Genomic DNA, 115,343 nt, shown 5'->3' on the forward strand with positions numbered 1-115,343 from the left:
TTCGATTTTGGAAGAGAGAACCGCTCAGAAAATTGAAGAGATGGGCAGTGAGCTTTTTGCCAAAAGCGGGGTTCAAGTCTTTTTGATCGCAAAACAAAACAGCGATGAAGAGATCGTGGCGTTTGAAAAAAACTTTGCCAAAGACCTTAACGGTTCTTATGTTTTATTGACGCTTTTTTTAGAGCAAAAGAAAGTCGATATTTACGCTTCAAGCGATATGGAAAAAGCCTTTGATAAAGAGGCGGTTTTATCGCCGCTTCCGTGGAAAGGGACGATTATTCCGCTTTTGACGACGAAGAAAAACGACGTCAGCGCGGGAGCCGCGTTACTCAACGGCTATGCAGACGTTGTGGAGCAAATTGCGGCATTTAAAAAGGTTGATTTACAAAGCGCGATCGGAAGTTCCAACAAAACGACGATCAATCTTGTGCGCCTCGGAGTTTACGGATTTGTAGGCTTTTTGGTTGTTTTAATGCTTTATAGAAGGATGAAAAACCGTGGCTAAAACGAAAAGTGAAAGAAATTATTATCCGCATGCCGTTATCGGTATGATTTTAGGAATGGTCGTTGCATGCGGTTGGGTGATTAAAATCGCCGTGAGCAATCCGGTCGAAATGGATACGTTTTATATGGAAAAGTATCAAAAAGTCGATCATAACATCAATAAAATTTTAGATCTTCAGGCAAAATTTGATGCAAAGTTTGATCTTGCGTATTCGACGGAAAAATTCGAGATAGGACAAAACAGTTTTACCTTGCGTTTAACCGGTAAAAGCGGTCAACCTATCGATAATGCCGATGTGACGCTCATGCTCTCACGACCTGACAGCAACAAAGAAAACCAAGAGATGAAACCCTCTCACGTTCAAAACGGCAATTACACTTTTGGACCTTTTGAGATTACCAAGCCCGGACGCTGGCAGATCTTAAGTAAAATAGAAGTAGGCGAATTTAAAGGTTATCATAAAAACGAAGCCTACGCAGCGCAATAGTTCCCCCTTTTCTCCTAATAACAGGCGGTAAGATAAGTTGTGTGGTCTTACCGCCATTTCATTCTGACATAAAAATCCCTCTCAAATCTTTCCTTTGTTATAATGTCCGCATCAAATAAGAGTGAGGAAAGATGTTAGAAGTTTTTGCAACCAGTCGTGCGGTACGCTCTTTTTATGAAACCTTTAGCGATGCAACTGCCCTTCTTCCTAAAGCCATCACCATAGCAGAGCTGGAACAAAAAGCAGTTCTTGTCCCTCGCCTTTGCCTCGTCGATGAGGATATGCGCGTGCTTTTGATGCAAGAAGCATCGCGTTTTACACAGTTTGAGCTTTTGCACATCGAGCGGGAGTTTTTTACCTTTTTAAAAAACTCCACCTATCTGTTTCGCTTTTTTGAAGAACTCAGCCACGAAAAAGTAGCCCTAGAATCTTTGATGCAAGCCGATACCTATGAACATTATGCCGAACACCTTGAAGTGTTGCAAACGCTTTTAAAACACTACAAAGCACAGCTTTCTAAACACAGCTTTTATGATCGCATTACGTTGCCGGAGTTGTATGAGCTCAACAGTGACTACCTCTGCTCTTTGGGTGCTGTGCGTATACATTTAGAGGGTTTTTTGAGCCGTTTTGAGATGGAGCTTTTGCAAAGCATTGCAACGCTCATACCTTTACATGTAAACGTTACTATCAACGCGTACAACCAAAAAATGGCACGGCTCTTTCGCGAGCTTGGCATCGAGCTGGAGCAAAACAACCATTATGAGATCGATCTTACTTCCAAAAAGATTTTACATGTAAAGCCTCAAACTCCCATCAACCAAGAAAAAGCAGTCTTTGGTTTCTCTTCACGAATGGCGCAAATAAGCTATGTGCAAAGTACCATCGCGCAGTTTGTGGAAGAGGGGTTGAATCCCGAAGAGATCGTGGTGGTTTTACCGGATGAACGTTTCGCTGAAATGATGAGAGCGTTTGATACTTGGCACAATCTTAACTTTGCGATGGGAATTAGCCTCAAGCAGAGCCAGTTTTACCAAAAACTAAGCGCGCTTGAAAAAGCGATGCGCAACGACGAGATCGAAGATCATCTGCGTTTGGAACGCTTGAAAATCAAGTCCGAAACCCTGCTTACATGTAAAGAGATTTGGCATCAAAAAGTTTCTGCTGAGGCGGCAATGATTTTTTTTGAAAGTGTGCTTGCCCAAGAGGAAAAAGAGCAGAAAAACCCGCTGTTTCAAGAGGCGTTTTTTGCCTTTACCCACTTTTTAAAACACGCTCCTGCCCTTCGTTTTGAGCAGGTCACCAAGCTTTTGCTCAACCGCCTTGGTGTACTGACGCAAGATGATGTCAGAGGCGGAAAAGTGACCGTTTTGGGGGTACTTGAAACCAGAGGCGTGGCGTACAAAGGGGTGATCGTGGTCGATTTTAACGATGAGTTTGTGCCCAAACGAAGCCAAAAAGACCTCTTTCTCTCCTCCTCCGTACGTGCTCATGCAGGGCTTCCGACCAAGCGTGATCGTGAAAATCTACAACGTTACTACTACCATCAGCTCTTTTCACGCGCGCAAAAAGTTGCTATTGCATATGTGAAAAACGAAACCTCTATGCCTTCGCGCTTTTTAGACGAACTTGGATTTGATACGAGCATCATGGCAGACGAGAAAGCGTTGCAACCGCTTCTGTTTGAACGCCATGCGCCCAAAGCACTGTACGAACAGCCTTTTATCGACGCGCCGCACGATCTAAAAGCGTTTCCACTCTCCGCAACGAAGCTCAAAACCCTGCTTACATGTAAACGTCAGTTTTACTTTCGCTACCTCGCACACCTCAAAGAGGCGAAGATGCCAAGCAGTGTGATCGATGAGCAAACGATTGGGATAGCGCTTCATAACGTGCTTGAAGATGCCATCTGCGATGAAGCGTTGCGTGATGAGAAAAGCCTTTACACTGCCATCGAAACACGTTTGAAAGAGCAGAACAGACATGAAGTGTGGGGCTATTTCGTTGACTTGTGGCTTGAAAAACTGCGCCCGTTTATGCGCCATGAAGTGGAACGTTTTGAAGAGGGATTTTCTGTTTTCAAAAAAGAGTTTTCGCACAGAATTTCGTATGAGGGTTTTACACTAGAAGGGCAGATGGATCGCATCGATCACAAAGCGGGAAAACTCTTCGTGATTGACTATAAAAGCGGAAAAGTGCCCATAACGAGCGAGCGAACATTAGAGAGCACCGTCGATTTTCAACTGGTCTTTTACACGCTGATCGCCGGTGATTTGGGAGAGGTTGCGAGGGTCTATTATTACGACCTCAAAGAGGGTGTTTTGGTGGAAGATGGCTTTTTGGAAGAGAAAAAAGCACTTTTACATGTAAAACTTTTGGAGCTATCTAAACCGATCAATGGGTATGAACTTTGCGATGAGATCAAGCATTGCAGGCTGTGTCCGTATGTGCAGTTATGCGGAAGAGAGGAGCAGATATGAATCTCAGTCCTTATTTAGCGCTTGAAGCCAGTGCAGGAAGTGGCAAAACCTTTGCGCTCAGTGTACGTTACCTCTCGCTTCTGTTTATGGGTGCAAATCCGCAAAAGATCGTCGCACTTACCTTTACGAACAAGTCCGCCGCGGAGATGAAAACGCGCATCTTTGAGACGCTCAAACACTTGGAGAGCAAAGATGAGCTAGAAGCAATTGCCACGCAAACGGGCAAGTCTCAAGAGGTGTTGCTTGCACAAAAAGAGCGCGTGATGCAAACCTTGCTTCAAGCCGACATCAAAATTTCAACGCTGGATTCTTTTTTCTCACTCATTTTGCGCCATTTCGCGTTACATGTAGGCTTGCAACCTGACTTTGTCGTCGGGCAAAAAAGGCTTGAGAGCGAGTTGGTGGAGCGTTTTATCCAAGGGTGCAAACGCCACAATCTTTACAACGCACTCATCGCGTTTAGCCTCACTGAAGACAAAAAACTGGGGGATCTTTTTAGCCTTTTAAACACGCTTTATCAGAAAAAATCAGAACTTGACGTGAGCACGTTGGAAGAGGGGAGTTATCCCTCCCTCAAACCGTGTTTGGATATTTTGGAGCGCATACGAGCGTACTTTGAGCAAAGCGGACTCTCGGCGCGTGGACTTGCGACGTTAAAAGCGCAGACGCTAGGCGATCTGCTTTCTAAAAAATACTTGGAGCGCGACGACTTTGGGTATTGGGACTATAAAAAGTATACCAATGAACAGGTTGATACGCTGTTAATGGAGCTCAAACACGCGTTAAACGCACATGTCAATGCCAAAGAAGCGTATTTTTTAGGACAACTGGGCAAACTGTTCGCGGTGTATGATGCGAGTCTTAGAGCTTTGATGAGCGAGTACGGCGAGCTTGCGTTTGATGACGTGACCAATCTGCTCTACACCCTTTTGCACCAAGAGATCAGCAAAGATTTTCTCTATTTTAGACTCGATGGTGCGATAGAGCATCTGCTCATCGATGAGTTTCAAGACACGAGCATCGTGCAGTACCAGATTTTACTGCCGATTATCGAAGAGATACGCGCAGGGCAAGGCGTGAAAGAGTTTAAAACACTCTTTTTTGTAGGCGATGTCAAGCAGTCGATTTATCGTTTTAGAGGAGGTGCTAAAGAGCTGTTTGGATACGCAAAGAAGAGTTTGCATCTAGACATCAACGCACTGGATACCAACTATCGAAGCAACGAATTGGTGGTGGATTTTGTCAATGAACTCTTTACATGTAAGATCAAAGGCTATGAACCGCAAAAGGTGGCAAAAGCTACGGGCGAGGGTTACATCAATGTGCGCATCGAAGAATCCATCGAGCCTTTGGTGTTGGAGGCAGTGGCACTGCTTTTAAAAGAGGGAGTAAAGCCTAAAGACATCGCACTTTTAGTGCATACCAACAAAGACGCCAAAGCCTTTAAGGAACTTGTGCAAGCGCAGTTTCCTACTTTACATGTAAGGCTTGAAGCGACCTTAAAACTAATCGATGTGCGCTCCATCAAAGCCATCATTGCTCTGCTCAAATACCTCTACTTTGGCGATGAACTCTACAAAGCGAGCTTTCTCGCACTCATCGGCGAGGCTTGGGATGCGCCGCTTTTTAAGTCAGCGTTTGATGTCAATGTCGCACCACTTCTTTTGGTAGAGAAGATCATTGAAACCTACAAGCTGTTTGATGGCAGTGCCGATCTGCTCAGTTTCCTAGAAGTTGCGAGCCGTTATGAGGAGATCGAGAGCTTTTTATTTGCGCTGGATGAGCTGAGTGATGAAGCCAAAAGTGAGGATGTAGACGGTCTTCGTGTTTTAACCGTTCATAAGTCCAAAGGCTTGGAGTTTGAGCACGTCATCGTGTGTGATCGCCTCAGTCGCGACAACAACCGAAGTGACACGCTGTTGTGGCATTATGACGAAGTGGAGATCAAAGGGTTGTATCTGAGCATGGCAGGGCGCGAAACGGTGGATGATTCGTATGCCAAAGCCAAAGCGCATGAGAGTGCTTTAATGGTCGAAGACAGGCTTAACGCGCTTTATGTCGCTTTTACCAGAGCCAAACGTTCGCTTTTTGTCTGTGCGAAAGCGCAAAACAGTGCGTTTGAGATGCTGGAGCTGAGCACGACTGAGCGAGGTGCCATCAGCGCCTCCACAAAAGAAGTCGCCGTTGCGACAAGTACGATGCGCGTATACGAACCGAAACGTTACGGTGCGCAAGAGGTGGCAAGTGCTCCCGATGAGGAAGAGAGCGCTGAGATCGCTTCGATCACGTTTGGAATTGCACAGCACTATCTGCTTGAGATGATGGAGCGTTTTGATGAAGCTTCGCTCAAGTGTGCATACACCGCACTTCAAAACCGTTTTGCACCGCTTTTGGATGAGACGGCGATGAGGGCGATTTATCAGCGGGGTGAAAAGCTTATTTCTTGTAAAGCCTTTTTGGATTTGATTGAGGGTGCAAAAATCTTTAAAGAGCAACCGCTCATGTACCAAAAAGAGCGCAAGCAGATCGACCTTTTGCTTGAATTTCCAGATCGTATCGTTGTTGTGGACTACAAAAGTTCGAAAAAGCAGAGTAGTAAACATCAAACGCAAATCAAGCTCTACCAAGACGCTCTTACGCAGATCTACAACTTGCCCGTGGAGGCGTATATTTGCTATTTGCAAAACGAGGGTGTGGAGCTTCTTAAAAGCTTATAGTACACTTAATTTCAGCGTTATTTAAGTATTATTTGATTACACTTGCACTTCGTTAAATAAATACGTCAAAGGTTATGACACATGAAAGCAACACTTGCGATTAAGCCAAGCGAAGTCAAACGCGACTGGATCGTAGTGGACGCTGCTGGTAAGCGATTTGGTAAAGTCCTTACAGAAGTAGCAACACTGCTCAGAGGCAAACATAAACCTTATTTTACTCCAAATGTTGATTGTGGCGATTTCGTTATCATCATCAATGCGGAAAAAGTAGAGTTTAGTGGAACAAAATTAGACACAAAATTGTATCACAGACACACAGGATATTTCGGTGGCGTTAAAACTGAAAAATTGGGTGATCTTTTGAACAGCAACCCAGCAAAATTGTACAGACTTGCGGTAAGAGGCATGTTACCTAAAACAAATCTTGCTAAAGAGATGATCAAAAAGCTAAAAGTTTATGCCGGTAGTGAGCACCCTCACACAGCGCAAGTTAAAGCAGAGGTAAAGTAATATGGCAAAAGTATACGCAACCGGTAAAAGAAAAACAGCAATCGCTAAAGTATGGGTCACTCCAGGTAAAGGTAGCATTGTTGTCAATGGTATTGATTTTGAAGCGTGGCTTGGTGGTCATGAGACCATTAAAAAACGTGTTCGTCAACCTCTTGCTCTTACAAAACAAGAGACAAGTTTTGACATTAAAGCTGACACACTTGGTGGCGGTTATTCAGCACAAGCTGACGCACTTCGCCACGGTATCTCTAAAGCACTTGCTTCTATGGACGCAGACTTTAGAGCGATCTTAAAACCACACGGCTTATTGACACGTGACTCACGTGTTGTTGAGCGTAAAAAATACGGTAAGAAAAAAGCGCGCCGTAGCCCACAATTCTCTAAACGTTAATGATTTCTTTCGAGGAATCATTAAAAGTTTCCTTGAAAACGTTAATCGTTTTTTTGCAAAAGTTGTTCAGACTTTTGTTCTTTATGCAAGGGATTTTCCCTTGCATTCCCTTCTTTTATATTTCTTCAAATCTCATAAATCATTTTGAATAGTCTTAGCTTATAAAATCAATAAAAAATTTTGCTTATTTTGAATAGCTTTTTGCTATACTTTTTTCAAGACCTTTGCATGTAAAAGACAAATTTATATCTACAATAGATTTACTTCGTTTTCATATTTCTTTTATTAAAGGGAATAATTTTGAAATATACAATAAATGAAAAGCCCATTACCTTACTCGTTGTACTTATTGGTGTAAGCGTTATAACAATAATTTTGCCAAAAAATACTTATTTTCTCCCAAATTTTTTATATTTATGGTTGCCTCAAGCTATTATTTTTAGTTTATTATTAATATTAAAATTACGGTTAGCTGTTATAGCAGGATCTTCCATTGTATTAACAATATCTGTACTTTACTATTGGATATTTATTAAAGATGCTATGGCATAGATAGGTTATTTTTTTATACTTCCAGGTGGTTTTTTTGGGGCTATGATATATGGTCTAGTAACAAAGTCAGCAACATCAATTGAGTGTGATGAAGCAATAATACAATCAGCAGTGTGTACAGCAATTGGAATAATGATTGTTCAATTTATAGTATGCTCAACAGTAATGTATTGTGGCAGATAACTAGATAGTATAAAGCTTCTTTTTCTAGTACCCCGCCAACTCTTGCATCAGCGTTTGAACATCGTTTTTATCGAAAAAGAGGTTGAACTCTAACTCTTTGGAAAATGCTTTGAGAAGAGCGATTTTTTGGGTTTGGCGCTCGTTTGGATCGTCGATGGTGGCGAGTTCTGTTTTCAGTCGTTCGCGGTACATCTGGCGAATCTCTTCTTGTTTTTGAGGGCTTGGTTTGGCTTTAGTGCGCGGTTTGAGCCAAAAATAGACGAAAATGAGGAGCGAACTTAGGAGAAGAATTTGAGGTAAAAAATCCATAAATAGCCTTTACATGTAAAACAGATTTTAAATAAACAGTATATCCAACCAAGAGCGATAAAATTTAGACTTCTTTCATTTCTTAAACCACTTTTGTGTAAAATCTCTCAAACTAACACAAAGAGGAAGCCATGCACTTTACAACTCCCCTTAAAAGTAACAGTACCAAAATCATGCTCGTAGGAAGCGGCGAGCTGGGCAAAGAGGTCGTTATCGAAGCCTCTCGTTTGGGCATTGAGACCGTTGCGGTGGATTCATACCCCAAAGCACCTGCACACTTGGTCGCCAATCGAAGCTATGTCATCAACATGAAAAACAAAGAGGAGCTTTTGGAGGTGATTCGCCTTGAAAAGCCAACATTCATCTTGCCTGAAGTGGAAGCTTTGAGCATTGAAGCGCTCATCGAAGCGGAGAAAGAGGGCTTTTGCGTCATCCCCAATGCGGACGCCGTTAAAAAGACGATGAATCGTAAAAACATTCGCGAATTTGCCGCGGAGACCTTGGGGCTTAAAACCAGTGGCTATGTCTTTGTGAAAACGCTTGAAGCCTTAGAAGAAGCGACAAAAGTGCTCGGCATTCCGTGTGTGGTCAAGCCTGTGATGAGTTCCTCAGGGCATGGTCAAAGTGTCATCCGAAGTGAGGCGGACGTCCAAAAAGCGTGGGAGATCGCCAAAGAGGCCAGAGGTGACGCGAGCGAGCTGATCGTCGAAGCATTTGTACCTTTTGACTATGAGATCACACTTTTAACCGTGCGCAACGGCAAAGAGACGGTCTTTTGCGAACCGATCGGGCATATCCAAGAAAACGGCGACTATGTGCTGAGCTGGCAACCTGTGCCGATGAAACCTGAAGTGTTAGCCAAAGCGCAGATGATGGCAAAAGCAGTGACAGACGGCTTGGGCGGTCGTGGACTTTTTGGTGTGGAATTTTTTGTCAAAGACGATGAGGTGTACTTTAGTGAACTGAGCCCTCGTCCGCACGATACCGGAATGGTCACGATGATCACGCAAAGCCAGAGCGAATTTGCCTTACATGTAAGAGCGGTTTTGGGCTTGCCACTTGATTTTACCTTTTATGGAGCGGGCGCGAGTGGGGCATTTAAAAGCATGAATGAAGAGCATGTGCCAACTCTTACCATCCCTGAGAGTGCGTTTTCGAAAAACTCATATGTACGCATTTTTGGAAAGCCTGTGAGCCATGTGGGGCGCCGTATGGCTGTGGCTTTGGTGCTCGATGAGGTGGAAGCGGCGAAAAAACGCGCAAGAGAAATTGTCGCATCGATGGTCGGATAACGCTTTAGTATTGATAAAAAATTTATAAAAGTGGGCTATAATGAGACAAGCCCAAAATTTAAAGAGTTTTTATGAATAAACACGTTGTTGAGCAAACGGTTATTTTTTTCAGCGTTTCAAAATGGTTGCTTCTCTCCTCCGCCGTTGGCATTATGATCGGCGGCTTGATTTCCGTCTTTTTAAACATCCTCTCAACTGCCGAACAGACACGGAGTTTACTCCCGTTTCCGTTTTATTTCACGTTGCCTTTTGCGTTGATGCTAACGACGTGGATCGTGCGAACGTTCGATCAAAACGCGACGGGACACGGTACGGAAAAAGTCATCGAAGCGGTGCATAAGCGCGACGGTTACATCAATGCCAAAGTAATTCCCGTTAAACTGGTCGCAACGGTACTCACGATCTTTTCGGGCGGTTCGGTCGGAAAAGAGGGACCGGGAGCGCAAATCGGTGCGGGCGCGGCTTCGTTTGCGGCAACTCTGCTCAAATTTTCTAAATCCGACCGCCGAAAGCTTGTCATTTGCGGTATTAGTGCGGGTTTTGCTTCGGTATTCGGTACGCCTATCGCGGGGGCAATTTTCGGAATCGAAGTCTTAATTATCGGTGCGATTATGTACGATGTTCTTTTACCCTCGTTTATCTCCGGTTTTGCGGCATTTATCACGGCTCAGGTGTTAGGCGTCAAATACCATTACTACGACATCAATTTCTACCGTTCGTTTAACTTGGACTTTTCATTAATCTTACATGTCGTTTTGGCAGGCGTCTTTTTCGGCTTAATCGCCGATTTGTTCATTACGACGGTCAATAAAATCGAAGAGTACATCAAAGCCGTTCCGTACAATCGTTACCTGAAAGCCTTTGTTGCGGGACTGGTGATGGCACTCGTTTCGTACTTTTTCTCGGAAAGCTACTTAGGACTCGGTCTTGCGACCATTAAAGACGCCCTCAGCCCCAATCCGCTGATTTCGGATAACGTGCATTGGTACGATGCCGTTTTTAAAACGTTTTTTACGGCGATTACCTTAGGTTCAGGCGGAAGCGGCGGTATTATTACGCCCTTGTTTTACGTGGGCGCGACGAGCGGTGCGGCGTTTGGCGATCTCATCGGCGGCAATCACGTCGCACTCTTTGCCGCGCTTGGGTTTGTCAGCGTTTTGGCGGGTGCGACCAACTCTCCCATCGCTTCCATTATCATGGCAGTGGAGTTGTTTGGCGTGCATATGGCAAATTACGCGGCACTGAGCGTGGTCATCGCCTTTTTAATTACGGGGCATCGTAGCGTCTTTCAGTCGCAAAAGTTGGCTCTGCGAAAAGCCGACAATATTACGATCGGCAAAGGCAACGACTTGGAAGATACCGCCATCAGTATCGATATGCGCGACATCGATAAAGTCAAACGCCTGCGCAATCGCCTCCGCTATAAACGCTTGCGCTGGCAAGTTAAAAATGCCAAGGACGATTTTAAATGAGCCGACGAAAGATTTTGATCAGTGCGTGTTTGCTCGGCGAAAACGTGAAATACGACGGCGGCAATAACGCATTACATGTAACGATTTTGGAGCGGTGGAAGGACGAGGGCGTTTTAGTACCTTTGTGCCCCGAAGTGCTCGGAGGACTTAGCGTCCCGCGTCCTGCTTGCGAAGTTCTCCAAGGAACGAACCGTGTCGTCAATCGAATCGGCGAAGACGTAAGCGAGGCATTTTCAAAAGGGGCGAAAGAGAGCTTGCGCATCGCAAAACTTGAGGGCGTGTGTATGGCGATTTTGAAGGCTCGAAGCCCCTCGTGTGGTAAAGATGTCATTTATGATGGCACATTTACCAGCACGCGTGTGAACGATTCGGGCATTACATGTAAACTTTTACAAGAGAGTGGTATCGCTGTTTTTAGTGAAGAGGAGTTGAGTTTAGCCGAAGCGTTTTGGCTTTCAAAGGGGAATTAAATCCCCTTTCGTTTAGGCGTTGTGTAAAATATCTTCGATAGCTCGCTGTGTATAGGTGTCGCTCATGCCCCACACTACAGCAGTGTGTGCTGCATTTTCAGCAATAGCAGAAATCTCGTTTTTGCCGATAGAAACTTTCTCAAGACTTACGGGTGCGCCAATTTTAGCAAACCAGTTTTTAAGAGCAAGGATGCCTTCATCGACTGAATCTAATCCAAAAATTTCTTTTGAAAAACGCTCAAATTGTGCATGATTTTTGTTTTTGTACCATTGCATCCATGCAGGAATGACGATGGCAAGACCTGCACCATGAGCGATGTTAAACAGTGCTGATAGTGAGTGTTCGATCATGTGGCTTGGAAAGCCTGAAAGGTTGGTTCCTGCTGTGGTTGAGCCGTTCAATGCTTGTGTCGCCGCCCATGTAAACTCAGCTCTGGCATTGTAATCTTCAGGATTTTTGAGCAAAATCTCAGTTGTTTCCATAACGGTTTTAACAATCCCCTCGACCATGCGCGATTGAAAATGTGGTTGATCTGGGGCTGTAAAGTAGCCTTCAATGGAATGTGCAATAATATCAACCGCGGAGTAGGCTAAATAGTCATTAGGAACACTTTTGGTCAGTTCTGGATTGAGCACAGAAACTTTTGGGTAGATATGCGCTGATTGGATTGAATATTTTTGTTTGGTCTCTTCGTTGCTGACAACCGCAAAGCCGTTCATCTCGCTTCCCGTTGCGGCAAGCGTCATGATGGCATAGACAGGGAGCGCCTTCTCAATGCTCGCTTTGCCAATGAAAAAGTCCCAAACATCATTACCATGTAAAGCTCCAACAGCGATGGTTTTAGCGCTATCAAGGACAGAGCCTCCACCAATGGCAAGGATGGCTTGCACCTTCTCTTTTTTAGCCAGTGCAATACCTTCGTTGACTTTAGCGAGTTTTGGATTGCTGACGATGCCTGAAAGTTCAACCCAAGCGATACCTTTTGCTTTCAGTGATGAGGTGACTTTTTCATAAAGTCCATCGGTTTTGATGCGTTCACTACCGTAGCAAAGCAGGACTTTTGTAATGTTTTCTTTTGCAATTTCTGCACCAATAAGATTCTCTTTCTCTTTTCCAAATTCTATTTTTGTGGGGTTATGATACGTAAAGTCAACCATGGTTTCTCCTGTGTTTTAATGATGTTATTATAGAACGAAAGTGATGCTAAGTGGTAGAATATTTTTCAATATTTATTGCCTAATCCTCTAAATTGTTTTATAATGATGCACAGAGAATGAAAAAAAAAGAGGCGCTTATGGAAAATGAATTAATGCAACTTCAACAAGATGAACTGAAACGATTGATAGAAAAACACGCTCATTGCGAGGGTCGAACCAATACAGACGTGCCTTCTTTATATTTTTTTTGCACGGCAACACCAACGGAGTTTTTACATACCCTTTATGAGCCATCCTTATGCCTTATTGCTCAAGGCTCTAAAGCGGTTGGGTTAGGAGACGAGATGTTCTCTTATGATAAAAACACGTATCTTATCTCCTCCGTGCATCTGCCTGCGCGCGTGCAAATTCAAGAAGCATCTGCGCAAAAGCCCTATTTGTCCTTGCAATTGACCTTCTCGATGGACGAAGTTTGGGAAATTCTCCACGAGGTTGATGATGAAAAGAGTCTGCAACAGCCTGAACGTGGGCTTTATTTTGGCGAAAACAGTTCGTTACTGCTTGACCCCATCCTGAGGCTTGTGCGCCTGCTTGATCATCCAAAAGACATCAACATGCTTTCTCCTATGATTACGCGTGAAATCCTTTACCGCATAGTCCAAGACAAAGGTGGCGCTATCATACGGCAGTTTGCTAAAAATGGCAGTCTCGCACAGCGCATCGCTAAGGCGATCACGATGATCAAAAATGATCTCGCGGAGCCATTGCGTATTGAAACACTGGCACACGAAGTGGCGATGAGTGCATCGTCGTTTCATCATCATTTTAAGCGCGTCACCACGATGAGTCCTTTACAGTTCCAGAAATCCTTGCGTTTGCAAGAGGCGAGAAGATTGTTAATGGTTGAAGAGATGGAAGCGAGCAATGTTGCTTTTAAAGTAGGCTATGAAAGTCCCTCTCAGTTTAGCCGTGAATACGCACGTCTTTTTGGACTGCCCCCAATACGCGATGTTAAGCGCATTCGTGAAGCTTTCGAGTCTGCGTAAAAGAGGGCTTCACTCTTTACATGTAAATCTAAAGCGGTGTTATTTCCGTGCAATCGGGAAGATGTTTGAGAGACTCTTCAAAGCTTGTGTATGTTTGCAAGGCTGTAATGACGATGCTCAAAGGCTCACTTAGTATCTCTTGGAAGTCGATTTCATGCGATGCTTTGATTCTAAAGGCAAGTTGCTCAAGCGGTGGAGAGAATGTTGCATTGACCCCTGCTTTATTGCCTCTAGCATCAACGCGGTACCAACCAAAATCGTTGAGGTAAAGCGCGTTAAATCCATGCAACGTGTAAGGCTCACCGTTATCAAAAAGGCTCAGTCTTTGGTAACAAAAACCTGCTGGAATGCCATTAGCTCGACACAAAGCGGCTAAGAGATGACTCTTGGCGAAACACCAACCGGTTTGATGCACCAAAACGTCGCTGGCTTTACATGTAATGACCGTACTTTTGTGATCGCCCGTGTGATGAATGTGGTCTCGCACAAACGTAAAGCAGTTGTTGGCTATCTCCACATCGCTTCGCAACATGCCTCTTAGCTCCTTCGCTTTAGCGACAATGCGTGGGTGTAGCCAATCAATAATCGAGGTGTTTTGAAGGTAGGCTTCATTCGGTGCCATAAGAGTCCTTTAACGATTGGCTAAAAATGCAAACTCAGGAGCGGTCATGGAGGGTGTAAATTCGATGATGTCGTACTTTGCGATCTCATGAATGTAAAAAGGATCACGTGCGATGATCGCTTCAATCTCTGCTTTGGAGGAGGCAAGTGCCAAGATAACGCCGCCATTGCGAGGATTTTTACGTCCTGAGGCTAAAAAAACACCTTGCGCATAGTTTTTTTTGAGAAATTCGACATGCGCACTGAGATGGGCATCGACTTCCTCAAGGGATTTGTGATAGGTTAAAGAGATGATAAACATAAAGATTCCTGTTATGAATTGCGGACAAACGTTTGCATTTTTTTAGTGAGTGAGCTGAAAACAAGGTCGTACGAGTCGTCGATCCACTCAAAAATGGACGCGTCATCGACTTCGCCTTCACAAATGATGGTGTTCCAATGCTTTTTATTCATATGGTACCCTGCGGTAACGCTTGCGTATAGTTCGCGCAGCTCCCTAGCATAGTTGGGATCACACTTGACATTGATGCGTGGAGGTCGGCTCTCTTCATCGATGAGGGCAAAGATTTTATTGCCGACTTTATAAACGGCGGTTGTAGCGTCAAAAGGGTACTCTTTGATCGCACCGATATGGCTGAGGCAGTAGTCGTTTAAAATTTCAAAGGTCATGGTATTTGTATCGACAACTGTTTTCGTGGTCATTCACCATACCGCACGCTTGCATAAACGCGTAGATCGTGGTAGAGCCTACAAATTTAAATCCCCGTTTTTTCAGATCTTTGGTGATGGCATCCGAAATGACGGAAGTACACGCGGCATGTTTATAATCCGCTACGTCGTTAACGATCGTTTTGCCGTCCACATAGTTCCAAAAGTAAGCGTCGATCGAGCCGTGCTCGTGAATAATACGCTGAAACAAGCGCGCATTGGCGATGATCGCTTCGATCTTGGGACGGCTTTTGATCACTTCGCCCGTTTGCAGGATCGAAGCGATCTCTTCTTCTCCAAAGTTCGCAACGCTTTCAAGATCAAAGTCGGCAAACGCTTTGCGATAGCCGTCGCGTTTTTTGAGCACCGTGAGCCAACTAAGCCCTGCCGATTGCGTCTCTAGGCAAAACAGCTCAAACAAAGCACGCTCGCCGTGCAGGGCTTTTCCCCACTCTTCGTCATGGTACGCTACATACACGGGATCGCTTAATTTTACCCAACCGCAACGCGAAAAACGTGAACTCATATCGGTACTCCCTCCGCAAAAAATCCATATAAAATTGTAGCGCACTAGAGTTAACGCTCGGACAATCGATCGTAAATAGTTTCGTCGATACGCTTTTGAAAAAAGAGAAAATATCTCTTATTAACTTTTTGTTTACGAAAGATTAAGAGAGTGTTTAAACAACTTCTCTATACTTTCGTTACCAAGACAATTACCTCCTTTTTGTGAATCACTTAACCTTTTTAAAAATCAGCTTCCAGATTGCCCGGTCTGGAAGCTTTTTTTATTTTTAACATGTAAAAAGAGCTAAGCTTTTTTTACTACCTTAGCCACTGAGGCACTAAAGTTAGCCTCTTACGAGGCGGACGGTTTACAAGAAGCCTATGACGCACGCTAAAGCATACGCATGATGTTAGTAAAATGATTCCGTGTGGTATAATTTTTCCATGAAAACACTTTTAATGTTCCTTTTTTTCGTAACATGTCATCTCTACGCCGGCACGCTACACCTGTCTTTATCCGCCAATCCGAGCCGACTCAATCCGATTCTTTCCACCGATTCGGCGAGTTCTTTGATTACGCAATGGATTTTTAACGGCTTGGTCAAATACGATAAAGATGCCAACATCGTTCCCGAACTAGCGGAAAGCTATATGTTTAAAGACGATACGACGCTCGTCTTTCACCTTCGCCGCGACGTAAAATGGAGCGACGGTGTGCCTTTTAACGCACGAGACGTGCTTTTTACGTACGAGACGATTACGTCTCCTAAGATTTTTACTCCCTATGCTTCAGGCTTTATGCACATCTCACATGTCAAGATGCTCGACGAATTTAGCGTGGAAGTTAAATACAAATACCCCTATTTTAAAGCCTTGGAAGTATGGATGATGGAAATTTTGCCCGAACATCTGCTTAAGGGCGAAACCGATTTGATGACGAGTAAGTTTAACCAAGCTCCGATCGGTACGGGTTCGTACGTCTTACATCAGTTTCAAATTTCCAAAGACACCGTTTTAAAAGCCAATCCGACGTATTTTAAAAGTAGCCCGAAGATCGATACGATGGTCTTTCACTATCTTCCCGATCCCTCTTCGGAGTTTTTGATGCTCAAGTCCCGTCAACTTGATGTCGGAACGCTCACGCCTTTACAGTTGGAGCGGCAAGTCGATGCGGATTTTAGGGATTATTATACGATCTACGAAGAGATTTCACATGTCTATACGTATATGGGGTTCAATCTCCGATCGGAAAAATTTAAAGATCCTAGAGTCAGAGAAGCCCTCTCTTTGGCAATCGATCGTCAAGAGCTGGTCGATATTTTGTATTTCGGTCACGGTAAAGTGTGCACGGGACCTTTTCTCCCCGGAACGGGAGCGTTTAATACGGAAGTTCAAGCCCCAAAACACGATATTGCAAAAGCCAAAGCACTTTTAAAAGAGGCGGGTTACGACGAAAATCATCCGTTTGAATTTGAACTCACCACCGGTTCCAATCGTACGGCGGCGGCGCAGGTATTGCAATACCAGTTGCAAAAAGCAGGCGTCGTGATGAAATTGCGCGCCCTTGAATGGCAAGCTTTTTTAAACACGGTGATTTTCCCTCGCAAATTTGAAGCGGTATTGATGGCGTGGTCGTTGGGACTCAAATCGGACGCGTATACGATTTGGCACAGCGAATCAAGCCGTAAAGGCGGATTTAATTTCGTCGGTTACGAAAATGCCGAGGTCGATCGTTTGATTAAAGAAGCCGAAAAAATCGTCGATCAAGAGAAATTCGATGCCTTGTATCGGGAGATTTTTGCCAAGATCGTAGCCGACAATCCGTACCTTTTTTTAGTGATTCCCAGCGAGATCACGGCGGTCAATAAGAAGATCACGCCCGTATCGACGTCGATTATCGGGGTGATGCATAACGAAAACGATTGGATTAAGCCGTAAATTTAATGTTTCTCAGCTAAGAGTTATGCTATAATTTAAAACTCACATATGAAATGTTAGAAATATTAGTTTAAAAAGGATAGAGTCATGAAAAAAACAGTGTTTTCATTGGCGGCATTGGCATCTTTGGCGTTTGCGGCACCGACTGCATACAACTACGAAGTGACACCGACGATCGGCGGCGTTCAACCTGAGGGAAATCTCGATCTTAAAGAGCAATTGACGTACGGTTTGCGATTTGGAGTCAATCTTGACAATACCATCTTCGACCAATTCGAATTGGGTTACGATCGATCCGATAACGTTGATTACAAAATCGGTCACGACAGCACCGATTTTAACCGCTACTACGGTAACTTGGTTAAAGAGTACAAAATGTCTCCTGAAATGGCATTGTACGCTTTAGTGGGTATCGGTTACGAAGACGTTAAAAACGAGCAATTTGAAAACAGAGACAGTATGTTCGCACAATACGGCGGCGGCGTTAAATACTGGGTCACCGACAATTTTGCATTGAAAGCCGAAGTTCGTCACGGTATTAAATTTCACGGCGGCGACAACAACTTGTTCTATACCCTCGGCTTCGTCGTTCCTTTCGACGCTAAAACGGCTCCCGTCGTAGCGGCTAAACCCGAAGTAAAACCGGCTCCCGTCGTAGCACCGGCAGCTCCAAAAGATAGCGACGGCGATGGCGTGTACGATGACAAAGACAAATGTCCGAATACCCCTAAAGGTACCGTAGTCGATGCCGACGGATGTACGAAAATTATCCGTTTACATGTTAAATTTGATTTCGACAAATCAACCGTAAAACCTGAATTCATGCCTGAAATTCAAAAAGTCGCAGACTTTATGAAACAAAATCCGGGTTACAGTGTTGTTCTTGAAGGTCACACAGACTCTAAAGGTAGCGACGCGTACAATATGAAACTCTCCGATCAACGTGCAAAAGCGGTTGCAAAAGCACTTTCAACACTCGGCGTTTCCGGTGCTAAAGTAACGACGGAAGCATTTGGCGAAAGCAAACCGGTTGCAACCAACGACACAGAAGCGGGTCGTGCCGAAAACAGAAGAGTTGACGCAATTTTCAAAAAATAAGTTAAGAGGGTCGTGTACGTGCATATGGATTTGAGTTGGACGGTTGTCGTTAATTTTGTGACGCTTTACGGCGTTAAGGTACTCGCTTCTTTACTCATTTTTTGGGTCGGGAAAAAGATCGCATCCCTATTGACGGCCATCGTCGTCAAAGGAATGCGCAAGTCCAAAATCGACGAAACCGTTACCAGTTTCTTTTCCAACGTCGTGTACTTCGGCCTTTTGGTGGTGATTATCCTAGCCGCGCTTAGCAATCTAGGCATAAACACCACTTCCTTCTTGGCGGTTCTCGGAACGGCGGGTCTTGCGATCGGTCTTGCGCTTCAAGGCACGCTTTCCAATGTCGGAGCCGGCATTTTACTCGTCTTTTTCCGTCCGTTTAAAATCGGACACTCGGTTCAAATTGCGGGCGAAAACGGTACGGTCGAAGAGCTGAACCTCTTTAGCGTCGTTTTAAAAACGGCAGACAACAAACAGATTATTATCCCCAACTCTGCGGTCATCGGTAAAAATATTACGAACTTTTCGGCAAAACCGACTTCGCGTATCGACTTGGTGTTTAACATCGGCTATGAAGACGATCTTCGTCTTGCCAAAGAGACGCTTCAATCCTTGATTGAGGCGGAAGATAAAGTCTTAAAAGAGCCTGCACCTCTTGTCGCCGTAAGCGAGCTGGCACAAACGTGCGTGAAATTGACGGTTCGTTTTTGGGTTCAAAACGAAGACGCTGCTGCCGTTAGTTTTTCCTTGACCGAAAAAGTCAAACTAACGTTTGACGAGAAAAAGATCAGCATTCCTCATCCTCCTTTAAACCCTCAAACGTATTAAAGACCGATTATTTACCGAAGACTTGCTGAATAATTGAACTTCCGCTTGCTAAAGGATTGCTACGCAAAGCTTTCTCTTTTTCGGCAATCATGTAAAAAAGTCCGTCCAAGGTTTTACGACCGATATACGCTTCGATATTTTCGTCATTTTCCGGAACGACGTCCGTGATCCCGAACCCTTTTGCAATCGACGAGGCTTGTCCGACTAGCGCATTGTCTCCCAATTTCGACGAGGCATTCGTCGTACCCGAGAACTCTTTTAGGCTTTGATAAGAGCTCATAACTTTGTTTTGCGCTACGCTCTCTTTAATGATCGGCATCAACGCGTTTAAGAGCTTGTCTTGCGATTTGGCTTTAAAATAATCCGTCGCCGCGGTGTTGGAGCCTTTGATGATCGCATTGGCGTCGTCGACGCTCATGGACGAGATCGTATCGCTTAAGATAGAAGCCGTTTTAGGAATCGCCTTGCTAGCGGCGGTGTTCATCGTCGTTACGAAATCATCGACATAGCGTTTTCCACCCACTTTTTCGGCCGCCGTCGCAATCGGTTTCAACGATGCGGGAAGCGGAATCTTAACGGCGGAGTTCTTTAAAAATCCGTCCTCTTTTCCCAAGAGCGATACGGCTTGATCGGCTCCCAGACTCAACGCTTCTTTGACGCCGGCAATCGAACTGCTCGATGATGCGGAAGAGGTGCTTTTTTGCGTCGAAGAGCTTGTACTCAGTGCCGAATTCAAGGTGTCTTGAAACGAAGCGGCGCACAGCAGTAGCGGGGCAATCAGTATCACACTTTTGGTTAACATGTATCTCCTTTTTAATGCTCTTGCGATTATAATAGTGCTTTACATGTAAAAGGATGATTAAGGTGAAAACAAAAACGATTTTATTTGATCTAGACGGAACGCTCATCGATTCGACCGAAGCTATTTTGGAAAGTTTCGGCGTTGCGTTCGAGACGTTCGGAACGAGCGTTCCCGAAGACGAGAGCATTAAAAAACTCATCGGGCACCCTTTGGATTTGATGTTTACGATGCTCGGCGTCGACGTATCGCAAGCCGATGCGTACGTGGGGGTGTACAAAGAACATTATCGCCTGATTTCGCGTCAAAAAACGACGTTGTTACCCTTGGCGTACGAAGCGATTACCTATGCGAGTCAAATCGCAACGCTCGGGATCGTCACGACCAAAACGGCACGGTATTCGCAAGACCTTTTGGAGCATATGGGCGTGATGCATCACTTTAAGGTTTTGATCGGACGCGAAAACGTGACTCACCCCAAACCGCACCCCGAACCGATACAAAAAGCCTTAGCCGCGCTCGGTAGCGATCCTTCGCGTACGTGGATGGTCGGCGATACGCCGATGGATATTCTATGCGCGAAAGAAGCGGGTGTTCAAAGCGTCGGCGTTTTGTGCGGATACGCAAGCCGTTACGACCTCCGTACTCATACCGATTGTATCGTTCGCGATGCTTTGGATGCCGTTAAGCTTATTGCGCAAGTAAGCTAAGATTGTTATATCTTTATCATATTTTTAGACTATGATTTTGAGTAGAGCTTGGTTAAACTTTTATTAAATCATCGAAGCCGAAGTTTCATTTATGAGTTATTAAGAGAACGCCAAGTAGAATGAGATAATCATCGATTACAGCGTATGGTTGATGCTTCCAAAGCCTGATTCTTGGGAAGTTTTCTTAAATAAACGAAACTAAAAGTAAGGGGAATTTAATGGCTAAAGTCATGAAAACAATGGACGGTAACGAAGCTGCTGCGTATGCATCGTATGCGTTTACCGAAGTTGCCGGTATCTATCCGATAACGCCTTCTTCACCGATGGCGGATTTTACCGACGTATGGGCAGCACAGGGCAAAAAAAATCTTTTCGGAATGCCCGTTAAAGTGGTTGAAATGCAAAGTGAAGGCGGTGCTGCGGGTACCGTTCACGGTTCGCTTCAAGCCGGCGCGCTTACGACGACTTATACAGCCTCTCAAGGGTTGTTGCTTAAAATTCCTAACATGTACAAAATGGCAGGCGAATTGTTACCGAGCGTTATTCACGTGAGTGCTCGTACGCTTGCGACGCATGCGCTTTCGATCTTCGGCGATCACCAAGATATTTACGCCGCACGCCAAACCGGTTATGCGATGCTCTCAAGCGGTTCGGTTCAACAAGTCATGGATTTGGCCGGCGTTGCTCACTTATGCGCCATTAAAGGGCGTGTTCCGTTTTTACACTTCTTCGACGGTTTTAGAACTTCTCACGAAATTCAAAAAATCGAAGTGATGGATTACGCCGTTTTTGATCGTTTGCTCGACAAAGAAGCGGTTCAACGCTTCCGCGATAACGCCTTAAATCCTGAGTCTCCTAAAACGCGCGGTACGGCACAAAACGACGATATTTACTTCCAAGGCAGAGAAGCACAAAATAAATTTTACGACGCATTGCCCGATATCGTAGCGAACTATATGGACGAAATTTCCAAAGAGACGGGACGCGAGTACAAACCTTTTACCTACTACGGCGCGAAAGATGCCGATCGCATCGTCGTTGCAATGGGTTCCGTGACCGAATGTTTGAAAGAGACGATCGATTATTTAATCGGCAAAGGCGAAAAAGTAGGACTTATTACCCCGCACCTTTACCGACCGTTTAGCATCAAATACTTGATGGCGGTTATGCCCGATTCCGTTAAAAAAATTGCCGTATTGGATCGTACTAAAGAGGCAGGTTCTATCGGCGAACCGTTGTATCTTGATATGCGTGCGGCTTTTTACGGACACGCCAATGCTCCGATTATCGTCGGCGGACGTTACGGTCTCTCTTCAAAAGACGTCGATCCGGCACAGATGTTGGCCGTTTTTGAAAACCTCAAAGCCGATGCGCCTAAAAACGACTTTACGGTCGGTATCGTCGATGACGTAACGTTTAAGTCTTTGGACGTGAAAGAAAAAATCAGCCTCGGCGACCCCGAAACTAAAGAGTGCCTTTTCTATGGACTCGGTGCGGACGGTACGGTCGGCGCGAATAAAAGTTCGATTAAAATCATCGGTGACGAAACCGACATGTACGCCCAAGCCTATTTCGCTTACGACTCCAAAAAATCAGGCGGTTTTACGCGTTCTCACCTTCGCTTCGGTAAAAAACCGATTCGCTCGACGTATCTTGTTTCCAATCCACATTTCGTCGCCTGTTCGGTCGCCGCGTATTTGGAACTTTACGACGTGGTCGACGGTATTCGCGAGGGAGGAACATTCCTTCTTAACTCTATTTGGGATGCACAAGAGACGATCGCTCGAATCCCGAATAAAGTCAAACGTATTCTTGCCAAACGCAAAGCCAATTTTTATATCATCAATGCAACCAAACTAGCACGCGATATCGGACTCGGTAATCGAAGCAATACGATTATGCAATCGGCTTTCTTTAAACTTGCCAACATCATCGATTTTGAGCAAGCTCAAACGTTTATGAAAAAACAAGCCTACAAAACCTACAGTAAAAAAGGCGAACAAATCGTCGAGCTTAACTACAAAGCGATTGATGTGGGCGCTAACGGCTTGATTAAAGTCGACGTCGATCCGTCATGGGCTAATCTCGTCGACGAGGTTAAGGTTCAAGAAGAGGTTAAATATAAAGGCACTCCGTTTGTCGAAGCAATCGCAAAACCGGTCAATGCCGCACGCGGAGATACGCTTCCCGTTTCGGTCTTTAAAGGCTATGAAGACGGTACGTTTGAACACGGTACGACCGAGTATGAAAAACGCGGTATCGGCGTTACGGTACCGAAATGGATCGAAGAAAACTGTATTCAGTGTAATCAATGTGCGTTTGTCTGTCCGCACGCGGTTATCCGACCGTTTTTGATTAACGAGCAAGAGCTTTCCTTGGCACCTGAAGGCGTCAAAGTACATGCTTTAGATGCTAAAGGTAAAGAGTTCAAAGATCAAAACTTTAAATTTAAAATTCAAGTTTCCTCGCTTGATTGTACGGGATGTGAATTGTGTGCCGAAGCATGTCCTACCAAAGAAAAATCGCTTGTGATGGTTCCGCTTCAAGAGAGCCTTGATGCGGGTGAGCAAGACAATGCCGATTACCTCTTCAAAAAAGTAAGCTATAAAGACGATATTTTAAGCAAAAGCAGCGTTAAAGGTTCTCAATTTGCACAACCGCTCTTTGAATTCCATGCGGCATGCCCAGGTTGCGGTGAAACACCGTATATTACGCTTGCAACGCGATTGTTCGGCGAGAGTATGATGATCGCTAATGCGACGGGATGTTCGTCTATTTACGGCGGTTCGGCTCCATCGACTCCGTATCGTAAAAATGACAAAGGTCACGGTCCTGCATGGGGTAACTCTTTGTTTGAAGATAACGCCGAGTTCGGTTTGGGTATGCATGTCGCGGCGGAAACGCTTCGCCATCGTATTCAAATGATCATGGAAGCTTCCTTGGAAAAAGCACCTAACGCGATTGCGGCACTCTATAAAGATTGGTTAGAGTTTAGAAACGACCGTGAAAAAAGCGCACAAATTCGCGATCTTCTCGTTCCTTTGTTGGAAGCCAATCCGACGGCGGCGGGTGCGGAAGTCATTTTAAGCCTTAAGCAGTATATCGCTAAAAAATCACAATGGATTTTCGGCGGCGACGGTTGGGCGTACGACATCGGTTACGGCGGACTTGATCACGTTATCGCCAGCGGCGAAGACGTCAATATTTTAGTCCTAGATACCGAGGTTTACTCCAATACCGGCGGACAAAGCTCTAAAGCCTCACGTACGGGTTCTATCGCACAATTTACCGCTGCGGGTAAACCGGTTCAGAAAAAAGATTTGGGTTATATCGCGATGACGTACGGCAATGTTTTTGTTGCGCAAATTAACTCGAATGCTTCCGCAGCACAAGCGATTAAGGCGTTTGAAGCGGCTGAAGCGTATCCGGGCGTATCGTTGATTATTGCCTATTCACCGTGTATCGCACACGGTATCAAAGGCGGTTTAAGCCAAGCGGGAAATCAAGGCGAGCTTGCAACCAAATGCGGTTATTGGCCGATTTATACTTACGATCCGCGTCTTGAAGAAGAAGGTCAAAATCCGATCAAAATTACCGGAAAAGAGCCGGATTGGGATATGTACGATCACTTCTTGATGAACGAAGTACGCTATGCGGCTCTTAAAAAGTCAAATCCCGTTGAAGCGGAAGCATTATTTGCACACAATAAAAAAGATGCACAACGCAGATGGAGACAACTCAAACGTTTAGCAACAGCGGATTATTCTAACGAAAAAGAAGCTTAATTAGGCGAAATGAAGCAGAAAAGGAGGAGGTTTTCCTCCTCCTTAATTGAGTGATACTTAACGATTTAACTCCGCTGTGACTTGAGCATTTGATTTGGCAACGTCGCCGCTTCCGTGAATGATGTGCGGGATGCATCCCGTGCAAACGTGAATCTCTTCCCCGCCTTTCATCGCTTTAATAAAAACGGCATTCGGGCTCTCTTCGCTCGTGCGTAAACAGACGTTACAGACTTGTACGTTATTGATTTCCATAAAAACTCCTTTGAAATTTGGCGTATTATAATCAAAAAAATACCCGAAAAGCTTGAGCGAGATCAAGTTTTGGCTTAGTTCACTCAACGTGCTTGCGATCTAACGCTAAGATTTAATCTCTTTCCAATTCAAACTCTTTATAATACAACCCTTCAATGTATAAGATTAAGGAATGCGCGTGATAACGAAAATAGATATGAACTCAGCCGAATTTATGGCGGAATTTGAACGAACGCAAGCTTTTAGCGATAAAGTATGTCAACAATTTTCTTTAACGTATACGCCGCTTCATGACGTAAAAGAGTCGATACAACAAGGCTTAACACGTAATAAATTGATTTACGGTAAGCGCTATTGTCCCTGTTTTATGGTCATCGGAAATACGAAAGAGGAAAGGGAAAAGGCCGGCAATCGTCTTTGCCCGTGTACGCCGGCACTCAATGAAGAGATTCCTCAAAACGGCGCATGCCACTGTACGCTTTTTTGTACGCCCGAACATGCACGCGCCCTTGCCGAAGAAGAGCGGCTCAAAGAGGTTTCTCATACGCATTCTCAAGGCTTAAGCAAAGAAGCGTGCGAAGCGTTAATACATCAAAAAGAGATTGACGCGGATGAGCTTGAAGCTTTATTGGAAGCGCGAAGCCGAGGCATCGTGCGTTTTAATTTGGTCGATACGCGCGAGTGGATGGAGTGGGCGCAATACCGTATTAAAGGGACGGATTATCTTGTTCCGACGACGAGTTTTTACGATGCTTTAGCACAGCTCAAAGGGCACGAAAAAACTCCCACGATCGTGTATTGTTACAGCGGAAGTCGTAGTGCCTATTGCCAACGCGTACTCAAACACTTAGGCTATCAAACCGTCGTCAATCTCGGCAACGGAATTATGTCGTACAACGGAGAAATCGAAAGCGGCGAATAAAAACGATTTTTATAAGAAAAAAACGAGGCTGATCATCGCGTCGATACCGATATCGACGGGCTCTTTCCCGACGAGGCGGGCACTGTTTTTGACGTGGAAAACGATTTGACTTAGAAGTACCTCAAAATTGGCGTTGGAAGCATCGAAAAGACTCTCTTTACGGCTTTGAATGCTCGGAAGCGATTCGAGCATTTGCCATGAGGGTATTTGTCCGGCATTGAGGCGGTTTTGCAGTTCGATTTGCCAGTTGTTTTGCCACGTGAGAAAAAGGTAGCGTCCTTTTTCATCCTTGCCCGTTTTGATCTTCCATTTAATGACTTCAAGGTAGTAGTAAAGTTTTTTGAATCGCTCTTCGTCGTAGGAGAGCGTCGTGATTTGATGTCCGTCGCCGATACGGTAACTCTCCCAAAGCAGTTTATACATCCCTAAAATCAAAAAGTCGTTGCGTTCGGGAATCGTCGCACTTTTATCGAAAGCAATGCGTAAATAATCGTCGTAGGTGTGCAGCGTCACACCGTTATAACTCAGCCGAATCGCGTTTGTGCGGTTTCGCATCTCCTTTAAAATCGTTTCTTGTGAGGATTTGCTGTAGTTGGAAGGATTGCGAAGATCGAGCTTTTCTTTGTACGCGATGAGGTTTTCGACGCTTTTTTTAAAGTCGTAATGCAAAGCGGTTGCCCCCTTGGTTTGCAAAACTTCCGAGACATTTTCTTGGTTAGGGCTTGAACATCCTGCAAAAACGATCAACGCAATCACAATCCCTCTAATCATCGACAAGGTCTTTTCCTTTTTTAATCTGCTTTTTGAGAATTTTGATGCTGTCGCGAATCGATTCGCGTTTGAGAAGGTCGGTTTCGTTTTTCAGCTCTTGCTTAAGTAAAATGCGGCGAAATTTGAGTTTTCTCAGCAGTTCTTTAATGGATTTTTTTTGAGTAGATTCCGCATTTTGAGGTATAAAGCCGAATAACTCTTTGATCGTTTGTATCAATTTGAAGCCGTTCATGAGGAACTCCTTTGGCTTGAGGCGTGGGTCAGGTCGTTTACTTCGTTTTCGTTTAAGATCAATGCTTCTTTGCTTTCGCTCGATTCCGTGTTCGCATGTACGAAAAGAGCGTGAGCGACTTTGAAAAGCTCGGACGCGACGGTATAGGCGTAGTTGGTATCGTTCATAAGAGATGTTGCCATCGTATAAGTGATTTTGTTGGTACGAATCAGGTTATCGAGCGATTTATTGGCGGCGATGTCGTAGTTTTGCGCATCGAGTTTGAGTTTGCTTAAGAGCAAAACGATGACGTCGTCTTCGGCGGTATTGAAGATCATTTGAAGCGTTCGGAGGTATTTGATGAGGTTTTTGCGAATATGGTTGTATTCGCTTTGGATGTATTCGTTATCCGATTCAAGGTAGCGAAGCATATTTTTTTGCATATGTTTGGAGGCTTTAAACGCTTCGACCATGCCGATGGTAGCGTTTTTTATCGGGATAAATTGACGCTCGCTGATGTCGGAAAATTTGCCTTGCGCCATAATCGCAAAGGTAATAATTTTGCCGTAAATCTCTTTGATGCGACGCTCGTAGTAGGCGTCCATATTGACGTAAAGGGGGTCTTTGCGATGCGTGAGAATATCGTCGATTGCCATACCTGAGCTAATATCTTCTTTGGTGACGCTGATACCTTGCGCGATGATGTCGCAAACGTTGTTGTAGAGGTGTTTGGTCTCTTTAAAAAGGGTTTCGTACGCCGTATCGGGAAAATCGAGAGCGACGTCGTTAATAAACAAGACATCGTCCCGTGCGTTTTCATCGGTTGCTTTTTGTTTGAAGAAATGATCGAGTAGGCGAACCAAGCCTTGTACGAGCGGAGCGAACAAAAGCACGCACGTAAAGTTAAAGTAAGTGTGGTAAAGAGCGAGTTTGAGCGTCTCGTCGTATGTTGAAATACCGAATAACGGCGCACTCAGATCGATCAAACGGATAGATTGCGGAACAAAACCGACCAGAAGAAGTCCGGTAAGCGTATTGATCAAAAAGTGGGCGGTTGCCAATTTTTTGCCGTCGTCTCCGGCACCCAGTGCTCCCAAAACGGCGGTTACCGTCGTGCCGATATTGGCTCCGATCGTCAGGGCAACAGCATTTTCGTAGGTAATTTGCGACGCCGAGAGTGCGGTTAAGATAAGAACCAACGAAGCGTGCGAAGACTGCATAACGACGGTCATTCCCGCTCCGATCAGTGCAAAAAGCACGATGCCCGTATAGCCGTCGGCGGCGTATTGCGTTAGGTCGATCGTCTCTTTAAACGCGTCAAATCCGTCTTTCATGTACGCGATACCCAAAAACGAAAAACCGAGTCCCGCCAGAGCGTACCCGATGCCTTTGAGTCGTTTGCTTTCTTGAAAGATGAAAAGCATTCCAAATACCAGCATCGGAAGCGCGTAGGTCGCGATGTTGATCTTTAGCCCCAGCCCCGCGATCAGCCAAATGCCCGTCGTCGTGCCGATGTTGGCTCCTAAAATAATGCCGATACCTTGTGCGAGTCCTATGAGTCCGGCACTGATAAACGAGATGGCAATCACGGCGACCAAACCGCTTGATTGCATTAAGGTCGTAATAATCGTTCCGAAAAGAATATTTTTATAAAGCGTATCGCTCATCTTTTTGAGGAATCTATCGAGCATCCCGCCGATAAAAAAGCGAAAACCTTCTTCTAGATTTTTCATCCCGAAAAGAAAAATCGCCACGCCCGCGGCAATGAGCAGTAGGTTTTTGCTTTGGAAAAATGTATAGGAAAGCAGAAGAATTGCACCGAAAAGTAGCCAGCGTTTCACAAAAGTTCCTTTACATGTCAAGGGTTGAAGCTCAAATTATTGTACACTTTTTTCGGTATAATTGCCCAAAAAAAGGACTTCAAATGCCATTACTCGATAGCTTTTGTGTAGATCACGTCAAAATGCCGGCCCCTGCGGTCAGAGTTGCTAAAACGATGAAAACGCCTCACGGCGATGCCATCACCGTGTTTGATCTTCGTTTTTGTAAACCCAACCAAGCGATTCTTCCTGAGCGCGGGATTCACACGCTCGAGCATCTGTTTGCGGGCTTTATGCGCAACCATCTCAACGGAGAGGGCGTCGAGATCATCGACATTTCACCGATGGGATGTCGTACCGGTTTTTACATGAGCCTCATCGGCACGCCTGAACCTCAACGCGTGGTCGATGCATGGGCGGCGTCAATGCAAGACATCTTACATGTCAAAAGTGAAAACGACATTCCAGAGCTCAACGTTTACCAATGCGGAACCTACACAATGCACTCTTTAGAAGAAGCGCACGACATCGCTACAACGATCTTAAGCGCGCCCATTGGCGTAATGGATAACGAAGCGTTAAAACTCGACAGGTCGAAAATAGATTAATTTAACACATCCATAAGAACCTTTTTTATATGATTAGTCTCTTTTTTTAAAGAAAAACTTAGAGTACACACATTTTATGAGTAAGGAAGGTTTTTATGGAGCGTTTAGTCGCGCGGTACAAAGAGGGCAATCTGATTGTTCTCATTCTTTTAGGTATGGTTTTGGGCGTTATTATCGCGTTCATTTCTCCGACGGCGGCACAAGCTGTTTCGATTTTGGGCAAGCTCTTCGTCGGAGCACTCAAAGCGGTAGCTCCGGTTTTAGTTTTAGTGCTCGTCTCTACGGCGATCGCAACCAAAGAGGTAGGGGCGCAGACGAATATTAAGCCTATTATTTTCCTCTATGTGATCGGTACGTTTTTCTCGGCGTTGATCGCGGTGATCGTGAGCTTTGCGTTTCCCGTAACGTTGGTGCTCTCCAGCGGCATTGACGCGAGTTTAACACCGCCTCAAAGCATTGTTGCGGTCATCAAAGGCTTTTTGGTCAGTATGGTGGACAATCCCGTTAACGCACTCGCTAAGGGCAATTATATCGGCGTGTTAACATGGGCGGTTGCCGCGGGTATCGCGCTTCATCACAGCGGAGCTCAGACGAAAGCGGTTATGAAAGACGTCAGCGATGCCATGACCAAGATTGTTCAAGCGGTTATTCGTTTAGCACCGTTCGGTATTTTAGGATTGGTTGCGGAAACGTTTTCGGAAACGGGCTTTACGGCACTTTTAGGCTACGGTAAATTACTGATTATTTTGGTCGGAACGATGCTTTTCGTTGCTTTGGTACTGAATCCGCTAATCGTTTACGTGAAAACCAAACGCAATCCGTATCCTTTAGTGTTGACATGTTTGAAAGAAAGCGGCGTAACGGCATTTTTTACGCGTAGTTCCGCGGCGAATATTCCCGTCAATATGGCATTATGTAAAAAACTAGGGCTTCACGAAGATACGTACTCCATTTCCATTCCTTTGGGTGCAACGGCAAATATGGCGGGAGCGGCGGTGACCATTACGGTCTTAACGTTGGCGACGGTCCATACGTTGGGTATCTCGGTCGATATTCCGACGGCGTTATTGTTGAGTGTCGTTTCTAGTATCGCCGCGGCGGGCGTTTCGGGTGTTGCGGGCGGATCGTTGCTTTTGATTCCTTTAGCGTGCGGCCTGTTCGGCATTAGCGATGCGGTCGCGATGCAAGTGGTTGCCATCGGCTTTTTGATCGGCGTCATTCAAGACTCGACCGAGACGGCACTGAACAGCTCAACCGACGTCGTGTTTACCGCGGCATGCTCGGACGAACCTATCAATTTGTAAGAAAAAGGTGCTTGCGGGTTTTGCCCGCAAGTGCTTTACATGTAAACGCATTTTCCCTATTTTACGAAGCAAAAAACTCCAGCTTTTTACCAAATCCTAAGGTATTGTCCGTAAATTTCAAGTATGAAATGGTGATGCTCCACAGCACAGGATTCATCGCAATCGCATAGGGAAAGCGCTTCAAATAGGCTTTTTTCTCTGCTTCGTTGGCTTTTTGAAAAACACCTGTAAATTGCACCCCTTGAATTTTCCCCACGATCTTGGTCTCTAACGCCACCGTTCCCGCAACATGCGCATTTTCCAACGCCTCACGTCCGTGTCTGGTTTGTGCGTCCGTAGCGATGACAAACGTGGCAGACTCTTGGATAAACGCGTAAAAACAGCTGGCACAGTAGGGAGTGTTGTTTTGGGATGTGGCAAGGGTGAGTAGGTGGTGTTTGCGAAGAAACGCCTCTATTTTGGGATCAAGCATGATTTTTCCTTTGAAAAAAAGTATAACATATTTTTTTGTTCGCTTTTAAATGGCAAGGCGATTATGATAGAACACTACATTAAAAGGAGACGCGATGTATCGATGGTTGACTTTAAGCGTGCTTGGTGTGTACGCATTGGCGCAAAATCCTCAGGTGCTGGAACATACGGGCGTTCAGACGACGCACGATGGCAAGCCCGTCACGATCGAGCGGAACATTCCTAGAGAGTGCTTAAATGTGCATATCGTGCCTGAAGATATTTTTAGTGGCAATTTTGCGGGCAAAGATGTGCCTAGTGTATGCCAAAAAAGCGTGGTGACGACGGTGGGAAAAATCCAGCCGATGCAGTTAGACCCCAAAATCGTAACCGTCGGCGAAGTGGAAGTGTTGGATTTTATTCAGCATAAATTAGCCAAAGATCCCGATCGCTATATTTTGGTTGATGCTCGAAAACAAGAGTGGTTTGAGCAGATGACTATCCCCTCAAGCGTCAATATTCCTTTTGATGAAGTGGCGTACGACGCTGATTTTCCTGAAGATTTTGAACGCGTTCAAAAACTGCTCGGCATTGCCTCAAAGGGAGGAAAACTTGATTTTTCGCATGCCAAAACGGCTCTGATTTTTTGCAACGCTTCGTGGTGTGCACAGTCGCATCTGATGATCGACCAACTTATCAAGCTGGGGTATCCTAAAGAGAAAATCATGTGGTACCGAGGCGGTTTGCAAGACTGGGTACTTTTTGGCTTTAGTACGATCAAACCTTAAAGCGCGTGGAGGGAATCCTCCTCTGTCACACTTGTACTTTTTCGCCACTTTTCGATTTTAAGGTCGTTTTCCAAGATGTGTTCGACCAGCCATTTTTTGGCGATCATTTTCATGCTTTTTTGAAGTTCAGGGATACTTTTTTTCTCTTTGAGGATTTTGGTCATACCCTCAATGATGCTTTCATGAAACTTCTTGTGTTTGTCGTACAGTGGATAGTCAAGGCTTTGCATGTACGCCTCTTCTTCTTTAAAGTGTTTTGCCATGTAGTCGAAAAACTCTTTAAACAGTCGTCCCAATTCTGCTTTGTCTGCGGTTTCAGGATCCAACGCTTGAACAGCGTTTGCCAGATCGAAAAGCTCTTGATGTTGCTGATCCAAAAGTGCATGATGCAGGCTAAATTTTTCATCCCATTCTATGAACACAAAAATTCCTCGTAATCTTTTGCATCATTGTAGCACGCTTTAAACGATTTTTCCCCTTCTTGAAGAAGACTTTTTAGGCAAAAGATAGATTGCTAAAAGCCCGCTGATAATGGAAAAAAGACATCCGACTATCATCGTGTGAAAGATACCATCGATAAAAGCGTGATCGACACGGGAAAAGAGGCTTTCGCGAAGGGCGAGATCGGGAAGTGCGCTAATGGCTTGATGTGCCGTTTGGATAGACGTTTGAAGGGCTTTTAAAAGTGAAGCATCGACATCAATCTCTTTGACATGTAAAAGATAAATGCGGTTGACGTAACTGCCCAAAACCGCGATGCTCATCGCCGCGGAGAGTTCGATTGTTGTGTCATTTAACGCACTGCCCACGCCTGCTTTTTTAGGTGGAATTGCGCCCATGATAGAATCGGTGGCGGGTGGCATGGAGAGTCCCATGCCCAAACCGTCAATGAAAAAGCCGATTAAAATCGCCCAAAGCGGCATATCGACATCGATGGTTACAACAAAAAGTGCCATGCCGATTCCTGAGAGTATCATACCGCCGCCAATGGTAAGCGGCTTGTCTAAAATACCCACGATACGCGACGCCGCTTTGGCGCCAATCGCCATGCCTAGCGTCAAAGGCATGAGCAAGAGTCCAGCTTCCAAAGCAGTGTAGCCTTGCACGGTTTGAAACAGTTGGGAGAAGAAAAACATGGAGCCGACCATGCCGAAAACGATGAGCGCAATGGCGAAGGAGGGAATCGTAAAGGTGCGTTTTTCAAAGAGTTCAAACGGGATCATCGCATGCGTGCAACGTCTCTCCCAGATGGTAAAAAGAGCACAAAAAAATGCTCCAAGCATCAGGCTGATCAGCACGCCTTTATCGCTCCAGCCACGCTCGCCCGCTTCGATGATGCCGTAGGTGAGGGCAAATAAAAAGAGAATGCACAAAACCATACCGACGATGTCAGCTTTTGCGCTGGGGTCGGAGGATTCTGGAAGTATGTGTGTCGCGGCAATCCAAGCAACCAAACCGATGGGAAGGTTGATGAAAAAGACCCAATGCCAAGAGGTGTACTCGATGATAAAGCCGCCGACCAGAGGTCCTAAGCCTTGGGAAAGTCCAAAGATCATCGACCAAAGTCCGATGGCTTTCATGCGCTCGGTGGTATCGGTAAACATGTATGTGATAATGGAAAGCGTGGAAGGCATAATGAACGCCGCTCCCAAACCGCTCAGGGCTCGAAAGAAAATAAGCTCGGTAGTGGAACTTGAAAGCCCCGCTCCCAAAGAGGCAAGACTAAAAAGGGCGATGCCGATTTTTAAAAAGCGTTTGCGACCCCACTGATCGCCTAGGGCACCCATGGTAATTAAGATGGACGCAAAAACGAGAATGTACATGTTCACGATCCATTGAAGTTCGCGCATGCTTGCTAAAAGGTCGTTTGAAATGGAAGGGAGCGCAACATCAAGAACGGTGTTATCCAGCGTGATGATCGACATAGCAAGGCAGAGAACCCCAAGGGCTTTCCATCTTTTTTCGTGTGTGTAAGGCATAGTAATTTTCCTAGTCTCTCAAAAGTCTCATAGCCTTCTTGCAAAACTTATTTTGTAAGAAGAAAAGCACCAAAGGTGCGTGGGCTTTCTGCCGAAGAAAACGCAGTGTTAACGTAGCCTTTAGAGCTTTGCTTTAAAGGCGTGTCAAGAGTTTCTCAAGAAATACTACCAAAGATTCGCTTAGGTTACGAATCTTTGGCGGGAGAGAGTGTTTACATGTAAAAGTATTTAGAGCGTTTTGGTGCGTTTTGAATCAAGGGCACTGTAGAGAATGATAGCAAGGGCAATCACACTTAAGCTAAGCAGTTGCAAGCTGACCAATGCCCAACCGCCGTGCTCCCAACAGTAAACCCCAATAGCCGTTCCCAGTGCTCCACCTAAAAACATCGAGCTCATGTACGCCGTGTTGATGCGGCTGTGGGCTTTTTCATCCAGCGTGTAGATCTGTGCGAGGTTGTTGATTTGCACCGCTTGAAAGCCGATGTCCAGCAAAAGCGTAGCGATAATGAACGCCGCAAGCGAATCCTCAAACACTTTCATCAAGATAATGCTAACAACGATCATCGCTATGGAGAGAATTTTGGTAAAGGTTGGATTGATCTTATCGGCGATTTTTCCGATGTAAGGTGCTAGCAGTGCTCCCGCAACGGCAAGAATTCCAAAAAGCCCGATGACGTCACTGTTAAAGTTAAACGGTGCAAGCGAGAGTTTAAACGTGAGCGTCGTCCAAAAAGAGCAAAAGACACCAAATAACACGGTGATAAGAAGCGCATTGGCACGTAAAAGAGCAAAGCGTTTGAGCTGATACACGCATGACGCCAAAAGTGAGCCGTAACTTTGCGAAAAGTGCGGTTCGATGTTCGGTAAGGTTTTGGCGATGCCGATCATGCAGGCAAAAACCAACACGGATGAGAGCGCAAAGATGCCATGCCAGTTTCCAAACCACTCGGTCACATAACCACTCAGTGTTCGAGCAAGCAAGATGCCTGTGAGCAGTCCGCTAAAGATGGAACCAACAACTCTGCCTTTGTCTTTGCCGCTCATCGCCGCCGCCATTGGAATGACGATCTGCGCGGAAACCGCAAAAAGACCCGTAAGAAGGCTCAGTGCATACAGCGCGTAGAGGTTCTCCACAATGCTAAGCCCAACAAGAGAGAGCGCTAAAAGTAGGTGCGAGATCAACAGCAGTTTTTTACGGTCCATCTTATCGCCCAGAGGGCTTACAAAAAAGAGTCCTAAACCGTAGCCGATTTGTGAAAAGGTGGGCAAGTTTCCCACCGCCAGTGCGCTTACATGTAAATCTTGAGCGATCGTGTTTAAGATGGGTTGGTTGTAGTAAATGGTTGCGACGTTAATGCCGGCCACCGCTGACATCACGTAGATTTGTTTGGGTGAAATCATCTTTTTCTCCTTGGTTGAATGCTGATGAAATCATACCAAGTAGAGTCACTTTCTTCGGTGCTAGGTTCAAACAAAGGATTGCGCAAATCAAACATTTTGAGTTTGTCTATAATTTTGCGGTGTTTGATTGAGCTTCTTTTTGAAAAAGTGGATGAAGTGTGCGGACTCTTCATACCCTAACGCATACGCGATGTCGCCTACACTCCACGAAGAGTGCTTGAGCAAGATCTTCGCCTCTTCCAAAACGCGCTCGGCAATGCGCTCCGTGGTCGTCTTCTCACTGAGCTCTTTGAGCGTTCGGTTGAGGTGATTGGGATGAATGTTGAGAAGCCTTGCAAAATCGCTCGGATTTTTAAGCTCCAGCCTCTCGTAAGGCGAGGTGATGGGAAACTGGCGCTCTAAGAGTTCGTTAAAGAGTGCATCGATTTTGCGCTTTTTATCGCTTTGCACTTCTGATGTGATAGACGCAGGTTGCATTTTTAGTGCTATGTGGATGAGTTCTAGCGTTTTGGCGCGCAAAAGATCGTCTTTGTACGCGTAGTCTGAGTTCATCTCCAAAAGCATCTTCTCAAAGATCGTCTCCACTTCGTGTGCGCTCTCATCGTTTAGTAAAAAGAGTTTAGGATGCTCAGGGCGGTAGAGTGGGTAACTTCTTAGTGCGCCGTAATGGTGAAAAAACGCTTCGGTAAAGATACAAAAATAGCCGCACTTTTTCCCATCGAGCGACTCCCAACTGTAAGGCACCAGTGGATCAGAGAACATCAGCGCAAAACGATCACTTTGTAGGGTCTTGTCGGCATAATGGACTTTGTGCTTGCCTTTTAAAAAAGTGATCTTAAAATAGTCCTTGCGGCTGTAGGGAATCTGCGCGCACTCTTGTCTGGTGAAGACATTAAAGTGCCCGATACCGTTTTCCAGGTTTTGCGGCAGTGGTTTGGCGATGCGTTGGTAAAATGCTTCCAGTGTTTCCATACGTCATTATACTCAAAAAGAGCCCGTGCCAAAAGAGGTGATGGTGCAAATTTTTACCTTTTACATGTCAAGAATTGTTCACTAAAAATGCACCCCTTTTGTTACCAAGTTGATATAATGTTTGCATACAATTGTGTCGAAAGGAAGCGGATGTCAGTCAAGAAAGTTTACGTGCTCGATACGAACATTATCTTGCACAATACCAATTTCATTAAAGAGTTGTGCGACAACGGCAATAACATCATCGTTATCCCCGAAACCGTACTGATCGAACTGGAAGACTTCAAAAAGAACTTTACCGAACTGGGCTATCAAGCTCGAAGTTTTGCGAGAATGCTCGCGTCGTGTAAAGTCGTTGAAGTCGATAGCAACGAAGACGTTCGCGTCGTAAAGATGCGTTTTGAAGATACGATTGCTATTCATCTCTTCTCTAAAAACAGTTACGAATCCGATATGAACGCGACGTTTCTCAACGAATCCAACGACAAGCGCATCGTTGAAGCGGCCGCGGCGGCAAAAGAGTATTACACAAAATACAAAGTCATTTTTCTCTCCTTAGACGTTTACGCGCGTATGTTCGGACTGTTTCACAACGTGACGGTCGAATCCTTACGCGAAGATCGAAGCGACGTTCCCGAATTTGAGTTCGTCAAACAGCTCAACGTGGACTCGGCACTCTTTAACACGCTCGATAAAAAGCTGATCGGCGAATACGATCCCGAGCATAAAAGCGGCAATTACAGTTACGAATTTATCAGTTCGGACGGAAACAGTGCCCATGCGATCATTTCTCCGGGCGGCATTATTCACATGTTAAACGAAGAGCTCGATTTTAGGGGTTTGGAAGTCAAACCGATCAACCTCAAACAAAAGTTTTTTATGAAAGCGTTGCTTTCTAACATGTACGACATTCACGTCATCGACGCACGCGCGGGAAGCGGTAAAACCTTGATGGCGTTTGTCGCGGCGATGCGACTGGTGAGCAAAGGCAGTTACGAGAAGATCGTCTACGTTCGCAACTCCATCGAAAGCGTCGATAAGGGTGCGGACGTCGGCTATCTTTCCGGCAACGACGAGAAGTTTCGCATCTACAACATGGCATTGTACGACACCTTAGAGTTTATCGCCAAGAAGAAGATGAAGCGACGCGACAGTACGCAAGAGCCGCAAATGGCGATCGAGAAAAAAGTGCAAGAGCTCATCACCAAATACAACATCGAAAAGCTTTGGCCGGGGGAAGCACGTGGTCGAACGCTCTCCAATGCCATCGTTATTTTAGACGAGTGGCAAAACAGCTCCAACAACACGACGCAACTTATCTTGTCGCGTTTGGATAACAACTGTAAAGCCATCGTCATCGGCTCCAACCGTCAAATCGACAATATGTACCTCAATCGGTACAATAACGGCTTAACGTCGCTTTTGAAGCAAACCAAAAAAGAGCAGACGCACATCTCTTTGTTTGCCATCGAGCTGGACAAATCGGTACGCGGGAAGTTCTCGCACTTTGCCGATGAAATTTTCGGAGATACCGATAAACACAAATGACCAAATATTCGTTTGCCCATGAAGACGAGGTTGTCTCGTTTCGTTCTATCTTTATTTCCGATGTTCACTTGGGCACGCGTTTTTCGCAAGCAGGCGAATTGTTGGAGTTTTTCAGACGCACGCAGTGTGAAAATCTCTATTTAGTCGGAGACATTATCGACGGTTGGGCGATGAGGCGAAAACTCAAATGGGCGCAATCGCATTCAGACGTGATTCAAAAAATTTTGAGAAAAGCCCGAAAAGGCACGAACGTCTACTACATCACGGGCAATCACGACGACTTTTTGCGCTCGTTTTTGCCTTTGGGCTTGGGCGATTCGATTCGTATTTGCGACGAAGCGGAGTATATCGGGCTCAATCAAAAGCGTTATTTCATCACGCACGGCGATTTTTTCGACAGCGTGACGATGACCAAACGGTGGTTGGCGATTTTGGGAGATATGGGGTATGATTTACTGCTCAACATCAACCAAATCCTCAATTGGTTCCGTAAAAAAATGCGCTACCACCGTCATTGGTCACTCTCCAAATACGTCAAAGACCATGTCAAAAGTTCCGTTTCGTTCATTACCGATTTTGAGTCGATCTTAAGCGAGCATGCTAAACGCCACCGTTACGATGGGGTTATTTGCGGGCACATTCACAAAGCCGAAATTCGCACTATCGACGGTATCGAGTACCTCAATTGCGGCGATTGGGTTGAGTCGTGTACGGCGATCGTCGAGACGCTTGAGGGCGAATTTAGGATTATTCGATGGCTGGGGCACTAAGCGTATCTTTAGCACTCTCCGGCGGTGCGGCACGGGGCGCGTTTCATCTAGGCGTGATTGCGGCGTTGCAGCGTCACGACGTTCATATCGCCGCGATTTCAGGCACGAGTATCGGCGCGGTCGTCGGAGTCGGAATCGCTTCGGGGATGAGCGCGTTTGATCTGATACGCTTGTTTAAAAGCGATGCCTTTCGGGCGGTTTTCGGTTTCAATTATTTTCGCAGAGGTCTTTTACGAATTGACGAAAAAGCGGCGATTTTACGTGAAATCGCACCGATTGAGCGGCTGGAAGATATGCCGATTCCGATGTTTATTACCTGCGTCGACCTGCTTAGCGGTAACAAAGTCTGTTTTTCCCAAGGCGAAGCGACCAAGCTTGCCGTTGCGAGCTCCGCACTTTTTCCGATCTTCCGTCCGATCGCGTACGAGAACTACATGTTAATCGACGGAGGCTTTATGGACAACCTTCCGATCTCGCCTCTTTTGGAGTTGGAGTATCCGATCGTGAGCGTCAACCTTCATCCGATCGACGCGAAAGCCAAACACGATCTGCATTCGATTTTAAAAAGAGCACTCTTTTTGGCGTTTACGGCACCGGTTCAAGCGCAAATCGCTAAAAGCGATCTTTACGTGAGCGACCCTTCGCTTTCAAACTTTGGATTGTTTACTTTTAGCGAAATGATGCGTTGTTTTGAGCTAGGATACCGTGTCGGAAGTGAATCTATTTTGACTTTTATGGAGCAACAAAGTATAATCTAACGTTTTTAAGAGAAGGAAAAGAGATGACAAGCAAAGAGTATTTATTTCAAATGTTCTCCCTCCAGCAAAAACTGAACGATGAGACCAACGGCATCGGCTGGGAAAACGGATATACCAAACACAACCGCCTGATTAACTGGAAACGATGTATTTACATGGAGTGCGCGGAGCTCATCGATAGTTTTAGTTGGAAACATTGGAAGAACATCAACAAAGAGACCGATTGGGATAACGTGACGGTTGAGATCGTCGATATTTGGCATTTTGTGATGAGTTTATTGCTGGAAGAGTATAAAACCAATCTCAAAGGCGATTTGGATCAGCTGATCCATGACGTACTCGACGTTCAAGGTTTTGAAGCGTTTACGAAAGAGCCGTTGTTGACCGCTTCGACCGATCCGATGGAGCTGATCAACGACATCGAGAGTATCGTCCACGAGATGACGGGATTTGACGTTGATTTGTTCGACGGACTGCTTCGTAAGTATTTTGCGTTGGCACGTAAATGCGGTATCAATCTCAAAGTTCTGTACAAATTTTACGTTGCCAAAAACGTCTTAAACCAATTTAGACAAGACCACGGTTACAAAGAGGGAAGCTATAAAAAAGTGTGGAACGGCAAAGAAGATAACGAAGTGATGCTCTCTTTTTTAGACGCCCAAGACGTTCCGGGCACGGAAGCCCTTTACAAACGACTCGAAAAGGCTTACGCGAAAGCTTAAGCCTGATTGTAAACGATACTTCTACTTTTGGGAGTTTCCAAAAATTCGATATGGGAAACTTCCACCCCTAAACGGCTCATTTTTTGCGAAACGATCCCCAAAAGCCACGTCGAGATATTTTCGCTCGTCGGCACGAAATCAACGATAATATAACCGTCATAAAGCTCTACGATAAAAGAGGGCTCGTCTTTGACGCGGGTAAGATCGGGAATTTTATAGCCCGCTTCATGCTCGATGAGGTGCTGCTTATCGGCAAAATGAGGCAACAAAGTCTCAAACAGCGGATCGTGAATATCGATGATAAATTTATGATCGAGCGTGTCGTCTAAAAAGCGTTTAAACCAATTGAGATGATGAAAGTCGGTCACCATACCGTCTTGAAGCTTCGTACTTTGAAGGTAAACGACGATTTTCCCTTGGTGTCCGTGCAAATGACGGCACGCCAAACACCCCGTAAGCGCAAACTCCGAATCGAGCTGCTGCGACCAAACACGGTGTCCGTAACAAAAATCGAACTCTTTACTGATTTGCCATAGCATGAACATGTCACCTTATTTTAAAGTAAGAAATGATACCCAAAAAGAGATATAAAGAAAATTTTTGACGTGCTTTTTAGTGAAAATAGACTATGATAAAAGTATCAAAATGAGAGAAAGAGCGGTATGTTAAACGTCGTTGAAATATTTTATTCTATTCAGGGCGAGGGTGCGCAAGTCGGCGTGCCTTGCGTTTTTATTCGCTTGCACGGGTGCAATTTGGCGTGTTCTTTTTGCGACGAGGAGCTTCATAAAGGTGCGTACGAGCGTTTGACGTTTGAGGCGGTTTTGGAGCGCATCGCCGCGTATCCTTCCAAAAACGTCATTATTACCGGAGGCGAGCCGAGTTTATACGATCTTCGCGATTTTATCGCCGTGTTGCATTCTCACATGTACCGCGTCGGCGTCGAGACGAACGGGTATAATTTCGCGCATATCGCCGATGCCGATTGGATCACGTACAGCCCGAAAGATTGGGACGCGATCGCTCTAAGCGGTTACGACGAGATCAAGTTTGTGGTCGACAAGGACGCTTCGGTGGAAAAAATTGCGGCGTTTCAAAGCGATAAAGCGATGTTCATTCAACCGCAAAACAAGCCGCACGCGCCTGACATGTCAAACGTTCGTTTTTGCCTCGAGTTTGTGATGCAACACCCTCAATTTACGTTTAGTGCGCAGTTGCACAAATTTTTAGGAGTCGAGTAATGAAAAAAGCTTTGGTCGTTTTTAGCGGAGGACAAGACAGCACGACCTGCCTTGGATGGGCGAAAAATCGTTTTGATTACGTCGAGACGATTACGTTTGATTACGGGCAAAAGCACCGTGTCGAAATCGCGCAGGCGCAAAAGATCGCCGAAATCTTACATGTTAAAAATACGGTACTGAGTTTAGATGCTTTTTCACAGCTCAACGACTCGGCGTTGATCGATGCGACGCAAGACATTAGCGCGCATCACAAAACGCACACCAACCTTCCCGCCTCGTTCGTGCCCAACCGCAACGCCATTTTCTTTACGCTAGCGCATGCATTTGCCCAAAAACAAGGCATCGAGCATTTGGTCATCGGCGTCAATCAGACCGATTATTCGGGCTATCCCGATTGCAGGGAGCCGTTTGTAAAGGCTCTTGAGCTTGCTCTTAATCTTGGCAGTGAAGCGTCCATCACGTTTCATTACCCTTTGATGCATCTCACCAAAGCCGAAACCTTTGCGCTTTCCCATGAAGAGGGCGTTTTAGACTTGGTCATCGATGAGTCGCATACGTGCTACAACGGCGTGCATACGCACAAACACGCATGGGGTTACGGGTGCGGCGAATGCCCCGCATGCGTGCTACGAAAACAAGGGTTTGAGGCGTTTTGCAAAGGCCGATAAAGCTTTACATGTAAGCGTTAAAAAAGTACAATCAGTAAAAAATAAAGGCAAAGCCATGAGCGATACTCTTTTGCGTTTTAGGCAGCGATTTTCCAATTATGAGAAGTCTCTCAGACAGCTTAAAATGACCGTGGAAAAAGAGAGCCTCAATGAGATCGAAAAAGCGGGACTTATCCAGTTTTTTGAAGTCGGCTTTGAGCTAGCATGGAAAGTGATGAAAGACTACCTCATGGCGGAAGGCTATGAGGTCAAAAGTCCCCGTGAGAGCATCAAGCAAGCTTTTCAATACGGACTCATCGACGATGGCGCATTGTGGCTTGAAGCCCTTGAAAAACGCAACCTTAGTGCGCACACGTATGATGAAAGCATTTTAGATGAACTTGAAACGCTCATCGTTCATACCTACTACCCGATGATGGAAAAACTCCAAGATGTATTGGCAAAAAAGACATGCTAGGGTTGAGTGAAACAGAACTTTCAATACTGCGTGAAGTTTTTGCAAAATTCGATGCCATCGAAGAGGTCATACTCTTTGGCTCTCGCGCCAGAGGTACACACCAAAAAGCCTCTGATGTTGATCTTGCCATCAAAGGCAAAAACATCGACCTTGATACGCTTGCAAAACTCACGTATACCCTCGAAGAAGAAACCAATTTACCCTATTTTTTTGATGTGGTGATGTACGATAGAATCAACGATGATGCGTTGAAAAGAGCGATAGACGAGGGTGGGAAAAAGATATATACTGGAGTATTTCTATGCAAATGACAAATATTCTTTTCACCACAACCGATTGGGCGAAGATTGAGGCAGTAGAGCACAAAGGCGAAAGCGGCAGTGCCTTTTGGCGAACGAAGCAGTGTGGAAGCATTCGTGTGCGTATGGTTGAGTACACCGCTGGCTATAAAGCCGATCACTGGTGTCAAAAAGGGCATATTTTGTTGTGCCTAGAAGGTGAGCTTTACACGGAGCTTGAAAACGGTGAAGTGCATCTTTTGAAGGCGGGTATGAGTTATGAAGTGGCGGATGAGACGATGGCGCATCGCTCGTATACGCCCTGTGGAGCGAAGCTTTTTATCGTTGATTGATCTTTACATGTAAGGATTTTTATGAGCAAAGAAACTTACCAATGGCTTGAGCGGGAGCTTCCCTCTTGGGTCAAAGAGGGGCTTGTTAGTGAAGGGAGTGCGCAAGCACTTTTACAGCGTTATGCAGGTGATAAAGCCTCTTCGCGCTCTTCGGGTACGGCGTTTAGCCTTTTGGGATTTGTCCTTGTGGGACTGGGGATCATCTCCATTTTTGCGTATAACTGGGATGAGCTTGGGCATTTGGAGCGAACGCTTTTGGCGGTTTTGCTTTTGGTAGGCGCGCAAGCGTTTGCATTTTGGGTAAGGCGTTACCGTGCAAGCGACGCGGCACTGCGTGAGGGAAGCGGCGTCTTTTGGTTTTTGATGACGGGTGCTTCGCTTGCGATCATCGGGCAGACGTATCATTTGGGCGGCTCGATGCTGGATTTTCTAAGCGTCTGGCTTGTACTCTCTTTGGGAATTGCGTGGGTGCTTCCCTCTTCGGGCGCGGCATTTTTTCAGATGATTTTGTGGACGTTTGTGTGGCTTGGAAGCCGAGATGAAATGCGTGAGGTGTTTTCTTCGGAACACTCCTTTTTAAGCCCGTGGATGCTTGCCTTGCTTGCTCTGAGTTGGTTGGGTTTTTATGCGCTACGGTACCGCAAAGAAAGAAATGCCTATGCAACGCTTCTGCTTGGTTGGGCACTTGCCGTGTGCGTTCTGGCGGTAGGTTCCGTTGAAATGCTTCTGGCAACCTATCCCGAGCAAAATGTTCGTATGCTCAGTATGCTCTTTGCTTTTTTCTTTGCTATCTATTATCTTTTGGGGAAGATGTATTTTTTTTGGGGAGAAAAATCATGGCAACGTCCTTTTGAGCGTATGGGTAAACTAGGAGCTTTGGTGCTTGTGTTGGCGCATGTCTCTTTCAATGCCGGCACATGGCTCTTAAGATTTGACTTAGAGCCTACGCGCTACAACAGCCTTTTGGGATTGTTGCTCATGCTGCTTTTTGGCGTACTGTTGATTTTGTTTATTCGCAAAGAGCAGAAGCTTCCCTCGGAAATACTTGTGTGCGCCGTGCCTATCATCATGTTAGGGTACAACCTGTTACACACGATGCCCTATAGTGCGATGCTCTTTGTGAATGCTTCGGTAATTTTAGGGGCAGGGTGGATGATTTACTGCGGGATCAAAGAGGTGACGCTCGGACTGGTCAATCAAGGAATGATCGTGATCGCCTTGGTGATCTGGATTCATTTTTTCAATGCTAACTTTGATCTGGTCGCCAAAGGCATGGCGTTTATCGTCACGGGCATTCTTTTTTTAAGCCTCAATGCCTTTTTGAAACGCCGTTTTAGGGGTGTGGCATGAAACGAATGCAACGCCTTTTAGGGATTCTTTTTGGTTTCATATGCGCGGTGCAACTGGGCGTGATCGGATGGAGTATTTGGAGTTACGAGCGCATTTTAAAGGAAGGCGAAGTCTACTTTTTTAACGTTTTACCTCTTGATCCTTACGATGCGTTTCGGGGGCGTTACGTGACGCTTCGTTTTGAAAATGCGAACAAAGCTCCCGCCGGCGACACGACACCGCAGGAGCATCGTTCTAAAGCCTATGCGATATTGGAGCACACGCAAGAGGGCGATCGCATCAAAGAGATGCGTTTTTCCAAACCCGTAAGCGGAAATTTTTTGGAAGTGAACGTGCACTCTACGATGGCGGCGCAAAAAACCGATGTCTCAAATACGGTCTATTTTTCACTCCCGTTTGATCGTTTCTACCTGCGAGAAGATAGAGCACCCAAAGCCGAGCGCATTTTGAGAATGCGCGACGTAAACGTAAGCGTGAAAGCTTCTTTGCGCGTTTTAAACGGAAAAGCGGTGATTGAAAATCTCTGGATAGAAGGCGTGCCTTTGGTCGAGTGGATGCGTCGGCACGAAGAAGCGCGTTCGCGTTAAACGCCCGAGGCGTCTTGACATGTAAGCCTATTCGTCAAGCGTATCGGTGTCGATGTTTCCTTTTTGAAGCGCTTGCCGTGCTTTTTGTGCGAGCATTTCATAGTGTTTGCGAAATGCGTCGATTTGGTCTTCTTCGAGCTCTTCCAAGTCCAGTAAGGCGTTGTGCGCGCCTTTGGTAACGCGAATCAGCTCGTCAAGTTTCACTTGCATCGCCTCGGTGTCGCGGTTTTGCGTGTTTTGAATCACGAAAACCATAATAAACGTAATGATCGTCGTCGAGGTATTGATGGCGAGTTGCCACGTATCGCTGTAGTGAAAAAAAGGACCGCTGACGAGCCAAACGACAATGAGAAGGATCGAGAGCGCAAATGTCGCGGATTTTCCCGTGAGTTTAGCAATATACTTCGTAAATTGCGAGTACCATGTATGCGAATTCATCGTCCCTCCTTGTCGCGTTCGGGGATTATTTTTGTTCGATTCCTAAAGCTAGGAGTTCGTTGGCGGTATGCGGAATGGGTTTTTTGTTGCCTTCGTTATCCACGTTGACGTAGGTGATAACGGCACTCGTAACATGTAAGCAGCGGCGCGTGCCCTCGATCGAGCGTTCGGAGTTGACTTCGACTTGCGTCGTGATGGACGTCGTGCCTACTCTGATGATTTTAGCGTAACAGCTCAAAATATCGCCGACTTTCACCGCTTCTTTAAACTCCAAGGAGTTGACGGCGACCGTGACGACGCGAGAGACGTTGAGATCGCGTGCGGCAAGACTGCCGGCAATGTCGATTTGCGACATAATCCATCCGCCGAAGATATTGCCGGCGGGATTGGTATCTTTGGGCATCGCGACGATTTTAATACGGGGTTCTCCCATGTTGTACATCATTGACCTTTATAAACAAATTCGAGCGTATCATAATACAGAATTGTTTGAAGGCAATTTAAACGAAAAATCAGATCCGACGCCTAAGCTACTTTGTATCTCCAAAGCGGTGTTGTGCAGTTTTAAGATGTAACTCACGAGGGCGAGTCCAAGCCCCATCGAATTGTCCCATGAATGCGAGTTGGAGCGGTAAAATTTGTGGGTAATTTTTTCGATCTCTTCTTCTTTGATGCCGATGCCTTGATCTTTGACATGTAAGACGTCTTCTTCGATGCTTAGGCTGATCGTATCGTCGGAATATTTGAGTGCGTTGTCGATGAGATTGGAGACGACGATCTCCATCATCGTGCGGTCCGCATAGATACTGTAGGTTTCGGGAAGAAGGCAAACGATGTTGCGCGAAGGGTTTTTTTCGCGAAAGCTTTGCGCGACGTCGCCGAGGACTTTCACGATGTCGAACGTACTGTTTTGCGCGGTAAAATCGCCGTTTTCAAATTTGGTCGTTAGTGTTAAACGGTCGATCATCGTGGAGATTTTTTGCGCATTTTGCGCGATTTTGCCTAAAAAGCGCTCTTTAATTTGCATGTTCGCGTTGGGATCGTCAAGCAGCGTTTGCGCATAGCCGACGATAGAGGCGATCGGGTTTTTAAATTCGTGGCTGATGGCGGAGATGACGTCGCTTCGCTGTTGGGAAATGAGCTTGATTTTGGCGGTGTACTTGCGTTTTTGTTTGGCACGTTTTTCCAGTTTCGCGGCAAGCTTTTTCAAGTAGTTGGCAATTTCGAAAAATTCCAAGCTAAAGTGCGACGAAATCGTGATGCGGTACTCTTTATCGGCGATTTGTTGAAGGTTCTCGACGATTTTATCGATCTCTTGTCGTATTTTTTTACTGAAAAGATACGCGCCGTAAAGCCCCGCAAGAAGCGCACTACCGAAGATGAGCGTCAGTTTTGTCCATAAGGCGTAAAAGTTGTGCATAATCGTATCGATGTTGATCGCAAGGCGTAAAAAATAGGTTTGATCGTGCATCGAAAAACGGTGAGCGACGTACAAAAGGGTACTACCCAGCGTGTCCGAAAAACGTGAAGAGGTTCCAAAAGGCGTCTTTTCGGATTTGAGTATTTCTTCGCGGTGAAGGTGGTTGTCCATCGTCTCTTTGTCGTGGTCGCTGTCGGCGACGACCGCGCCTTTGGCGTCGATGAGCGTAAAGCGAATCTGCGTCGCCTCTTTAAAACGTTTGGCAAAAGCATTCAGGTCGTCCATCTCGGGGAGTTCGCGCACCAAAATTTGGATGTGCGATTCTAAGCGGCTTTGGTAATGCTCCATATTGTCGTTTTGAATCGCGACGTAACTCACGATGCCGCACAGAAGCAAGGTTGCGATAAACAGGGCGATAAACGAGCGAACGATGTGTTGATGAAGCATTAGCATAAACTGTATCCTACGCCCCAAATCGATTTGATGTACTCTTTTTCTTTGGTGGGGTCAATCTTTTGTTTGAGGCGGTTGATGGCGACGTTGACCGTTTTATCTTGGAAAAAGTCGTCGTTTTTCCAGACGTGTTCGAGTAAAAATTCGCGACTCAAGACCGAACTTTTGTTTTCGATAAGCGTGCGCAAAAGATCAAATTCGAGTTTGGTGAGTTCTACGGCTTTGGCATCGACGTGAAGCGTGTGGGCGTTCAAATCCAAGACCAAATCGCGGTACGACAAAAGAGCGTTGTTTTGCGGAGAAGTCCGCGCTAAAACCGCTTTGATGCGAAGGAGGAGTTCTTTCATATTGTAAGGTTTGGTAACGTAGTCGTCGCCGCCGCGTAAAAATCCTTCTTCGACGTTTGTATCGCTGTTTTTAGCGGTTACGAAAATGACGGCTTGGGTAAAACCTTTTTTGCGTAGGCTCTCGACAAATTCGCTGCCTTCGATTCCCGGAAGGTTGCGATCGACGATTAATAAGTCGATCGGCTCTTCGTTCAGACACTTTTCGACGTTTTTCGTGTTTAAAAATCCGAGCGTTTCGTAGCCTTCTTTTTGCAGATGGTACTCCAAAAGCTCCAGTAAATCCTCTTCGTCTTCAATAATCAAAATGCTTTGTTTCATTGTTCCTCTTAATGTTTACGCGTTTGGCATGATGCGTGCGTACCACGCCAAGCGCGCCCCGATGTTTTTAATACGTTTTCATCTCTCCGCCCACGCGCGCGAAAATCATCAGTTGTACGATGCTCACGCTGCGATCCGCCATACGCTCTAATTTGCGCATCGTACTTAAAATCTGAATAAAATCGGCGGATTGGTCGATCAATTTGGCGATGTCGCTTAAAATATTTTTTTCCAAAATCGAGTAAAGATCGTCGCTTTTGCTCTCTTCGACTTTGACGCGGCGGTAGGTCTCTTCCAAGGCTTCGCGGTCGCTGACGCTCAATGTTCCGATCGAAAGCGTTACCGCATGAATCGCCGTTTTGCAAAGGTGCATAGAGTATTCGTGAAGGGTCGTAAAGGGAATTTCGCTTTGGAGATGAGCGATCATACGTTTGCTGAAGCTGCGAATATTTTCGGCTATCTTAACCAATTCGTTCGTGATTTTTAAAAAAGCGACCATTTTACGTAGATCTTTGGCTTCGGGTCCAAAAAGTGCTAAAGCGACGACGATTTCGTTATCGATGGCGTTGGCTTGCGCTTCGACGTTTTTAAGAAGCGTTCGAGCCGATTCAAAGCGGGAGATATCTAAATTTTCGATACCGCAAAGCGCTTTTTCGCCTGCCATCGTGATTTCGGAGCCGAGATCTAAGAGCATTTGCTTGATTTGAGCAAGTCTCTCTTCGTATTTTTGAAGCATTGATTTTCCTTAGAATAATTTACTTCCATTGTAAAGGTAAAACATTACAATATGGTAACATAAAAATGCCCTCATCGTTACCGTCTTGTAATGAGCCGCTCTTATAATCGACGTTAAAATATCCCTCAAAGGACAGCCATGGTTGACGTCGAAAAAACCTTAAGCCTTAAATATCCTCGCATCGTCTATTATCCCGCCGTGATTCGTAATCTCATCGTTTATTGTTTAAAAAAAGTCTTGCATCAAGACGAGATTAACGACTTTTTAATTCACGGTGAGGCGTATCGGGGTTTTGATTTTGTGGAAGCGGTTTTAGAGTACTTCAACTTCGGTTATACGGTTTCCAATAAAGATAAAGCGAATATTCCCTCTTCAGGACGCGTGATTATCGTCGCAAACCATCCTTTAGGCGCACTCGACGCATTGGCTTTGATCTCGCTCGTCAAAGAGGTTCGCCGAGACGTTAAAGTGCTTGCCAACGACGTTTTGATGCAAATTGAGCCTTTAAACGCGTTATTGATTCCGATCGACAATTTAAGCGGAACGACGGCGAAAGAGTCGATAAAAAAGGTGTACGATGCCTTGGAAAACGACGAAGCCCTCATCGTGTTTCCTTCCGGCGAAGTGTCGCGTGCGCAACCGACGGGGATTAAAGATACGAAGTGGAAAAAAGGGTTTTTGAAATTTGCGCAAAAAACCAATTCGCCGATCTTGCCTGTTTTTATCGACGCCAAAAATTCGCCGCTTTTTTACACCCTTTCGATGGTCAATAAAAAACTCTCCACCTTTTTGCTGGCGCGCGAGATGTTCAAAAAACGCTCCAAAATCATTCACTTCAAAATCGGCGAGATGATTGCCTATAAGACGATCGAGAAGTCGGGGTTTAGCGACCATACGGTGCTCAATTTGCTCAAAAAGCATCTATATAAAATCAGTAAAGGCAAGAAAGGACTTTTCAGTACCCAAACGGCGATCGCGCATCCTGAGGAGCGTAAAGCCATTCGTGCGGAATTGAAAAAATCGACGCTTCTAGGCGAGACGAACGACGGTAAAAAAATCTTTTTGTACGAATGCGAAGAGGGGTCGATTTTGATGAAAGAGATCGGAAGGCTTAGGGAGTATACGTTTCGCAAAGTCGAAGAAGGGACCGGTTATAAGCGCGACGTAGACGCTTTTGATAAGCACTACAAACATATCGTTTTATGGGACGATGAAGAGCTGGAAGTCGTAGGGGCATACCGTATCGGCGAGGCGGATTTTATTGCTCGGTATTTCGGCGTGGAGGGATTTTATTCGCATACGCTTTTTGAATTTACCGACGCTTTCGAGCCTTACATGCACAATGCGATTGAGCTGGGACGAAGCTTCGTACAGCCGCGTTATTGGGGAACGAGGGCATTGGATTATCTCTGGCAAGGTATCGGTGCGTATTTGTACCAAAATCCGCATGTGCGTTACATGTACGGTCCGGTAAGCCTGAGCGACGTCTATACGAAAATCGCGAAAAATCTGATCGTGACGTTTTATTCACTCTATTTTTCGACTTCCAAAGAGCTTGTGCGAGCACGAAGCGGCTTTTTTATGAGCAAGGCGGAAAAAGAAGAAGCTCTCTCTTTCTTCGGCGGAAAAGATTACAAAGAGGATTTCGCCGTTTTAAAAGAGCAGCTTTCGCATATGGATTTAAGCGTGCCGACCTTGTATAAACAGTACACCGAATTGTGTGAAGAGGGCGGTATTTTATTTTTGGATTTTAACATCGACAAAGACTTTTCCAACTGTGTCGACAGTTTTATCTTAGTCGACATCGCCAAGATCAAAGAGGCAAAAAAGGCACGCTATATCAAAGGGGCATAGTTTTTAATTCTTTGACATACGCTCTAATTCCATGCTAAAAAGGATAAATTAAAGTGCTTTGAAAGTCTTACATGTAAAGAATTTCAACTTCTGAAAGCTTTACATGTAAAGATACAATCAGCACAAACTATCCCTTTACTTTTTAATGAGAAACAACACTTTGGCTTAATAAAGAATCTAAGAAGAACACAAAATATCTATTTTTTAGTACCTAACAATGTATAATGTGGCATTAAAGAATGCAAAGGTCTATTTTGAATATAAATGTACCTGACTTTATAAAATGTGTGATTTGATGAGCATCGATAAAATCGCTTTTTTTGATATTGAAGTAAATGTTTCCAGTCTAAACATAGAAAAATTGGGCTTAGTCTTTGATCATGTCAAAGTGACAGAAACTTCTGTTGAAAAAATCAACGACATTTTTAGTGCATATACACCTCATTTTATCTGTGGTCATAATTTTATTGATCACGATAAAGTGTATTTAAGCAAAACAAGCTTTAATCCCTATTTGCAAAATATCCCGATTATTGACACGTTATTTTTATCCATGCTTTTATACCCCAATAAAAAAACACATAAGCTTGATAAACCATATAAAACAGAGCTCAATATTGAAAACCAACCTCTTGGTGATGCGGAACAAACTAAAGAACTTTTTAATCTTTTAAATAGAAAATTTGACGCTTTATCTCAGGATTTACAAAATCTCTACAGTGCTCTATTGAGTGACAATCAGTATTTTAGTGCTTTTTTCAAGTACAGGCAGTTTGAATATACGCAAGTTGATCTTTACGATATTGTAAAAAGTAAAATTATTTGTACCAAAGATCATCTGGAAACATTAGTCAAAGATTATCCTTTAGAGCTTGCTTTTGCGATAGCCTTTTTATTTTCCGACAAAGAAGCTTCTGTCTCATCAGTTATTTTAATGAAATATCCAAAAATTGTTGGTGTTCTCAAAACGTTGAGTTTTGATCAAAGCAGTTTAGATTTAGAAGCATTTGCTCAAGATGAATTTAAATTTCCTTCTTTTAAAGAATTTGATGCTCAAGAAACAAAAGAGGACAACACTTCGCTGTTTGAAGAAAGTACTCGTCGTACGACAAAAATTTCACAAAAAGAGATTATTATCAATTCTTTGGATCAAGGTTCCATTTTAGCGATCCTTCCAACGGGAGGAGGAAAAACATTTACCTTTCAGCTCCCTGCACTCATAAAAGCACAAGCCTATAAAGGCTTGACCGTTGTTATATCTCCTCTTCAAGCTCTTATGAAAAACCATGTTGATAGTTTCAAAGAAAAAAATCAAAATTTTAGAGTAGTCGCCATCAGTGGCTATTTAAGCCCTATAGAGCGCATGAATATTATTACAGAGATTGAAAATGGCGTTGTAGATATTTTATACTTAGCTCCTGAAGCTTTAAGGTCAAATTCGATTTTTAAAGCGTTAAAAAAACGCATTATCGAGAGATTTGTTATTGATGAAGCGCACTGTTTTTCTTCGTGGGGGCACGATTTTAGGCATGACTATTATTTTATAGCCGACACCATCAAGGAGCTCGAAAATGCCTCTTCTTTTCAACCAAAAATTCCCATTTCATGTTTTACGGCAACGGCTAAACCAGAGGTTTTAAAGGACATTAAACACTATTTCCATGAAAAATTGTCTATCGAATTAAAAGAATTTATTGCCTCTACACAGAGGTATAATTTAGAATACAGAGCGATAGAAGTTGCCTCTAAGCACGAAAAATACGAAACGCTTATAAAAGAACTTAACGCACTAGGTAAAAAACCGACGATTATTTATATTCCGCAAAATGCAAGAGAGTGTAAAGAACTTTGCGAAAAATTAAATGGCGATGAGCGGTTATTTGAACTTGATTTGGTCATAGAGCCTTTTTATGCCAGAATTGATCATGAAATCGAAAACAAGCAACGAGAAGGACGCAATAAAAGTGAAATTCTCAATGATTTTATAGAAAATAAAATCGACATTGTTATCGCAACGACAGCATTTGGAATGGGAATTGACAAGCCTGACATTCAAGCAGTTATTCACTATGAACAGTCCGATTCGCTTGAGGCTTACTTACAAGAATCGGGTCGTGGTGCGAGGAGCGAAGAGCTCAAAGCACAGTGCATCGTTTTATACGCTAAAGATGATTTCAACAAAACATTTGCCCAACTCAATCGTTCAAAGATTGACTACCATGAAATTGAAAGCATTGTCAAAGAGCTCAAAAGTATGAAGAGAGATGAAATTTATATCTCGCCAAAAGAGTTAGCCCAAAAAATGGGAATTGATACGGAAGATTCTAGGATTGATTATGAGGTCATTATTAAAACGGCTCTTTTGGAGCTAGAACAAGCCCAAATCATCTCAAGAGGAAGAAACAACATTAAAATACTTGCAACCTCGACCATCGCAAAAGAAAAGCGAAGTATGGAGCATGTACATGCAGTTTTAGATGCTAAAAAAGAGGAATATGAAACAATTTATGCGTATATGATTCTTGTGATGCAAAATATCATACAAAAAAGCAAAGTAGATTCTATTGAGGTTGATGATTTAGCAGACATCGTTGGTGTAGAAAAAAAACTTATTTTTGAAGTTTTGTATGCCCTGCAAAATGAGAAGCTTTTGGATTTCAATAATGACATTAGTGTTTTTGTCAAAAAATCGGTTTTAGTTGATTTTGAAGAACATTTTGAGCTTGAACAAAGTATTCTTAACGTCTTTCTTGAACTTCCTCCATTCTCGACCAGTATCAATTTAAGAGAGATCAATACAAAGATAAGCGATAAAAATCTCATCAAAGAGATTAAAAAGATTATTCAAAGCTGGAGCCATCTCTCCAAATTAAAAGCCAATATTTTTAATGCACACTTTCATAAGGATACGTGCCATTTTCAAATGGAACACAAAAATAGACAAAAGCTTGAATCTCTCATTGCCATAAGAAAAACGACATGTGATTTTATTATTAAAAAGGTGTTGAGAGCCTTGGAAGAGAAAGATGAAGATGAAGTAGAAATATCAACCAATGAGTTAAAAGTTGAGTTTGATACCTCTCAAAAATTGAGTTTGGAGGGTTTTCATCACTCGATTGTCTATTTGCATGAGATGCTAAAAGATTTCAAACTAAGGCGAGGGCGGTTGATCTATTACCAAACGTTTCACCTTAGTAAAGAAGAAAACATCAAACAGTCTAAGCCGTATCAAAAAAGGAAGCATTACGAAAAAAGTTTGAAACCCTATTATGAACGAAAAGTAGAGTCTATTCATATTCAAATCGCATTTCTTAAAAAGCTGATTAAAGACGGTTGGGAAAAAACGATGGGGTTTGTTCATGACTATTTTGGTATGGAATACGGGGCATTTAAAAAGAAGTATGGGTTTGTTGAAAAAGAGATCAAATTGCCCATTACACAAGAGCGATTACGTGAAATTCTGTATGACTTGAATGATGAGCAAAGAAGGGTCTTTGAGGACAGAAAAAGCAGTTCTATTATGGTGTTAGCAGGACCTGGAAGCGGAAAAACCAAAACCTTGGTTCACAAAATAGCTTCTTTGATTACGGTTGAAAATAATAAACCCGAATATTTTCTTATGTTAGCACACTCAAGAGTTGCCGTAGCCGAATTTAAAGAGCGTTTGCATAAATTGATTGGTTCACAAGTGTATGAGATGAAGATTTTTACGTTTCATGCGTTTGCCGCTCATTTAGTGGGCAAAAAAATCGATGAACAAAATCGCTTGCAAGATGTAATTGAACTAGCAACAAAAATGTTGCGAGCTAAAACGGTTACACTACCGTATGTGCAAATGTTTGTCTTAGATGAATACCAAGATGTTGGGTTTAAAACATACGAATTTATCAAAATCATTTATGAGAATATGTCAAAAGATAAGAAAATTATTGCCGTGGGTGACGATGATCAATGTATCAATAACTTTGGCAATGATAGAGCCGATATTTTTTATATCAGCCAATTTCAAAAAGATTTTCAAGAGATTTTAGATGATGATGAAGAGGTTGCAACCCCTGAGATACTTTTTAGCGAAAAAGAGAGTAGTTTTAAAGAGTATAGTCTTTTAACCAATTATCGAAGTAAAAAAAATATTGTTGATTTTGCAAATGCTCTTAGCCAGTATCTTCCTCAAAGAATTAAGCAAGAAAAACTGGTCTCGCAGACTAAAAATAGTGGAGAGATTACAATCTCAATGTATAAAAATACGAGTTACAGTGACAATATCGTTGATGCTGTATCTTGTGATGAATCAGAGTCTATTGCCATTTTAGTGCGCACGAACGATGAAGTATTGACGCTATATTCGCAATTAATGGCACGAAATATTAAGGCAAAGTATATCACCTCAAAAAATGGGTTTAACCTTGGAGATTTAATAGAACTAAGGGATTTTTTGGATTTTTGGGAGCACAGTACGTTTGAGAATGCTCGAATCAAAATAGATGAAAAATACGCTCATTCTAAAAATTATAAGCTTACATGTAACGTTATCGATACCTTTTTTGAACAGTATGAAGACGAGATTCAACGAAGTGAAATACACTTCCAAGCCATTTTTCGTGAGTACCTAGAGGAGATAGAATTTGATGAGTTTGAGCAAAGCCGTTCACGCATTATTGTCTCAACAATGCACAAGGCAAAGGGTAAAGAGTTTGCATCGGTTTATGTTGGGCTAAAAGAAAATTGTATTGAAGATGATTATGCGTTAAGACTCATTTATGTTGCAGCCACACGGGCAAAAAACCAGTTGCATATTCATAGCAAGGATAGGTTTATTTTCAAATTAGCAAGTTATGCAGATAGTGTGGTTCATTATGAAAAGTATGTGAAAGAACCTGATAGAATTGTGTTTATTATGGGGCTTGGCGATCTTGTACTTTCGAATGAAGATGCGCAAAGGGGTATTGAAAAGACACAGCCGCTAGCTGGCGAGCAAATTCAAATTATTCAAACAGGTCATGAAACGTTTGAGCTTGTCAAAAATTCAGTTATGATCGGAAGATTATCGGGTGTGGATGCCACTAAGCCAGAGAGATTGTGTATGAAAATACTTCAAATGCAAGCTAAGGGTTATCAACTAGAGACTGATGTGGAGATAGAATATGTTGTCCTGTGGAGTCCGAAATCAGATAAAGAAAAATCGCAAAAAAAATATGCGGAAGTGCTAGTAAAAATTTTTATGATACAAGGTTCTTCTTTTGTAGAGTAGTAATTTATTAGCAGCGTTACATCAAAGGCGAGTCCAAGCCTTGATGGAGGCTTGGATGCTGATGTTTAAGCAGTTTTAAACGTTGAGAGAGCGTTGCTTAAATTGGTGGAGAGTTTGGCGAGGTGTTCTGCTGCGCTGGCGATCTCTTCGACACTTCGGGCATTAATCGAGGTTAGCTTATGAATTGTCGCCACACGCTCTAGCATGACGTCCGCTTCTTTGCTTCCGTGTTTGGCTTTTTGAGCGGAGCTTTGTGCAACGGCGGACGTTTCGTTCATACTATCGACGGTTTTCAGCATTAAGCGTTGAGTGTTTTCGGCGCGATTGCCGAGTGCTTGAATCTCTTGGGCGTTCTTCTTCATCAGCTCGGAAGTCGTTGCAACCGACTGGGTGATGAGCGCTACGGTGGAGTGGCTCTCCACAAGGCTTTTTTGCGTACGTTCGGCGAGCTTGCGTACTTCATCGGCGACGACGGCAAATCCACGACCGTGCTCTCCAGCGCGCGCGGCTTCGATGGCGGCGTTGAGTGCTAGTAGGTTGGTCTGATCGGCAATATCGGCGATGACTAAAAGCACTTGTTGCACTTGCGTTACTTCTTGATCGAGTTGTTCTAAACGTGCGGAAAGATCGGTTTGATTGAGGACAACGGCTTGAAGGTCGGACGATACGGCAAGCACTTCACTAGAAGCGTTATGCAAATCATCGGCGACATTTTGCATGATTGTTCCCGCGTGATGGGCATTGTTCTCGCTTTCGCGTAAAATGGTTGCAACGTTTTGCGTTGTTTTGACCGCATGGTCGACTTCTTTATCGGTCTCTTCGGTGCGTTTACCAATTTGCAGCGAAGTCGAAGAGAGTTCTTCGGCGACGGCGGCATTTTCCGTTGCGGTGCGTTTGGCATCATCAATCGCGGTGCGTAATTGATCGAAAAGTGCATTGATCGTTCGCATGATGTCGGCGATCTCGTCATTGCCGATGCTTTCAATCGGACGGCTTAGATCTTTGGTTCGCCCGATGTACTCGCACTCTTGAGCCGCTTTGGAAAGCGATTTTTTGATCTTCAGTGCGATAAATCTAAAAAGAAACGTCGTAAAACCTAAGATGAGAAGTGCCACCGTAATGCCGATGTGTTGCGCTTTATCAAGCTTGGCATCTTCTTCGTGTTCGATCAGTTTGGAGAGTTCATCGGAATTTTTGGAGATCGCAATAAACGCGGTTCGTCCGATGTTGGTCAGCTCGGTAAATTTTTTTCCCTCAGGCGTGGCGAGAAATTCCGGGGAGTTGGTTGTCTCTTTGTATTTTTTCAGCATCTCAAAGCGTGGCGTACTGGAAGCTTTAAACTCCTCAACGCCTTTTGCGATGCGTTCTAAAAGTTCGATCTCTTGAGGAGAGCTAAGCATAGTCTTAAGCTCGTCGATGGCTTGAATAAGGTTGGTTTGTGCTTGATAGGAATCGTCCATAAATTTTTGTGCGTAGGAGATTTGATACCCTCTGGAATACATCAAAAGCTCCGCCGTATAACGCGGCAATTTGCCGATAGTTTGCACTTTTTCCACGGCGGTTTGCGCGTGAGAGCCGTTGTGTATGAGCAAATAACTGAGTCCCAAAGTTCCCGTAAGAATAATGACCAGTAAAAAAAGTAGTTTGGCTTGAATCGTCTGAAACATAAAATTTCCCTTACAATCAATAGCGCGTTTTAAACGCCTTTTACATTGTAATTTGTCTGTGTGAGATTTGGCGTGAGATAGGAGCAAAACGAGCGTGACATGTCAAAAATCGGCTTGATCGACGCTCGTTAGGAAAAAGCGCTAATGAAGCATAAATCCTCTCATCGAAAGGCTGGCGTTTTGGAAAAAAGGCGTTAATACGCTTAGCGTATCGTCGGCTCTGCGCGAGCCTGCCGTATAAAGAAGCGGTACATAGTGATCGACGCTCGGATGGGCGGTTTTAAATGTTTCGCATCGACGTTCTATATCGATCAGGCTTTGTATGTCGTTTTGCGCAAAAGCATGATCGATATACGCATCGACGTTTTGCGCCCATATCGGCGGCGTTGCATCGATAGTGTAAAAATCGACCGTTCCCAAGTTGTGCGTGACGTTTCCGCTGGCGATGAGCATGACTCCCTCATCGCGCAAAGAGGCGAGTTTTTTACCTAAAGCGACATGTTCGTCGAAACGTAAATGTTTATTGATGCTCAGTTCTATCACGGGAATGCTGGCTTTGGGAAAAAGGTAATAAAGCGGCATCCAAGCCCCGTGATCCAAGCCGCGTTCTATCATAGGAATACCGCCTAAAAGATCGCTAACGTGTTTGGAGAGCGAATTATTGCTCGGGCTCTCGTAGGAGAGTTCGTACAAAGAGGGCGGGAAACCGTAAAAATCGTAGAGTGTTTCGTAGGTAATGCCCGAAGCGATGCTTACCGCCGTTTGATCGGCGTACCAATGCGCCGAAACGACTAAAATCGCTTTAGGAAGCACTAGTTGCGTGCTGAGCGTTTCCAACGCTTGCGTAAAACGGTTGTCCAACACCAAGTTCATCGGCGAGCCGTGGGAGATAAAAAGGCTCGGCATCGTTTGCGTCATCAACGTATCCTTTGTCGAAAAACGTATTATAACGGCAAAAGATTAACAATCGATAAAAAGCAAAGGAAGATCGGAAATTAACCGAACCTTCCCGTGATGTACTCTTCGGTCAGTTTTTCTTGCGGATTGACGAACATATTTTTCGTATGATCGAGTTCAATGAGTTCGCCCAAATACATAAACGCCGTATAGTCCGAAATGCGCGCGGCTTGCTGAAGGTTGTGCGTGACGATGATGACGGTAAGTTGTTCTTTGAGCTCGATAATAAGCTGTTCGATCGAAATGGTCGAAATCGGATCGAGTGCAGAGGTCGGTTCGTCGAAAAGAAGAACCTGAGGTTCAACCGCAACGGCACGTGCAATACACAAACGTTGTTGCTGACCGCCCGAGAGTGCGGAAGCTCCGTCTTTGAGTCGGTCTTTGACTTCGTCCCACAATGCGGCACCGCGGAGGGCTTTTTCGACTTTTTCGGCAATGACTTTTTTATCTTTGAGCCCTTGAAGGCGAAGTCCGTAGGCGACGTTATCGAAAATGCTCATCGGAAACGGGGTCGGTTTTTGGAAAATCATACCGATTTTCATACGAAGCGCGATAAGGTCGGTCTCTTTGGAAAGAAGATTTTTATTGTCCATATGAAAGTGAATTTCGCCTTCGTAGCGGTTTCCCGGATACAAATCGTGCATACGATTGAACGATCGAAGCAAAGTCGTTTTTCCGCATCCGCTAGGGCCGATCAGTGCGGTGACTTTTTTCTGCGCGATCGGCATATTGACCGCTTTAAGGTTGGGTTCGTTTTTACCCGCATAGTAAAAGTTAAAGTCTTTGACTTCAAGTTCGAGAGGATCGGTAATGGTCGTGATGGTAGACATCGATTTCCTTTTAGCGTTTTTTACGTTTGATAATAATGCGTCCGATGATGTTAATGGCAAGAATGGAAAATGCCAAGATGGCGGCACTTGCCCAACCGATGGCTTGCCAATCTTCAAAAGGGCTCATCGTATAGTTAAACATCGTCACGGTCAACGACGCGATGGAACGAGACATATCCATCGAGTAAAAGTTATTGTTAAAGGCGGTGAACAGAAGCGGTGCGGTCTCTCCCGCCACTCTGGCAACACCGAGCAAAATACCCGTCGTAATGCCCGTAATCGCTCCTTTATAGACGATTTGGACGATAACTTTCCATTTGGGAGCACCCAGAGCGTAAGCGGCTTCGCGAAGTTCTCTTGGAACGAGGGCTAACATGTCATCAGTCGTTCGGATAATGACCGGAATCATAATGATCGCAAGCGCGATGCTTCCCGCCCAACCGGAAAATTGTTTAAATGGCATGACTAAGATACCGTAGACGAAAACACCGATAATAATGGAAGGTGCGGACATCATAATATCGGAAATATCGCGTGTGAAATTGGCAAAACGAGAATTCGCACCGTATTCGCTTAGGTACGTTCCTGCCAGCAATCCCATCGGTACGCCGATCATCGTCGATGTTACGGTCAGCATCAAATGTCCCACAAGCGCATGGCGTAAACCGCTCGGTTCAATGCCCGGAGGCGCACCGTCAACGCTAAAAATTTCCCAAGAGATGTGTGACAATCCGTTAAAGAGTAAAATACCCAAAATCCAAAAAAGGAAGAAAATGCCTAAAACCGTCGCAAAAGAGGCTAAGGAGAGGGCAATGATATTGTTGATTTTGCGTTTTTGGTACGAGGATTTATTAACCATTTTTTCTCACTTTACGTAAAAAGACGAATTTGGCTACGGCGATGACGCCGAAGCTCAGTACGAATAAGATCAGTGCCAAGAAAAAGAGGCTCGAATAGTACAAATCGCCGTCGGCTTCGCTAAATTCGTTTGCCAAAATGACCGGAATACTCGTGGCGGGTTCTAAAATGGAAGAAGGCATGCGCGTAGCATTTCCCATCACGAAGGTTACTGCCATCGTTTCACCCAAAGCCCTTCCTAAAGAGAGAATAATCGAGCCGATAATGCCCACTTTGGCAAACGGAATCACGACGTCTTTAATCACGTCCCATTTGGTCGCTCCCAGTGCGTATGCCGATTCTTTGAGAATATCGGGCGTCGTATCCATCGCGTCTCTTGAAACTGCGGCGGTAAAGGGAATAATCATAATTGCTAAGATAACGCTCGCCGTCAACGTTCCGATTCCCGAACTGTGCGTGAGTGCTTGAATGACGGGCACGAAGAAAAAAAGTCCCCACATACCGTAAACGATGGACGGGATCGCCGCTAAAAGCTCGATCATCGTACCGATCAGCGTTTTGATACCGCCTCGAACGATTTCGGAAAGAAAAATCGCAATACCCAAAGCGATAGGCGTGGCTAACACCATAGCGATAGACGTACTGCTCAGTGTTCCGTAAATGGCGGGAAATGCACCGAATTGCTCGACGTTGGGCGCCCAGTTGGTATCGAAAATAAATTTAAAACCGAGCTTATCGATTGCCAGCTTGGCATGATCGTAGAGGACGTAAAAAATACTCACTAAAATCACTAAAACCGAGATCGACATCAATCTCGCGAGGTTGCCGAAAATAAAGTCGCCGATATTAAAATGCTTCATAACGAAGTGGTTTCCTTCACAAGGAGATAAGGTGTCGCGGAGCTTTAGCCCCGCGAGTTAAAATTATTTTGCGCCGTTGGTTTTCAAGTAAGCTTCGATGGCTTCTACGGTCGGTTTAGGAAGTGGGATATAGCCCAATTTTTCAGCTTCCGCCGCACCTTTTTCAAACGCGAACGTAAAGAATTTTGAGACTTCTTTGTTTTCAGCCGCTTTTTCTTGAGGTAAAAGAATAAACGTTGCCGCTACGATCGGATAGGTCGTTTTACCCGGTTGAGACGCAAGGATTTGATAAAAGCCCTCTTCGCCTTTCCATTTTGCGTTCGCCGCAGCTGCCATAATATTTTCGGTCGTCGCTTTTACCCACGTACCTTCGGCACTTTGAAGCGTTGCCATCGGAAGGTTATTTTTTGCGGCATATGCCGTTTCGATATAACCGATAGAGCCCGGAGTTTGTTTGATCATATTGGTCACGCCTTCGTTACCTTTTCCGCCGATACCCACAGGCCATTGAACGGTTTTACCCAAGCCCACTTTTTCATGCCATGTTTTACCCATTTTATCGAGCCAGTAGGTAAAGTTCCATGTCGTACCGCTTCCGTCAGATCGATACGCAATCGTGATTGTTTTATCCGGAAGAGCTACGCCTGCGTTGTCCGCGGCAATTTTAGGATCGTTCCATTTGGTAATCGTGCCTAAGAAAATTTCTTCGACGACGGCATTGGAAAGCTTGACTTCTTTGCCTTCAAGTTCGGGAAGGTTGTACGCTAAACAGATAGCACCGACGACGGCAGGAAATTGAAGAAGTTTGCTCTCGCCCAAGCGTTTAGCTTCAAGCGGTTCATCGGAAGCTCCGAAATCCACCGTACGCGCTTCGATTTGTTTAATACCGCCGCCGGAACCGATAGATTGATAATTGACTTGTACGCCGGTTTGTGCTTGGTAATCGTGCGCCCATTTATAATAGATCGGAGCCGGAAAGCTAGCACCCGCGCCGTTGATTTTATCTGCCGCTACAAGGCTGACTGCCGCTAGAGCTGAAAGAAGTAACATTCTATTCATCTTCATTGAAATTCCCCTTTGCTGAAGTTTGATATAACAAGAGGCATTCTAATAGGAATTGGTTACCGTTTGATTACATGTAAGGCTCTTTTTGAAGCGTGACATGTCAAAAACGAAACGTAATCACACCGTAATGAAATCCCTTTAATATAGCGTTTGCAATTGCATCGGATCGAAAAAGTTTGAACGCCCAAGCGGCGAGCGTAGGCGTTTGGGCTTTGCCTAAACGCCGTGGTAAAAATAAAAAAGAAGGAGCGTTAGGATGAACATGTCAAAACGTGCTATCGTGTGGTTGTTGGGCATTGCCTCTTTAAGCGGCGTTGCCGTTGCGAGAGATCAAATTTATATCGTCGGTTCTTCGACGGTTTATCCGTTTACGACCTACGTTGCCAAGGCATTTGCCGCGAAAAGCAATCCGCTTCCGCGCGTCGAGTCGACCGGAACGGGCGGAGGAATGAAACTGTTTTGTGCCGGCGTAGGCCCCGATACGCCCGATATAACGAATGCTTCACGCCCGATGAAGCAAAGCGAATATGAAACGTGCGTCAAAAACGGCGTGAGCGACATTACCGGTATGAAAGTCGGATTTGACGGCATCGTATTTGCCCATTCACAAAAAAATCCCGACATATCGCTGACGCGCGAACAGATTTTTCTAGCACTTGCCGAAGAAGTGCCCTCTAAAGACGGCAAAAGCTTGGTCAAAAATCCGTATAAAACATGGAATGAAATCGACCCTTCGCTTCCCAATCGCAAAATCGTCGTTTACGGCCCTCCGACAACTTCGGGAACGCGCGATTCTTTCGAAGAGATGGTCATGGAGCATGCTTCTAAACATTTTGACGCGTACGGCGATCAAAAAGGTAAATACAAAGCCATTCGCCAAGACGATGTGTATGTTCCCGCGGCGGAAAACGATGATTTGGTCGTGCGTAAACTGACAAAAGACCTCGAAGCGTTCGGTATTTTCGGTTATAGCTATCTTGAAGAGAACGCCGATAAAATCCAAGGCGCACACGTCGACGGCAAAGACCCCACTTTTCAAACGATCTCTTCGGGCGAATACCCGATCGCGCGAGGGTTGTATCTTTACATCAAAAACGCCCACCGAAACGACGTTAAAGGCATGGAAGCGTTCATTAAATTGTACACGAACGCAAACATGATAGGTCTCAAAGGAGCACTGCAACGCATCGGCTTGATTCCGATGGACGAGCGCGAATTGAAAAAAGTGCAAGTCGCCGTTTGGGCTCAAACCAAACTGACCGAAGCGATGGTCAAGAAAAATACGATTTTACCCTAAGCTATCTTGCCTTCGATAGGGCACGCTTTTAGAAAGGAAACACGGAATGCAACGAACGATTTTAGGATGCGCTTTTGCGTTGGTAGGCACGGTAGCCCTCACGATTGCAGGCGTCCATGTCATGCAATCGCAAAGCCCCTCTCAAACGCAAAAAGCGACGCTTGAGACGCTTCATTCGATGAGCCCGACGCTTATGAAGTTACGTTTGGACGTGAAAGAGTATATGATCGTCCAAGATAAAAAATACCTGATCGATTTCGATCAAGAAGCCAAACGTCTGTACGCGCTCTTAGACACTTTGGACGCGCAATCGTCTCAGGACAAAAACCGTGCGCAAACGATCGATGCCTTGCGTCGCGATATGCAAGCTTTCGATCGTTTGTTCAAAGCGATCATCGCGCTTGAAGAAGAGAATGCCAAGATTGAAGTGGAGATTTTCGCCAAGTACGATGCGTTATTGGAAGAGCATCCCAACCGTATTTTGTTTCAGGCGTTTACCGATAACGATCCGATGAGCGGCAACAGTGCGGCGCATCTTTTAGACGCGGCGTTGAAGTATAAACTGGCCGTGGCGTCGTATTCGCTCAATAACAGTGAATTTTTCTTGATTCGAACCAAAGAGATGAAAGATCTCGTTAAAAAGCATGCCGACAAGATCGAGCTTTTAGTCGACAATAAAGAGAGCGTTAAACGCATTAAAGCCTTTAAAGAGGTTTTCGAGACCTATACGCAAGGGTTCGATCGTTTGGCAAGCAACATTCAAGCCAAACGTAAAAACGTGAGCGATGCCTTTGACGACGTGGTACCGCGTATGATGAGCCGTTCGCAGGCTCTTTTGTTTGCATCGGAGAAATAAAGTAGCGTTTAAAACGTATATTTTTGTAAAAGGGCGTTCAGCGTATCGGCGAAGGCGCGTTTTTGCTTTTCGCCGATCGCGCTTGGTCCGCCGGTGATTTCACCCGCATCTCTGAGTTCTTGCATGAGATTTCGCATCGCAAGCAGGCTTTTGATATTGTGTTCGTCGTAGAGCGTTCCTCTGGGATCAAGTACCAAAACTTTTTTATCGACGAGTCGATTTGCCAAAGGAATATCCGCCGTCACGACCAACTCATACGGTTTGACATGTTCAAAAATATAATGATCGGCTTCATCGGCTCCTTGGGCGACGACGATCCTATGAAGGTGCGACGAGGCGGGCAAAGGAATGGGTTTGTTGGCGACGAAATAGGTCGTGATTTCGCGTTTGGAAACGGCGCGTAGCAAAATGTCTTTCAGCAGGTTAGGAAAAGCGTCGGCATCGACGTAAATTGCCATATGTCGTCTAACTTCGATGTTTGAGTTGATGGCGTAATTCCATCAAAAGCCCGTTTTGGCGCATGGCGATGTACTGATGAATTTTGGATTTCATAAATGCGTTGGGTTGAATCGCAAGCACAAGCGTTTCGTTGATGAGGCTAAAAATCGTCGCATCCGCGCTAATCATCGTTAAAAAACCCTTGTCGCTTGGCAGTTGAAAACGAATCTCAAACGTCTCCTCCAAAAGACCCTTTTGTAAAATCTTTTCAATATCGCTCAATTTGACGCGAAGCACGATCGCACTCTCCGACAAATTGTCGATCGTACCGTCGAAGAGTTTGATTTTTGTGCGTAAAAGCGTCGCGTTAATCGCTTTTTGCGGTTGAACGCGGATGTAGGAGCGATCAAGCGGCGAAGCGTCTAAAAATTCAAGTTGCGTCAAGACGACCAAGGATTTTGCCGGATCGACTTTGATGATTTTGGCTTTGATAACGTTAGGGATTTTGTCGTGTTGTAAAAACGTAAAGTGTTCCAAGCCGTAGTAATGAATTTTGGGCGTCGTAATTTTCAGCTGTGCTACGCCCTCGTCGAAGTGGGCGACGCTTGCTTCTTCTTGGATAGGAATACCGTTGTAAAGATTATGCAGCGTGACGCGTTTGTCTTTACGCAAGATAGCGGCTAAGACGTCGTTTTTGGTATGTGTTTCGTAAAAGTCAAACTCCAAGGTGCCGTAAAAAATCTTTTTGCGCGTCGAAAGCTTGGACATAACGTAGTATTTATCGAGCCGATCCATCAGGCTTTTGTACGTATCGCTCGGATCGTAAAGCGTGATACCGATGCTTTTAAGCTCGACTTTAAAATAGACTTTCAAGGCGTGCTCCACGTGTTTCATGATTTTTTTGGCATGGTGGAGTTTCGTATCGCGCAAGATGACGACGAAGGTGTCGTTTGATTGTTGCAAAATCGTTTGAAACGAGAGTTCCGAATGCATAAACGTGATCACGTCGCGGAAGAAAAAGCCGTCTTCGACATCGACCTCGAAGCCGAATTTTACCAAGCAAAACGGACTTTCGTGCATTTTGGCAAAATTGATAGCGGCTTCGAGAATCCCTCGATTGAGATACGTGTTGATCGTTTCGTAATGGCTCGTGTTCATGCGGATCCTTTGCGTGCTAAATCGTACGAAGTGCTTGGTCGAAATCGGCGATAATATCGTCGATATTTTCGAGTCCTACGGTGACGCGAACCAAATCTGGCGTCACGCCGGCTTTGAGTTGTTCTTCGTCGCTGAGTTGACGGTGCGTCATGCTCGCCGGATGCAACACGCCCGTGCGAACGTCGGCGACATGTACGACGATGGCGGCAAGTTTGAGTGCGTTCATCACTTTTTCGCCTTCGTCCCTTCCGCCTTTAACGCCGAACGTTAAAACGCCGCTCGCGCCTTTGAGGTACTTTTGCGCTAATGCGTAATCTTTATGCGAAGGGAGTGCGGGATAGTTGACCCAGCCGACTTTGGGATGCGCTTCTAAAAACGAAGCGAGCTTTAAGGCGTTTTCGCAATGCCTGTCCATTCTGACATGTAAGGTTTCCGTGCCGAGGTTGGTTAAAAAAGCATTCATCGGCGTCAAGTACGAACCGATGTCACGAATCCACTGAACGCGCGCTTTGACGATGTAGGCGAGATTGCCGAATTTTTCGGTATAGACGATGCCGTGGTAACTTTTGTCGGGTTCGGTAAATTCGGGAAATTTACCGTTGCGCCAGTTAAATGTACCACCGTCTACGATCACGCCTCCGACGCTGATCGCGTGACCGTCGAGGTATTTGGTCGCCGAGTGAATGACGATGTGCGCTCCGAGTTCCAGCGGGCGGCAAAGGTAAGGCGTGGCAAACGTATTATCTACGATCAGCGGAACGTCCATCTCGTGCGCCAAGGCGGAAAATTTTTCAAAATCGAGAACGTCAAGTTTCGGATTGGCGATGGTTTCGCCGAAAATCGCTTTGGTATTGGGTCTGAAAAACGTTTTGAGTTCCTCTTTGGAGAGGCTTGCGTCCACGAGCGTGACGTCGATGCCCATCTTTTTCAGCGTGTTGGTGAATAACGAAACGGTTCCGCCGTAAATCGCACCCACGGCGATAAAGTGGTCGCCCGAGGAGCAGATATTGGCGATAGCGATCGTCGAAGCGTTTTGTCCCGAAGAGGTAACCAATGCGCCCACACCGCCTTCAAGGGCTGCGATTTTGTTTTCTAAGGCTTCACATGTAGGATTGGAAATACGCGAATACATATGCCCCGGTGCTTCCAAATCGAAAAGCATCGCAACTTCTTTGACGCTGTCGTATTTGTAGGTGGTGCTTTGGTATATGGGAAGGACGCGCGGCTCGCCGTTTTTCGGCTCCCACCCGCATTGAATGGTTTTGGTTTCAATCGCCCAGTCGTGTGACATTATGTATCCTTTAAAGCGTTCATGAGATTAAATGAGATAAAATTATACTTAAAAAAACACGAGAATGAAGTGATGAAAGCAAAATTTTTAAACGATTGGGCGCGATTGTACGAAATCGTAGCGATGCGCCAAAAAGAGTTGGGCGATTATTTCGGCTTGGTCGAGCACGAAGCGTTTGACGTCGACGTTGCGACGCTGATCGATGCGTTTTTGGAAGAGGTCGAGTTGGCTCAAACGCGCGACAATCGCGTCGCGGCGTTAACAAGACTGATCAATCTTCGAGACGACCAGCTCGTTCAGGCGTTGGAAAAAGAGGGCAAAGACGCCGTCTTTATCGCGCAAGCCAAAGAAAAAGCTTATCTTTGGGTAAAAGCGTTTTATATGAAACGCCACGCGTCGTTGATCGAAACCGTCGAACAAGAGGCACTTTTTTCACCGTTTTACCGACGTGTTTTACAAGGCGTACACGAAATAGGCGTCGCAATGAGCGAATGGCAATCGCAATGGAACGAGCACATCGTCAACACGATCAATCCGCTTTTGGAACTGGAATACGAGCGCGACGGACAAAAAATCGCCGCGATGCTCCACGAAAAGGGGCTCTTCGATCCCGATCCTTGCGGTGAAGAGGGCGATCGTTCGTATTCCGTACTGCAAAAAGTCGAAAACGGTTATATCGCTCAGGCGTACGCAACGGCGTTTCCGCGCGAAGTCGCAAGCGTACGCGCGGCAATCGGCTCTTTGGTTGAAGACTTAAACGCTTTGGACGATCTTGTTTGGGGACAAAAAGAGGCGTACGTACGCTATTTTCAAGCCTTGGATCAAGCCTTCGGCGAAGAAGACCGCACGCAATTGATCGCCAAATGGGCAGATGTGGATCGAACATGGATGGATATGACCGCTCCGATTCAAATCGGACACCCTTTGGAATACTATGAAGACCATTACAAAAAAGCGGTTGCCCTCGAGTGGGACGTCAGGCTTTCACGACCTGAACATCAAAGTGCCGCAACGACGTATGCGCGAATCGAGCAGGCGTTTGTGCGTTTGTACGACGCTTTAGGCTCGACACAAACGCATGTGAGGGAAAATGTCCTCTCCAACTTAAAACGCGTGCAACTCTATATCGGTCGTCCGGCACTTTTTTACGCGGCGGAGTTCAACGGGCTTTTTTCCGCGCAAGTCGTTCCTAACGACGAAACGGTAAGCAAGGAGCGCGGCAAAAAGATTTTTGCGTTTGCCGATAACGTTTTGGACGCCCAACGCGCCAAGCCTTTTTTGAAAATCCATCACGAAGTTTTCGGAAAAGCCTTTATCGACGAAGAACGCGACATTCTCTTTCATCGTCCGGATTTGTGGCATCGCATCTACGAAGTCGGTACGATCGGGCATGAATACGGGCATATTTTGTGGATGGACGAGGGAACGGAAACCCGAATGAATCGAAGCGGCGTTTTTAAAAATATCGAAGAGTTCAAAGCGACGACGGGCGGTTTGGTTGCCTTTTTTATGCACGAAGACGCGACGCTCAAAAGAGCGCTTTTAAGTGATACGATCAAACGAAGCGTCGGATTGATCGCGTGGATGAAAACAAGCGAAGTCGAGCCTTATTATTGCGAAGGATTGATCCATTTAAGCGGGTTGTTCGAAAGCGGCGTTTTACGATTTGACGAAACGTTAAGCATCGATCAAAGCGACACGGCGTACGAAAAACTCAAAAGTTGGTATCTTCAGACCTATACCGATTTGGCAAAACATTACCTTGCCCAAAACGATGCAAAAATCTTTTTAGATCGCTTTGCATCTCAAAACGCCGAAGGTTTATACATGCCTTGCCGTACGGACGTGAAGCGGTTTGTGGAGTATTATTGGTATTTGCATCAAACGATCGGAAGGCAGATCGACGAGCAGAGTAAACGCTCCGATTGGCTTTGAAAATGTCAAAAAAATGTCTTAATCATTTTTTAATTGGGCATTTTAGTGCTATAATAACACCCTTAATTTCTTTGGGGAGATAGTTGTGCAAACACAAAAAATAAAAAAAGTGCTCATCGCAAATCGCGGCGAGATTGCGCTTAGAATTATTCGGGCATGTCAAGAGTTGGAAATCAAAAGTGTTTGTATTTTCTCTACGATTGACGCGAGGGGCGTTTGGGTACGCAAGGCGGACGAGTGTTATCTGATCGACGGCGATCCGATTCAAGCCTATTTAGACTACGAGCGAATCGTCGCTTTGGCGAAAGAAGTAGGTGCGGATGCCATTCACCCGGGATACGGTTTCTTATCCGAAAATCCTGATTTTGCGCAACACTGTATCGATAACGGCATCACGTTCATCGGTCCAAAACCTGAACACATCGCACTTTTCGGCGATAAGATGGCGTCCAAAGTGGCGATGAAAGCCGTCGGCGTTCCGGTCATCGAAGGAACGGATACGCCGATTACGGATATTGCCGAAGCAACGAAAATCGCTAAAGAGATCGGTTTTCCGGTCATTATCAAAGCGGCATTCGGCGGCGGCGGTCGCGGTATGCGTATCGTCAAAAAAGAAGAAGAGTTTGCTTCGATGTTCGAAGCGGCAACGCAAGAAGCGAAACGCTTTTTCGGCAGAGGCGATGCGTTTATTGAAAAGTATCTTTCCAATCCCCGCCATATCGAAGTTCAAATCGTCGCCGACAAATACGGCAACGTCATTCACTTAGGCGAACGGGATTGTTCGATTCAGCGAAAGCACCAAAAAGTGGTTGAAATCGCTCCGAGCCCGAGACTTAACGAAGAGATTCGCAAAGAGTTACTTCGTACGTCTAAAAAAGCGATGATCAAGCTCGGTTACGAAAGCGTAGGTACGATCGAATACCTTGTGGACGAAGACGACAACTTCTACTTTATCGAGATGAATACACGCGTTCAAGTCGAACATACGATTACCGAACAGATTTCAGGCGTGGATATTATCTACCGTATGATTCGTATTGCAGAGGGTCAACGCTTGCCGTTTATGCAAGAGGACATTAAATTTAGAGGTTATGCGATCGAATTTCGTATTAATGCCGAAGATCCTAAAGTCGGTTTCATTCCTTCCTCCGGACGCATTACGCGCCATCTCTCCCCCGGCGGTCCGGGCGTTCGTATGGATTCGATCGGTTATAAAGATTATATCGTTCCGAGCAATTACGACTCGATGATCGGAAAATTGATCGTGACGGGACTTGACTGGGAAGGAACGGTTCGCCGCGCAAAACGTGCGTTGAACGAGTTTATTATTTGGGGTATTCCTACCAACGTTCCGCTTCACCGCCAAATCGTTCGCGACGAAGACTTTAAAGCGGGTATTTTCAATACGACTTACCTTGACCATAAATTACCGACCTTTACGCTAGATGCACTTCACGATATCGAAGAAGACGAAAGCAAAGAAGAGTACATCGCGGCAATCGTCGCGGCATTGAAACAACGCGGTCAATAGGCTCTTTTCGTAAAAATTCTTAACAACGATTCGAGAAGTGCCGCGCTTCTTGAATCGTTCCTAAGGTTCTCATGCAGACCATCGCTTTATCGCATCTGCTTTTTATGATCATTCCTTTAAGCATTGTCGGATATGCCTATTATCGATGGGTCGGGAAAAAAGGCGAGATCGCGCAAGCAACGCTTCGTATGAGCGTTCAATTGATCCTCGTCGGATACGTTTTAACCTCTTTGTTTGAGACGAATACGCTTTGGATGCTCTCTTTACTGCTGATCGTGATGGTAACGACGGCTTCGTTTATCGCGAGACGCAATATTCCCCAAAAAGATTTCAAAACGTTCGGGCTTATTTTGGTTTCCATCGTTTTGGGAGGTTCGTTTAATTTAGCGTGGGTTTTATGGGTTGTCCTTGAATTAAACAATCCGTTTGACGCTAGGTTTGTGATTCCTTTGGCGGGAATGATTTATGCCAATGCAATGAATGCCCTCTCTTTAGCCGCCGAACGCTACGAAAAAGAAAAAGAACATCTTCCTCATGAAAAAGCACGTTCGATCGCGTTTAAAGCGTCGATGATCCCTCAAATTAATCAATTTTTAGCAGTAGGTTTCGTCTCGCTTCCGGGGATGATGACCGGACAAATCCTTTCCGGAGTCGATCCTTTAGTTGCCGTTCGTTATCAAATCGTCGTTATGGCAATGATCTTATGCAGCGGAGCGATGAGCAATATTATTTATTTGGCGTATTTACCGCGTTTGTACAAATAGCCTTCGTTTTTTGACATTTTTTTCGTCCATTTTGTCACACTCTTTTGCTTGAATTAAGCTAGATAGGACTACAATTTTAAAGAATCCTTTATAATATATTTTAGTATTTTTTCTTATCTATGCTGTCATAACAACGCTATTAAGGATAAATGATGCATCGTTTGTATTTTGCTTTCGCGCTTTGCGTTACGGTGATTTCTGTGTGTGTGACTCCCTCTTTTGCGCTCGAGCCGTTAGTGTATGCCGCGCCGAATCCGCCCTTTAGTTTTCGCGATAAAGGCGAGATTAAGGGCTTAAGCGTCGATCTACTCGAAGCCAGTCTTTCGACGTTGCGTTCACGTTTTTCGCACGACGAATTGACGATGGACGCTTGGAATAAAATGTACGAAGAAGCCCTCAAACACCCCAAGGCTTATTTGATGACGGCGGTTAAGCTGAAAGATCGAGAACCGCACTTTTATTGGCTAGGACCGGTGGCGACGGTTAGATTGGGCGTGATTACCAAAAGAGCGACGCCGGTGGCTGGTGGTAAAAGTTTGACGGAAATTTTACGTCCGATGCGTATCGCTACGATTAAAGAGACCTCTTCGGAGAAGTTACTGTTTCAAGAAATCGGAGAGCACCACGGCTTAAATATTATCCGTGTTTCGACGCCGATTCAAGGGTATAAGATGTTGGAATACGGCAGAGTCGACGCGGTAGTGTATACCGACGTTCCGTTCGTGTATCATTTGATTACCGAAGGGCAAGACGTTTCGCAGTACCGTATGGCATACGTGATTTTAAATACGGATTATTACATTTGCGCGGGTAAAGAGATTCCTAAAGAGCAGATACAGATCATGCAAACGCAACTCAATCGCCTTAAAGAGCCTGACGGCGACAAAGGAAGCCTTTACGATCGGATGATGGCGCAGTATCTTAAAGGGGCGAGGCTCGAGCCTTAATTCACCGTTTTTTCACGATTGTAGCGTATAATACGCAAAAAAATGACGAAAGAGCGGCAATGCGACAGACACTTATTTTGATAGTCGGGTTATTGTTTATCGGATGCGGACCTCGGTACGTGATTCAAAATCAATACGTTCCGCCCCTCACGACAACAGAAGCAAGTACCGCGTGTTTCAACGGCTGTATGACGGCGCGCGAGCGTTGTCAAACGCCGTGTCAAGCGGCATATCAGCGTTGTTTAGACGATGCGTACGCAAAAGCAAAAGTGATTGAAGTAGAAGAGATGCGTTCTTTCGATCGTGCCTACGATCGTTATATGTTCGAACTCTCTTCGTATCGGGCAGAGCGATTTGCGTGGGAGAGTGCTTATCGCGATTACAGTCGCGATTTGAGCTATTTTCAATCCCAATGCGAACGCACGAAAGATCCGAGTGCCTGCCAAAGACGCGACGAGTTGCGCTCGCGCATGAATGCGCTACGCTATCGTCAACCGCGCGAGCCGTGGGTGCCCGTACGCCCTTCTTTTGAGCAAATTTTAGTCAATCAACAAAGCTTTTGTACGACCGATTGCGGGTGCGACCAAGCCTACGATGCTTGTTTTGCGGGATGCGGAGGGCAGGTGATACTGCATAAAATTTGCGTGGAAAATTGCGACTGAATACGTGACATGTAACAATTCGGTAATCGCTTTAGCGTAAAATTCTTCCATTTCAATGGAGGAGTCACGTCACATGTTAAACGAGCGATGGCAAAAACTCATTGAGGTCGCCGATTTTGCGTTTCAGCCGATTGTCAATATTTATACGGGAAGGCTTTACGCCGTTGAGGCGTTGATTCGTAATTACGAAGCGGCGGATTTTAATACGATTGATGCCGTTTTTGATACCGCCTTTAGCGAAAAAGTGCTTTACAGCGTCGACATTAAGCTCCGTGAAAAAGCCATTCACAAATTTTCGTTACTTCCTTTTGCCAAACATGTCAAACTTTTTTACAATCTCGACAACCGCATTACGATGATGCCCGATTTTAAATCCGGTTATACATGTGAGCTTTTAAGCACTTACGATATGGACTTTTCGAACATCTGTTTCGAACTTTCGGAAAAGCATCAAGTCGGTATGTACGCGGGCGTGGATAAACTCGTGCTCAATTTGTACAAGCAACAAGGCTATAAAATGGCGATCGATGATTTCGGAGTGGGCTTTTCCGGACTTCAGATGCTTTTTCATGCCGAACCCGATTTTATCAAAATCGACCGTTTTTTTATCAACGACATTCATAAAAGCAAGAAGAAAAAACTCTTCGTCGGTTCCATCGTTCAGATCGCGCAGGCGATGGGTATTTTTACGATCGTCGAGGGTTTAGAGTGCGAAGAGGAGTATATCGAATGTAAAAAACTCGGTTGCAATATGGTGCAAGGCTATTTCGTGCAACGCCCGACGCTAAACGTCTGGGAAATTATGCCTTCCTATGAACATGTCAAAAATATTTCGCAAAACGAGAAACGCAAAAACGGGAAGATTTCCAATATCGAAAAGTACATTCAAAAAAGCCATCCCGTTTTTGTGGATTCGCATATTAACGAAGTATACGAACTTTTACGCGGTGACAAAAAGACCCATTTCGTGCCGGTTTTGGCGCGCGATTGGACGCCGATGGGCATTATTAAAGACTCCGACATCAAGTCTTACATGTACTCCAATTACGGTAAGTCGCTTTTGTACAACATCACTCAAGGTAGCTTGAAAAATATCGTTTCGCATTGTGGACGCGCCGACATCAACGATCCGTTGGATAAAATTTTGAAAATTTACGCCTTTGACGACGATAACGACGCTATCTTGATTACCGAAGATGAAAAATACATCGGTTATTTAAGTTCTAAAGTGCTTTTGGACATCGTCAACGAAAAGAATATCGTCGACGCAAAAGATCAAAATCCGCTCACGGGACTCTCGGGCAATCGCATCATCAACGAATTTGTCGCCAATGCGATGGAGAGTAAAGACAAAGTGATGATGGCATATTTCGATTTTGACAATTTTAAACCGTTTAACGATTATTACGGCTTTCGCAAAGGCGATCGCGCTATTACGCTTTTTGCCGATATTTTACGCAGTTCGATCGGTTTTGAAGAGTGCTTGATAGGGCATGTCGGCGGAGATGATTTTTTCTTAGGCTGGAATTTAAAAGAAGAAGATACGTTTGAAAAAGTCTACGCGATCATTTTGGAAATCGTCTCGAAATTTTCCGAAGATATTAAGAGTTTTTATTGCGAACAAGGACTGAGTTCTGGGTATATTATGGCAAAAAATCGTGAAGGAGCATTGCAAAAATTTCCGCTGATGACGGTAAGCTCTGCAGTCATTTGCCACGGATTCGGCTACCAGCACGATTTTGACGATAATGAACTCAATGAAATTTTCGGTGTCTTAAAGAAAACCGCCAAAGCCTCCCTCAACCATATCGCTTGCGTCGATCTGGGCGTGATCAAAAACTAAGGCGACGTTGCTTCGCATTCGTTACCGCGTGTTAATCGTAAATAAAGTCGTAAGAGACTAAAATAACTTCTTCAAAAGAAAAACATAGTTTGATTCATAAATATAACGAAAAACGTAACGCTGTTACGTTATAATTTTAAATTAAAGTTTGCATGTCGGGGTAGTATGACGGTTTTAGTAACGGGCGGAGCGGGATATATCGGCTCACATACCTGCGTTGAATTACTGAACGCGGGATTTGAAGTTGTCGTGTATGATAATTTTTCCAACAGTACGCCCGAGTCGCTCAAACGTGTAATGCAAATTACGTCTAAAAAACTTTTAACGGTTTGCGGCGACGTTCACGATAAAGCCTTGCTTGAAAAAACCCTCGAAGGTTGCGACGCCGTGATTCATTTTGCCGGATCTAAAGCCGTCGGCGAATCGGTCGAAAAGCCGCTTGAGTACTACGACAACAACGTATATGCAACACTTTGCCTTCTTCAATCCATGCGTCGTATGAATATCAAAAAGCTGATTTTTAGCTCTTCGGCTACCGTATACGGAAATCCGGAATTTCTCCCGTTTACCGAAGCACACCCTTTGCGCACGACGAACCCTTACGCACAGACGAAACTGGTTATCGAAGAGATGCTACGAAACTTACATGTCAGCGATCCTACGTGGTCGATAGCGATTTTACGTTATTTTAATCCCGTCGGTGCACACGAAAGCGGTTTGATCGGCGAAAATCCGCAAGGCATTCCGAACAATCTTATGCCCTACATCGCTCAAGTTGCTATTGGAAGGCGTCAATGCGTCAATGTTTTCGGGAACGATTATCCCACAAAAGACGGTACGGGAGTGAGGGATTATCTTCACGTGGTCGATTTAGCATCGGGGCATCTTAAAGCCCTTGCTTTGTTAGCTCGCCCACAGTGTACGGCCGTTAATTTGGGAACGGGAAAAGGGTACAGCGTTTTAGACGTGATTCATGCTTTTTCAAAAGCGTGCGGACAAGAGATACCGTACGCGATTTTACCCAGACGCGCCGGCGATATCGCGGAGTTTTACTCCGATCCGAGTTTTGCTAAAGAGCTTTTAGGGTGGGAAGCAAAGTACGATTTGGATAAAATGTGCGAAGATATGTGGCGATTTCAGCGTCAAAATCCTAAAGGATACGAAGAATGAAAGGTATTATTTTAGCCGGCGGAAGCGGCACGAGACTTTATCCCATTACCAGAGGCGTGAGTAAGCAACTGGTGCCGGTTTACGACAAGCCGATGATTTATTATCCGCTTTCCGTTTTGATGTTGGCGGGGATTAGGGAAGTTTTGATTATCTCGACGCCACAGGATTTGCCGAGATTTGAAGAGTTACTGCAAGACGGAAGCGAGCTTGGTATGAAGTTTTCGTACGTCGTACAACCCAGCCCAGACGGCTTGGCACAAGCATTTCTCTTAGGGGAAGAGTTTATCGGAAATGAGAGCGTGTGTTTGGTTTTGGGCGATAATATTTTTTACGGGCAAGGCTTAACGGGCTTGTTGGAAAAATCGGTTGAAAATGTCGAGAAAGAGGGAAAAGCGACGGTTTTTGGTTACTACGTCAGCGATCCGGAACGCTATGGGGTTGTGGATTTTGATGAGAACGAAACGGTTTTGAGCATTGAAGAGAAGCCGCAATATCCTAAGTCCAACTATGCCGTCGTCGGGCTCTATTTTTATCCCAATTCCGTCGTCCAAATCGCTAAAAACGTCAAGCCGAGCGAACGAGGAGAGCTAGAGATAACCTCCGTCAATCAAGCCTACTTAACGCAAGGTGCGCTCAAAGTCGAACTGATGGGAAGAGGTTTTGCATGGCTCGATACGGGAACGCACGAAAGCTTGCTAGACGCGGGACAATTTATTCAAACCATCGAAAAAAGACAAAGCCTTAAAGTTGCCTGCCTTGAAGAAATAGCGTACGATAAAGGGTATATCAATAAAGAGCAGTTGCTTGCCTTAGCCGAGCCTTTGAAAAAAAATCAATACGGGCAATACCTTTTGAAAAAAGTACAAGGAAAAAAATATAAATGAATTTTATTAAAGCAAATATTCCAGAAGTGATTATTATCGAGCCTAAAGTGTTTGGCGACGAGCGAGGCTATTTTGTCGAAACGTTTCGACAAGAGGCGTTTGAAAATTTTATCGGCTATCGCGTCAATTTTTGCCAAGATAACGAGTCGAGGAGCCATCACGGCGTTTTACGCGGGCTTCACTATCAATTGCCTCCGTTTGCTCAGTCTAAATTGGTTCGCGTGATTGACGGAAAAGTCTTGGACGTTGCGGTCGATATTCGCGTGGGAAGTCCGACGTTTGGGGAACATGTGGCGGTTGAACTTAGCGGTAAAAACAAACGCCAGATGTTTATTCCACGAGGCTTCGCGCACGGTTTTGTAGTGCTGAGCGAAACCTGTACGTTTACGTATAAGGTCGATAATTATTATGCTCCACAGTGTGATCGCGGTATTGCGTATAACGATAAAAATTTAAAAATAGAGTGGCTGCTAAGCGCAGAAGCGTTGCATCTCTCCGAAAAAGATACCAAGCAACCCAAACTCGAAGATGCGCTCGATCTTTTCGACTACGGCGTGAACTACTATGCCTAAGATATTAGTGACCGGTGCAAACGGACAACTCGGAAGCGAACTGCGCGAACTCTCACGTTCGTATACGCATACCTATTTTTTCACGGATAAAGAAGAGTTGGACATCACCGATGAAGAAGCGATAAGGTCGTATGTGAAACAAAACGCCATCGATACGATCGTCAATTGTGCGGCGTATACGGCGGTCGATAAAGCCCAAAGCGACGAAGCTTTAGCAGATGCCATCAATCATCAAGCGGTCAAATATCTGGCAACGATTGCCAAAGAGTCTCACTGCAAACTCGTGCACATCTCCACCGATTACGTCTTTGACGGAGAAAATTACCGGCCTTACGTTGAAGACGATGCGACCAATCCGCAATCGGTTTACGGGCAAACGAAGCTTTTAGGCGAAAAAGCACTCTTACATGTGAAGCTTCCTCATAGCGTCATTATACGCACGTCATGGGTTTACAGTCGTTACGGAGCTAACTTTGTCAAAACGATGTTACGCCTTGGAAAAGAGAAAGAGTCTTTAGGCGTCATTTTTGATCAAGTCGGAACGCCGACTTACGCGCGAGACCTTGCTAAGGCGATTTTGGATATGTTGCCGCACATCGACAACGCGCAAACGCAAATTTACCATTATTCTAACGAAGGTGTTTGCTCTTGGTATGATTTTGCCAAAGAAATTATGAAGAGCGCCAAGCTTACATGTAAGGTTGTGCCCATTGAAACCGTTTCGTATCCGACACCGGCTAAAAGGCCGCATTATTCGCTTTTAAATAAATCAAAGATCAAACAGGCGTATGCGTTGGAAATTCCTCATTGGCAAGAGAGTTTACACGCCTGTTTACGTCATATGGGAGAAGAACGCTGATGCCGTATACCAAATCAATTTTAGTGACCGGATGTGCCGGTTTTATCGGCTCTAATTTCGTGCCGTACTTTTTAGAACAGTACCCCCACTACCGTATCGTCAATCTTGATCTTTTAACCTATGCGGGCAATTTGGACAATTTGGCGGAAGTGGACGATAATGAACGCTACGTATTCGTTCAAGGCGATATTTGCGATCGTGCTTTAGTGGAATCGTTGTTCGAACAATACGCGATTTGCGGCGTCATTCATTTTGCTGCAGAGTCGCATGTCGATAATTCGATTAAAAATCCGGGCGTTTTTGTCGAAACGAATGTTAACGGCACGTTTACGCTGATCGACGTGGCGTATAAAACGTGGATGGAAAAACCTTTCGTCTGGAAAGAAGGATACGAGGCGTGTCGTTTTCATCACATCTCGACCGATGAAGTTTACGGAACCTTAGGCGAAGAGGGTTTGTTTACCGAAAGCACGCCTTATGCGCCCAACTCGCCTTATTCGGCATCGAAAGCCTCCAGTGATATGATCGTAAGAGCTTACCATCACACGTACGGGATGAACACCGTCGTGACCAATTGTTCCAACAACTACGGGCCTAAGCAACACGATGAAAAGCTCATTCCCACCATCATACGCAAAGCCCTTGCCGGTCAAAAAATCCCTATTTACGGCGACGGTAAAAATATTCGCGATTGGCTCTATGTGCTCGATCATTGTAAAGGAATCGATCTTGCTTATCATGAGGGCATCTCAGGCGAGACGTACAATATCGGCGGACGTAACGAGCGCAACAATCTTTATATCGCCCATAAAATCTGTGAAATTTTAGATACGCTCAAGCCGAAAGCAACATCGTATCAAGAACAAATCACATTTGTCGAAGATCGAGCGGGGCATGACAGACGTTATGCGATCGATGCGACGAAGATCGAAACAAAACTCGGTTGGAGTGCCGAAGAGAATTTTGAAAGCGGCATCGTCAAAACCGTTGAATGGTATCTAAGGAAATATAATTGAAATATATAAAAGCTTTTTATCGCTTTTTGAAAGATATTTATCAAAACAGAAGATTACTCAAAGATTTGGTAAAAAATGATTTTAAATCGCGCTATCTCAACAATTACCTTGGAATATTATGGGCATTTATACAACCAACAGTTTTAGTTCTTATCTTTTGGTTTGTTTTTCAAGTAGGGTTTAAATCTGCTCCTGTTCAAAATGTACCTTTTATTCTTTGGCTTGTAGCTGGAATGATTCCTTGGTTTTTTCTTTCTGAATCACTTCTCTCTGCCACTAATGCAATCTTAGATAATAGTTTTTTAGTCAAAAAGATTGTTTTTCGTGTTAGTCTTTTACCTATTGTGAAGATTACTTCAGCCATAATCGTTCATCTTTTCTTTATAACTTTTATGATAATAATGTACAAAATATATGGTTATGAAGCAAGCTTGTATTGGTTTCAGGTGCTCTATTATCTTTTTTCAGCGATAATCTTACTTTTAGGAATTTCATGGATGACAAGTAGTGTGGTTGTCTTTTTTCGTGACTTGGGACAACTTATAAGTATGGCGATACAGTTTGGCTTTTGGTTTACTCCTATATTTTGGTCTCTGGCGATGGTTCCAGAAGAGTTTCGATGGATTTTTGAGCTCAACCCTGCACATTATATTACTCAAGGATATCGGGATGCTTTTATATACCATGTGTGGTTTTGGGAAAAGCCATTAGAAGCTTTTCAGTTTTGGGGAATAACACTTATTTTTTTTGCCCTGGGAGCTATTATTTTTCGAAAACTTAGACCTCATTTTGCGGACGTGCTATGATGATAAATAATGTTATAAGAGTCAGTCATCTTACTAAGCTTTATAAACTCTATGATAAGCCTATAGATCGTCTTAAAGAGGCATTGAATCCTTTTGAAACAAAGTATCATAAAGATTTTTATGCGTTGAATGATATTAGCTTTGAGATCAAAAGAGGTGAAACAGTTGGCATCATTGGTAAAAATGGTGCAGGTAAAAGTACACTACTAAAAATTATAACGGGCGTCCTTACTCCTACGAGTGGAAGTGTTCATGTAAATGGTCGTATTGCTTCTTTATTGGAATTGGGTGCTGGATTTAATCCTGAGTATACAGGAATAGACAATATCTATTTCCAAGGGGCGTTGATGGGCTTTTCGCAAGTAGAAATGAAAGCGAAAATTGAAGAAATTTTAGCTTTTGCAGATATTGGAGATTTTGTTCATCAGCCCGTTAAAATGTATAGTAGTGGGATGTTTGCACGACTTGCGTTTGCAGTAGCCATTAATGTTGATCCCGATATTTTGATTGTCGATGAGGCATTAAGTGTTGGAGATATGGCTTTTCAAGCAAAATGCTTTAATAAGTTTAAAGAATTCAAACGACTCAATAAAACCATACTTTTTGTTACTCATTCTATTGATCTAATTATTAAATATTGTCACTCAGCTATTTTGATAAATAATGGTTGTTTAGAAATACAAGGCGATGTTAAAAAAACAACAGAGCAATTTAGAAAAATTATGGTTTCTATTACACCAGAAAGTATATTTGAAGAAAATGAAAAAGGTGTTGAAATTGACATATCAAATCATGACTTAAAATCTCAATTACCTACCAATAGCAATGCTAATATTTATGGTACTTTTGAAGCTGAAATTATTGATTATTCAATTATTAATAATGAAAACAAAATAACGAACCAATTAAGACACAATGAGGATTTCACCATTTTAATGACTGTGGCATTTCATAAAGATATTATAGATCCTATTTTTGCATATACACTTAAGAGTGTCGATGGAATGGAATTAACAGGTACAAATACAAATCAATTAAATGAAGTCTTTGGTGTTGTTAAAAAAGGAGAAATAATCACTATTAAATTTACACAAAAAATGATTCTTAATTCAGGAAGTTATTTTTTGGCACTTGGATGCACAAAATATGAAAATGAAAATTTAAAGGTGTTCCATAGAATTTATGATGCAACTTTTATTGACGTCGTATCGCCCGTTTTAGCTACTGGATTAGCATTCAGTAATACAAAGTTAATTTATGTTAGAAAAAATCATGAGTAAAATAAATTTTAATTTTTATAAGAATCAAGATCTCTATTCTGATGGAGATATTGAAGATACTATTCTCGAGATAGTAAAAAAACATACTGATTTTACAGAAATATTATATACAACAGATAATTGGCCAATTATGTATCATCTATCACCTATTAGACAAAATTTGCTTAACTGGTACAAGTTTAGTAAAGACGGTAATTTATTAGAAATTGGTGGCGGATGCGGAGCTTTTAGTGGGATGTTTGCAAAAAAACTTAGGGATGTTAAAGTAGTTGAACTATCAAAGCGACGAGCTGAAATTATTTATAATAGGCATAAGAATTATGATAATCTAGAAATTATTGTAGGTAATCTTAATGACATTACATTTGATGAAAAATTTGATTATATTACATTGATAGGTGTTCTAGAATATGCTGGTAAATTTACTTCTGGAGCTCAACCTTTTAAAACTTTTCTAGAAAAAATTAAATCATATCTTAAGGAAAACGGAAAATTACTTTTAGCTATAGAAAATAAATTTGGACTTAAATACTGGGCTGGAGCTAGAGAAGATCATACTGGGAAATTTTTTGATAGTATAGAAAACTATCAGAACGATAAAAGTATTCAGACTTTTGGACGACAAGAACTCGAAGAATTACTTAAAGATATAGGCTTTGAAGAACTAAATTTTTATTATCCTATGCCAGATTATAAGTTGCCAACAGTGATTTATTCAGATGATTATTTACCATCTGATAATATATTGTTTGATGAGTATACTCCAAACTATGATCAAGATCGACTAGCTTTATTTAATGAACGTGAAGCTTACAAATCAATAATAAAAAATAAAAATTTTTCATTTTTTGCTAATTCCTTTTTAGTAGAAGCCATTTTATGAAAACTATTTTCATTAAACAAAATTCTAATCGTCTGCCCCAGTATCAGACAATGACTACAATAGTTGAGGATGATTCAGGTCGAAGATATGCAATAAAAGAACCTTTACATGAAGATGCAAAAAAACATATTGATAATATATTTTTTAATTATAAATTATTAAAGAACCAATTTAATATTAATCTTGTTAAACCTACAAAGAAATCAAATCAAATACAATTTGAAATGGCACAAGGTCAATTGATGGAAAAATTGATGTCAATGGCACTAGAAGAAAGAAATCCAACACTTTTTGAAAGCTATATTCAAAAATTTGTTTCTTATGTTGATCAATTTGTAACAAAAAGGAATGTAGAATTTCAACCTTGTAATCAATTTAAAACTGTATTTGGAGAATGGACAATCTCTGAACCACAAGACCTCCTTGAATGCGCAAATATTGATATGATTTTTGGAAATCTTTTTATCTTTGATAACAAGTTCACATTAATAGATTATGAGTGGGTGTTTGAATTTAGCATACCAAAAAGTTTCATTATTTGGCGAGCTATTTTTGTTTTTTCAATCTATCACAATATTGAGAGTTTTATAAATAATTTAAAGCCTTTTTTTAAGCATCATGAGGATTTTTTAAAATTAGATCATAGTTTTAATGCCTATGTATATGGTAAGAAAAAAAAATACTTATTAAGTGATTCTGTTAAAAAAGCTACTATTCTTTTGCCTTTCAATAAGGATAGTGTTAATTTCTCAAGTTTATTTATACAGCTCTTTTTTCAAATGAATGAAGATGCAACTTTTAATGAAAAGAATTCTATTAGACTTCCAATATCTAAAGATAATGAATTTCAGGAGTTCGTTTTTGAACTAAGCGATATACAAGGAAAGTTTCAATCACTTAGGCTTGATCCTCTTAATGAAAGTTGCGTAATAGAGATAAAAAATTTGTATTTGGAAACAACTCAATGCAAAATTGATCTTGAATCTTTTATTTATTCTAATAGTATTGTATCTTATGGAGGAAAATATTTTTTTTATACTGATGATGCACAAATATTATTTCATGATTTAGATATAAGTAAAGTTCCGAATGTACAAAAGCTTATAATAAATATTCGTTACGTGCAAATCGAAAAAGAAGTATTATTTACGTCTTTTAAAAACTTCTTCCTTGAAAAAGAAGTGGAATTACAATCATTATCTACAAGTAATACAAACTTAAGTGAAGAAATAATAGGACTCAATAATAAAGTAACAGAGCTTGAACAAGATAGATCAAATTTAAGTATGGAAATAGAAATTTTATCTACAAGTAATACAAACTTAAGTGAAGAAATAATAGGACTCAATAATAAAGTAACAGAGCTTGAACAAGATAGATCAAATTTAAGTATGGAAATAGAAATTTTATCTACAAGTAATACAAACTTAAGTGAAGAGATAATAGGACTCAATAATAAAGTCGCAGAGCTTGAAAATATAATATGGCACTACTGTAATAGTTTTAGTTGGAATATTACAAAACCAATAAGGTTAGTAGGGAATATAATTGAACAGTTTAATAGGGGAGACTATATGCAATATAAAAAAGATATGAAAATTATTTTTCAAAGTGGATTATTTGACGAAAAATACTATGTTAATACATACAATGATGTAAAAGAATCAGGTATTAACCCATTAAAGCATTTTTGCAAATATGGTTGGAAAGAAGAGAGGAATCCATCGTCAACATTTAAAATATCTTCATATCCAGATGTTTTAAATGCAGGAATTAATCCTCTTGTTCATTTTATTATAAGTAATGGTTATACAAATCCTCTTTCTTTAAAAAACATGATTAAGTTTTATCGCAATTATAGCAAAAAGTACCCTGGAACAATTGCATTTAAGCGGGTTTTTACACAATGTTTACGTACAATTAGAGAAAGTGGTATTAGAGGACTTTATAATAAAGTAATCTCATATCTTCGTGACAATTCAAGTTCACCATTCAGCAACACCGAATACACATTGATACATGATTTTTTAGATAATAATATTGGCTTGCCACAAGATATTGCAGTTCACGCACATATTTTCTATTCTGACCTTGGATATGAAATTCGAAATTATCTTACAAATATTCCTGTTAAATTTTTTCTGTATATAACAACAGATACTAAAGAAAAAGCACAATTACTTGAAAAAATTTTTTTTGATATGAAGAATATTTTAGGACTAGACATTCAAATTACAGAGAACATCGGACGCGATTTGGCTCCTATGATTATTGCATTGGGCTCCAAATTATCCAAACATGATATAGTATTACATATCCATTCAAAGCGTTCTCCTCATAATATGGCATTAAGAGGTTGGCGTCGCTATTTAATGGAATCATTACTTGGCAATTCTCAAAGAGTTAGCAATATTCTCCAACAATTTGTAAAGTATCCTTCACTTGGGATCTTATTTCCATTGATATACAATCCCATTAGACCATGTATGAATATTGGAGATAATTATAACAATATGTTGAAGTTGGCTATGAAACATGGCAAAGATTATAAAGTTATTGAAAATTTAAAAAAAGATTATTTTCCTGCAGGTTCCATGTTTTGGTTCCGTGGTAAAGCAATCTGGCCATTTGTTCAAATGCAGCTTAAATGGCAAGATTTTGAACAAGAAAATGGGCAAAGTGATGGAACTTTAGCACATGCTATTGAGCGTATGTTTATTTATTTTGCGGAAGATGCTGGCTTTCAGACACAAATGTATTCAACATATCAATTTGATCCAGATAGTAGTGTCTCTGGTATTGATTGGTTTAGAATGTATATAGCTAAAGGATTAATACAAGCTGATACGATTATTTTCGATCATAATTTTGGTGGTGGAACTAATGTTTACAGTAACGTTTTGATTAAGAGTAATCTATTGAATGATAAAGATGCAGTTTTAAGATGTACGTATAAAGATAATTTTTGGTTTATTGAGTGGATTAAAATTGATGACAGCATTTTGTTTGCTACTGCCGATATTAATATTCTTTTTGAGGTCTTAAAGGAAGTTGGTAGTAAACATATAATTGTCAATTCATTTTATGGATATTCAAATATTGCTCAAGTCGTTAATAAGATTATTGATTTAACTCAATTTTGTAAAACCTCTCTAGTGTATAAAGTACATGATTTTCACGCTCTTTGTCCGTCTCCACATCTTTTAAATTTCGAAAATATATATTGTGCAATACCACAAAGTCACATTATTTGTACTGACTGCCTTAAGAAAAATTCTGCTTGGTATATTAAAAATAGTTGGTCTAACGATATTGACGAATGGCGTTTACCTTTTCATCAGTTACTCAAAGCTTCCACTAATATTGATTTTTTCGATTCATCTGCTGTGGATATCTATCGAAAGGTGTTTCATTTAGAAGATTTTAAAATAAGAATTGTTCCTCATCAAATTAATTACTTTAACTGTAGTCAAAAAATTGATTTATCAGGGATGTTGCATATTGGCATTTTAGGCACTTTAACAATGGTAAAAGGTGGAGCCGTAGTAAATGCTTTATATGATTATATTAATAAACAAAAAATGCAGATTCCAATTACAGTTGTTGGTAGCAGTATGTTACCATTAAGTCCACAAATTAAAATAATTGGTTCTTATAAGATTGATGAATTACCGGAGATAATTTGTGCTAATGGAATTAATGTAATTTTTATATCTTCTATTGTCCCTGAGACTTTTAGCTACACCGTTTCTGAAGCAATAGAAATGGGTCTACCTATTGTAGCATTTGATATTGGAGCTCAAGGAAATCGAGTCAAACAATATAAATTGGGAAAAGTAATTCCGCTTGATTCTTCGCCCTCAGTTATCATGTCTGCAATTCAAGATGTTTATAAAATAAATAAGGAAAGCAAAATATAATGATAGTTTATACATCAATAACAAAAAGTTATTTACCTAAAGCAAGAGTTTTAGCTAGGTCATTAAAGAAGTTTCATCCAGAATGGATATTTGTGCTTTTATACTCGGATGATTTACCAAGCAATTTTAACCTGGGAAATGAGCCATTTGATGAAATACTTATGATAGAGGATTTAGGTCTTCCAAATTTAGAAAGTTGGACATTTGGACATAACATTGTAGAGCTTTGTACTGCAGTCAAAGGCCCTGCAGCTGAATTATTAGCTTCTCGAAAAAATATTGACAAAATTATGTATTTGGACCCAGATATAAAAGTTTTTAACAGTTTAAAAGATTTAGATAATTTATTGGATAGATACGATATTTTGTTAACTCCACATCTCTTAGACTTGGAAACTGATAATATTGCAATACAAGATAATGAAATTTCAGCATTAAAACATGGGGTATATAATCTTGGTTTTTTCGCAGCAAAAACAACTGGGCAAGGGCTTGATTTTATTAAATGGTGGTCTGCTAGATTAAAAAGTTTTTGTATTGATGATATTCCAAATGGTTTATTTACAGATCAAAGATGGTGTGATCTCGCACCCGCATTTTTTAGTAATTTATATATTGTAAGAGACAGAGGTTATAACGTTGCAACATGGAATATTGCACATAGAGTATTATCAAAAGATGATGAAGGAAATTTTATTGTTGCAGGGACACCTCTTAGATTTTATCATTTCACTGGTTATGATAGTGGAGCTGGATTTAGTATGATGAACAAATATGCTTCAAGCCAAAACATAGCTTCAGAGCTTTGGGATATCTATGCGCAAGATTTGGCTCAATCTGGTCATGGTGATTTGGCTTATAAATCTTGGAGGTATAGTAAATTTGACAATGGCGAAAATATTAGCTCTGACATGAGAAAGTTATACCGAAAAAGAGTAGATTTACAAAAAGCATTTCCCGATCCATATTCATTAGTAGAACCTTCCTTTTTATCTTGGTTTCAGGCAGAAATAAAACAAAAAACTGATTTGAAACTAGACACTTGTATTAAAAAAAATAGCTTTATAGGGCGTATTAAAAAAGCACTTTCTAATCCGTCATATGGTTTTTATTTAACTAAGATAGTTGTTTTGACAATTAAAAATGAAGGTTTATATGCATTAGTAAGGAAGATGCGTAATTTATAGATTAAAGTAAGGAATAGACAAGTGAATTGGAAAAAAACATTAGTTTTTTTTAGTATCTTTATAATTTTCAACATTTTATGTGTTGGATTAAGATTAATTTATCCGAATAATATTTCTCTTGAGATACAAAATAATAAATCAGATTTTGTACAAATATTTTTTAAGAAAAATGGAATATACACCGAAGAAAATAGTGTATGGTCAAATATCCAAAATCAACCAATAGTTGATTTTGAGTTACCATTTGGAGGTGTTCCTGAAAATGTACTACGTATAGATCCATCTAACCAAAGTGGTACATTAATCATTAAGAATATTCAAATAGGGGGATTGTTCTACAATAAAAAATATACAAGTGAAGATTTAATCAATTATTTAAAGCCGATTCAAATGATTAATCAAATAGTGTTAATATCAGAAGGCTTGCAAATGAATACTACAGGGAATGATCCAATTTTAGAATTTTATGTTAATGATGGATTTAAATTACAAAATTTTGTACAAATTATTATATGTTTATTCTTTACTATAATTTTTTTCTTTCTATATATAAATAAGTATTTCTCAAAAATTAAAATTGTAGGTCTATATTTTGAAAAATATAATAAGATATTGATTATATTTTTCCCTATTATTGTAACGGTTGGGATAATAATTATATTCTATCCAGGTTTTATGTCATATGATACTCTTCATGCACTTAGAAGTGCAAGGAACGGAGTAACTGATTCAATGTGGCCACCAATGGTTAGTTATATTTGGAGATGCGTTGATTTGATTTCTACAAATCCATCTGCTATGCATTTTACGCAAGTTATACTACTATTGAGTGCCACCAGTTGTATAATTTACTTTATTACTAAAAAAGTTTTATATGTATTATTAGTATTTATCCTTATATTGATTATTCCTGCTATTTTAGGCACCCTTGCTGTAATTTGGAAAGATGTCTTAATGGCATCATTTTTTCTAACGGGCTTTGCATCTATTCTTGCATTAAAAACAGCCAAAACTACAAAAATGATTATAATTTACACTTTAATTGCAATAATATTTATTTTTTTAGGTATTTCTACAAGACATAATGCAATCTTGGCTGCTTTACCATTACTAGTATATTTATCATACACTCTAATTTACATCTTTCAATTTAAAAGATATTTTTTAATTTATTCACTTTTAATTGGATTATTGATGTCATCTTCTTTGTATACGATAAAAATTCAACTAGATAAATATACAATACCGGAGCTTAATGAAATAAAAAGCAGTAATAGCGTTTTTTTCGAAACTGTCAGAATATTAGATGTTGCAGGCGCTAGCATTTGTACAAATTCAAATTTATTTCATAAATTACTACCTGATCTAACAGTTAATGATATTCGTAATATGTATGATCCAAGACATATTAACTTATCACAAGCAATATTAGCTAAGATCCCTACTGATGGTAGAATAAATCAAGTTTGGTTTAATGTTGCATTTGAGCATCCCATTTGTTTTTTGTATAATAAATATCAAATGACTAAATTTTTAGTTGGTTTCAATTCTGGGCAACAGTTCTTGATTACAAATCCTTCAATTATAGACAATGAATATGGCTATAAATTGTTGGATTCAAAAATAAGAGATTTTTTTGTAAATTATATTATTAACGCTTCAAAGATTTTTATTTTGAAACCTTGGTTCATATATTTAATTGTATTTGTTGTCTTCTTTTATTTAATTGTCAAAAGGAAATTAAATATAGAACTTTTTGTTTTATTCTCATCCGCTTTATTCTATTTTGGTGGATTAATTTTATTAGGGAATGCATCAGATGCAAGATTACCATTTTACACAACAGTTACATTAATAATATTTATAATATTAGGTGTTTTTGAAATTAGAAAATATAATATATTATCAGGAGATATTAAATGAAAGTAGTGTTATTGGCTGGCGGATATGGAACACGAATAGCAGAAGAGACAGACATCAAACCTAAACCGATGGTGGAGATTGGTGGAAAACCAATATTATGGCATATCATGAAGATTTATTCCCATTATGGTTTTAATGAGTTTGTCGTTTTACTTGGCTACAAAGGCTATTATATTAAAGAGTATTTTGCAAACTATTTTTTACACCAAAGTGATATAACCATTGATCTTCAAACCAATAGCATGGAAGTGCATAACAATAGCAGTGAACCTTGGAAAGTAACGTTGGTTGATACAGGTCTTGATACAATGACCGGTGGGCGTATTAAGCGAGCCCAGAAATATATAGGAAATGAGCCTTTCTTATTGACCTATGGCGATGGTGTCAGTGATATTGATATTGCTAAAACGGTTGAGTTTCACAAACAACATGGCAAAGCACTCACGATGTCAGCGATTCAACCAGAAGCACGGTTTGGAAATCTTGCAATTGATGAGACGATGAATATTAAAAGTTTTATAGAAAAACCTAAAACAGAAGCAGGATGGATTAATGGAGGCTTTTTTGTCTGTTCTCCAAAAGTATTTGATTATATCACCGAAGATGAGAGTTGTGTGTTTGAACAAGCGCCGCTTCAAAATTTAGCCAAAGATGGCGAGATGTTTGCCTATAAACACGAAGGCTTCTGGCAACCGATGGACACACTTCGCGATAACCAAAAACTCAATAAACTCTGGAAAGACAATAAAGCACCATGGAAAGTCTGGTAATGCAACATCTTTTTGGAGGCATCTATAAAGATAAAACGGTCTTAGTCACAGGACATTCTGGCTTTAAGGGCTCATGGCTTGTGTATTGGCTAAAACAGATGGGTGCTAAGGTGGTAGGATATTCCTTGGAAGCTCCCACACATCCCAATCATTTGGCACTGCTTGATCTAGACATTACGTCGATTATTGGTGATATTCGTGATTTAGAGAAGCTCAATGAGACTTTTGCAACGCATCAACCAGATATCGTTTTTCATTTGGCAGCGCAAGCACTCGTTAGACCTTCCTATGCCAATCCCATTGAAACCTATGAAACCAATGTGATAGGAACCCTTAAAGTCTTTGAAGCATGTCGTAAATATCAGGTTAAAGCGATTGTAAATATCACCAGTGACAAAGCCTATGAGAACAAAGAATGGATTTGGGGATACCGAGAGAATGACCCAATGGGTGGGTATGACCCTTACAGTTCTTCTAAAGGATGCGCAGACATCTTAGCAACTTCATATCGCAACTCTTACTTTAATATCAATGATTATAAAAAATCACATCAAACGCTTCTAGCAACATGTCGAGCAGGGAACGTCATTGGTGGAGGAGATTGGGCTCAAGATAGATTGATGACTGACATTATGGTGTCCGTTAGTCAAGGTAAAAAAGTAAGTATCCGCAACCCAAAAGCTACCAGACCATGGCAACATGTTCTAGAACCACTCAGTGGCTATTTACAAATAGGTCAAAAATTGCTTGAAGAAAAAGTGGAATTTGCAGAAGCTTGGAACTTTGGACCGAGTGATGAAGGAAGTATTTGTGTCGAAGAAGTGGTTTTACATGTAAAACAGCATTGGGATAAAATTGACTATGAGATCAATCAAACTCCAAATCAACTTCATGAAGCCAATTTGTTAAAACTTGATTGCTCAAAAGCCCATATCAAGCTTCATTGGAAAGATGTATGGGATAGTGAAAAGACCTTTGAAAAGACGGTGAAATGGTATAAATCATTTTATGAGCACAATAAACTTTTAAGCGAAGAAGATTTGCAAAATTATGTGCAAGATGCAAAAGAAAAAAATATTGAGTGGAGTCAATCATGAATATTCGAGTTGCAGATTATTTAACACAAAAATTAGCTGAAGTAAGCGGGCATAAACTGTTTATGATTACGGGTGGCATGATTATGCATTTAACAGATGCTGTATATAAACAAAGAGATACGTTAGATACATACTTTTTTCATCATGAACAAGCTGCTACTATGGCTGCTGAAGCATACGCACGATATTCTAAAAAAATAGGGGTTGTTTATGTGACAGCAGGACCTGCCGCACTCAATACATTAACGGGCGTTGTTGGAGCATATGTTGATCGATCACCTTGTATTATTGTTTCTGGACAATCCAAAGTGGAGCAAGTACATGTAACAACTCCACGACAATTTTCTTTACAAGGGTTTAATACCTTACCTATTTTTGAACAAGTAACTAAATTTGCAGTTGTTTTAGATGATATTAGTAAAATAAAATATAATATTGAAAAGGCCATTTATATGGCTCATCAAGCTCCTTTTGGTCCAGTATGGATTGAGTGTCCCATTGATATACAAGGAGCTACTTTTGATCCTGATTTGTATGATGGTTTTATTCCTGAACCACTATTGGCAAAAAGTGAAATTTGTAATATTGAACTCATTATCCAAGAATTGAAAAAAGCAAAAAGGCCTGTTATTTTATTGGGTGCTGGTGTCCAACAAGCGAATGCTGTCAAAGAAGCGAATGAAATAGCAAATGCATTTGGTATTCCCATTGTGACTACTCGAATGGGGATGGATATCTTAGATCATGAGCATCCAAATTTTATAGGAAGACCTGGAACGTATGGAGATAGGGCTGGAAATTTTGCTGTACAAAATTCTGATGTATTACTGGTTTTAGGCTCTAGGCTTAGTATTGGGCTCATTGGTCATGATTATCAAGCATTTGCACCAAATTCTAAAATCATCCTTGTGGAAATTGATCCTAAAGAGTTTGAAAAGCCTTCTGTTAAAAAAGCAATTAAAATTTTATGTGATGTAAACGAGTGTATGAAAGCGCTTATAATTAAGTTTCAGCCTAACTTAAAAGCTTGTGAAAAGTGGTTAAAAAAAGCACAAGGCTGGAAAGAAAAATATCCTGTTGACTTACCAGAATATGTTAATGAAACAGAAGGAGTTAATTCTTATCATTTTATGAGAGTTTTTTCAGAATTTTTAGATAAAAATGCTGTCATTGTAACTGATACAGGATCATGTTTTCATGTTCATGCTCAAGCATTTAAAGTCAAATTTGGACAAAGACATATTATTACAGGCGGATTGTCAACAATGGGTTATAGTCCCGCTTCAATTGGCGTAGCTGCTTTAGCTAAAGATGAACAAAAAGATGTCTATTGCATTAGTGGTGATGGCTCTATTCAGATGAATTTACAAGAATTTCAGACAATTGCACATTATAATTTACCAGTCAAAACTATTATTTTAAATAATAATGGGTACCTTTTGATCCGACATACTCAGAATAATTTTATGGAAGGTCGCCTTATAGGAGAAAGTAGTGCAACGGGACTTTCTACTCCTTCTATGGAAAAAGTAGCCAATCTGTATGGTATTAAATATATACATATATCCACTATTGATGAAATGAATGAAAAAATAGAAGAGCTTATTGCTTATAAAGGGCCAGTTATATTTGAAGTTATGACTCCTACAAATCAATTATTGATACCAAGGGTTGCGTCAAAAAAATTGGATGATGGAAAAATGGTTTCTATGCCGTATGATGATATGTTCCCTTTTTTACCTCGAGAGGAATATGAAGAAAATACAAGAATGGAGTCTTAAGCTATGAATCTAAAAGTTGCTATTTTAGGTACAGGTAATATTGGCACAGATTTATTAATTAAAATTTTTAGATCACCGTATCTTCAATGCACTTTGTTTGCAGGTAGAAATTTAAGCTCTAAAGGAATGTTAAAAGCTATGTCTTTTGGCGTTCCTCTAAGCGATAAAGGCATAGATGCGATTATCGAGAACCCTACATGTTGTGATTTGGTCTTTGATGCGACTTCAGCTGCAAGTCATAAAATACATGCACCTATATTAAAGCAATTACATAAAATTGTGATTGATTTGACCCCCGCAAAATTAGGGTTGTTTACTATTCCATCAGTAAATTTAGCCGAAGCCTTACAATATGATAATCTTAATATGATTACATGTGGAGGGCAGGCTTCTATTCCCATAGCATATGCCATTAGTAAAATTGTAAAAAATATTGATTATATTGAACTTGTGTCAACCATTGCGTCAAAAAGTGCAGGCCCAGGCACGAGAGCCAACATAGATGAATATATTGAAACAACAGAAAAGGCATTATCTCATTTTAGTGGTTGTAAAACTGTAAAAGCAATTATAAACCTCAATCCAGCACAACCCAGTATTGATATGAATACTACAATCTATTTAAAAATCGATGAGCCAGATATGCATTTGATTTCTGTCGAAGTAAAAAAAATGGTAGAGGTGATTCAATCTTATGTCCCTGGATATTTTCTAGCACTTGAACCTGTTTATGATAATGGTTTTGTAATATTATCTATCAAAGTACAAGGCTTAGGTGATTATCTTCCAAAATATGCAGGTAATTTAGATATTATTAATTCTGCCGCCATAGCGTTAGCCGAGGAATTTGCAAAAAATAAAGAGGTTATTTATGACAAATAAAATTAATCTTTATGACGTAACATTAAGAGATGGTTCTCATGCGATTGCTCATCAACTAAGTATAGAGCAAGTAGAACACTATACGAAAGCTATCGACCAAACAGGTGTATATGCGGTAGAAGTAGGGCATGGTAATGGCTTAGGTGCATCCTCTGTTCTTGTTGGGAAAAGTCAGTTAAGTGATGAAATATTGCTTAAAACGGCTAAAGAGAATTTACAGCATACAAAATTGGGGATTCATGTAATCCCTGGATTTGCAACGATTAAAAAAGACATAGAAAATGCAATATTGTGGGGCGTTGATGTTTTTAGAGTCGCAAGTCATTGTACGGAAGCAGACATAACAGAACGTCATATAGGTTATGTTAGAAATAAAGGAAAAGAAGCATATGGGCTTTTAATGATGAGTCATATGACCAGTCCAGAAATTCTACTGGATGAAGCGATTAAGATGCAAACGTATGGAGCAGAAGGGATTATAATTTTGGATTCAGCAGGTAGCTATTTACCTGATGATGTTAAAGAAAGAATTACACTTTTATCCCAAAATCTAAATGTTCCTGTAGGTTTTCATGCACATAATAATTTAGGTTTAGGAATTTCAAATTCGCTTGTTGCTATTGAATCAGGTGCGCAAATTATAGATGGTGCCACAAAAGGTTTTGGTGCTGGCGCGGGGAATGCACAGCTTGAAGTTTTAGCTGCGGTACTCCAAAAAATAAACTATCAAACAAACATTGATTTATACAAATTATTAGATGCAGCGGATATGGTAGAAAAAGATTTAATTAAAGAACCCATTACAATTTCATCATTAAGTATTGTTAGTGCAATGGCAGGAGTTTTTTCAGGATTTTCAAAACATGTGAAAAGAGTTGCCAAAGAATTGAATGTAGATCCACGAGATATTTTTATGGAGCTTGGACGACACAAAGTAGTGGCAGGACAAGAAGACACAATTATTGATATAGCACTCAAATTAAAAAAAAGGATTTGATTTGTTTACTTTAACTGAGAACGAAATTTCAAACCTTGAAAAATTAAAGAATAAAGAAATCTTAATTACAGGTGGGAGTGGATTTGTTGGTACATGGCTTACACAATTATTACTCTATTTGAATGATACATACAATTTTAATATTACGTTATACCTTATTGCTAGACAACTTACTTGTAATTTGGAAGCTTTAATAGATAGTCGTAAAGATATTATTTTTATTAAAAATGATATTCGCAATATTCGTGAATTTCCTAAAGATATTGCTTATATTATTCATGCTGCGAGTTCCCCAGATAATAGAATCTATATGTCTAATCCTATAGAATCTATGAATATCATCTCCGATGGTACAAAAAATACGATGGAAAATGCTTTATTATTAGAAAAATTGGAAAAGATTGTGCATCTTAGTTCGGGGCAGATTTATGGTTCTCTTGATAGTCATAATATTACAGAAAATGATTTCGGAAAATTAAATTGTAATAGTATTTCTGCAATTTACCCAGAAGCAAAAAGATACGCTGAAACACTTGTTAATGCTTATCGAAGTTTACACAAATTGCCAGTTGTGCAAGTACGACCATTTTCTTTTATAGGTCCTTTTATGAGTTTGAACAAACCTTGGGCCGTAAATAGCTTTATAAGAGATGTTTTAAAAACAAAAAATATCCGAATTTTAGGCAACGGTAAACCTGTAAGGAGCTATATGTATCCAACAGATATGGCTGTATGGATTTTAACAATGTTATTATATGGCAAAAGTGGTGCATCATATAATTTAGGTAGCGATGTAGGAATATCACTCGAAGAAGTTGCCATAAAGATAAAAAATATTGTTGGCAATGATGTTAGTATTGAGATTTTGAATATGAATGATAGTTGTTCTGAGTTTGTCCCCAATATTGATTATGTGAGGCACGAATTAGATTTAGATATTACAGTAAATATTGACGATACACTTAAAAAATCAATACAATGGTTTGAGAAGAATCTATTATGAATATTTTTATCACAGGTGCTAGCGGTTTTGTAGGTTCACATCTTAAAGAATATCTCTATGCGAGGTATCAAAACCATACACTTTTTACGCCATCTAGTAAAGAACTTGATCTTAGTGATGAAAAAGCAGTCGATAAGTATATTTTGGAAAATCAGATCGATGTCATTGTTCACACGGCGAATCGTGGTGGTGGACGTGATACGGCTGATATGAAAAATGTGACAGAGTATAATTTACGCATCTTTTTCAATCTTGCTAAACATGAAAAGGATGTTCAAAAAATCATCTCTTTTGGCAGTGGTGCGGAGTATGGGAAACATCAGCCCATTATTAAAGCCAAAGAAGACGATTCTTTAAAAGCACTGCCCCTTGATGAATACGGATTTTATAAGTCTATTACATCGCGCTATATTGAAAGAGCTCAAAATATCATTCAATTACGGATTTTTGGAGCATACGGTGAGTATGAAAACTATCGTTTTAAGTTTATCTCAAATGCAATCGTTAAAAATCTTTTGCATTTACCGATAACAATCAATAAAAATGTCTACTTTGACTATATTTATATTGATGATTTAGTTAAAATGATCGACTTTTTTATCCATAACGATGTCAGAGAGAAGATTTACAATGTGACGACAGGAACGAAAGTAGATCTTATCACATTAGCAAATTTGATAAACGAAGTCAGCGATTTTCAATCAGATATACATGTCATCAATGAAGGGTTAAATAACGAATATACCTCAAATAACGAGCGAATTTTAAAAGAACTTGGAGATTTTCAGTTTACATCTCATAAAAATGCAATAGCAAAAATGAGATGTTGTTTTCAAGAAAATTTAGAGCAATTGGATATTCAAACCATCAAAGAAGATCCTTATATTAAAAAGATAGATTCAATGTGGAAAGGAAAATAATGATAAAAGAGCAGCAACTCAAACAAGAGATTTTAGATAAAACCAAAGAGTATTATGAACTCGTGCATAAAAAAAACCAAACTAAACCCTTTGTAGCAGGGCAAAGCCGTGTGAATTATGCAGGGCGTGTATTTGATGAAAAAGAGATGGTCAATCTCGTCGATAGTTCTCTTGATTTTTGGTTGACCTATGGCGATTACTCTAAAAAGTTTGAAAAAGAGTTGGCAGCATTTTTACATGTAAGATGGGCGTTCTTGGTCAACAGTGGTAGTTCGGCTAATTTATTGGCATTTTATGCCCTAACGTCACCTTTGTTAAAAGAGAGACAAGTTAAACGAGGCGATGAAGTCATCACCGTAGCGGCTGGTTTTCCAACAACCGTAGCGCCTATCGTTCAATACGGTGCAGTGCCAGTGTTTGTCGATATGGAACTTAAACACTTTAATATTGATGTAACACAGTTAGAAAAAGCACTCAGCCCCAAAACAAAAGCGGTGATGATAGCGCATACGCTTGGTAATCCTTTTGATATCAAGTCCGTTAAGGCTTTTTGTGATAAACACAATCTATGGCTCATTGAAGATAACTGCGATGCCCTTGGCTCAACGTATGAGGGTAAACCTACAGGGACATGGGGTGACATTGGAACCAGTAGCTTTTACCCGCCACATCATATGACGATGGGTGAGGGTGGTGCAACCTATACAAACAATCCTCTGCTTAAAAAAATCATGCTTTCCATGCGTGATTGGGGAAGAGACTGTTGGTGTGAAAGTGGAGTCGATAATACCTGCGGATGTCGTTTTACCCAACAGTTTGGAAGCCTTCCTAAAGGGTATGACCATAAGTACGTCTACAGCCATTTTGGATTTAACCTCAAAGTGTCCGATATGCAAGCTGCTGTTGGATGTGCACAACTGGAAAAATTCCCACGCTTCGTAGAAAAACGAAAAGAGAATTTTAAAAAGCTTTACAATGGACTTAAAGATGTTCACGAATTAACGTTGGTGGAGACACAACCTCTGAGTGATCCTAGTTGGTTTGGTTTTATGATGACCCTGACACAAGAAGCAAAATTCACAAGAAATGACCTTGTCGAATACTTGGAAAACAACAATATCCAAACACGCAATCTGTTTGCAGGTAACATGCTACGACACCCACTGTTTGAATCACTTGAAAAAGATAAAGACTATAAGATTGTAGGGACATTGGTCAATACAGATAAGATTATGAACGATAGCTTTTGGATTGGACTTTACCCTGGTATGGGCGATGAAGCTATAGCGTATATGATTCATAAAATTAGAGAGTTCGTGTGCTTAAAAAACAAATAATAATGTTTATCTTTACAGGAATAATCAATACTATTTTTGGTTATGCGATGTATGCTCTTTTTATTTATTTAGGGTTTCAATATATTTTTGCAAGCGCATTAGCAACAGTATTGGGTATATTATTTAATTTTAAAACGATCAGTAAATTTGTATTTAAAGCTAATGAGAATAGATTAATTTTTAAATTTATTGGTGTTTATGGGGTTGTATTTATTGCTAATATAAGTTTGATAAAAATTCTTAAAATAATAGGACTTAATGACTATATGTCAGGGTTCATAGCGGTATTTCCATGTGCAGTCATATCGTTTATTTTAAATAAATTTTATGTATATAATCGATAATAAAGAAAGGTTGTAATGAAAAAGATTAGTATAGTTACTCCATGTTATAATGAAGAAGATAATGTAAGTGAATGTGCAAGAGTTATTAAAGAAGTTTTCGCAAAGTATGATATCTATACATATGAGCATATTTTTATTGATAATGCTTCTACTGATCAAACTGTTGTAAAACTAAAAGAGCTTGCAGGTAAAGATAAAAATATAAAAATCATTGTTAATAGCAGGAATTTTGGACATATCCGTTCTCCTTATTACGGATTATTACAAGCTAATGGCGATGCAGTTATTTTATTTGTTGCTGATTTACAAGATCCTGCTGAACTAATACACCAATTCATTGAAAAATGGGAGAACGGATATAAAAGTGTTGTTGGTACGAAAAAAACGAGTGAAGAAAGCCATATTATGTTTAAAATTCGAACACTTTATTACAAAACAGTCAATAGACTATCAAGTATTGATTTAATAGATAATTTTACGGGTTTTGGCTTATTTGATAGAGAAGTTATTGAGCTTTTAAGATCAATTGATGACCCTTATCCTTATTTTAGGGGTTTGATTCCAGATTTAGGGCTTAAAATTTATAAAATTCAATATGACCAGCCAATTCGCAGAAAAGGTATTACAAAAAATAATTTTTTTACATTATACGATATAGGAATGTTGGGAATAATAAGCCACTCATTAGTTCCGCTTCGACTAGCAACCATGTTGGGTTTTTTAATCTCAGTTTTAAGTATTGTCGTAGCTTTTGTTTATTTAGTTTTAAAATTAGTTATGTGGAATTCTTTTAGTTTAGGAGTAGCCCCTCTTGTTATTGGATTATTTTTCTTTTCTTCAGTTCAATTATTTTTTATAGGAATTATTGGAGAATATGTAGGATCTATTCATACATATAGTAAAAAAAGACCTTTAGTTGTTGAGCAAGAAAGAGTAAATTTCTAAGTATGCTTAATGAAAAAAAATATGTAATTGCTATTTGCCTTTCTTCCTACAATGGAGAAAAATTTTTACAACAACAATTAAGATCAATTGCGAATCAATCATATGAGCTATCCAAAATCCTTTTGATTGCCCGAGATGATGGTTCAATTGATAAAAGTTATGAAATACTTCACAAATTGGTTAATAATGCTGTCATAGATGTAAAATTGTTAAATGATCGAACGAATTATGGTATTAAAAAAAGTTTTGAGATTTTAATGCTTAAGGCGTTTGAATTTGGCGTAAAATATATCATGTTTTGTGATCAAGATGATATTTGGAATACAGATAAAGTTGAAAAAACTTATAATAAAATGCAAGAATTAGAGGGTATACATGGAAAAAATATCCCACTGCTTGTTCATAGTGATCTAACAGTTGTTGGTGAAAAATTGGATCTTATATCTCCATCTTTTTGGAATTATCAGCACATAGACCCATTCAAAGATAGCCCCAATCGTCTTTTATTGCACAATGTAGTAACGGGGTGTACAATGATGATCAATCGTGCTTTGGCTGAAAAAGTAAAAACTATCCCTGACGAAGCAATAATGCATGATTGGTGGATAGCTCTTGTTGCTTCAATATTTGGAAAAATTGCTTATATTGATAAGCCGTTAATGTTTTATAGGCAACATGGACAAAACGATACTGGAGCCAAAAAGTATGGATTTTACTATGTATGTAAGAGGCTTGTTATGAAATTCTGCACAAAAAAATATACTTCTCAGCTTGATAAACATATTATACAAGCAAATACTTTTTTAGAAATTTATCACAATGACTTGGATGATAACAATAAAACTATGTTACAGGCTTTTCAGCAATTTTCACATTTATCGAAACTTCAGAAAATAATTTTTTTATTCAAATATAAAATATGGAAAAATGGTTTTATGAGAAATTTAGGGTTAGTTGTATTTGCATGAAGATTGTTACACTTATCCCTATTTTAAATCCGCAATTATCATTTGTCAATAAAGTTTTACCTTCTTTAGAGCAACAAAATATTAGTTCAGAAATTATTTTGATTGATTCTGGAACCGTAGATGTATGTTCTGAGCATCCCCACATGATGAAAATTCACCAAAGTGAATTCAACCATGCTAATACGCGTAATTTAGCGTTACATTACGAAGCGGATTTTTACCTTTTTATGACCCAAGATGCAATGCCTTGTGATGGTTTTTTGGTGGAAAATCTGCTTCAAGCGTTTGAAGATCCCGATGTCGTCGTAGCGTATGCACGGCAAATTCCTTATGAAAATGCCGATGCGATCGAAGTGTTCGCGCGCACGACCAACTATCCGCCGATTTCTCGGGTGAAATCTCAAAGTGATTTACCCGTTTTGGGCATTAAGACGTTTTTTTGTTCCGATAGTTGTGCGATGTATAAAGCGCATTATTTTAAAGAAGTAGGCGGATTTACCAAAGATTTGTGTACCAACGAAGATATGGAGTTTGCGGCACGTGCGATTATGGACGGTAAAAAGATCGCATACGTGGCTGAAGCGCAAGTATACCATTCGCACGTTTTGACATGTAAGGATATTTGGAGGCGTTACCGCACTATCGGACGTTTTTTTAAGGACAACCGTTGGATTTTAGACGAAGCGGCAAAATACGGCAAAATAGAATCTTCCGGCATAGGACAAGCGTGCAACGAACTACGTTATTTGCTCAAAAATGCCCCTAGCGCGCTTCCTCGTTCGATTCTCTGCTCGTTGATAAAATTCATCGCGTTTAAATTCTCTTTTTAACCTTCTTTTGTTACACTATTGTCTTGTTATACCACGGAGCATCGTATGCGTTATTTTATATTAAAGTTTCTCATCAGCCTTATTTTTTTTGTGATCAATCTCTACGCTTCTTTATACATTGCCGACGTTTTTTTGGAGATGGATGCATCGCAAACGCCCGCGCGTTACGGCTGGATGATTTTTATTTACATGTTAAGCTATTTTTACGTACGTTTGATGACGCATAGAATGGTAACGGTCAATGCGGCTATTTTATCGCTCAAGGCTAACTTCTTCTCGTTTGCGATTATTTTGATTATTATCGCTTTGGCAAAACTCAACGACACGACTTCACGAGCCATCGTTTGTATTTTTTACCTCTTGAATAATGCCAATGCTTTATGGTCGTATTACCTCAAAAAAATCTTTTTTCAATGGGAATATTTTAGACAGCCTGTTTTCGTGATCTGCGATAATCAAGGTTTGAAAAATGTTCGCACGTGGTTTGCCAAAGGCAATCCTTTCGGTTACGACATCAAAGGTATCGTCAATACCGATCTTTTATCGCCGAATATGGTTATGCAGACGATAGACTATCTTGTCGATGAACAGCAATTCGACTCCGTCGTCATTGACTTGGAATCCAACACGTTGCTGGATTTAAACATCTTGGTCAACCACGTGCAAAAACGTGTCCGCAAAGTCATTGTTTTGCCGAAAATGACGAAAATTCCTATTATTAACGGGGAGCTGATCAGCTCGATTCACCATAAGGGCATGGCATTTTATATCAAAAACAATCTTCTAAGCCCTTTGGATCAAGCGATCAAACGCGTGTTCGACGTAAGTGTTGCGTTTATCGCTTTCGTGTTGACATCGCCTTTTCTCATGTGGCTCTACGGCGTCGTATACGTAACGACCAAAGGGAATCCTATCTTTACGCACGAACGTATCGGTTTTGGCGGCAAGAAGTTTAAGGTTTATAAATTCCGTACGATGTATATTGACGCCAACGAGCGCCTTGAAGAGCTTTTAGAAACATGTGAAGAGAGCAAAGAGGAGTGGGAGAGGGATTTTAAGCTCAAAGACGATCCTCGCATCACGAAAATAGGCAAATTTTTACGCAAAACCTCATTAGACGAGCTCCCGCAACTCCTTAACGTTTTAAGAGGCGAGATGTCCTTGGTAGGCCCTCGTCCTATCATCGAACAAGAAGTCGCCAAGTACGGCGAATACTTTGAGTATTTTATCGCCGTAAAACCGGGCATTACGGGCTTATGGCAAGTAAGCGGCCGCAACGACATCGAATACGACGAGCGCGTACAACTGGACGTATGGTATGTACGTAACTGGTCGATAGAACTGGATTTGCAGATTTTGTTCAAAACCGTTTTGGTCGTATTGGGGAGAAAAGGGAGCTACTGATAAAAGGGTAGTCAAACGTAAAAAATGTTGGGAAGGGGTATTTGCTAGGGTGAAATAAGGTGGTGGTGGCTGGAGACGGAATCGAACCGCCGACACGGAGATTTTCAGTCTCCTGCTCTACCGACTGAGCTATCCAGCCACGTTTTGAAGAGTTGAAATTATAGCTTAAAAACTTTAATACTAGCTTAGTGCCAACTCTTTGAAACGATCGCCGCGATGGGCATAGGATTTAAACTGATCCAAACTTGCCGCCGCGGGAGAAAGGAGGGCGACGGTCTCTTTTGTATGGACAGCGTGAATTTGCTTCATCGCTTCTTCGAGAACAAAGCATTTTGAGAGCCAAACACCCTCTTTTTGCGCCAAAGAAGCCAGTCTTTCGGTATTGGAACCGATAGCAAAAATCTTGACATGTAAGGTTTTCATAAAGTCGAAAAGTTCTTGCAAATCAACGCCTTTGTCATCGCCTCCGAGCACCAGTAAAATCTGCTTGTCTTTATAACGTTTTAACGCTTCTACGGTTGCATCGACGTTGGTGCCTTTAGAATCGTCGACCCAGAGGCGTCCTTGCGTATCGTGAAACTCTTCGATTTTATAGTGGTCGATTTTAAACGTATTGAGGTGGGCGTAATCGACCGTATCGAGTAAAATTTTTTGTGCACATGCGGCGAGTACGGCATCGAGTAAAAACGGCGATTTGAAGTGGATGCGGTCGATGTCGATTCCTACGTGTTGCGCTAAATCCGTTTCGTTTTCATAAGCCACGATATGGGCAAGCGTTGGCGTATCGGCGAAGGCTTTGGGAACAATGGCTACGCTGCCTTCTTTCATACGCCCTAAAACGGAAAGTTTTGCTTCGATGTAGGCTTCCATACTTCCGTGCCACGTCAAATGATCAGGTTTGATCGGAAGAAGCAAGTAAATATCGGGTGCCGTGATTTTCGTATAGTGAAACGTGAACGAACTGGTTTCCAAAATCCATATCGTTGCTTTTTCGTCGATGGCGGCCAAGGGCGTTCCGATGTTACCGCCGGCACATGCGCCTTTGTCTTGGAGCAGATGTTCGCAAATTTGCGTCGTCGTCGTCTTTCCGTTGGTCCCGCTGATCCAAATCGAAAAGGGCATTTGCTCTTTAAAAAAGTCGTACTCGCTTGTGACGTGTTTGGCTTTAACGATAAGCGGATGGTTGGATGGAAATCCGGGGCTTGGGATTTCAACGTCGCTTTGTTCGGGATCGAAGCAAGAGGGCGGTAACAAACGATTACCGTATTCGTCCGTACTTGGTTCGGTAAAATGATCGTCGAAGATCTGACATTGTCCGCTAAATTTCGCCGCAATGGCTTTAGTTGTTTTTCCGTGTCCAAATAGTGTTATCATCTGATTTTCAATGCCGTTAGTGCTAAAAGATTTGACATCAATGCGAGAATCCAAAATCGCACGATAATCTTGTTTTCCGGCCAACCTTTTACCTCAAAGTGGTGATGGATCGGCGCCATAAGAAAGATCCGTTTTTTGCGTGTTTTATAACTGCCTACTTGTAAAATAACCGATACGGTTTCTAGGACGAAGACAAATCCGACGAGAAACAACAAAATCTCATTTTTAGAAATAATCGCCATATAACCGATAAACGAGCCGATACTCAGGCTTCCGCTATCGCCCATAAAAACTTCGGCGGGGTAGCAATTGAACCATAAAAAACCGACGAGCGAACCCATCACGGCTGTGGCGACGATGACCACTTCACCGCTTCCGCCGACTTTAGGGAGCAATAAATACCCGCTTAAATACGCATTGCCGCCGACGTAAACAAAAACGCCGAGCGATAAAATGGAGAAAATGGAAGGTACCGTCGCAAGTCCGTCGAGTCCGTCGGTGAGGTTGACCGCGTTACTGGCGGAAACCATGACTAAAATCCAAAAAGCGATCGCAAAAAGATGCATATCGAAAAGCGGAAATTTGTAAAAAGGAATAAAAAAGTGGGTATTCATGTCGACGGCGAGGTAGAGCGTCAAAGCAATCACAAGCGAAGCGGCGATTTGTAACACGAGTTTGCCTCTAGGACTTAGTCCCGCGGTGTTGCTTTTGCCCAAAATTTTGGAGAGATCGTCTTGGACGCCGATGAGGCCGAAGAGCACTAAACACGCCAAACCTCCGATAACGAACAGATTGTCCATGCGTGCGTTAATTAAAATGGCGATCGTCGAGGCACATAAAAAGACCAATCCTCCCATCGTCGGCGTTTTGCCTTTTTGTTGGTGGGTTTTGGGGGCAAGATCGTAGATCGGTTGGCTTGCGTTACGCGCTTTTGCCCATCGAATAAATTTGGGCATCAGATAAAGCGTCAGAATAAAACTGAAGAAAAAAGCGAATCCCGCTCTAACGGTAATGTATTGAAAAATATTGATCGACGTGAGTTGGTATAAAAAGTAAAACATAAAGTGTGTTTCCAAAAAGTTAAGGATACTAGACCTCTTTTACGGCCTATGCGCGATAGGCTATAAAAGAAGTCTAAAAGCAACATTTTAGTACCATATTGCTTATAAGCTTATAACAAAGGGTGGGATTTGAAACCGCAGATTCAAAAAACCTTACTGATTATTACGGACGGTATCGGACACAATGCTTCCGATACCGCCAATGCCTTCGCCATGGCGCATAAACCGACGTATGAGCGGCTTTTTAAAGAAGTACCTTACGCTTTGGTCGCGACTTCGGGTCTTAGCGTCGGGCTCCCCGAAGGGCAGATGGGCAACAGCGAAGTCGGACATATGTGCATCGGCAGCGGACGTGTTTTGTACCAAAACCTCGTCAAGATTTCTTTAGCGGCGCAAGACGGATCTTTAGCGAGCAATCCGGCGTTGACGTCTTTGTTACATGTCAAGGGCGATATTCATATCGTAGGGCTTGCAAGCGACGGCGGCGTGCATTCGCATATCGAACATATTATCGCGTTGGCGCACATTGCGGAAGCTCAAGGTAAAACGGTACGCTTACATGTCATTACGGACGGGCGTGATGTTTCGCCGACGTCGGGCGTCTCGTTCGTGGAACGTTTGGAAAGCATTTGCACGGAACATATCGGCATTGCGTCGATTTCGGGACGTTTTTTTAGTATGGATCGCGACAACCGTTGGGAACGAATCGAACAAGGATACCGTGCTATCGTAGATGCAACGCCTAAAACGACGCTCGGTGCCAAAGACTACGTGCAGTCGATGTACGATAAAGGCATTACTGACGAGTTTATCGAACCGGTCGCACTTGAGGGTTTTCAAGGTATTAAAAGCGAAGACGGCGTTATCTTCGCTAATTTTAGAAACGATCGTATGCGCGAGCTTTCTCGAGCGATCGGTTTTAAAGAGTTCGGCGAGTTTACGCGCACGCTGAACGGTGTGGAATGCGTTACGATGAGCGAGTACGATAGCACGTATCCGTTTGCGATTTTATTCGAATCGCAAACGCCTCAAAACGTCTTAAGCGACGTGGTTTCGGCGGCGGGACTTTCTCAGTTTCATACGGCGGAAACGGAAAAATACGCTCATGTTACGTTTTTCTTTAACGGCGGCGTGGAAGAGCCTAAAGTCGGCGAAACCAGACTTTTAGTTCCCAGTCCCAAAGTCAAAACGTACGATTTGGAGCCCCAAATGAGTGCAAAAGCCGTTGCCGACGCGGTTTTAAGTGCGATGGACGCAAGGTACGATTTTATCGTCGTTAATTTTGCCAACGGCGATATGGTCGGGCATACGGGAAGTCTAGATGCCGCCATCAAAGCCGTTGAAGCGGTGGATGAGGCGTTGGGACGGTTGTTCGACAAAGCTTCGGCGGCGGATTATTCCGTGGTACTGACGAGCGATCACGGAAATTGCGAGCAGATGTTCGACGAAACGGGAGCCAAATTAACAAACCACACAACCTTCGACGTCTACGCTTTCGTGATGGACAAGCGCGTCAAACACGTTTGCAAAGGCGCGCTGAATCATATCGCGCCGACGGTTTTAGCGTTGATGGGGCTTGAAATTCCATCTGAAATGGATGCACCGTTGGTGTCGTTTTAGACTCTACATGTCAAGATTTAACAAAGGAAAGATCAATGAAATTTAACGGAAAAAATGTTTTAGTTACGGGTGCGGCAAGCGGTATCGGTCAAGAGATCGCCTTGACGTTGGCGCAATACGGGTTAAAAGTATGGATCAACTATCGTTCACGCCCCGAGCAAGCCGACGCAATCAAAGCGCAAATCGAAGCAAACGGCGGCGTAGCGGCGGTGATCGGCTTTGACGTTGCGGACGAAGAAGCCTTTGTCGAAGGTATCAAAACGATCGTCGATAGCGACGGAGAACTCTCTTATCTGGTCAACAATGCGGGTATTACCAACGATAAATTGGCGATTCGTATGAAAAAAGAGGATTTTACGTCCGTCATCGATATCAATCTGACGTCGGCGTTCGTAGGATGCCGCGAAGCACTCAAAACGATGAGCAAAAAGCGTTTCGGTAGCGTCGTCAATATCGCTTCGATCGTCGGCGAAACGGGCAATGCGGGACAAGTTAATTACAGTGCGAGCAAAGGCGGTTTGATTGCGATGACAAAAAGTTTCGCGCAAGAAGGAAGTGCCAGAGACGTACGTTTTAACGCCGTAACGCCCGGTTTTATCGCGACGGAAATGACCGATAAATTAAGCGACGAGATTAAAGAAAGTTATACGTCGAAGATTCCGTTGAAGCGTTTCGGAACGCCTAAGGACATCGCAGAAGCGGTCGCTTTTTTACTCAGCGATAGTGCCGCTTACATCACGGGGGAAGTGCTAAAAGTCAACGGCGGCATGTACATGTAAGCGATGCCAAATTCAAATTAAAGTTTTTTTTGATAAAATAGTGAAAATTTTTTAAAGGAGCTATTAAATGGCACTATTCGATGATGTAAAAGCGGTCGTTGTTGAACAATTAAACGTAAATCCCGACGAGGTAAAAGAAGAGTCAAAATTTGTAGAAGATTTGGGCGCGGACTCTTTGGACGTTGTAGAACTCGTTATGGCACTTGAAGAGAAATTCGATATCGAAATTCCCGACACCGACGCTGAAAAAATCGTCACCGTCAAAGATGCAATGTCTTACATTGAAGCACACAAATAATTTCATAACGCACAAAGCCCGTTTGATCGGGCTCTCCTACTCCCCATTAGATCACAAAAGAGGATAAAAATTTGAAAAGAGTCGTTGTTACCGGTATAGGAATGATTAATTCACTGGGTTTGGATAAAGAGAGTTCTTTTAAAGCTATCGTTGAAGGTCAATGTGGCATTAAAAGCATTAGTTCGTTTGACGCGACCGAACATTCTGTGACTATCGCCGGCGAGATCATCGGCTTTGATCCCAATACGATTATGAATCCCAAAGAAGTCAAAAAAGCCGACCGCTTTATTCAGTTGGGTCTTGCCGCAGCGAAAGAAGCGATGCATGATGCGAAATTTGAAAGTTTTGAGTCCGAGCGTTTCGGTGTCAGTTCGGCTTCGGGTATCGGTGGATTGATCGTCATCGAAAAAAACTCCGTGATCGTCAATACCGCAGGCCCTCGTAAAATTTCTCCGTTTTTTATTCCTTCCGCGTTAATTAACATGTTAGGCGGTATGGTTTCGATCGAGTACGGTTTAAAAGGACCGAACCTCTCTTCGGTCACGGCATGTGCGGCGGGAACGCATGCGATTAGCGACGCAACGAAAACGATTTTAACGGGCGGTGCGAAAAAAATGCTTGTCGTCGGTGCCGAAGCGGCGATTTGTGCGGCGGGTATCGGCGGATTTTCGTCGATGAAAGCACTTTCTACGCGCAACGACGATCCCCAACGTGCTTCACGTCCGTTTGATGCGGAGCGTGACGGTTTCATTATGGGCGAAGGTGCGGGGGCGTTAGTCCTCGAGCTTTACGACGATGCGGTCGCTAGAGGTGCGCACATTTACGGCGAAGTGGTCGGATTCGGTGAAAGTGCCGACGCCAGCCATATTACCTCTCCGAGTATGGACGGTCCTTACCGCGCGATGAAAGCAGCGTACGAAATGGCGGGTTCTCCTTGTATCGATTATATCAATGCACACGGAACCAGCACGCCGGCAAACGATAAAAACGAAACGGCCGCGATTAAAGAGCTTTTCGGTGCAAACGTACCGCAAATCAGCTCTACCAAAGGTCAAATCGGTCACTGCTTGGGTGCGGCGGGTGCGATCGAAGCGGTTATCTGCCTTATGGCGATGCGCGATGAAATTTTGCCTCCGACGATCAATTACGAAAATCCCGATCCTGAATGCGATTTGGATTATATCCCCAATACGGCTCGAAAATGCAAAGCTCACTATATTATGAGTAACTCATTCGGCTTTGGCGGAACCAACGGCTCCGTCATTTTTAAGCGCGTATAAGGACAAAGAGTGGCAACCTATTTAGAGTTTGAAAACGGTATTAAGCAAATCGACGAAGATATTGCCGGTGCAAAAATCAAAGGCGATGCGCATGCCGTTGAAATCTTGGAAAAGAATCTCGCCAAAGAGATCTCTAAAACCTATAAAAATCTCAGCGAATACCAAAAACTTCAACTCGCCCGCCATCCCGATCGTCCGTACGCTTTGGACTATATTCGAGGTTTGTTGAAAGAGAGTTACGAAGTTCACGGAGATCGTAATTTTGCCGACGATGCTGCAATTGTCGGCTATATCGGCTATTTAGCCGGACGAAAGACGATGATTATCGGCGAACAAAAAGGGCGCGGTACTAAAAATAAAATCAAACGAAATTTCGGTATGCCGCATCCTGAAGGCTATCGAAAAGCATTGCGTTTGGCAAAGATGGCGGAAAAATTTAACCTGCCTATCTTGTTTTTGATCGACACTCCGGGTGCGTATCCGGGGATTGCGGCGGAAGAACGCGGTCAAAGCGAAGCAATTGCCAAAAACCTTTTGGAATTGAGTCGATTGAATACTCAAAGTGTTGCCGTCGTGATCGGAGAGGGCGGAAGCGGCGGTGCTTTAGCCATAGGCGTTGCCGACCGTGTGGCGATGATGCGATATTCCGTTTTTTCCGTTATTTCTCCGGAAGGATGTGCCGCCATTTTATGGAACGACCCTTCTAAGCAGGAAAATGCGACCAAGGCGATGAAAATCACCGCAGACGATCTTTACGGATTGAAATTAATCGATGCCATCGTCGACGAACCGCTTGTCGGCGGTCATCGCGACAAAGAGAGCGCGATTAAGGCTTTGGGGGATTATTTTATTACGTCGTTAAAAGAGTTAGATCAATTGAGCGATCAAGAACGTATGGATAAGCGTTACGAAAAGATTCTTTCTATCGGAGCCTACGAAGAACGCTAAGCGCGTTTTTTTGTGTGAGCCTTTTTACTGCATACTATAAAAAAAGAGCCATGCACGTGCATGGCTCCTCTTCTTTGCACGTTAGTGCACTTCTCTCCAAATTTTGACTTTCCAAGCAAACGCAAGAAGCGTGAAAAGTACCATATAGCCGATTAATTTATAACCGAGGTCTTCGCGTTCGGCTTTTTTACGATCGCCGACTTTCTCCATATAGGAGATCACTTGATTTTGTGCTTTTTCGGTTAAACCTACACGCGGCATCGACGTACCCGCTAACTGTTTTTGAGGATTGTTGATGAACGTTGAAAGGTACTCGTCGCTCTTCGCACGAATCATAATCGAAAGATCCGGAGGCAAGGTTCCCATATACGCGGTTAATGCCGCTTTATCCGAATGACTCATCGTTTTATCGTATTTCATATCGTGGCATCTGCCGCAGGCGTCTTGAAAGACTTGCTTGTCGCTTAAAGGCGCAATCGGAGCAATGCTTTGCAAGTAAGCGACGATGTCGGCAACCTCTTGATCCAAATCGCCTCCAAGGCCGTAAAACGCAATCATCGGATGCGGACGTGTTTCGTTGAACTTATGCTCGACTTTTAAAGCTTTGGTCGGATCTTTGATCAGTGCGCTTAAAAAGTGTTTGTCGTAAATGGCACCCGCATTGCTCAAATCGGGCGGTACGACGCCAAAGCTTGCAGAAGCCGCCGCATCGTCCATCGGTGAAGGCATTCCTTGAGAAGCGACACCGTGGCATCCCGTACAACCGGCACTTAAAAAGGTCTCGGCACCTTTGCTTGCATTGCCTTTTTTATCGTTTGTGCCTAAATCCTTAAAAGCGAAATCGGCAGGGGCGACGTGAGGGTGCATCTGAGAATGGGCGAAAGGTTCGACACCCCAATAGACAACGGCAGTAAAGAAAAGAACCACCACTAAAATTTTCAACTCTCTCATGACTCGGCTCCTTCGTTTTTGGCTTCAATTTTGGTAATAATCGGAAGGAGGACGAATAAAACAAGGAAAACGATGGTTGCACCAAAGCCTACCCAAGCGTTTGCCCCCGTCGGAGGAAGCTTACCGTAAACGGTTAAAACGATCATATCGATTAACAATAACCAAAACCAGACGAAAAACATCGGACGTTTGTGCGCCGGTGCCGTATGCATCGTATTGCGATCTAAAAACGGTAACAGCATAAAAATAACGTTGGCAAATCCAAACGCCGCTAAACCGATATCCATTGCCGCAATACCGCCGATATCAAAGAAGAAACCGCGAAGCACTTCATAACTCCACAAGAAATACCACTCCGGATAAATATGTGCCGGCGTTTTCATATTGTTGGCCGGTTCAAAGTTGATCGGATCCATCGCAAAATCGTAGTGGAAACAGACCAAGTAGAAAAAGACGGTTAAGGCAATACCGACAACAAAAAAGTCTTTGGATAAAAAGACCGGCCAAAAAGGAACCACTTTAGACTCTTTTTTGCGACCTTCCAAATATTTCTTAGCCTCTTTGTCGAAATCAAACTCTTCGGAGTCTTGGTTATTGACATGCGGAAAGCGCAACGCATAGAAGTGAACGGCGATTAAGAGTAAAATCACTAACGGAAGTAAAAGGACATGTAACATAAAAAAGCGTGTTAACGTCGCATCCGCTACCAAGAAATCGCCTCGAATCCAAATGACCAACGCTTCGCCGATAAAAGGAATGCCGCCGAAAAGATTGGTAATAACCTGTGCCGCCCAGTAACTCATTTGTCCCCACGGAAGCATATACCCGCTAAACGCTTCGGCAGAGAAGATACCAAAGAGTGCCATACCGGTTAACCAGATCATCTCACGGCCTTTTTTGTATGAGCCGTAATAGATACCCGTAAACATGTGAATGTAGATGACTAAGAAAATAACCGATGCCGCTACGCCGTGCATATGTCTCCATAACCAGCCGTATTCGACCTCTTGCATAATCGTATAGTTGACGCTATCAAACGCCAATTTTATATCGGGTTTGTAATACATCAAAAGAAAAATACCCGATACGATCAAAATCATGAACAAGCTCATTAAGACGACACCCATCGCCCATAAGAAATTGATATTCTTAGGAATCCAATACTCGCTCATCATCACTTTGATAAATCCGTTGACCGCCAATCGCTGATCCAACCAGTCCATCAAGCCCGTTGCTTTTTTTATTTCTGCCACGTGTCTCTCCTTTACGCTTTCTTAGCTACCATTTTTTTATATTCCGGTCCCTCTTCGCCGAGAACGAGTTTCGTTCCGTCGATTTTAAAGGGAGGAATATCCATTGGACGAGGAGGCGGTCCGAACGTGTTGACGCCGCTGGCGTCAAATTCGCCGCCGTGACATGCGCATTTAAACTGTTTGGTGGAGGGTGTCCACGTCGGAATACAGCCTAAGTGCGTACAAAGTCCGATCATCACCGAGTAGCTACTCCCTCCTGCGATGACGTCTCGTTTCTCGTTCTTTGCCATATCCGCACTTTTCTTCAAAATGAAAATCGGCTTCCCTCTCCATTGTATCGTTTGTACCTCTCCTTCTTTCATCGGAGAGAGATCAACGGTAATGAATCCGGCGGATTGTACGCTTGGAAGCGGATCCCAAGTCTTCTTCATAGCACCCAGAGCCACAATGCCCCCTGCCGCTGCAAAACCGCCGAATGCCATGCCGATAAAGTCTCGTCTGCTCTCTTCAACAGCCATCCTGTTTTCCTTTCTTGTAGTTTAATTTGTGACTATTTTATCTTATCATTTATTAAGAAACTATGACACACGTCAATTATACGAATTTACGTCAATTTTACGTCAAGATTTATTTTTTTTATTCAAAAGTTTTATAGATACATGTAAAATATCTAAAGCGGCCGGCGTAATACCGCTAATCTCGCTTGCCGCAAACAAAGTCGGCGGGTTGAAGCGTTTGAGCTTTTCGACCACTTCGTTGCTCAGACCCGAAATAGATGCAAAATCCATTTCGGCGGGAATGGCAACGTTAATCATCTCTTTCATGACGTCGATTTGCTCTTTTTGCTTTTCGATATAATTTTTGTATTTGGCTTCGACCAAAATCTGCTCTTTCGCCTCTTCGCTAAACGCCGCGATGCAAGGTGCGAGTTTTTCGAGCTTCTCGATACTAAAATCCGAACGCGCGACGATTTTTTGCAATGAGACCTTATCGGTAATTTTGTCTTCTCCGATAGAGGCTAAAAAGGCATTGTTCTCATTGGAAGGCGTGAGCGTCGTTTCTTCTAAATACGCCAAGCCTTCGCGTAATGCTTGATGCTTTTTAACGACGCGCGCATGCGTTTGCTCGTCGATCAAGCCGATTTTATAGCCGTAAGGCGTGAGCCTTAAATCCGCATTGTCTTCGCGTAAAAGCAGGCGATATTCCGCGCGGCTCGTGAACATACGATAAGGCTCTTTTGTACCTTTGGTAACCAAATCGTCGATCAAAACGCCGATATACGCTTCATCGCGGCGTAAAACCAGCGGTTCTTTTCCTTGAAGGTGCAACGAGGCGTTAATACCCGCCATCAATCCTTGTGCCGCCGCTTCTTCGTAGCCGGTCGTTCCGTTGATCTGTCCCGCGCAATAGAGTCCGGAAACTTTTTTGGTTTCCAACGTATGTTTGAGTTCCGTCGGATCGACGTAATCGTACTCGATAGCATATCCGAAGCGAACAATCTTTGCATTTTCCATTCCTTCTACCGAATGAATCATAGCAAGTTGCGTATCGGTCGGTAACGAGGTGCTAAAACCGTTAATGTAGTATTCGGTCGCTTCGCGCGTTTGCGGTTCGATAAAGAGATGATGGCGTTCTTTGTCGCGAAAGCGGTTGATCTTATCTTCGATACTGGGGCAATAACGAGGTCCAATGCCGTTGATTTGTCCCGTAAACAAAGGCGCTCTGTGAAAATTACTTTCGATGATCGTGTGCGTCTCTTCATTGGTATAGGCGATATAGCAAGGTAGCTGATGCGGATGAAAATCGGTGCGGTCGGTACGAAAACTAAAAGGAATCGGATGTTCGTCTCCGGGTTGGAGCTCCATTTTGGAAAAATCAATCGTTTTAGCGTCGATTCTGGCACACGTTCCGGTTTTTAGCCGTCCCATCGTAATGCCTAAGCCCTTAATAGAAGAAGAGAGTTTGAGGGAAGGAAATTCGCCAACGCGTCCGGATTCGTGTCGGTATTCGCCGATATGAATCAGCCCTCGTAAAAACGTTCCGGTCGTGACAATAACTTTTGAGGCATGGTAACGGTTGCCGAGTGAGGTGATGACGCCCTTGACGCAACCTTCTTCCGTCAGAATCTCTTCGGCGGTTTCTTGGGCGATACTTAAATTTTCGGTATTTAAAAGCGTCGTACGCATGTAGATACGGTAACGGTCCATATCGATTTGCGCGCGGCTTCCGCGAACGGCGGGGCCTTTGGAGAGGTTTAAGATGCGAAACTGAATGCCGCAAGCATCGGTGGCAAGTGCCATTTGACCGCCTAAAGCGTCGATTTCTTTGACCAAATGTCCTTTGGCGAGTCCTCCGATGGCGGGATTACAACTTGCCGCGCCGATTTGTTCGGCTAAAATAGAGATCAGAAGGGTTTTATTTCCAAGCCTAGCGGAGGCCAAGGATGCTTCAATACCCGCATGCCCGCCTCCGATTACAATCACGTCGTATTTCATAATCACAGTACCTAAAAGATAAATTTTTGAATCACTTTTTTTCTCAAAAGGAAAAATGCATGGGAAAAATTTTATTATACTATGATTTGGCTGTATCTTAAGCGTAGAAGCAACGGGAAAGTTGCTACAATACGTCTAGAAAAGTGAAAGGATCGAAAAATGAGTCTTAAACTAAATTGCGATGCCGGAGAGAGTTTCGGCTCTTGGAAAATGGGCTTGGACGCGTTAATAATGCCGTATGTGGATATGGCAAATTTCGCGTGTGGTTTTCATGCGGGCGATCCCGTGATTATGGATAAGTCGATTAAACTGGCATTAAAACACGGCGTGCGTATCGGAGCGCATCCGGCGTATCCGGATTTAGCGGGATTCGGTAGGCGTAGTATGGCGTGTTCGTTGGAAGAAGTCGAAGCGATGGTTATTTACCAAATCGGTGCTTTGTGGGGATTTGTTAAAGCCAACGGGGCAAAACTCGAATACGTCAAGCCGCACGGAGGACTCTATAACGATATGATGAAAGACGTGCGTATCTTTAAAGCCGTGCTCTCCGCTATCAAACGTATCGATATCGATTTGAAAGTCATGGTACTGTCGATGATGGATATGAAGGCGCATGAAGAAGCCGCCGCGCAAGAAGGTATCACGTTGTTATACGAAGTCTTCGCGGATCGAGCGTATGACGATGAGGGCTATTTGGTGCCGCGCCATCAAGCCGGTTCCGTGTTACACGACGTCGATGCGGTCGTGGCTCGGTTGAAACTGTTACAAAACGAGGGCGTTTTAGAAACGATTTCGGGTAAAAAGATTGCACTTCGTGCCGATACTTTATGCGTTCACGGCGATAATGCCGAAGCGGTAGCGATGGTCGAAACTTTGAGGAAATGCATGTGAACGTCGAGTATCGTATTGCTTCGGAGTCGAGCGTCATTCTTTATTTCGGTCATACGATCGATGCTG

At 42.6% G+C, this 115,343-nt stretch carries 109 protein-coding genes and 1 tRNA gene (2 of these 110 running past the window's edge); 72 read left to right on the forward strand and 38 right to left on the reverse strand.

Translation table 11 applies throughout. The features are described 5' to 3' along the window. The 7 genes from UCH003_RS02455 to UCH003_RS13630 form a co-directional block, all read left to right on the forward strand. Window positions 1-505, forward strand: partial view of a TPM domain-containing protein gene (locus UCH003_RS02455; RefSeq protein WP_231964798.1) — the 3' portion only. It extends 68 nt beyond the left edge of the window; the window shows 505 of its 573 coding nt (coding positions 69-573); its start codon lies beyond the left edge, outside the window; the stop codon is at window positions 503-505. Next, window positions 498-992, forward strand: a complete 495-nt coding sequence (locus UCH003_RS02460; protein ID WP_060825286.1) for a FixH family protein — start codon at window positions 498-500, stop codon at window positions 990-992. Before UCH003_RS02455 ends, UCH003_RS02460 begins: the two co-directional genes overlap by 8 nt. Before the next feature lie 131 nt (window positions 993-1,123). Beyond that, window positions 1,124-3,472 (forward strand): PD-(D/E)XK nuclease family protein, encoded by a 2,349-nt coding sequence (locus tag UCH003_RS02465; RefSeq protein ID WP_060825287.1) that lies wholly within the window; start codon window positions 1,124-1,126, stop codon window positions 3,470-3,472. Then, window positions 3,469-6,189 (forward strand): RecB-like helicase, encoded by a 2,721-nt coding sequence (locus UCH003_RS02470; protein WP_060825288.1) that lies wholly within the window; start codon window positions 3,469-3,471, stop codon window positions 6,187-6,189. Before UCH003_RS02465 ends, UCH003_RS02470 begins: the two co-directional genes overlap by 4 nt. Window positions 6,190-6,270: 81 nt before the next feature. Further along, the gene (gene rplM / locus UCH003_RS02475) at window positions 6,271-6,699 is read left to right on the forward strand and encodes a 50S ribosomal protein L13 (protein WP_039673435.1); all 429 of its coding nucleotides are present in this window, start codon (window positions 6,271-6,273) and stop codon (window positions 6,697-6,699) included. 1 nt (window position 6,700) lies between these two features. After that, window positions 6,701-7,090, forward strand: a complete 390-nt coding sequence (gene rpsI, locus UCH003_RS02480) for a 30S ribosomal protein S9 (protein ID WP_060825289.1) — start codon at window positions 6,701-6,703, stop codon at window positions 7,088-7,090. A 300-nt stretch (window positions 7,091-7,390) separates the two neighbouring features. Continuing rightward, complete coding sequence (locus tag UCH003_RS13630) at window positions 7,391-7,642, forward strand: hypothetical protein (protein ID WP_144440972.1); 252 nt, start codon at window positions 7,391-7,393, stop codon at window positions 7,640-7,642. A gap of 207 nt (window positions 7,643-7,849) precedes the next feature. Here the strand turns inward: UCH003_RS13630 and UCH003_RS02485 are convergent, their stop codons facing one another. Then, window positions 7,850-8,134, reverse strand: a complete 285-nt coding sequence (locus UCH003_RS02485; RefSeq protein WP_060825290.1) for a hypothetical protein — start codon at window positions 8,132-8,134, stop codon at window positions 7,850-7,852. A gap of 131 nt (window positions 8,135-8,265) precedes the next feature. Between UCH003_RS02485 and purT the strand changes: the two genes are divergently transcribed. The 3 genes from purT (at window position 8,266) to UCH003_RS02500 (ending at window position 11,368) form a co-directional block, all read left to right on the forward strand. Continuing rightward, window positions 8,266-9,426, forward strand: coding sequence for a formate-dependent phosphoribosylglycinamide formyltransferase (gene purT, locus UCH003_RS02490; RefSeq protein WP_060825291.1), 1,161 nt, complete (start codon window positions 8,266-8,268; stop codon window positions 9,424-9,426). Between the two features lie 71 nt (window positions 9,427-9,497). Further along, entirely contained in the window at window positions 9,498-10,898 is a 1,401-nt protein-coding gene (locus UCH003_RS02495; protein ID WP_060825292.1) for a chloride channel protein, read from the forward strand. Then, complete coding sequence (locus UCH003_RS02500) at window positions 10,895-11,368, forward strand: DUF523 domain-containing protein (protein WP_060825293.1); 474 nt, start codon at window positions 10,895-10,897, stop codon at window positions 11,366-11,368. The genes UCH003_RS02495 and UCH003_RS02500 overlap by 4 nt, the downstream gene beginning before the upstream one ends. Before the next feature lie 12 nt (window positions 11,369-11,380). Here the strand turns inward: UCH003_RS02500 and UCH003_RS02505 are convergent, their stop codons facing one another. After that, window positions 11,381-12,526, reverse strand: coding sequence for an iron-containing alcohol dehydrogenase (locus UCH003_RS02505; RefSeq protein WP_060825294.1), 1,146 nt, complete (start codon window positions 12,524-12,526; stop codon window positions 11,381-11,383). Window positions 12,527-12,663: 137 nt separating this feature from the next. Between UCH003_RS02505 and UCH003_RS02510 the strand changes: the two genes are divergently transcribed. Continuing rightward, on the forward strand, window positions 12,664-13,572 hold the full coding sequence (locus UCH003_RS02510; protein ID WP_060825295.1) for an AraC family transcriptional regulator: 909 nt from the start codon (window positions 12,664-12,666) through the stop codon (window positions 13,570-13,572). A 28-nt stretch (window positions 13,573-13,600) separates the two neighbouring features. Here the strand turns inward: UCH003_RS02510 and UCH003_RS02515 are convergent, their stop codons facing one another. From UCH003_RS02515 to UCH003_RS02530, 4 genes are read right to left on the reverse strand one after another with little or no spacing between them, the layout of a single operon-like run. Then, the gene (locus UCH003_RS02515) at window positions 13,601-14,194 is read right to left on the reverse strand and encodes a transglutaminase-like domain-containing protein (protein WP_060825296.1); all 594 of its coding nucleotides are present in this window, start codon (window positions 14,192-14,194) and stop codon (window positions 13,601-13,603) included. A 9-nt stretch (window positions 14,195-14,203) separates the two neighbouring features. Next, window positions 14,204-14,494, reverse strand: a complete 291-nt coding sequence (locus tag UCH003_RS02520; RefSeq protein ID WP_060825297.1) for a YciI family protein — start codon at window positions 14,492-14,494, stop codon at window positions 14,204-14,206. An 11-nt stretch (window positions 14,495-14,505) separates the two neighbouring features. Beyond that, complete coding sequence (locus UCH003_RS02525) at window positions 14,506-14,895, reverse strand: MmcQ/YjbR family DNA-binding protein (protein ID WP_231964799.1); 390 nt, start codon at window positions 14,893-14,895, stop codon at window positions 14,506-14,508. Then, window positions 14,852-15,427, reverse strand: a complete 576-nt coding sequence (locus tag UCH003_RS02530; protein WP_060825299.1) for a DNA-3-methyladenine glycosylase I — start codon at window positions 15,425-15,427, stop codon at window positions 14,852-14,854. The genes UCH003_RS02525 and UCH003_RS02530 overlap by 44 nt, the downstream gene beginning before the upstream one ends. A gap of 425 nt (window positions 15,428-15,852) precedes the next feature. Between UCH003_RS02530 and UCH003_RS02535 the strand changes: the two genes are divergently transcribed. The 3 genes from UCH003_RS02535 to UCH003_RS02545 all read left to right on the forward strand — a co-directional run bounded on the left by UCH003_RS02535 (window position 15,853) and on the right by UCH003_RS02545 (window position 19,269). After that, entirely contained in the window at window positions 15,853-17,346 is a 1,494-nt protein-coding gene (locus tag UCH003_RS02535; RefSeq protein ID WP_060825300.1) for a peptide-binding protein, read from the forward strand. 87 nt (window positions 17,347-17,433) lie between these two features. Then, complete coding sequence (locus UCH003_RS02540) at window positions 17,434-18,444, forward strand: OmpA family protein (RefSeq protein ID WP_060825301.1); 1,011 nt, start codon at window positions 17,434-17,436, stop codon at window positions 18,442-18,444. Window positions 18,445-18,468: 24 nt separating this feature from the next. Then, complete coding sequence (locus tag UCH003_RS02545) at window positions 18,469-19,269, forward strand: mechanosensitive ion channel family protein (protein ID WP_060826910.1); 801 nt, start codon at window positions 18,469-18,471, stop codon at window positions 19,267-19,269. Between the two features lie 7 nt (window positions 19,270-19,276). Here UCH003_RS02545 and UCH003_RS02550 read toward each other — a convergent pair whose 3' ends face one another. Beyond that, window positions 19,277-20,071, reverse strand: coding sequence for a DUF4197 domain-containing protein (locus UCH003_RS02550; RefSeq protein WP_060825302.1), 795 nt, complete (start codon window positions 20,069-20,071; stop codon window positions 19,277-19,279). Between the two features lie 62 nt (window positions 20,072-20,133). Here UCH003_RS02550 and UCH003_RS02555 point away from each other — a divergent pair, with 62 nt between their 5' ends. Continuing rightward, the gene (locus UCH003_RS02555) at window positions 20,134-20,778 is read left to right on the forward strand and encodes an HAD family hydrolase (RefSeq protein ID WP_231964800.1); all 645 of its coding nucleotides are present in this window, start codon (window positions 20,134-20,136) and stop codon (window positions 20,776-20,778) included. Between the two features lie 218 nt (window positions 20,779-20,996). Beyond that, window positions 20,997-24,563: a pyruvate:ferredoxin (flavodoxin) oxidoreductase gene (gene nifJ / locus UCH003_RS02560; protein ID WP_060825304.1), complete on the forward strand. Its 3,567-nt coding sequence runs from the start codon at window positions 20,997-20,999 to the stop codon at window positions 24,561-24,563. A gap of 57 nt (window positions 24,564-24,620) precedes the next feature. On the opposite strand, the gene UCH003_RS02565 is transcribed toward nifJ, so the two are convergent. Continuing rightward, complete coding sequence (locus UCH003_RS02565; RefSeq protein WP_060825305.1) at window positions 24,621-24,815, reverse strand: hypothetical protein; 195 nt, start codon at window positions 24,813-24,815, stop codon at window positions 24,621-24,623. 178 nt (window positions 24,816-24,993) lie between these two features. Between UCH003_RS02565 and UCH003_RS02570 the strand changes: the two genes are divergently transcribed. After that, window positions 24,994-25,737 carry a ferredoxin-thioredoxin reductase catalytic domain-containing protein gene (locus tag UCH003_RS02570; RefSeq protein ID WP_060825306.1) on the forward strand — a complete coding sequence of 248 codons (744 nt, stop codon included), beginning with the start codon at window positions 24,994-24,996 and terminating at the stop codon, window positions 25,735-25,737. Between the two features lie 9 nt (window positions 25,738-25,746). Here the strand turns inward: UCH003_RS02570 and UCH003_RS02575 are convergent, their stop codons facing one another. From UCH003_RS02575 to UCH003_RS02585, 3 genes are read right to left on the reverse strand one after another with little or no spacing between them, the layout of a single operon-like run. Continuing rightward, the gene (locus UCH003_RS02575; protein WP_060826911.1) at window positions 25,747-26,508 is read right to left on the reverse strand and encodes a hypothetical protein; all 762 of its coding nucleotides are present in this window, start codon (window positions 26,506-26,508) and stop codon (window positions 25,747-25,749) included. Further along, a complete protein-coding gene (locus UCH003_RS02580; RefSeq protein WP_060825307.1) occupies window positions 26,501-26,740 on the reverse strand; it encodes a hypothetical protein in 240 nt (79 codons plus the stop codon). Before UCH003_RS02580 ends, UCH003_RS02575 begins: the two co-directional genes overlap by 8 nt. After that, window positions 26,737-28,560 (reverse strand): Na/Pi cotransporter family protein, encoded by a 1,824-nt coding sequence (locus UCH003_RS02585; protein ID WP_060825308.1) that lies wholly within the window; start codon window positions 28,558-28,560, stop codon window positions 26,737-26,739. Before UCH003_RS02585 ends, UCH003_RS02580 begins: the two co-directional genes overlap by 4 nt. Before the next feature lie 83 nt (window positions 28,561-28,643). Between UCH003_RS02585 and luxS the strand changes: the two genes are divergently transcribed. Both luxS and sstT read left to right on the forward strand, forming a co-directional pair. Then, window positions 28,644-29,147: an S-ribosylhomocysteine lyase gene (gene luxS / locus UCH003_RS02590; RefSeq protein ID WP_060825309.1), complete on the forward strand. Its 504-nt coding sequence runs from the start codon at window positions 28,644-28,646 to the stop codon at window positions 29,145-29,147. 95 nt (window positions 29,148-29,242) lie between these two features. Beyond that, window positions 29,243-30,451 carry a serine/threonine transporter SstT gene (sstT, locus tag UCH003_RS02595; protein WP_060825310.1) on the forward strand — a complete coding sequence of 403 codons (1,209 nt, stop codon included), beginning with the start codon at window positions 29,243-29,245 and terminating at the stop codon, window positions 30,449-30,451. A gap of 61 nt (window positions 30,452-30,512) precedes the next feature. On the opposite strand, the gene UCH003_RS02600 is transcribed toward sstT, so the two are convergent. Then, window positions 30,513-30,923 (reverse strand): pyridoxamine 5'-phosphate oxidase family protein, encoded by a 411-nt coding sequence (locus UCH003_RS02600; RefSeq protein WP_060825311.1) that lies wholly within the window; start codon window positions 30,921-30,923, stop codon window positions 30,513-30,515. Window positions 30,924-31,017: 94 nt separating this feature from the next. Between UCH003_RS02600 and UCH003_RS02605 the strand changes: the two genes are divergently transcribed. Beyond that, window positions 31,018-31,689, forward strand: coding sequence for a rhodanese-like domain-containing protein (locus tag UCH003_RS02605; RefSeq protein WP_060825312.1), 672 nt, complete (start codon window positions 31,018-31,020; stop codon window positions 31,687-31,689). Here UCH003_RS02605 and UCH003_RS02610 read toward each other — a convergent pair. The 4 genes from UCH003_RS02610 to UCH003_RS02625 all read right to left on the reverse strand — a co-directional run bounded on the left by UCH003_RS02610 (window position 31,686) and on the right by UCH003_RS02625 (window position 36,041). Beyond that, window positions 31,686-32,111, reverse strand: coding sequence for a bacteriohemerythrin (locus tag UCH003_RS02610; RefSeq protein WP_060825313.1), 426 nt, complete (start codon window positions 32,109-32,111; stop codon window positions 31,686-31,688). The two genes, UCH003_RS02605 and UCH003_RS02610, sit on opposite strands and share 4 nt — an antisense overlap. A gap of 39 nt (window positions 32,112-32,150) precedes the next feature. Next, complete coding sequence (locus tag UCH003_RS02615; protein WP_082709132.1) at window positions 32,151-33,668, reverse strand: MFS transporter; 1,518 nt, start codon at window positions 33,666-33,668, stop codon at window positions 32,151-32,153. 228 nt (window positions 33,669-33,896) lie between these two features. After that, window positions 33,897-35,069, reverse strand: coding sequence for an MFS transporter (locus UCH003_RS02620; protein ID WP_060825315.1), 1,173 nt, complete (start codon window positions 35,067-35,069; stop codon window positions 33,897-33,899). An 87-nt stretch (window positions 35,070-35,156) separates the two neighbouring features. Next, window positions 35,157-36,041 carry a helix-turn-helix domain-containing protein gene (locus tag UCH003_RS02625; protein WP_060825316.1) on the reverse strand — a complete coding sequence of 295 codons (885 nt, stop codon included), beginning with the start codon at window positions 36,039-36,041 and terminating at the stop codon, window positions 35,157-35,159. Window positions 36,042-36,191: 150 nt separating this feature from the next. Between UCH003_RS02625 and UCH003_RS02630 the strand changes: the two genes are divergently transcribed. From UCH003_RS02630 to dut, 4 genes are read left to right on the forward strand one after another with little or no spacing between them, the layout of a single operon-like run. Beyond that, window positions 36,192-37,589, forward strand: coding sequence for a PhoH family protein (locus UCH003_RS02630; protein ID WP_060825317.1), 1,398 nt, complete (start codon window positions 36,192-36,194; stop codon window positions 37,587-37,589). Continuing rightward, entirely contained in the window at window positions 37,586-38,359 is a 774-nt protein-coding gene (locus UCH003_RS02635; protein WP_060825318.1) for a UDP-2,3-diacylglucosamine diphosphatase, read from the forward strand. Before UCH003_RS02630 ends, UCH003_RS02635 begins: the two co-directional genes overlap by 4 nt. Then, window positions 38,344-39,117, forward strand: coding sequence for a patatin-like phospholipase family protein (locus tag UCH003_RS02640; RefSeq protein ID WP_060825319.1), 774 nt, complete (start codon window positions 38,344-38,346; stop codon window positions 39,115-39,117). Before UCH003_RS02635 ends, UCH003_RS02640 begins: the two co-directional genes overlap by 16 nt. A gap of 23 nt (window positions 39,118-39,140) precedes the next feature. Beyond that, window positions 39,141-39,839, forward strand: a complete 699-nt coding sequence (dut, locus tag UCH003_RS02645; RefSeq protein WP_060825320.1) for a dUTPase — start codon at window positions 39,141-39,143, stop codon at window positions 39,837-39,839. Here the strand turns inward: dut and UCH003_RS02650 are convergent. After that, window positions 39,836-40,378, reverse strand: a complete 543-nt coding sequence (locus UCH003_RS02650; protein WP_039673373.1) for a 6-carboxytetrahydropterin synthase — start codon at window positions 40,376-40,378, stop codon at window positions 39,836-39,838. The two genes, dut and UCH003_RS02650, sit on opposite strands and share 4 nt — an antisense overlap. 123 nt (window positions 40,379-40,501) lie before the next feature. On the opposite strand from UCH003_RS02650, the gene UCH003_RS02655 reads away from it, so the two are divergent. From UCH003_RS02655 to UCH003_RS02685, 7 genes are read left to right on the forward strand one after another with little or no spacing between them, the layout of a single operon-like run. Next, window positions 40,502-41,080 (forward strand): 7-carboxy-7-deazaguanine synthase QueE, encoded by a 579-nt coding sequence (locus tag UCH003_RS02655; RefSeq protein ID WP_039673372.1) that lies wholly within the window; start codon window positions 40,502-40,504, stop codon window positions 41,078-41,080. Continuing rightward, complete coding sequence (gene queC / locus UCH003_RS02660) at window positions 41,080-41,748, forward strand: 7-cyano-7-deazaguanine synthase QueC (RefSeq protein ID WP_060825321.1); 669 nt, start codon at window positions 41,080-41,082, stop codon at window positions 41,746-41,748. The genes UCH003_RS02655 and queC overlap by 1 nt, the downstream gene beginning before the upstream one ends. A 55-nt stretch (window positions 41,749-41,803) precedes the next feature. Beyond that, window positions 41,804-42,205 carry a nucleotidyltransferase substrate binding protein gene (locus UCH003_RS02665; RefSeq protein ID WP_060826912.1) on the forward strand — a complete coding sequence of 134 codons (402 nt, stop codon included), beginning with the start codon at window positions 41,804-41,806 and terminating at the stop codon, window positions 42,203-42,205. 2 nt (window positions 42,206-42,207) lie between these two features. Then, window positions 42,208-42,516 carry a nucleotidyltransferase family protein gene (locus tag UCH003_RS02670; protein WP_197653534.1) on the forward strand — a complete coding sequence of 103 codons (309 nt, stop codon included), beginning with the start codon at window positions 42,208-42,210 and terminating at the stop codon, window positions 42,514-42,516. Beyond that, entirely contained in the window at window positions 42,507-42,836 is a 330-nt protein-coding gene (locus UCH003_RS02675) for a DHCW motif cupin fold protein (RefSeq protein ID WP_060825323.1), read from the forward strand. The genes UCH003_RS02670 and UCH003_RS02675 overlap by 10 nt, the downstream gene beginning before the upstream one ends. A 21-nt stretch (window positions 42,837-42,857) precedes the next feature. After that, complete coding sequence (locus UCH003_RS02680; protein WP_060825324.1) at window positions 42,858-44,186, forward strand: DUF2157 domain-containing protein; 1,329 nt, start codon at window positions 42,858-42,860, stop codon at window positions 44,184-44,186. Continuing rightward, window positions 44,183-44,773 (forward strand): GDYXXLXY domain-containing protein, encoded by a 591-nt coding sequence (locus UCH003_RS02685; RefSeq protein ID WP_060825325.1) that lies wholly within the window; start codon window positions 44,183-44,185, stop codon window positions 44,771-44,773. The genes UCH003_RS02680 and UCH003_RS02685 overlap by 4 nt, the downstream gene beginning before the upstream one ends. A gap of 27 nt (window positions 44,774-44,800) precedes the next feature. On the opposite strand, the gene UCH003_RS02690 is transcribed toward UCH003_RS02685, so the two are convergent. From UCH003_RS02690 to UCH003_RS02710, 5 genes are all read right to left on the reverse strand, one after another. Then, on the reverse strand, window positions 44,801-45,211 hold the full coding sequence (locus UCH003_RS02690) for a low affinity iron permease family protein (RefSeq protein ID WP_039673366.1): 411 nt from the start codon (window positions 45,209-45,211) through the stop codon (window positions 44,801-44,803). Between the two features lie 25 nt (window positions 45,212-45,236). Further along, window positions 45,237-45,653 (reverse strand): acyl-CoA thioesterase, encoded by a 417-nt coding sequence (locus tag UCH003_RS02695; RefSeq protein ID WP_039673364.1) that lies wholly within the window; start codon window positions 45,651-45,653, stop codon window positions 45,237-45,239. A 30-nt stretch (window positions 45,654-45,683) separates the two neighbouring features. Beyond that, window positions 45,684-47,084, reverse strand: a complete 1,401-nt coding sequence (locus UCH003_RS02700) for a sensor histidine kinase (RefSeq protein ID WP_060825326.1) — start codon at window positions 47,082-47,084, stop codon at window positions 45,684-45,686. Then, window positions 47,078-47,749 carry a response regulator transcription factor gene (locus UCH003_RS02705; protein ID WP_039673360.1) on the reverse strand — a complete coding sequence of 224 codons (672 nt, stop codon included), beginning with the start codon at window positions 47,747-47,749 and terminating at the stop codon, window positions 47,078-47,080. The genes UCH003_RS02700 and UCH003_RS02705 overlap by 7 nt, the downstream gene beginning before the upstream one ends. Before the next feature lie 67 nt (window positions 47,750-47,816). After that, on the reverse strand, window positions 47,817-48,485 hold the full coding sequence (locus UCH003_RS02710) for a phosphate signaling complex PhoU family protein (protein WP_039673358.1): 669 nt from the start codon (window positions 48,483-48,485) through the stop codon (window positions 47,817-47,819). A 138-nt stretch (window positions 48,486-48,623) separates the two neighbouring features. Between UCH003_RS02710 and UCH003_RS02715 the strand changes: the two genes are divergently transcribed. After that, window positions 48,624-50,339 (forward strand): lysophospholipid acyltransferase family protein, encoded by a 1,716-nt coding sequence (locus UCH003_RS02715; RefSeq protein WP_060825327.1) that lies wholly within the window; start codon window positions 48,624-48,626, stop codon window positions 50,337-50,339. Window positions 50,340-50,634: 295 nt separating this feature from the next. After that, the gene (locus UCH003_RS02720) at window positions 50,635-55,590 is read left to right on the forward strand and encodes a RecQ family ATP-dependent DNA helicase (RefSeq protein WP_060826913.1); all 4,956 of its coding nucleotides are present in this window, start codon (window positions 50,635-50,637) and stop codon (window positions 55,588-55,590) included. A 65-nt stretch (window positions 55,591-55,655) separates the two neighbouring features. Here the strand turns inward: UCH003_RS02720 and UCH003_RS02725 are convergent, their stop codons facing one another. The 6 genes from UCH003_RS02725 to pstS all read right to left on the reverse strand — a co-directional run bounded on the left by UCH003_RS02725 (window position 55,656) and on the right by pstS (window position 61,827). Beyond that, window positions 55,656-57,257 carry a methyl-accepting chemotaxis protein gene (locus UCH003_RS02725; protein WP_060825328.1) on the reverse strand — a complete coding sequence of 534 codons (1,602 nt, stop codon included), beginning with the start codon at window positions 57,255-57,257 and terminating at the stop codon, window positions 55,656-55,658. 141 nt (window positions 57,258-57,398) lie between these two features. Next, complete coding sequence (locus tag UCH003_RS02730; RefSeq protein WP_060825329.1) at window positions 57,399-58,175, reverse strand: dioxygenase family protein; 777 nt, start codon at window positions 58,173-58,175, stop codon at window positions 57,399-57,401. Between the two features lie 77 nt (window positions 58,176-58,252). Then, window positions 58,253-59,044: a phosphate ABC transporter ATP-binding protein PstB gene (gene pstB / locus UCH003_RS02735; protein ID WP_039673350.1), complete on the reverse strand. Its 792-nt coding sequence runs from the start codon at window positions 59,042-59,044 to the stop codon at window positions 58,253-58,255. Between the two features lie 10 nt (window positions 59,045-59,054). Next, on the reverse strand, window positions 59,055-59,903 hold the full coding sequence (gene pstA / locus UCH003_RS02740) for a phosphate ABC transporter permease PstA (RefSeq protein ID WP_060825330.1): 849 nt from the start codon (window positions 59,901-59,903) through the stop codon (window positions 59,055-59,057). Then, complete coding sequence (pstC, locus tag UCH003_RS02745; protein ID WP_039673348.1) at window positions 59,896-60,762, reverse strand: phosphate ABC transporter permease subunit PstC; 867 nt, start codon at window positions 60,760-60,762, stop codon at window positions 59,896-59,898. The genes pstA and pstC overlap by 8 nt, the downstream gene beginning before the upstream one ends. A 63-nt stretch (window positions 60,763-60,825) precedes the next feature. Then, window positions 60,826-61,827 carry a phosphate ABC transporter substrate-binding protein PstS gene (pstS, locus tag UCH003_RS02750; protein ID WP_231964801.1) on the reverse strand — a complete coding sequence of 334 codons (1,002 nt, stop codon included), beginning with the start codon at window positions 61,825-61,827 and terminating at the stop codon, window positions 60,826-60,828. A 262-nt stretch (window positions 61,828-62,089) separates the two neighbouring features. On the opposite strand from pstS, the gene UCH003_RS02755 reads away from it, so the two are divergent. Both UCH003_RS02755 and UCH003_RS02760 read left to right on the forward strand, forming a co-directional pair. Further along, a complete protein-coding gene (locus UCH003_RS02755; protein ID WP_432416385.1) occupies window positions 62,090-63,124 on the forward strand; it encodes a substrate-binding domain-containing protein in 1,035 nt (344 codons plus the stop codon). Between the two features lie 46 nt (window positions 63,125-63,170). Further along, window positions 63,171-63,980 (forward strand): hypothetical protein, encoded by an 810-nt coding sequence (locus UCH003_RS02760; protein ID WP_060825332.1) that lies wholly within the window; start codon window positions 63,171-63,173, stop codon window positions 63,978-63,980. A gap of 8 nt (window positions 63,981-63,988) precedes the next feature. Here the strand turns inward: UCH003_RS02760 and UCH003_RS02765 are convergent, their stop codons facing one another. From UCH003_RS02765 to UCH003_RS02775, 3 genes are read right to left on the reverse strand one after another with little or no spacing between them, the layout of a single operon-like run. After that, window positions 63,989-64,438: a YaiI/YqxD family protein gene (locus tag UCH003_RS02765; protein ID WP_060825333.1), complete on the reverse strand. Its 450-nt coding sequence runs from the start codon at window positions 64,436-64,438 to the stop codon at window positions 63,989-63,991. A gap of 7 nt (window positions 64,439-64,445) precedes the next feature. Then, complete coding sequence (locus UCH003_RS02770) at window positions 64,446-65,576, reverse strand: hypothetical protein (RefSeq protein ID WP_060825334.1); 1,131 nt, start codon at window positions 65,574-65,576, stop codon at window positions 64,446-64,448. Window positions 65,577-65,592: 16 nt separating this feature from the next. Then, window positions 65,593-66,867: an O-acetylhomoserine aminocarboxypropyltransferase/cysteine synthase family protein gene (locus tag UCH003_RS02775; RefSeq protein WP_039673339.1), complete on the reverse strand. Its 1,275-nt coding sequence runs from the start codon at window positions 66,865-66,867 to the stop codon at window positions 65,593-65,595. Between the two features lie 72 nt (window positions 66,868-66,939). Here UCH003_RS02775 and ciaB point away from each other — a divergent pair, with 72 nt between their 5' ends. The 30 genes from ciaB (at window position 66,940) to UCH003_RS02925 (ending at window position 102,327) form a co-directional block, all read left to right on the forward strand. Further along, window positions 66,940-68,802: an invasion protein CiaB gene (gene ciaB / locus UCH003_RS02780; RefSeq protein WP_060826915.1), complete on the forward strand. Its 1,863-nt coding sequence runs from the start codon at window positions 66,940-66,942 to the stop codon at window positions 68,800-68,802. 85 nt (window positions 68,803-68,887) lie between these two features. Then, window positions 68,888-70,333 carry an acetyl-CoA carboxylase biotin carboxylase subunit gene (locus UCH003_RS02785; RefSeq protein ID WP_060825335.1) on the forward strand — a complete coding sequence of 482 codons (1,446 nt, stop codon included), beginning with the start codon at window positions 68,888-68,890 and terminating at the stop codon, window positions 70,331-70,333. A 71-nt stretch (window positions 70,334-70,404) separates the two neighbouring features. Continuing rightward, window positions 70,405-71,097 (forward strand): ABC transporter permease, encoded by a 693-nt coding sequence (locus UCH003_RS02790; protein WP_060825336.1) that lies wholly within the window; start codon window positions 70,405-70,407, stop codon window positions 71,095-71,097. A gap of 152 nt (window positions 71,098-71,249) precedes the next feature. Further along, a complete protein-coding gene (locus UCH003_RS02795; protein ID WP_060825337.1) occupies window positions 71,250-72,044 on the forward strand; it encodes a substrate-binding periplasmic protein in 795 nt (264 codons plus the stop codon). Window positions 72,045-72,103: 59 nt separating this feature from the next. After that, window positions 72,104-72,706: a hypothetical protein gene (locus tag UCH003_RS02800; protein WP_060825338.1), complete on the forward strand. Its 603-nt coding sequence runs from the start codon at window positions 72,104-72,106 to the stop codon at window positions 72,704-72,706. 73 nt (window positions 72,707-72,779) lie between these two features. Beyond that, complete coding sequence (locus tag UCH003_RS02805) at window positions 72,780-74,549, forward strand: EAL domain-containing protein (protein ID WP_060825339.1); 1,770 nt, start codon at window positions 72,780-72,782, stop codon at window positions 74,547-74,549. Between the two features lie 165 nt (window positions 74,550-74,714). Further along, entirely contained in the window at window positions 74,715-75,719 is a 1,005-nt protein-coding gene (gene galE, locus UCH003_RS02810) for a UDP-glucose 4-epimerase GalE (RefSeq protein WP_060825340.1), read from the forward strand. Then, window positions 75,716-76,603, forward strand: coding sequence for a glucose-1-phosphate thymidylyltransferase RfbA (rfbA, locus tag UCH003_RS02815; RefSeq protein ID WP_060825341.1), 888 nt, complete (start codon window positions 75,716-75,718; stop codon window positions 76,601-76,603). The genes galE and rfbA overlap by 4 nt, the downstream gene beginning before the upstream one ends. Then, window positions 76,600-77,175, forward strand: coding sequence for a dTDP-4-dehydrorhamnose 3,5-epimerase (gene rfbC / locus UCH003_RS02820; RefSeq protein WP_060825342.1), 576 nt, complete (start codon window positions 76,600-76,602; stop codon window positions 77,173-77,175). Before rfbA ends, rfbC begins: the two co-directional genes overlap by 4 nt. Beyond that, the gene (rfbD, locus tag UCH003_RS02825) at window positions 77,168-78,034 is read left to right on the forward strand and encodes a dTDP-4-dehydrorhamnose reductase (RefSeq protein ID WP_060825343.1); all 867 of its coding nucleotides are present in this window, start codon (window positions 77,168-77,170) and stop codon (window positions 78,032-78,034) included. Before rfbC ends, rfbD begins: the two co-directional genes overlap by 8 nt. Then, on the forward strand, window positions 78,034-79,050 hold the full coding sequence (rfbB, locus tag UCH003_RS02830; protein ID WP_060825344.1) for a dTDP-glucose 4,6-dehydratase: 1,017 nt from the start codon (window positions 78,034-78,036) through the stop codon (window positions 79,048-79,050). Before rfbD ends, rfbB begins: the two co-directional genes overlap by 1 nt. Continuing rightward, the gene (locus tag UCH003_RS02835; protein WP_060825345.1) at window positions 79,047-79,856 is read left to right on the forward strand and encodes an ABC transporter permease; all 810 of its coding nucleotides are present in this window, start codon (window positions 79,047-79,049) and stop codon (window positions 79,854-79,856) included. Before rfbB ends, UCH003_RS02835 begins: the two co-directional genes overlap by 4 nt. Next, window positions 79,853-81,136, forward strand: a complete 1,284-nt coding sequence (locus UCH003_RS02840; protein ID WP_197653537.1) for an ABC transporter ATP-binding protein — start codon at window positions 79,853-79,855, stop codon at window positions 81,134-81,136. Before UCH003_RS02835 ends, UCH003_RS02840 begins: the two co-directional genes overlap by 4 nt. After that, window positions 81,114-82,019, forward strand: a complete 906-nt coding sequence (locus tag UCH003_RS02845; RefSeq protein WP_060825346.1) for an SAM-dependent methyltransferase — start codon at window positions 81,114-81,116, stop codon at window positions 82,017-82,019. Before UCH003_RS02840 ends, UCH003_RS02845 begins: the two co-directional genes overlap by 23 nt. Beyond that, window positions 82,016-85,939, forward strand: a complete 3,924-nt coding sequence (locus tag UCH003_RS02850; RefSeq protein ID WP_060825347.1) for a rhamnan synthesis F family protein — start codon at window positions 82,016-82,018, stop codon at window positions 85,937-85,939. The genes UCH003_RS02845 and UCH003_RS02850 overlap by 4 nt, the downstream gene beginning before the upstream one ends. Continuing rightward, window positions 85,939-87,126: a hypothetical protein gene (locus UCH003_RS02855; RefSeq protein WP_060825348.1), complete on the forward strand. Its 1,188-nt coding sequence runs from the start codon at window positions 85,939-85,941 to the stop codon at window positions 87,124-87,126. Before UCH003_RS02850 ends, UCH003_RS02855 begins: the two co-directional genes overlap by 1 nt. Before the next feature lie 21 nt (window positions 87,127-87,147). Next, entirely contained in the window at window positions 87,148-89,049 is a 1,902-nt protein-coding gene (locus tag UCH003_RS02860; protein WP_060825349.1) for a hypothetical protein, read from the forward strand. Continuing rightward, window positions 89,046-89,819 carry a glucose-1-phosphate cytidylyltransferase gene (gene rfbF / locus UCH003_RS02865; protein ID WP_060825350.1) on the forward strand — a complete coding sequence of 258 codons (774 nt, stop codon included), beginning with the start codon at window positions 89,046-89,048 and terminating at the stop codon, window positions 89,817-89,819. Before UCH003_RS02860 ends, rfbF begins: the two co-directional genes overlap by 4 nt. Beyond that, window positions 89,804-90,916: a CDP-glucose 4,6-dehydratase gene (gene rfbG, locus UCH003_RS02870; protein ID WP_231964802.1), complete on the forward strand. Its 1,113-nt coding sequence runs from the start codon at window positions 89,804-89,806 to the stop codon at window positions 90,914-90,916. The genes rfbF and rfbG overlap by 16 nt, the downstream gene beginning before the upstream one ends. Next, a complete protein-coding gene (locus UCH003_RS02875; RefSeq protein ID WP_060825351.1) occupies window positions 90,913-92,697 on the forward strand; it encodes a thiamine pyrophosphate-binding protein in 1,785 nt (594 codons plus the stop codon). Before rfbG ends, UCH003_RS02875 begins: the two co-directional genes overlap by 4 nt. 3 nt (window positions 92,698-92,700) lie before the next feature. After that, window positions 92,701-93,579 carry an acetaldehyde dehydrogenase (acetylating) gene (locus UCH003_RS02880; protein WP_060825352.1) on the forward strand — a complete coding sequence of 293 codons (879 nt, stop codon included), beginning with the start codon at window positions 92,701-92,703 and terminating at the stop codon, window positions 93,577-93,579. Beyond that, on the forward strand, window positions 93,569-94,576 hold the full coding sequence (gene dmpG / locus UCH003_RS02885; RefSeq protein ID WP_060825353.1) for a 4-hydroxy-2-oxovalerate aldolase: 1,008 nt from the start codon (window positions 93,569-93,571) through the stop codon (window positions 94,574-94,576). Before UCH003_RS02880 ends, dmpG begins: the two co-directional genes overlap by 11 nt. Before the next feature lies 1 nt (window position 94,577). After that, window positions 94,578-95,579: an NAD-dependent epimerase/dehydratase family protein gene (locus tag UCH003_RS02890; protein WP_060825354.1), complete on the forward strand. Its 1,002-nt coding sequence runs from the start codon at window positions 94,578-94,580 to the stop codon at window positions 95,577-95,579. After that, the gene (locus UCH003_RS02895) at window positions 95,576-96,499 is read left to right on the forward strand and encodes an NAD-dependent epimerase/dehydratase family protein (protein WP_060825355.1); all 924 of its coding nucleotides are present in this window, start codon (window positions 95,576-95,578) and stop codon (window positions 96,497-96,499) included. The genes UCH003_RS02890 and UCH003_RS02895 overlap by 4 nt, the downstream gene beginning before the upstream one ends. Next, the gene (gene rfbH / locus UCH003_RS02900; RefSeq protein WP_060825356.1) at window positions 96,499-97,836 is read left to right on the forward strand and encodes a lipopolysaccharide biosynthesis protein RfbH; all 1,338 of its coding nucleotides are present in this window, start codon (window positions 96,499-96,501) and stop codon (window positions 97,834-97,836) included. Before UCH003_RS02895 ends, rfbH begins: the two co-directional genes overlap by 1 nt. Continuing rightward, complete coding sequence (locus tag UCH003_RS02905; protein ID WP_060825357.1) at window positions 97,818-98,180, forward strand: GtrA family protein; 363 nt, start codon at window positions 97,818-97,820, stop codon at window positions 98,178-98,180. The genes rfbH and UCH003_RS02905 overlap by 19 nt, the downstream gene beginning before the upstream one ends. Window positions 98,181-98,195: 15 nt before the next feature. After that, a complete protein-coding gene (locus tag UCH003_RS02910; RefSeq protein WP_060825358.1) occupies window positions 98,196-99,125 on the forward strand; it encodes a glycosyltransferase family 2 protein in 930 nt (309 codons plus the stop codon). Window positions 99,126-99,127: 2 nt separating this feature from the next. Further along, window positions 99,128-100,093: a glycosyltransferase family 2 protein gene (locus UCH003_RS02915; protein ID WP_060825359.1), complete on the forward strand. Its 966-nt coding sequence runs from the start codon at window positions 99,128-99,130 to the stop codon at window positions 100,091-100,093. Then, window positions 100,090-100,923 (forward strand): glycosyltransferase family 2 protein, encoded by an 834-nt coding sequence (locus UCH003_RS02920; RefSeq protein WP_060825360.1) that lies wholly within the window; start codon window positions 100,090-100,092, stop codon window positions 100,921-100,923. Before UCH003_RS02915 ends, UCH003_RS02920 begins: the two co-directional genes overlap by 4 nt. Window positions 100,924-100,968: 45 nt before the next feature. Continuing rightward, the gene (locus tag UCH003_RS02925; protein WP_060825361.1) at window positions 100,969-102,327 is read left to right on the forward strand and encodes a sugar transferase; all 1,359 of its coding nucleotides are present in this window, start codon (window positions 100,969-100,971) and stop codon (window positions 102,325-102,327) included. 63 nt (window positions 102,328-102,390) lie between these two features. On the opposite strand, the gene UCH003_RS02930 is transcribed toward UCH003_RS02925, so the two are convergent. From UCH003_RS02930 to mraY, 3 genes are all read right to left on the reverse strand, one after another. Further along, window positions 102,391-102,466 (reverse strand) — tRNA-Phe (locus tag UCH003_RS02930). Between the two features lie 41 nt (window positions 102,467-102,507). Further along, entirely contained in the window at window positions 102,508-103,701 is a 1,194-nt protein-coding gene (gene murD, locus UCH003_RS02935; protein ID WP_060826918.1) for a UDP-N-acetylmuramoyl-L-alanine--D-glutamate ligase, read from the reverse strand. Continuing rightward, window positions 103,698-104,762 (reverse strand): phospho-N-acetylmuramoyl-pentapeptide-transferase, encoded by a 1,065-nt coding sequence (gene mraY / locus UCH003_RS02940; protein ID WP_060825362.1) that lies wholly within the window; start codon window positions 104,760-104,762, stop codon window positions 103,698-103,700. Before mraY ends, murD begins: the two co-directional genes overlap by 4 nt. Before the next feature lie 129 nt (window positions 104,763-104,891). On the opposite strand from mraY, the gene gpmI reads away from it, so the two are divergent. The 5 genes from gpmI to accA all read left to right on the forward strand — a co-directional run bounded on the left by gpmI (window position 104,892) and on the right by accA (window position 109,687). Then, window positions 104,892-106,382, forward strand: a complete 1,491-nt coding sequence (gene gpmI / locus UCH003_RS02945) for a 2,3-bisphosphoglycerate-independent phosphoglycerate mutase (protein ID WP_060825363.1) — start codon at window positions 104,892-104,894, stop codon at window positions 106,380-106,382. Window positions 106,383-106,417: 35 nt separating this feature from the next. Then, window positions 106,418-107,161: a 3-oxoacyl-ACP reductase FabG gene (fabG, locus tag UCH003_RS02950; protein ID WP_060825364.1), complete on the forward strand. Its 744-nt coding sequence runs from the start codon at window positions 106,418-106,420 to the stop codon at window positions 107,159-107,161. Window positions 107,162-107,228: 67 nt separating this feature from the next. Beyond that, window positions 107,229-107,459, forward strand: a complete 231-nt coding sequence (acpP, locus tag UCH003_RS02955) for an acyl carrier protein (RefSeq protein ID WP_012857599.1) — start codon at window positions 107,229-107,231, stop codon at window positions 107,457-107,459. 71 nt (window positions 107,460-107,530) lie between these two features. After that, a complete protein-coding gene (locus UCH003_RS02960; RefSeq protein ID WP_060825365.1) occupies window positions 107,531-108,739 on the forward strand; it encodes a beta-ketoacyl-ACP synthase II in 1,209 nt (402 codons plus the stop codon). A gap of 9 nt (window positions 108,740-108,748) precedes the next feature. Then, window positions 108,749-109,687 carry an acetyl-CoA carboxylase carboxyl transferase subunit alpha gene (accA, locus tag UCH003_RS02965; RefSeq protein WP_060825366.1) on the forward strand — a complete coding sequence of 313 codons (939 nt, stop codon included), beginning with the start codon at window positions 108,749-108,751 and terminating at the stop codon, window positions 109,685-109,687. An 81-nt stretch (window positions 109,688-109,768) separates the two neighbouring features. Here the strand turns inward: accA and UCH003_RS02970 are convergent, their stop codons facing one another. The 4 genes from UCH003_RS02970 to mnmG form a co-directional block, all read right to left on the reverse strand. Further along, window positions 109,769-110,638, reverse strand: a complete 870-nt coding sequence (locus tag UCH003_RS02970) for a c-type cytochrome (protein ID WP_060825367.1) — start codon at window positions 110,636-110,638, stop codon at window positions 109,769-109,771. Further along, window positions 110,635-111,891 carry a cytochrome b gene (locus UCH003_RS02975; protein ID WP_060825368.1) on the reverse strand — a complete coding sequence of 419 codons (1,257 nt, stop codon included), beginning with the start codon at window positions 111,889-111,891 and terminating at the stop codon, window positions 110,635-110,637. The genes UCH003_RS02970 and UCH003_RS02975 overlap by 4 nt, the downstream gene beginning before the upstream one ends. A gap of 11 nt (window positions 111,892-111,902) precedes the next feature. Beyond that, on the reverse strand, window positions 111,903-112,409 hold the full coding sequence (petA, locus tag UCH003_RS02980; RefSeq protein ID WP_060825369.1) for a ubiquinol-cytochrome c reductase iron-sulfur subunit: 507 nt from the start codon (window positions 112,407-112,409) through the stop codon (window positions 111,903-111,905). 102 nt (window positions 112,410-112,511) lie between these two features. Beyond that, the gene (gene mnmG, locus UCH003_RS02985; protein WP_060825370.1) at window positions 112,512-114,386 is read right to left on the reverse strand and encodes a tRNA uridine-5-carboxymethylaminomethyl(34) synthesis enzyme MnmG; all 1,875 of its coding nucleotides are present in this window, start codon (window positions 114,384-114,386) and stop codon (window positions 112,512-112,514) included. Window positions 114,387-114,545: 159 nt separating this feature from the next. Here mnmG and UCH003_RS02990 point away from each other — a divergent pair, with 159 nt between their 5' ends. Next, complete coding sequence (locus UCH003_RS02990; RefSeq protein WP_060825371.1) at window positions 114,546-115,277, forward strand: 5-oxoprolinase subunit PxpA; 732 nt, start codon at window positions 114,546-114,548, stop codon at window positions 115,275-115,277. Next, on the forward strand, window positions 115,268-115,343 hold the start of the coding sequence (gene pxpB / locus UCH003_RS02995) for a 5-oxoprolinase subunit PxpB (RefSeq protein WP_060825372.1). The gene runs 614 nt beyond the window's last position; only the first 76 of its 690 coding nucleotides appear in the window; its start codon is at window positions 115,268-115,270; the stop codon falls past the right edge of the window. Before UCH003_RS02990 ends, pxpB begins: the two co-directional genes overlap by 10 nt.

The organism is Sulfurospirillum cavolei (genome assembly GCF_001548055.1).
Taxonomy (GTDB): Bacteria; Campylobacterota; Campylobacteria; order Campylobacterales; family Sulfurospirillaceae; genus Sulfurospirillum.

Coding starts and splice junctions, on each gene's coding strand:
- UCH003_RS02465 (WP_060825287.1), top strand. CDS start 1,124: ATGTTAGAAGTTTTTGCAACCAGTCGTGCGGTACGCTCTTTTTATGAA.
- UCH003_RS02470 (WP_060825288.1), top strand. CDS start 3,469: ATGAATCTCAGTCCTTATTTAGCGCTTGAAGCCAGTGCAGGAAGTGGC.
- rplM (WP_039673435.1), top strand. CDS start 6,271: ATGAAAGCAACACTTGCGATTAAGCCAAGCGAAGTCAAACGCGACTGG.
- rpsI (WP_060825289.1), top strand. CDS start 6,701: ATGGCAAAAGTATACGCAACCGGTAAAAGAAAAACAGCAATCGCTAAA.
- UCH003_RS02485 (WP_060825290.1), bottom strand. CDS start 8,134: ATGGATTTTTTACCTCAAATTCTTCTCCTAAGTTCGCTCCTCATTTTC.
- purT (WP_060825291.1), top strand. CDS start 8,266: ATGCACTTTACAACTCCCCTTAAAAGTAACAGTACCAAAATCATGCTC.
- UCH003_RS02495 (WP_060825292.1), top strand. CDS start 9,498: ATGAATAAACACGTTGTTGAGCAAACGGTTATTTTTTTCAGCGTTTCA.
- UCH003_RS02500 (WP_060825293.1), top strand. CDS start 10,895: ATGAGCCGACGAAAGATTTTGATCAGTGCGTGTTTGCTCGGCGAAAAC.
- UCH003_RS02505 (WP_060825294.1), bottom strand. CDS start 12,526: ATGGTTGACTTTACGTATCATAACCCCACAAAAATAGAATTTGGAAAA.
- UCH003_RS02510 (WP_060825295.1), top strand. CDS start 12,664: ATGGAAAATGAATTAATGCAACTTCAACAAGATGAACTGAAACGATTG.
- UCH003_RS02515 (WP_060825296.1), bottom strand. CDS start 14,194: ATGGCACCGAATGAAGCCTACCTTCAAAACACCTCGATTATTGATTGG.
- UCH003_RS02520 (WP_060825297.1), bottom strand. CDS start 14,494: ATGTTTATCATCTCTTTAACCTATCACAAATCCCTTGAGGAAGTCGAT.
- UCH003_RS02525 (WP_231964799.1), bottom strand. CDS start 14,895: ATGACCACGAAAACAGTTGTCGATACAAATACCATGACCTTTGAAATT.
- UCH003_RS02530 (WP_060825299.1), bottom strand. CDS start 15,427: ATGAGTTCACGTTTTTCGCGTTGCGGTTGGGTAAAATTAAGCGATCCC.
- UCH003_RS02535 (WP_060825300.1), top strand. CDS start 15,853: ATGAAAACACTTTTAATGTTCCTTTTTTTCGTAACATGTCATCTCTAC.
- UCH003_RS02540 (WP_060825301.1), top strand. CDS start 17,434: ATGAAAAAAACAGTGTTTTCATTGGCGGCATTGGCATCTTTGGCGTTT.
- UCH003_RS02545 (WP_060826910.1), top strand. CDS start 18,469: ATGGATTTGAGTTGGACGGTTGTCGTTAATTTTGTGACGCTTTACGGC.
- UCH003_RS02550 (WP_060825302.1), bottom strand. CDS start 20,071: ATGTTAACCAAAAGTGTGATACTGATTGCCCCGCTACTGCTGTGCGCC.
- nifJ (WP_060825304.1), top strand. CDS start 20,997: ATGGCTAAAGTCATGAAAACAATGGACGGTAACGAAGCTGCTGCGTAT.
- UCH003_RS02565 (WP_060825305.1), bottom strand. CDS start 24,815: ATGGAAATCAATAACGTACAAGTCTGTAACGTCTGTTTACGCACGAGC.
- UCH003_RS02575 (WP_060826911.1), bottom strand. CDS start 26,508: ATGATTAGAGGGATTGTGATTGCGTTGATCGTTTTTGCAGGATGTTCA.
- UCH003_RS02580 (WP_060825307.1), bottom strand. CDS start 26,740: ATGAACGGCTTCAAATTGATACAAACGATCAAAGAGTTATTCGGCTTT.
- luxS (WP_060825309.1), top strand. CDS start 28,644: ATGCCATTACTCGATAGCTTTTGTGTAGATCACGTCAAAATGCCGGCC.
- sstT (WP_060825310.1), top strand. CDS start 29,243: ATGGAGCGTTTAGTCGCGCGGTACAAAGAGGGCAATCTGATTGTTCTC.
- UCH003_RS02600 (WP_060825311.1), bottom strand. CDS start 30,923: ATGCTTGATCCCAAAATAGAGGCGTTTCTTCGCAAACACCACCTACTC.
- UCH003_RS02605 (WP_060825312.1), top strand. CDS start 31,018: ATGTATCGATGGTTGACTTTAAGCGTGCTTGGTGTGTACGCATTGGCG.
- UCH003_RS02615 (WP_082709132.1), bottom strand. CDS start 33,668: ATGCCTTACACACACGAAAAAAGATGGAAAGCCCTTGGGGTTCTCTGC.
- UCH003_RS02620 (WP_060825315.1), bottom strand. CDS start 35,069: ATGATTTCACCCAAACAAATCTACGTGATGTCAGCGGTGGCCGGCATT.
- UCH003_RS02625 (WP_060825316.1), bottom strand. CDS start 36,041: ATGGAAACACTGGAAGCATTTTACCAACGCATCGCCAAACCACTGCCG.
- UCH003_RS02630 (WP_060825317.1), top strand. CDS start 36,192: ATGTCAGTCAAGAAAGTTTACGTGCTCGATACGAACATTATCTTGCAC.
- UCH003_RS02635 (WP_060825318.1), top strand. CDS start 37,586: ATGACCAAATATTCGTTTGCCCATGAAGACGAGGTTGTCTCGTTTCGT.
- UCH003_RS02640 (WP_060825319.1), top strand. CDS start 38,344: ATGGCTGGGGCACTAAGCGTATCTTTAGCACTCTCCGGCGGTGCGGCA.
- dut (WP_060825320.1), top strand. CDS start 39,141: ATGACAAGCAAAGAGTATTTATTTCAAATGTTCTCCCTCCAGCAAAAA.
- UCH003_RS02650 (WP_039673373.1), bottom strand. CDS start 40,378: ATGCTATGGCAAATCAGTAAAGAGTTCGATTTTTGTTACGGACACCGT.
- UCH003_RS02655 (WP_039673372.1), top strand. CDS start 40,502: ATGTTAAACGTCGTTGAAATATTTTATTCTATTCAGGGCGAGGGTGCG.
- queC (WP_060825321.1), top strand. CDS start 41,080: ATGAAAAAAGCTTTGGTCGTTTTTAGCGGAGGACAAGACAGCACGACC.
- UCH003_RS02665 (WP_060826912.1), top strand. CDS start 41,804: ATGAGCGATACTCTTTTGCGTTTTAGGCAGCGATTTTCCAATTATGAG.
- UCH003_RS02675 (WP_060825323.1), top strand. CDS start 42,507: ATGCAAATGACAAATATTCTTTTCACCACAACCGATTGGGCGAAGATT.
- UCH003_RS02680 (WP_060825324.1), top strand. CDS start 42,858: ATGAGCAAAGAAACTTACCAATGGCTTGAGCGGGAGCTTCCCTCTTGG.
- UCH003_RS02685 (WP_060825325.1), top strand. CDS start 44,183: ATGAAACGAATGCAACGCCTTTTAGGGATTCTTTTTGGTTTCATATGC.
- UCH003_RS02690 (WP_039673366.1), bottom strand. CDS start 45,211: ATGAATTCGCATACATGGTACTCGCAATTTACGAAGTATATTGCTAAA.
- UCH003_RS02695 (WP_039673364.1), bottom strand. CDS start 45,653: ATGTACAACATGGGAGAACCCCGTATTAAAATCGTCGCGATGCCCAAA.
- UCH003_RS02700 (WP_060825326.1), bottom strand. CDS start 47,084: ATGCTAATGCTTCATCAACACATCGTTCGCTCGTTTATCGCCCTGTTT.
- UCH003_RS02705 (WP_039673360.1), bottom strand. CDS start 47,749: ATGAAACAAAGCATTTTGATTATTGAAGACGAAGAGGATTTACTGGAG.
- UCH003_RS02710 (WP_039673358.1), bottom strand. CDS start 48,485: ATGCTTCAAAAATACGAAGAGAGACTTGCTCAAATCAAGCAAATGCTC.
- UCH003_RS02715 (WP_060825327.1), top strand. CDS start 48,624: ATGGTTGACGTCGAAAAAACCTTAAGCCTTAAATATCCTCGCATCGTC.
- UCH003_RS02720 (WP_060826913.1), top strand. CDS start 50,635: ATGAGCATCGATAAAATCGCTTTTTTTGATATTGAAGTAAATGTTTCC.
- UCH003_RS02725 (WP_060825328.1), bottom strand. CDS start 57,257: ATGTTTCAGACGATTCAAGCCAAACTACTTTTTTTACTGGTCATTATT.
- UCH003_RS02730 (WP_060825329.1), bottom strand. CDS start 58,175: ATGACGCAAACGATGCCGAGCCTTTTTATCTCCCACGGCTCGCCGATG.
- pstB (WP_039673350.1), bottom strand. CDS start 59,044: ATGTCTACCATCACGACCATTACCGATCCTCTCGAACTTGAAGTCAAA.
- pstA (WP_060825330.1), bottom strand. CDS start 59,903: ATGGTTAATAAATCCTCGTACCAAAAACGCAAAATCAACAATATCATT.
- pstC (WP_039673348.1), bottom strand. CDS start 60,762: ATGAAGCATTTTAATATCGGCGACTTTATTTTCGGCAACCTCGCGAGA.
- pstS (WP_231964801.1), bottom strand. CDS start 61,827: ATGAAGATGAATAGAATGTTACTTCTTTCAGCTCTAGCGGCAGTCAGC.
- UCH003_RS02755 (WP_432416385.1), top strand. CDS start 62,090: ATGTCAAAACGTGCTATCGTGTGGTTGTTGGGCATTGCCTCTTTAAGC.
- UCH003_RS02760 (WP_060825332.1), top strand. CDS start 63,171: ATGCAACGAACGATTTTAGGATGCGCTTTTGCGTTGGTAGGCACGGTA.
- UCH003_RS02765 (WP_060825333.1), bottom strand. CDS start 64,438: ATGGCAATTTACGTCGATGCCGACGCTTTTCCTAACCTGCTGAAAGAC.
- UCH003_RS02770 (WP_060825334.1), bottom strand. CDS start 65,576: ATGAACACGAGCCATTACGAAACGATCAACACGTATCTCAATCGAGGG.
- UCH003_RS02775 (WP_039673339.1), bottom strand. CDS start 66,867: ATGTCACACGACTGGGCGATTGAAACCAAAACCATTCAATGCGGGTGG.
- ciaB (WP_060826915.1), top strand. CDS start 66,940: ATGAAAGCAAAATTTTTAAACGATTGGGCGCGATTGTACGAAATCGTA.
- UCH003_RS02790 (WP_060825336.1), top strand. CDS start 70,405: ATGCAGACCATCGCTTTATCGCATCTGCTTTTTATGATCATTCCTTTA.
- UCH003_RS02795 (WP_060825337.1), top strand. CDS start 71,250: ATGCATCGTTTGTATTTTGCTTTCGCGCTTTGCGTTACGGTGATTTCT.
- UCH003_RS02800 (WP_060825338.1), top strand. CDS start 72,104: ATGCGACAGACACTTATTTTGATAGTCGGGTTATTGTTTATCGGATGC.
- UCH003_RS02805 (WP_060825339.1), top strand. CDS start 72,780: ATGTTAAACGAGCGATGGCAAAAACTCATTGAGGTCGCCGATTTTGCG.
- galE (WP_060825340.1), top strand. CDS start 74,715: ATGACGGTTTTAGTAACGGGCGGAGCGGGATATATCGGCTCACATACC.
- rfbA (WP_060825341.1), top strand. CDS start 75,716: ATGAAAGGTATTATTTTAGCCGGCGGAAGCGGCACGAGACTTTATCCC.
- rfbC (WP_060825342.1), top strand. CDS start 76,600: ATGAATTTTATTAAAGCAAATATTCCAGAAGTGATTATTATCGAGCCT.
- rfbD (WP_060825343.1), top strand. CDS start 77,168: ATGCCTAAGATATTAGTGACCGGTGCAAACGGACAACTCGGAAGCGAA.
- rfbB (WP_060825344.1), top strand. CDS start 78,034: ATGCCGTATACCAAATCAATTTTAGTGACCGGATGTGCCGGTTTTATC.
- UCH003_RS02840 (WP_197653537.1), top strand. CDS start 79,853: ATGATGATAAATAATGTTATAAGAGTCAGTCATCTTACTAAGCTTTAT.
- UCH003_RS02845 (WP_060825346.1), top strand. CDS start 81,114: ATGTTAGAAAAAATCATGAGTAAAATAAATTTTAATTTTTATAAGAAT.
- UCH003_RS02850 (WP_060825347.1), top strand. CDS start 82,016: ATGAAAACTATTTTCATTAAACAAAATTCTAATCGTCTGCCCCAGTAT.
- UCH003_RS02855 (WP_060825348.1), top strand. CDS start 85,939: ATGATAGTTTATACATCAATAACAAAAAGTTATTTACCTAAAGCAAGA.
- rfbF (WP_060825350.1), top strand. CDS start 89,046: ATGAAAGTAGTGTTATTGGCTGGCGGATATGGAACACGAATAGCAGAA.
- rfbG (WP_231964802.1), top strand. CDS start 89,804: ATGGAAAGTCTGGTAATGCAACATCTTTTTGGAGGCATCTATAAAGAT.
- UCH003_RS02875 (WP_060825351.1), top strand. CDS start 90,913: ATGAATATTCGAGTTGCAGATTATTTAACACAAAAATTAGCTGAAGTA.
- UCH003_RS02880 (WP_060825352.1), top strand. CDS start 92,701: ATGAATCTAAAAGTTGCTATTTTAGGTACAGGTAATATTGGCACAGAT.
- dmpG (WP_060825353.1), top strand. CDS start 93,569: ATGACAAATAAAATTAATCTTTATGACGTAACATTAAGAGATGGTTCT.
- UCH003_RS02895 (WP_060825355.1), top strand. CDS start 95,576: ATGAATATTTTTATCACAGGTGCTAGCGGTTTTGTAGGTTCACATCTT.
- rfbH (WP_060825356.1), top strand. CDS start 96,499: ATGATAAAAGAGCAGCAACTCAAACAAGAGATTTTAGATAAAACCAAA.
- UCH003_RS02910 (WP_060825358.1), top strand. CDS start 98,196: ATGAAAAAGATTAGTATAGTTACTCCATGTTATAATGAAGAAGATAAT.
- UCH003_RS02915 (WP_060825359.1), top strand. CDS start 99,128: ATGCTTAATGAAAAAAAATATGTAATTGCTATTTGCCTTTCTTCCTAC.
- UCH003_RS02920 (WP_060825360.1), top strand. CDS start 100,090: ATGAAGATTGTTACACTTATCCCTATTTTAAATCCGCAATTATCATTT.
- UCH003_RS02925 (WP_060825361.1), top strand. CDS start 100,969: ATGCGTTATTTTATATTAAAGTTTCTCATCAGCCTTATTTTTTTTGTG.
- murD (WP_060826918.1), bottom strand. CDS start 103,701: ATGATAACACTATTTGGACACGGAAAAACAACTAAAGCCATTGCGGCG.
- mraY (WP_060825362.1), bottom strand. CDS start 104,762: ATGTTTTACTTTTTATACCAACTCACGTCGATCAATATTTTTCAATAC.
- fabG (WP_060825364.1), top strand. CDS start 106,418: ATGAAATTTAACGGAAAAAATGTTTTAGTTACGGGTGCGGCAAGCGGT.
- acpP (WP_012857599.1), top strand. CDS start 107,229: ATGGCACTATTCGATGATGTAAAAGCGGTCGTTGTTGAACAATTAAAC.
- UCH003_RS02970 (WP_060825367.1), bottom strand. CDS start 110,638: ATGAGAGAGTTGAAAATTTTAGTGGTGGTTCTTTTCTTTACTGCCGTT.
- petA (WP_060825369.1), bottom strand. CDS start 112,409: ATGGCTGTTGAAGAGAGCAGACGAGACTTTATCGGCATGGCATTCGGC.
- mnmG (WP_060825370.1), bottom strand. CDS start 114,386: ATGAAATACGACGTGATTGTAATCGGAGGCGGGCATGCGGGTATTGAA.
- UCH003_RS02990 (WP_060825371.1), top strand. CDS start 114,546: ATGAGTCTTAAACTAAATTGCGATGCCGGAGAGAGTTTCGGCTCTTGG.